Genomic DNA, 106532 nt, shown 5'->3' on the forward strand with positions numbered 1-106532 from the left:
TGCCTGCCGGCCGGCTATGTGGCCGCCCAGGTCGAGGCCTTCGCCGCGGCGCGCGCGGCAGGTGTGCCCGCCGGCATGGTCGCGCCCCGGGCAGCGGGCAACATCCGCCGGCTGCCGGGGGCCCAGGGCCGTGATCCAGTGGTCGTGGGCGGTGAGCCCATCCAGTCGGGCCTGCTCGTGACCGTCGCGCTGTGGCGGGCCCTGGGGGGCTTCGAGGAGTCGCTGTTCATCGACGGCGTCGACTCGGACTTCTACCTGCGCGCCCTGGACCTGGGGGCCGTGCCCGTCATCGCCCCGGTGTCCATCGAGCACCAGCTCGGCACGACCGTCAGCGCGGGACTTGGGCCCTGGCGCATGCCGCTGACCGTGGCCGCGGAGTTCCGGTACTACTACCAGGTGCGCAACCTCGTGGCGCTGCTACGGCGTCACGGTCGCAGCCACCCGCGGTGGTGCGCCCGGGCGGTGGGCAAGCAGGCCAGGCACCTCATCATCGTGACCGCGCTGGCCCCGGGGCGGCGCGGGCGGCTGGCCCGCGCCGCGCACGGGCTGCGCGACGGCCTGGCCGGACGCGGAGGCGCGATCAACGACACGACCCCGGGAGGCGGGACGAGATGAGCAGGACAACCGAGGCCGACGGCGCCGCCGACCGGGCCCAGGGCCGGTCGAGGAGCGGTGAGCCGGTGCAGGCACGAGGGGCGGGGGCGCCGGTCGCCGTCGACATCTTCATCCCCTTCTGGGGCGAGCCGGACTACCTGTACGCCGCCGTGCGCTCGGTGCTGGCACAGAGCTCGCCGAGCTGGCGGCTGACGGTCGTCGATGACTGCTACCCCGAGGACGTCTCCGGCTACTTCGCCGATCTCGACGACAAGCGGGTGCGCTACCTGCGCAACGAGGACAACCTCGGTATCATCGGCAACTTCAGCCGCTGCCAGGAGCTGGCCGAGGGCACCTACACGGTGTTCATGGGCTGCGACGACCTGCTGGGGCCGCGGTACGTCGAGACCATCGAGCGCACGGCCGCCCGGCTGCCCGGGGTCGAGATCATCCAGCCCGGTGTCGAGGTCATCGATGAGTCGGGTACGACGGTCCTGCCCCTGAGCGACCGCGTCAAGGACCTCCTGCGGCCCGGCGGGCAGGCCACCCACGTGCTGGCAGGGGAGGACCTGGCCCGCTCCCTATTCGTGGGGGACTGGCTGTACTGGCCCAGCCTGGCCCTGCGCACCGAGGCCCTCCGGGGTGCTCGGTTCCTGCCCGACTACGAGATCATCCTCGATGTCGGCCTGCTCATGGACCTCATCACCGCGGGCGCGCGTCTGGCGGTCGTGCCCGACCTCGTCTTCCGCTACCGCCGCCACCAGGCGAGCCTGTCCTCCGAGGCGCTTCTCGACGGTCCGCGCTTCGCCGACGAGCGCCGCTTCTTCGCCCAGCAGGCCGCACGGATGGACGCCCTCGGCTGGAGGCGGGCCGCCCGGGCCGCCCGCCGGCACGTGACCTCGCGGGCCTACGCTCTGACGCTGCTGCCCGGCGCCCTGCGCGCCCGCCGGGACGTGCGTCCGCTGCTGCGGCACGCCCTGCGCTGAGCGGGGTGCGCCGGCCCTCAGCGGATGCGGCGCCGCAGCTCACCGATGCAGCGCAGCAGCAGGAGGCGCGAGCCGATGGCGGCACGCACCCCCCGGGGCCGGTTGGGGGTCTGGTTGGACTCGTGGAACCGGCGCAGGACGGTGCGCTGCGGGCAGTGGCACACCGAGCGCCGAAGGTTGCCGTACAGGGCGATCCACAGGTCGTGGGACTCCCCGAGGAAACCGGGGAAGGGGGCCAGGCCCCGGGCCAGCGCCTCGGCGCGCACGCCCATGGCGCAGCCGTAGTAGGGCCGGTTGCCGGCCAGCACGCCCAGGACGTTGCGCCAGGCGCGGTGGGAGTCCGCGGCGCGCAGGTGCCAGTCGGCCTGCCCGTAGGGGCCGCGGATCGCGTCCGGCCCGCCCAGGGTGCCCAGGTTGGTCGCCGCGACCTCGGCCCCCTCCAGGGCGTTGACGAGGACCTCGACGTGGTCCGGGGTCCACACGTCGTCCTGGTCGCTGAGCAGGAGCAGGTCCCCGCCGGCCAGGGACAGGGCCTCCTCGAAGGTGCGCACGTAGCCCCGGTTGTCGGTGCGTGCCGTCACGCGGATCCGCGGGTCGTGGCGGGCCAGCCCCTCGAGCACCGAGACCGTCGAGTCGCTCGAGGCGTCGTCGACGACGATGAGCTCGTCGTCCGGGGCGAGCTGGGGCAGGATCGAGCCGATCTGCTCGGCCACGAAGCGCTCGCCGTTGTAGGTCGCCATGCACACGCTCACCCGGCCGCGGGGACTGCGGGTCATGCGGGCTCCTTCGGTCCGGGGTTGTCGGGACGCTCAGGGGGCCGGGGGTCCTCGGGTGGCGCCTGGTCGCCCTCGAGCGAGGAGGTCAGACCCGCCTCCCGGACCACGAGGTCAAGCACGGCGATGTTCTCGGCCAGGACGCGGGTCTCGTCCTCCAGGCGGCTGATCTCCAGGGACAGGTGCAGCGCCACACCCAGGAGCAGGAAGATCGCCAGGGCGAACAGGAGGTTGGAGGGCACCTGGATGTCGAGGAACCCGGCCAGGGCGCCCAGCAGGTCGGGCACGACCGCCAGCACGACGATGGCCAGGCCCACGAGGATCCACAGCGCTGCGTACTTCTCCCGGAGCTTGCGCGATCGCAGCAGGCCGATGACGAAAAGCATGATGGCCACGGCCACCAGGATGAAGAAGACGCGGGTGAGCATCAGCGCACCGCCTCCCGGTCCTCCGGCGCGGGACGGCGGTCCACGGGACGGCGGGTCAGGGAGATGAACAGGGCGAACATGGAGCGCACGAGGTAGACGGCGGCCTTGCCGGGGTGGTTCGAGGGCGTGCCCGCCTGGCGCGGGCGCATCGAGACCCCGACCTGGGTGACGCTCAGTCCCGAGCGCACGGCGATGACCAGCGAGTCGATCGTGTCGCCCAGGTACTCGGCCGGGTAATAGCGGCAGTACTGGTCGATGGCGGTGCGGTCCCCGGCCCGGAACCCACTGGTGACGTCGGTCAGCCGGGTGCGGCTGATGCGCCCCACGATCGCCGCCAGCAGGAGCATCGCCCAGCGGCGCGGACCGCGCGCCCGGTAGGTGCCGACCTGCGCGAAGCGCGCGCCGATGGAGATGTTGGCCCGGGACAACCCGTCCAGGACGGTGTCGATGTCGCGCGGGTCGTGCTGACCGTCGGCGTCGACCTGGATCGTGCGGTCGTAGTCGAAGCGCCGGGCGTACTTGTACCCGGCCCGCATAGCGCCCCCGACACCCATGTTGTAGGGCAGGTCGAGCACGAGGGCGCCGGCGGAGCGGGCCACCTCGCCGGTGCGGTCCCGGGAGCCGTCGTTGACGACGAGCAGGTCGTAGGTGGGCACGACCTCACGCAGCTCGCGGATCGTCGCGCCGATCGCCTCCTCCTCGTTCCACGCCGGCATGATGACCAGCGTTCTGGGGCGGCGCGTCGGCATAGGACTCCTCGGTAGGCGGGGCGGCCCCCACAGTCTAGATGATTGATTCCACGGGGTCGCCGGCCCCGGACTCGTGCACACCACCGGTGTCTCCCGCCCCTGTCCTGGGTGGTGCGGGAGACACGGGCACCGGCGTGAACGGCCAGTGCGTCTGAAGACTGGTGGCCGACCCCGGCGCTGGTCGCCTTCGGGGCCGGGGGCGCCCGGGGCTGTCAGCGGCGCTCGCGCTCGAGCAGCCCGAGCAGGTACTGGCCATAGCCGGACTTGACGAGGGGCTCGGCGCGCTCACGCAGGCCATCGTCGTCGATGAACCCCATGCGCCAGGCGACCTCCTCGGGGCAGCCGATGTTGAGGCCCTGGCGGTGCTGGACGGTGCGCACGAAGCTCGTGGCGTCGGCCAGGGAGTCGAAGGTGCCCGTGTCGAGCCAGGCGGTGCCGCGGGGCAGCACCTCGACGGTCAGGCGGCCCGCCTCGAGGTAGGTGCGGTTGACGTCGGTGATCTCGTACTCGCCGCGGGCCGAGGGCTTGAGGTTGCGGGCGATCTCGACGACGTCGTTGTCGTAGAAGTACAGGCCGGGCACGGCGTAGTCCGACCGGGGGCGGGTGGGCTTCTCCTCGATGGACAGCGCCTTGAACTCGGAGTCGAACTCGACGACGCCGTAGGCGGTGGGGTCGGCCACCTGGTAGGCGTAGACGACGCCGCCCTCGGGGTTGGTGTGGCGCCGCAGCTGGGTGCCCATGCCGGGGCCGTAGAAGATGTTGTCGCCCAGGACCAGGGCGGCGGGCTCGCCGCCGACGAAGTCAGCGCCCAGGACGAAGGCCTGGGCCAGGCCGTTGGGGACCTCCTGGACGGTGTAGGACAGGTTGACCCCGAGCTGGGAGCCGTCCCCCAGGAGCCGGTGGAAGCTGGGGGCGTCGTGCGGCGTCGTGATGACCAGGACGTCCTGGATCCCGGCGAGCATGAGCGTGCTCAGCGGGTAGTAGATCATCGGCTTGTCGTACACGGGCACGAGCTGCTTGGAGGTGCCCAGGGTGATCGGGTTGAGTCGCGTGCCGGAGCCCCCGGCCAGGATGATGCCTCGCATGGGCACAGTGTGACCCATCATCTCCGTCCGGTGCAGCCCGAAGGAGGCGGGGCAGTGCGCGCCGCGGTCCTGTGCCGGATAGGGCGCGCCCGGACGGAGCGGGGGAGTACCGGTGCGGGTCGTGGCCTGCGGGGCGTCGGGGGCCCGAGCCGTTATCTTGCCGTCATGGAAAGACTCGACGGTGCCCGCCAGCGCTACGCCTGGGGCTCGACGACGGCGATCCCCGGGCTCCTCGGGGTCCAGGCCGACTCCGAGCCCTGGGCCGAGCTGTGGTTCGGCGCCCACCACGCGGGCCCGACCCACGTGCGGGGAGGACCGCCCCTGGCCGAGCTGATCGCCGCCGATCCCGCCCGGCTGCTCGGGGAGGACGTCGTGCGCCGGTTCGGACCCCAGCTGCCCTTCCTGCTCAAGGTCATCGCCCCAGAGCGCGCACTGTCCCTCCAGGTCCACCCTGATCTCGAGCAGGCCATGGCCGGCTGGGAGCGGGAGAACCGTGAGGGGGTCGCGCTGGACGACCCACGGCGCAGCTTCAAGGACGCCAATCACAAGCCGGAGATGGTCCTGGCCCTGACCCGCTACGAGGCCGTGGCGGGTTTCAGGGCGCCGCGGCGCGCCGCGGAGGTGCTGGCCGACCTGTCGAGCCCCCTGGCCCGGCGCATGCGCCGGACCCTGCGCCTCAACCCGACGCGCTTCGGCATCAGGCAGGTCTTCTCCGACCTGGTCGCCCAGGAGACCCGTCCCGAGCCCGGGGAGGTCGACGAGCTCGTCGAAGAGATCTCCCGGCGGCTGGCGGCGGGTACCTCGCCGTCGCGCCGGGCCGACGCCAACGCCGTGGAGATGGCCCGCTCCTTCCCCGGAGACCCGGGGGTGGCCGCGGCCCTCCTGCTCAACCCCGTCACCCTCCAGCCGGGGGAGGCACTCTTCGTCCCCGCCGGCTCGGTCCACGCCTACGTCTCCGGCCTGGGGGTCGAGGTCATGGCCTCCTCGGACAATGTCCTGCGCGCCGGCCTGACGACCAAGCATGTCGACGTCCCGGCCATGCTCGCCTGCGTCGACTACGTGGCTGCGCCCCCGGTGCGGCCGGCCCCGGAGTACCTCTCGCGCGCGACGCGGGCCTACTACGCCCCGGTCGACGACTTCGAGTTGCTCGTCACCACGGTCGTCCCCGCCGACGCCAGGACCCAGGTCCCCGGCCGCGGGCCGCGGATCGTCCTGGCCGTCGAGGGCACGACGACCGTGACGACCCCTGCCGGGCAGGAGCGCCTGACCCGGGGCCAGGCCGTGTTCGTGGGGGCCGACGAGCGGACGCTGGCCGTCGAGGGCGCCGGGACGCTCGTGCAGGCCGACGTGCCCTGAGGATCTTCAACCGTTGGGATGAGGGGGCAGCGGCGAGCCGGTCAGTGATTCCCGGCCCCACCCCTCGCCGAGATCGGGACATATGACCCCTCGAGATCGGTAGATATGGCACGGCCGGGCGCAGTCCCGTGTCTCCTACCCCGCACCACCCCACCCCGCCCTTGTCCCAGCCGCACCTCGGACTACACCGTCTAGGGCAGGGCGCCCTCCTGGCGGGCGGCGGCCGTGCGCAGCGCGGACTCGGCACTGGCGTCGACCATGACGGCGCTGAGCCCGTGCCGCCAGGCGGCCAGCACCTCGAGGACCGCCATCGGTGTCCCTTCCTCAATCATGACGGCGCGGGTGCCGGTCTCACGCGCCTTGAGCGCCCGGTGTTCGGGCAGGGAGTCGACGAGCTCGCGGCGCGTCCAGGCGACGCCCCCGCCACCGGACACGAGCGCGGGGGCGTGGCCCTCCACGGGGACCGGGGGGAAGACGTCGGGCAGGGCCATGAGGTCGGCGACGCCGTCGAGCACCAGGGGCTCGAGGGCCTCCGGGTGGCGCAGAGCCAGCGAGGCCCGGGGGACGAGGACCTGCACCCCGGCCCGAGGGTCGAGGTCGCGGGCGTCAAAGGCGACGCTGGCCGAGTCGGGGCCGACCGGGGCAACGGCGGCCGTCGGCGACACGCCAGAGACCCCATCGCTTGTGCTAAACCTCACAAGACCGCCGGCCAGCCATGTACCACAGCACCAAGCGACGGTCCTCCAGTGAGTGCTCATCGCCACATGGACGTGAGGCCGCTCTCCGATCTCGTCGGTCAGCAGGCCCGCCGTCTTGGCCTGCCACATGCTCAGGACCCGGCCGGACAGCTCGATCCGTTCCTGGTCGGCGTACCACACGAGCCATGGCCTGCCCGTGTCGGCGGGGGTGGGGAGGAGATGAACGAGGGGGTCGGTCTGCGCATCGGTCATGAGCAGATTGAACCAGGACCAATAAGTCTCACAGGAGGATCGCTAGGGGCTCCCAGCCTCCCTTCAGGTCGCGCCGAACGGGTCCCCAGCGTGCCGTGTCAACCTGTTCGCGAACGGGGATGCTAGCGCTCGCGACCGACTTGTTAACGTCGATTTTTCGGCGGAACGACGCCATTTCATCACGAATGGGTGACGCTTGCCCCCCGCGCTTGACTCGATCATCTGACACCCGTGTAACTTCCTCGGTGTCACCAGCTCGGAACTCGGAAGGGAAGCCATCGTGTGGAACATCCTCGGCGACGGTCCGCTCACTCGGACTGACGACGCCGACGACGAGGCGCTCATCCTTCTGTTCGGCGACGAGGGCCTCGATGAAGGGCCGCTCGCCTGGCAGGAGCGCGCACTGTGCGCCCAGACGGACCCCGAGGCCTTCTTCCCTGAGAAGGGCGGCTCCACCCGTGAGGCCAAGCGCGTGTGCGCGACCTGCGAGGTGCGCCAGGAGTGCCTCGAGTACGCACTGGCCAACGACGAGCGCTTCGGCATCTGGGGCGGCTTGTCGGAGCGCGAGCGCCGCAAGCTCAAGCGCCGCGCCGTATGAGCGGGCCGGCCGTCCCCGGTCCATCGACCCGCGCCCTGGGTGCGCAGACCCTCGCCGTCCTCGTGACGGCGGGGGTGACGCCGTTCCTGCCCCAGTCACTGCGCGCCCTGAGGAGCCAGACGGTGCCCCCGGACGTGCTGCTCGTCGTCGACGTCGCCTCCCGGGTCAACGGCCTGGGTGACGGCACCCCGGTCGAGGAGGCCGTGGCCGCCTCCCGCGTCGATGACGTCACCGACGTGCGGATCGTCCACGTGCCCGAGGCCGCGGGATTCGGGGACGCCGTCTCCCGGGGCCTGGGGCGCTACGCCGAGCTGGTCGCCGCGGGCAACCGGCGGCGCGGGCCGCGCGCCTCCGAGGCCGCCGGCCCCCTGGCTGGCGCCGATGACCGGCTGACCGGGCCGACCGGGGCGCTGTCGCCCATCACCCCGGCCGAGCAGGAGCGCGCAGCGGCCTCTGGTGACCCGGACCGCGGCCGCGCACCGGGGCAGTCCTGGCTATGGCTGTTGCACGACGACTCCGCGCCGGGCGCCGACTGCCTCGAGGAGCTGGCGACCGCGGTCGTCTCGGCCCGCTCGGTGGCGCTGGCCGGGCCCAAGCAGGTCGACTGGGACCGTCCCGAGGAGCTGCTCGAGGTCGGGCTGCGGACCACCGCCTCGGCGCGCCGCGCCAACGACATCGTCGACGGCGAGATCGACCAGGGCCAGCACGACGACCGCAGCGACGTCCTGGCCGTGGGCTCCGCCGGGGCGCTCATCGACCGTGCCGTGTGGGACGAGCTGGGGGGCACGAGCCCCCTGTTCCCCGTGTTCGGCGACGGTTTGGAGTTGTCGCGCGCGGTGAGACTCGCCGGCCACCGCGTCATCGTCGTGCCCCGTGCCCTCCTGCGGCACCGGCGCGCCTCCTACCTCGGGCTGAGGCCCGGCCAGGCGCCCCGCCGAGGCCGGGGCGGGCCGCAGGTCCCCGGGGATCCCGCGGCGCTGCCCGAGCCCCGCCCCGACCGCTCCTTCCGGGCCAGGCGCACCGCCCAGCTGACCGCCTGGGCCATCTTCTCGGCCCGTCCGGTGCCCGTGCTCCTGGCGTGGTTCGTGCTCCTGGGTGCTGCCCGCGCCCTGTGGCGCCTGGTCACCAAGGAGCCTTTCCTGGCCGGCGACGAGCTCGCCGCCGCGGTGGCCGTCACGGGCCGGGCAGCGGGCATCCGCCAGGGCCGACGGCGCCTGTCGGCCCACCAGGAGGTCCGCCGTGCCGTGCTGGCGCGCCTCTACGTCGAGCCCGCCGAGATCCGTGCCATGCGCCGGGACCGTCGGCGCCAGGAGCGCGAGCGCCTCGCCCGCGCCGCGGCCCCCAGCGAGCTGGAGCTGCGCGAGCTGGCCGCGCTGGCCCGACGGCGACGCCGGGTCCTGGCCGGGGTGATGATCCTGGCCATCGGCGCGGCCGCCCTGGGATTCTCCGGCCTGCTGGTCACGCGCTCCCTGACCGGGGGCGCCCTGGCGGGTCTGGCGGCACCGTGGCGCGAGACATGGGAGGCGGCCTGGTCGACCTGGGCCTCCTCCGGTGACGGCTACCCGGGCACGCCCACGCCTGTGCTGGCGCTGCTCGCTCTGGCCACTGCCGTGGTCTCCGGGGTGGGGGCCGACGGCGACCTCGTCATCCGCCTCCTCGTCCTGGCCGCCATCCCCCTGGCGGCGGCGGGGGCCTGGTTCGCCGCGGGCAGCGTGACCCGCCGGACCGCGCTGCGCGCCTGGGCGGCAATGGCGTGGGCGATGTCGCCCGTGCTCCTGCTGGGTCTGGGGCAGGGGCGGCTGGCCGCCGTCATGGTCCACCTCGCCCTGCCCTGGGCGTTGACCGCCCTGGCCCGTGCGGTGGGGGCCGATCGGCGCGACGTCGTCCTGTCGGGACTCATCGACGCCCACCACGCCACAAGCCAGGAGAAGGACGAGCTCGACCGCTTCGCCTCCGAGCGGATGGAGGATCTCGCGACCCTTGGTGCCGAGGAGACCGACGCGACGGAGGAGACAGAGGAGACTGAGGAGGCCGGGCAGGAGGGCGCTGCCCACGACGCCGATGAGGATCCCGCCCAGGCCTCCGGCACGGCCGACGACGCCCTGGCCTCCGGCGCCGACGAGGCCCGGGGCGCACCCGCGCCGACCGGTGCCGACGCTCAGGGCGAGGGCGCCCCGGAGGGCTCGGCGGCCCAGCTCGGGCAGCCCGAGGACGAAGCCGCCGAGCAGGCCGATGCGCCTGAGGAATCCGGCCGGACCCGCGCGGGGGCCGAGGAGGACCATGAGGACGAGCGCCAGGACGATGAGGACGATGAGGCCGAGTATGCCGACGCGCAGGAGCCGGCCGGACGGCGGCCCGTCGGCCTGAGCGCCGTCGCCCGCGCCGCCGTGACCGAGCGCTATGGTTCGGGATCGCCCACTGCTGCGGCCGTCGCCGGGCTGCTGCTGTCCGTCGTCGTGGCAGCCTCACCGGTCACGGCGGCCCTCATCGTCCCCGGCCTGCTGCTCCTGGCGGTCCGGGTGCCCCGCGCCGCCCTGCGCCTGGTCCTCACGGTCGTTCCGGTCCTGGCCACCGCGGCACCCGCCTGGCTGACAGCACTGCGCCTGCTGGGCGACGAGGGCCCCTGGTGGGCCCTGCGCTACCTCCTGACCGACCTGGGGGTCCCCGTCGCGGTCCCCGCACCCAGCGCCATCGAGCTCCTCGTGGGCCTGCCGCTGGACCTCGAGGCCCTCGTGGGAGCCCCGCTGCTGTCCCTGGCCGTCAAGGCCCTCCTGGCGGTGCTGCCGCTGGTGGCCCTCCTGGGTCTGCTCGTCACCGGTCGGCGCGGCGCCCGTGCCCGGGCAGGGGTTCTCATGGCGCTGGCCGGGCTCGCTCTGGCCGCCCTGAGCGCGCGCACGGCGACGGCCGTGGGCACCCTGCCCGACGGTACTGGCTCGGTGACCGTCCACGGCTGGGCCGGTACGGGGCTCAGCCTCGCCCTGGCCGGGCTGCTGGCCGCCGCGCTGGCGGGCGCCGACGCCGTGCGGGCCGACCTCGTGGGCCGGGCCACCGGCCCCCGGCACGCCGTGGCCGCCGTCGTCGCCGTCCTGGCGCTCCTGACCCCCGTCGTGTGCGGGTCCTCCTGGGCCCTGTCGGCACGCGCCTCCACCACCGCCGGCTCCGACGCACTCGTCATGGCCCTTCAGGGCGCGGGCCAGCAGGTCCCGGTCATCGCCTCCCAGATGCAGTACTCCGAGACCGCGGGCCGGGTCCTGGTCCTGACCGCCGGCGATGAGGGCATGATTGTGCGCACCTGGCGGGGACCGGGCACCCAGTTGACCGACGTCGTCCCCGACGTCGTAGCGGCCCAACTGCGCGACCGCGTCCCCGCAGCGGGAGCCGGGTCCCTGAGCCTGGTGGCCTCCGCCGGAGCACTGGCCACCGACCTGGAGGACGCCGCCGACGCCGAGCTCGCCGACATCGTCGCGCGGGCCATGGCCGGACAGGACGAGCAGGTCGCCACCGACCTGGCCGCCCACGGCGTGGCCGTTGTCCTGCTCAGCGACCGCGCCGCCGACGACGCGACCGCCACGGCGCGGGCCGGCCTCGGCGCGACCCCCGGGCTCGAGGAGCTCGCCTGGACGGCCACCGGCGCCTCGTGGCGCGTCGCGCCCGAGGGCGGCACCGAGCCCGCCCGTGCCGTGCTCCTCGGACCGGAGGACACCACCGTCCTGCCCTCGGGCCCCACCGGGGTGCGCACGCGGATCGAGGCATCCGGCACGACACGCACCCTCATCCTGGCCGAGCGGGCCGACAGCGGCTGGCGGGCCACTCTGGGCGGGGAGGAGCTGAGCGCCACCACCGTGCGGGACGCGAGCGGGCAGTGGCGACAGGCCTTCGAGGTCCCCGCCCGCGACGGCGAGCTCGTCGTCACCCACCGCTGGCCGACGACGACCCTGCTCACGCGCCTGGTCCTGGCGGCATGGGCCGTGACTGCCGTGGCCGCCCTGCCCCTGCGACGCCGGAGGTATGAGGCATGAACCGTGCCAGCACCGCCACCACACCGGCCACCTCCACCCTCAGGCGCGTCGTCGCCCTGCTCGTGGCCACCGCCCTCGTGGGCGCCGGCACCGCCATGACTTGGTGGGGCACGGCCACGCCCCGGCCCGCCACCGCCCAGGTCGAGCCGGCCACCGTCACCGGTCCGGCCGCCGACGTCGTCTACGCCTGCCCGCAGGCCCCGCGCAACACCATCGGCGGGGTCGACCTGGGCGAGACGACCTCCTCCACCGAGCTGACCCCCACCGGGCAGGGGGCGAGCGTCGCCTACGACGGGCAGGAGCTCGACGGCCCGACCGCTCTCGACAGCGCCGAAGGCGGGCTGCTCACGGTCGAGACCGTCGGCCAGAGGACGGCCGGTGCCGTCGGGGCCGTGACCACCCTGACCGCCTCGGGCGACCTGCGCGGGCTGACGACAGCGCCCTGCTCCCCGCCGGCGGCCGTGTCCTGGATCGTCGGAGGGTCCTCGGCCCTCGGAAGCTCCGCCGAGCTGCGGCTGACCAACCCCGGCCTGACCGTCGTGACGGCCACGGTCCGTCTCTACGGCTCGACCGGTGAGATCTCGCTGCCCTCCAACGGACAGGTCGTCGTCCCCGCCGGGCAGACCGTCGGCCTGCTCCTGGAGTCGGCCGGCGCCACCGACTCCCGCATCGCCCTGAGCGTGGAGGCCGACGGCGGCACGCTCGTGCCCTTCCTCGCCACCGAGGCCCTCAACGGCGAGACCGCCGCCGGCACAGAGGTCATTTCCCCGGGGGCGGCGCCCTCGACCGACCTGACCGTTCCCGGTGTCGTCCTGGTCGAGGGAGCCGCCCAGGGCGAGGCGGCCGGCCAGCAGAACGCCGCCGCCGACGCCGAGCTCATCCACCGCTCCCCAGTGGTGCGGGTGGTCAACCCCGGGCAGGAGCCCGCGACCGTCTCGGTCTCGCTCATCGGGGCACAGGGCGAACAGGCCCTGGCCGGAGCGGAGTCGGTGGTCGTCGACCCCGGCGCGGTCTTCGACATCTCCCTGGCCGGAACGGCACCGGGCAGCTACGCGGTGCGGGTCACCTCCGACAACCCCGTCGGCGCGGGGGTCAGCCTCGTGCGCAGCGCCGGGGAGTACCCCGAGCGCTCGGGCACGACACTGCGCGACGTCGCCTGGGCCCAGGCGGCCCCGCCCGGCGCCCTGGAGGCCGCGGTCGTCGCGCTGCCGCGCGGCAACGGACTGGCCCCGGTGCTCACGCTGACCAACTCCAGCACGATGCCCGCAACGGTGACGCTGGCCTCCGCCGACGGGACATGGACCTCCGAGGTCACTGTGCCGGCATCGACGACCCTGAGCCCGGAGATCCCCCAAGAGGTCGCTGCGCTGAGGCTGACCAGCCCCGACGCGCAGGCGCTCAGCGCCGCGGTCACGGTGACCGCCCAGGTCGAGGGCGAGACCGCCGGCACGCTCATCTCCGTGCTGTCCCCGGTGGCCGACGCCGAGGCGCTGACCCAGCGCAGCCTCGTCCTGCGCTGACCGGCCGGCGTGCCCGGGCGGCACGGCCCGCGACCGTCCCGGGCACGGCCGATAGGCTGACCGGATGACCCAGGCCAGACGCCCCGCCCCCATACCGGCGCCCGTACGTCGCCGCGACCGCCACGGCCGCGGGCTGCGCGGGCCCCTTCTGCCTCCGTTCCTCCCCGCCTGGCGCACCCGGGCCGAACGTTTCGACGAGGTGGTCGTCCAGGCGGCCGGTGACCTGGCACGACGCCTGCCCCAGGTCGCCGACATGCAGTTCGCCGTCGAAGAGGTGCCGCCCTCGGACCCCGCGCCCTGGGAGGGCGGTGTCGTCCTGGGACGCGGCTTCGCCGCCGAGGCGCGTGCCGGCCTGCCCGCCCGCATCGTGGTCTACCGGCGTCCCGTGGCCGGCCGCGCCCACACCGAGGCCGAGCTGGGCGAGCTCGTGCGCCGGGTCATCGTCGAACAGGTGGCCCTCCTGCTGGGCAGGCGTCCCGAGGAGATCGACCCCGACCTCGCCTGAGACCGCGGCGCGGGTCGGCATCGGCCCCGCCGCGCGATAACCTGCGCTCGTGAGAAGAGTCAGACGCTGCCGCAGACCCGGCTGCGAGAACCCCGCCGTCGCCACCCTGACGAGCGTCTACGCCGACTCCACGATCGTCCTGGGGCCCCTGGCCACCGAGGCCCAGCCCGAGGCCTACGACCTGTGCGCCAAGCACGTGGAGTCCTTCACCGCGCCCCGGGGGTGGCAGGTCATCCGGCTGGCCACCGACTTCGCCCCGGCCCCGCCCTCCGAGGACGACCTGACGGCGCTGGCCGACGCCGTGCGCGAGGCCTCGCGGGCCCCACGGCCCCGGGCCCCGCGCGCTGAGCGGGCCGGCCGGCCCGGCGGCATCATGCCCGGGCCCCTGACCCACGAGCCCGACACCCTGCCCGACCACCTCACCGGCCTGGGCGACGGAGAGATCACCCGCCGCGGCCACCTGCGCGTCCTGCGCGGCGACAAGGAGGACTGAGATGCCACGCCCCTCAGGTGCGCAGGAGACCGGCCTCAGCCCGTGGGTGCGTGAGGCACTGCGCTGCCCGGCCACCGGCGAGCCACTGGTCGACGACCCCCGCGGCGGCACACGGCTCGTGTCTGTCGGCGCCGGGCTGGCCTACCCGGTGGACCATGGCGTGCCCCTCCTCCTGGTCGACCAGGCCCTCCCGGCGCCCGACGGCAGCTCGGCGGCCTGAGGCGCCCGGCCTCACCGGGGCGGGGTGATCTCGTGGGGCAGCTCCTCGAGCGCCCTGAGCGCCCGCTCGTCGGAACGGCGGTCGCGCAGCTCGAGGAAGAACTCGCGGTCACGGCGCGCCACGAGGATCGCGGCGAGGAAGCGCTCGGGGTTCGTGCCGGGCGGGGCAGGCGGGGAGGTGTAGGGCTCGGCCCTGGCCGCGAGCCGGCGGGCCAGGCGCGTGCGGGCGTCGGGACGCATCGTCGATGCCCGTTGCAGGAAGGTGCGGGCCGCGAGGGCCAGGTCCCCCGGCAGCGCCCGCAGATCTGCCTGCCCGGCCCAGCCGGCCAGCTCGGGGGGCATGATGAGTGGCGCACCGTCCCGGACTCCGGGACGGTCCCGCACGACGTAGGTCCCGGCCAACAGGTCCCCCAACCTCTTTCCGCGCTTGGTCGCCACGCACGCCACTGCCGCCAGCGTGCCCGCGGACAGCCAGATCTCGACGGTGGCCAGCAGTACGCGCACCAGGCTGTGGCGCAGACGCAGGGCGCCGCCGTCGTCACGCACGACCCTCGAGCCCACAACCAGCCTGCCTGCCGAGCGCCCCCGTGAGACCACCTCGACGGTCAAGGGCACGACAACGACCCACAGGGCAAGGACGATGGAGGTCACCGTGCTCCTCACGGCCGCCGACGGCAACAGCCCCATGTCGAACAGCGTTATGATCACACTGATCGAGAGGATGAAACCTCCCGCATAGATGGCGTAGTCGATCGCCCCGGAGATCAGGCGCAGGCCGATGGAGGCCGGTGCCACCTCCAAGGCGACGGCCTCCCCAGTAATCATCAGCTCGGGTGTCATCATCCGCTCGGATGACGACGAGGGCTCGTTCGCCATGTCAGACTCCTTTCGTGGACATTGACGCATTCGCAGCCGCGCACCGCGACCAGTGGGACCGCCTCGACCAGCTCGTCGGGCGCCGTCGGCTCAGTGGCGCCGAAACCGATGAGCTCGTCGTGCTGTACCGGGCCGCCGCCGTGCACCTGACCCGCATCCGTGCCGGCGCCCCCGACCCCCAGGTACTCAGCGAGATGTCGACACGCGTGGCCGCGGCGCGCGGCAAGCTGACGGGCACCCGGGAGATGCGCCTGAGCGACCTCACCCGCTTCTGGACGGTCTCCGTGCCGGCCGCGCTGTACCGGGTGCGCTGGTGGACCGCCGGCGTCACCCTGGTCGAGGTGGCCATCGCGGTCGTCGTGGGGGTCTGGACACTGCGCAGCCCCGAGGCGATGAGCGCCCTGGGCACGAGCTCGGAGCTGTCGGCCTACGCCGAGCAGTCCTTCGAGAACTACTACTCGACCTTCTCCTCCCACGAGTTCAGCGCCCTGGTGTGGACGAACAACGCCCGCATCGCCGCCATGTGCGTGGCCACGGGGATCACGGGGGTCCTGCCGGCCTACATCCTGTTGTCCAATGCCGTCGTGCTGGGGCAGGCGGGGGCGATCATGGCCGACCACGACCGTTTCGGCCTGTTCCTCGCCCTGATCACCCCCCATGGGCTGCTCGAGCTCACCTGCGTGTTCGTCGCCGGCGGCGCGGGCCTGCGCCTGTTCTGGACGTTGCTCGCACCCGGAGCCAGGTCGCGCGCGGTCGCCCTGGCCCAGGAGGGGCGGGTGCTCATCACCGTGGCTGTCGGGATGACCGCCGCCCTGGCGGTGGCCGGGCTCATCGAGGGCTTCGTCACCCCCTCCCCGCTGCACTGGGCCGTCAAGTGCGCCATCGGGCTGCTCGCCCTGGGAACGCTGTGGGCCTACACTCTCGTCCTCGGGCGCCGGGCCGCGCTGGCCGGGTCCACCGGCGACCTGGAGGAGGACGAGGCGGGCACCGTGCTGGCCGAGGCGGGCTGACGGCGGCGCGGTCGTCGCCGAGCCGGCCGGGCATGTGCCGGGCTCCATCCCGAGCCTCACAGCCGCCCCGTCGCTTTGAGGGCGAGGTAGGCGTCGGCCAGCGCCGGTGAGATCCCGGCCGGACCGGCCTCGACGACCTCCACCCCGGCACGCCGCAACCGGGATCGCACCGCGTCGAGCTCGACAAGGTCCCGCTCGGCGGCCGCCGCCGTGTAGACCCGCCCCGTGTCGGAGCGGTCGGCGCTCAGGCGCCGCAGCCCGGGGTCGGAGACGGAGGCGATAAGGACCGTGTGGCTGCGGGACAGGGCCGCCAGCGCCCGCAGCATGCCCGTGTCGGTCCCAGACCCGTCCAGGGCGGTGAGCACGACCACCAGCGCCCGCTGGGACAGCAGGGAGCCGGCGGTCGAGGCCACGAGCCCCCAGTCGGTCTCGGTCAGACTCGGCTCGAGCGGCGCCAGGGCGTCGGCCAACGCGCTCATGAGGGCGGGGCCGGACTCGCCGCGCACCTGGGCGCGCACCCGGGAGTCCACGGCGACGACATCGACCCGGTCGCCCGCACGCGTGGCCACGGCAGCCATGAGAAGGGCGGCCTCGATCTGGACGTCGATCCGCGGCTCGTCATCGAGACGGGCGGCCGCCAGGCGGCCGGAGTCGATGACGATGAGCACCCGTCGGTCGCGCTCAGGGCGCCAGGTGCGCACGAGGACCTCACCACGGCGCGCCGTCGAGCGCCAGTCGATGGAGCGCACGTCGTCACCCACGACATACTCACGCAGGGAGTCGAACTCCGTGCCCGCCCCGCGCACCATGACTGCGCTGCGTCCGTCCATCTCGCGCAGGCGCGCCAGTCTGCTGGGCAGGTGCCGGCGCGACCTGAAGGCGGGCAGAACCCGCAGGCTGGCCGGAGCCAGGAGGGAGGCCTGGCGACCCGCCAGGCCCAGGGGGCCGTCCAGGCGCACGGTGACCAGGTCGGCCCGGCGGTCTCCCCGCCGGGTGGGGGTCAGCGTCATGCGGCGGCGCCGGCGCTCGCCTGCCGGGACCCGCAGGCTCGAGCGCGTGTGGCTCGCCCCGGCCGACGGTGGCCACGCGTCTCGTACCTGGGCGCGGACCGGCCGGGGACCGGAGTTGATCACCGTCAGAGTGGTCGTCACCGAGCCACCCAGGCGTACCGAGCGGGGCAGCTCCCGCTCGACCCGCAGGCACAGGGGGGAGGGCGCGGCCAGGACGTCGACAGCGACGATCAGCACGACCACCGCGGTCCACACGATGGCTGTCAATGGACGCGGGACGACGATGATGGCCATCAGCGCGGCGGCAAGCAGCCAGACGGTGCGCATGGTCAGGTACACGGTTCCTCCTCTTGGCCCGGCGACCCGCGCTCAGCGGGGTACGGACACCGAGCGCAGGACACCGTTGAGGACCGACTCGGTGGTGACCCCCTCCATCTCGGCCTCGGCCCGCAGCTGGATGCGGTGGCGCAAGGTCGGCAGCGCCAGAGCCTTGACGTCGTCAGGGGTGACATAACTCCTGCCTGACAGCCAGGCCCACGCCCGGCCTGCGGCCAGCAGGGCGGTGGCCCCGCGCGGCGAGACACCCAGGGCCACCGACGGCGAGGTCCGCGTCGCGCGCACGAGGTCGACGATGTATCCCAGCACCTCGGCCGAGGCGCCGATCGTGCGGACCTGCTCACGCGCAGCGGTCAGGTCCGCCGGGCCGGCCACGGCACGCAGCCCCGCCCCCGCCAGGTCTCGTGGGTTGAAGCCGGTGGCGTGACGGGACAGCACCTTGATCTCTTGGTCGCGCTCGGGCAGCGGCAGGACCAGCTTGAGCAGGAAGCGGTCGAGCTGTGCCTCGGGCAGGGGGTAGGTGCCCTCGTACTCGACAGGGTTCTGCGTGGCGACGACCATGAAGGGGTCCGGCAGAGGCCGGGGCGTGCCGTCGATGGAGACCTGGCGCTCCTCCATCGCCTCGAGCAGCGCGGCCTGGGTCTTGGGTGGTGTCCGGTTGATCTCGTCGGCCAGGAGCAGGTTGGTGAAGACGGGCCCCTCGCGCAGCGAGAACTCGGCGTTGCGGGCGTCGTAGATGAGCGAGCCCGTCACGTCGCCGGGCATGAGGTCGGGCGTGAACTGTACCCGTCGGGTCTCGACATCCAATGCCTGGGCGAGGGAGCGCACGAGCAGGGTCTTGGCGACCCCGGGCACGCCCTCGAGCAGGACGTGCCCGCCGGCCAGGACGGCGATGACCAGTCCGGTGACCGCCGCATCCTGCCCGACGACCGCCTTGGCGAGCTCGGAGCGCACTGCGACGAGACGCTGGCGGGGGTCGGAACCGGCTCCAGCGCCGGCGGCGTCCGGGGTGGGTGATGCGTCCTCGGGGATCATGGGTGTGCTCATTGTGGGTGGACCTCGCTCTCGAGTCGGTCAAGCTCGACGCCCAGGTCCACCAGGGACCGGTCGTCGGGGGGGACGGGCCCGTACAGGACCCTGTCGATATGCTGGGGGGGCTGCCCGCCGGCGCGGGCCACGGCCTGGACGAGCTCGTGGCGCCCCGCCGTCGGCGTCAGGCCCAGGAGGCGGCCCAGGCGGGAGGCCGTGCCGGCGCGCAGCGCCTGAGCGGCGCGCTCGCGGTCGGCAGCCCGGCGGTAGAGCCGTCCGCGCCCGATGGTCGTCTCGGTGGATCGCACGACCACCGGCATCTCCTCGGTCACGATGCGTCCGAAGCGCCGTCCGCGCACGACCGCCAGTGCCAGGACGACGAATCCGGCCTGGAGTAGTGCCACCGGCAACCACCGGGGCATGGCGGGGGAGTCCCACAGGCCGGTGGCCGAGGCGGAGGCGCCGTCGAGCCAGACGATGCGCTCGTGGTGGCCCAGGGCCCGGATGGCCAAGGCGGCGTTGCCGGCCTCGGCCAGCTTGGCGTTGGTCACGATCGAGGCGTCGGAGATGACGCGCACGGTCGCCCCGGTCTCCAGGGGGGCGGTCGCGTAGGCGTAGACACCCTCGTCCACGGGGAAGCAGCCCACGGCGCCGTCGACTCCGCCGATCCGCACCGTCCCCTTACTGCCGTCCAGCGTGGCGGCGGCCACGGCGTCCTCCTCGGGGCACTGTGGGGTCAGTTCGGTGCCCGCCGGGGCCGAGGTGCCTGCGGGCTCCATGCCGGTCAGGCCGGACAGGTCGGAGTACATCGTGTCCAGTACGACGACGTCCCCGCCGGAGGCGGCCAGAAGCCGCAGGTCGGAGTCCGATAGCTCGCGGGCGTTGACCACCGCGATGGTGGCGCCCTGGGAGCCGGCCTCGGCCGCCCGGCGGACCGTCGAGGCGGTCGACACGCCGATGCCCTCGTCGCGCAGCAGCTGGGCGAGGGCCTGCGCCCCGTTGTCGCCGGGATTGTTGATGGCGTAGGGCACCGTCGAGTGCCCGGGCCGGAGCATGGCGGTCAGCACGGTGACGGCCGCCAGGCCCGCGATGAGCAGCACGAAGGGCCGCCAGCGGCGCAGGCGCTCGCGCAGGGTGCGGCCAACGACCTGGTCCTGGTGCCGGTCCGTCGGGGCCGCCTGCGTCCCGCCGCTCACCGGACAGCCTCCGCCACGCCGACCAGCGGTGCCTGGGCCAGCCGGTCCGCCAGCTCGCGCATCCAGGCGTCCTGGGTCGGCGCGGAGACGAGCTCGCCGTAGCGCACCGCGTCGAACAGCGCAGCCGCCTGCGCCAGGTCTGCCGACATGCTGTCGATGGCCACTGAGGCCTGCTCGGCAGCCTCGTGAGAGGTCATCCCCGGGTAGCTGTCGATCGCACAGCGCTCGTCCAGTGAGCGGATGATGGCGCGGAAACGCTCGATGACCGCGATGTCCCAGTCCCCCGAGCTCGCGGCAGCGTCGGCCGCACTCATCAGAGCGGCGGAGTCGCGGTCGTCATCGAACAGCCGCTGGTCGCCCAGGCGACCTCGGCGCAGCGAACTGACCCTGGTCGGCAGCCGGAGGAGCATCAGCACGAGCAGGGCCGCCAGGACCAGGACGATGAGCACCGAGAGCCAGTCGGGAACCTGGGGCACCACGTCGCGCGGGTCGAGGTTGTCGACGATCCACCGCCACAGCATCGACCACAGGCTCTCCTGCTCGTGGTACACGGGCTTGGCCAGCTCGGCCTCGGCGCGTCGGCGGGCCTCCTCGGCGTCCGGGGTCGCCGGTGCGCCGAGTGCGGGCAGTACCGCCGGCGCATGGGTCAGGTGCGGGCCGGCGTAGGTCGTCTGGGTCGCGACGCTCAGCATGGCAACGGGGAGGTCAGCTCACGCATCGGCTGCCTGGCGCAGCTCGACGTCGAGGCCCTCGTCGCGCATGCGCAGGTCGATGTAGGTCAGGGCGGTCACTGCCGCCGTGAATGGCAGCACGGCCGCCTGGGACAGCGAGGCGAAGAGGTCGCTCAGAGCCAGGTGCAGGGCCATGCCGTTGGGCGAGGCGAGCAGCAGTGCACCGCTGATACCTCCGATGACCGACGAGAAGACGGTCACCGCGGCCATCGTGATGAGGGAGGTGAGCACGAAAATGCCCAGGACCCGCCAGAAGTGGTGCCGCGTCAAGCTCCACGAGCGCGCGATGCCCGCCCACACGCTGAGGTTCTCCAGGATGAGCGCACAGCCGGACAGCCACAGCCGTGTCGTCAGGAACAGGCAGGCCACGAGGGCGACGAGTATGAGGAGGAAGCCGGCGACGAGCGCCAACGCGAGGGCTCCGGTCGAGGTGGGCTCCGTGGAGCTGATGAGTAGGTACCCGACGAGGCCCACCACGCCGGCGACGACGATGATGGCCAGGCTGTTGAGGACACCGACGAGCAGGGTCTGTCCGATCAGGGCCCAGATCCGGGACCGCGTGCGCCGCCAGAGCTCGGACGGTGTGGCGATTCGACCCAGGACCGAGCGGGAGACCGCCACGATGAGCACCCCTGTCAGGATCGTGCTGGCCAGCCAGATCAGCGCTGACGCCACCGCGGTGCCGACCAGGCCACTGGGACCACCCAGGAGCGCGCCGAGGGGGACTGAGCTGTCGCCGCTGTCCTCTATCCAGGCGGTGATGCTGCTGGACTGGGCCGCGGCCATCGTGTAGCTGGTGACCGCGGAGATCACGCCGGTCAGCGTCATGACCAGCAGTGCTGGCAGGAGCATGGCCCGTGGGTTGGCGCGCAGGGCCTCAAAGGCCGCGGAGATGATCTCCATGACGCCCAGCGGGCGCAGCGGCACGATCCCGGGCTTGGGCGCGAGGGAGAAGCCGTCGGTCGCCAGGCCGTAGGAGCCCGCCTCGCCGTACTGGCGGGCCGGGTCGTCAAACTGGCCGGCCGGGGGCTGGCCGTAGGCGCCGTAACGGGGGGCGGTTTCCTCCTGGGCGGCCGAACCCTCCTCGCTGGGGGGCAGCCATCCGTTCGAGTCGTTGGTCATGGACCCACTCTCCCATGCGGTGGCGCCTGTGCTCCTCCGTCCGGAGGAGGAGATGTCCCGCTGTGCCTGTCGGCGCCTGCACGTGCCGCCCGGGTGTGTCCTTCGCCGCGTCGGCGCGGCGCACGGCATCCCCATGAAACGTCCAGGTTCGTGACAGGATAGACCCATGAGCACCCGTATCCTCGTCGTCGATGACGACACCGCCCTGGCAGAGATGATCGGCATCATGCTTGAGGCCGAGGGCTACACCCCGTCCTTCTGCGCCGACGGCGCCCGCGCCATGGACGTCTTCCACGACACCCGGCCTGACCTCGTCCTGCTCGACCTCATGCTCCCGGGTGTCGACGGCGTCGAGATCTGCACGAAGTTGCGCGCCGAGTCCGATGTGCCCGTCATCATGCTCACCGCCCGGACCGACACCCAGGACGTCGTCGCGGGCCTCGAGGCCGGCGCCGACGACTACGTGACCAAGCCCTTCAAGTCCAAGGAGCTCCTCGCCCGCGTGCGCACCCGCCTGCGCCGCAACGTCGACGGCGGCAACGCCGAGCACGTGCGGGCCGGGGACCTGGACATCGACGTCGCCGGGCACCAGGTCAAGCGCGGCGACACCAAGATCGCCCTGACGCCCCTGGAGTTCGACCTCCTCGTCACCCTGGCGCGCACGCCGTGGAAGGTCTTCACCCGCGAGGAGCTGCTCGAGCAGGTCTGGGGCTACCAGCACGCGGCGGACACCCGCCTGGTCAACGTCCACGTCCAGCGGCTGCGGGCCAAGATCGAGCACGACCCGGAGCACCCGGCGATCGTCGTCACCGTGCGCGGGGTCGGCTACCGCGCCGGCGAGCAGGCGTGAGCCCGGCCCAGCTCCCTCCGACCCACACGAACGGGTACCGACCGGCGTGAGGCAGCCCGCATGAGCGAGCCCACCCCGACGCGCACCGGGATGCAGCCCCCGCGTCGTCCGGCCACCCCGGTCCGCGCCGTCCGGCGCAGCCTGGCCACCCGCATGGCCCTCATGGCCACCGTGGCCGGCGTCATCCTCATCGTCGTCCTGCTCAACGTCGTCAACTTGCGCATCGCCAACGCGGTGTATGAGGACCGCAAGGACACGATCCTCGTCGACGCCTGGGAGCGGGTGACCATCGCCCAGCAGGCCTTCGACGACTCCAGCGCCACCACCACCGACGAGGTCTCCTCCGTGGTCGAGGACGAGGTCGCCGACATCCGGCAGTCCTCCTCCGGGGCGGGGGTCGTCGGTGTGGTCATGAAGCGTTCCCCCCAGGAGTCGGCCCCGCAGATCATCAACGACGTCTCCACCGGTGAGGTGCCCCTGTCCCTGGTCACCGACGAGCTGCGCGAGCGGGTGGCCTCCGGCTCGGACGGCAAGCAGTACTACGAGTGGGTGACCATCACCGACGAGGCGGGATCGGTGCCCGGCCTGGTCGTGGGCTCGCGGGTCTCGCTGCCGGTGGCGGGAACCTACGAGATGTACATCGTCTACTCCCTGGCCCCCGAGGAGCGGGTGATCGAGCGGACGACCAAGACCGTGTTCATCGCGGGAACCGGATTCCTGCTCATTCTCATCCTGGGGGTGTGGGCGCTGACCTGGCGGGTGCTCATCCCCATCAGGCGCACCTCCCTGGCCGCCCAGCGCCTGGCCGCCGGACGGCTCAACGAGCGCCTCGTCGTCCAGGGGGACGACGAGATCGCCGCCCTGTCGCGCTCCTTCAACGACATGGCCGCCTCCCTGGAGTCCCAGATCGAGGCCTGGGAGAACCTGTCGAAGGTCGAGAAGCTCTTCGTGTCGGACGTCTCCCACGAGCTGCGCACCCCCCTGGCCTCCATCCGCCTGGCCTCCGAGCAGATCTGGGCCGCTCGCGACGAGATCGAGGACCCCTTCGCCGCCCGCAGCATCGAGATCCTCATGCGCGAGGTCGACCGCTTCGAGGAGATGCTCTCCGACCTGCTGGAGATCTCCCGGATCGACTCCGGCCGGGTCCAGCTGCGCGCCGAGGACGCCGACCTGGTCGCCGTGCTGCGCGGCGTGCTCGACCTCGTCGCCGTGCACATCGAGGCCAAAGGCTCGCAGATCCGCATCGAGGCCCCCGCCGAGCCGGTCGTGGCGGAGGTCGACACGACCCGCGTCGAGAGGATCCTGCGCAACCTGGTCGTCAACGCCCTCGAGCACGCCGAGGGCTCACCCATCGACATCACGGTGGCCGCCGGGCAGGACGCCGTGGCCGTGCGCGTGCGCGACCACGGCGTGGGCATGAGCCCCGACGTCGTCAAGAAGGTCTTCGACCGGTTCTACCGCGCCGACCCCTCCCGGCGCCGCACCCTGGGCGGCACCGGCCTGGGCCTGTCCATCTCCCTGGAGGACGCCTCACTCCACGGCGGGACGATCACCGCCTGGGGCTGGCCGGCCGACGGGGCGTCCTTCCTGCTGGTCCTTCCCCGGTCCCTGGGCCCGGGAGGCGCCCCGGGCACCTACACCCTTCCCGGGCCGCTGGACGTCGTCCCCGACGACGCCCCCGAGGTGGCGCGCGCCACCTCCCGCCGCGGGGGAGCCGCCGGCGAGGCCTCGGCCGCACCGGGCGGCACGCTGGCCCCGGCGCCGGCATCGCGACGCTCCGACGTCGTGCGCGAGTCCGGCCAGGAGACCGACACCCGGGACGGGGAGCAGGTGGCCGGTCCCCGTCGGGTGACCGTCGTGGGCCCCGGCGACGCACCCAGCGCACGCACGCCGGAGGACAACGGCGGCCGGGGCAGGCCGGAGGGGCGGCGGTGAGCCCGCGGGGAGGTGCGCCGCGGGAAGGACGGCGCGGCGGTGTGCCCCGCCGGTGGGTGCTGACCGCGCTGCCACTGGGCGCCGTCGGGCTGGGAGCCTGCGCCGGGGCGCCGCGCAGCGGCGACATCGGCGAGTCCGACGTCGTCGAGGTCGACGACTCGATGCTCGTCCAGACCGCCGCGGGCCCGGCCGAGGGAGCCACCCCCGAGCAGATCGTCTCGGGATTCCTGCGCGCCTGCGTGGCCGGATTCTTCGACGGCTTTGCCACCGCCCGCAGCTTCCTGCTCACCTCCGCGGCCGGCTCCTGGGACCCGGTGGACACCGTGCGGGTCTACCCCGGCTCGGAGGAGCCTGTGGTGACCCGCGCACCCGATGGGTCGGTGCTGGTCGAGGCGGATCTGCTCGGCTCGGTCGGCGAGCACGGGATCTTCTCGGCGGCCGATGCCACGGGCTACTCCGAGACCTTCACCCTGGCCGTCGACGCCCACGGCCAGTGGCGCATCGCCACCCTGCTGCCCGGCGTGCTCGTGCCGGTCAGCGGGCTGTCGTCGAACTTCCGTGCCACGGCGCTGTACTTCCTGACCCCTGACCGGCAGCGGCTCGTCCCCGAGCTGCGCTGGCTGCCGCGCAGCTCCTTGCTGCCCAGACTCGTTGAGGCCTTCATCGCCGGGCCCTCGCCCTGGCTGGCCGGCGGGGTCGTCACCGCGCTGCCGGCGGGCGCCGCCCTCGAGGAGGAGGTCTCCGACCCCTCGGCCGGCACGGTGACCGTGCGCCTGTCGGGGGGCCGGGCGCGGGTCCCCGATGAGGACCTGTCCCTCCTGGTGGCCCAGCTGTGGGAGAGCCTGCGCGAGGTCGACTCGGTGTCCCGGGTCAGCGTCTACCTCGACGGCGTGCCGCTGCCTCAGGCGGCGAGCCTGCCCGAGGTGGGCGCCTCCCCGGGTCCCCTGGTCGGGATGAGCGGGGGCAATGTCGTCCAGGGCACGAGCTCGACCCGGGCGACCCTGGTCGCCGCCGCGGCGCTGGGCACCACCGATGCCCGCCACCCCGCCCTGGGCACCGACGGGAGCGTCTACGTCCTGTCGGCCTCGAGCCTGTTGCGGGCCGGTGCGGGACAGGCGGCCGCCAGCGCCATCCTGTCGGCGGGGGCGGCCGATGCGGCCGCAGGAGGGCTCCTGCCCCCCGTCGTGGACCGCCATGCCTGGGTGTGGACGGCTGCCGACGGGCGCCTGACCGTGGTCAACCATGTCGGCCAGCGGCCCGAGCTGTCCGTACCCTGGCTCGACGGCCGGGAGGTCATCGCCTTCGACCTGTCCGCGGAGTCGGCCCGCTGCGCCGTGCGGCACCGTGCGGGGCAGGACGAGCGGGTGTCGGTGGCCGTCGTGCGACGCGATGCCGACGGCGTCCCGGTGGGCCTGGGGGAGGCCCTCGACCTCGTCGGTGCCGATGGGGCCCAGACGAGCTCGGTGGTGTGGTACGACACGGTGAGCGTGGCCGTCCTGGCCCCCCACCGCCAGGACGAGGAGGTCCGGGACGTGCTGGTGCTGGAGGTCGCGGGCACCGCCTCGGCCACGGTCGGCGCCCGAGGCGCGGTGGCCATCGCCTCGGACCGGGTCGGCAAGGTGATGAGCCTGACCGACTCCTCGAACCGGGTCTGGCAGCGGTCCCGCACGACCTGGCGGGTCGTGGCGACCGACGTCACCGATGTCTCCTACCCGCTCGTGTGACAAGAAGGTGCTCGGCGGAGTCGGTCACGCCGGCGACGGCCGGGTGACCGACTCCGCCGAGCACCTCGTGGCAGGGCCCGGTTAGAGGACCTGGGCGTCCAGGCGGATGACCCCGTAGGTCCAGCCGTGGCGGTGGTAGACCGCGCAGGGCTGCTTGGTGGCCTTTTCGATGAACAGGTAGAAGGGGTGGCCGACCATCTCCATCTGGTAGAGCGCCTCGTCCACGGTCATCGGCACCGCCTCGTGCAGCTTCTGGCGCACGATGACGGGGGAGTCGCCGAGCTGGGACTCCACGGCCACACCGGTCTGGGTGGGGGCCGAGGGGGAGTCCTCGATGGGGGCGTCGCCGGTGTCGGGCACGACGATCTCCTCGGCGGCCGGCGGCGCGGCCGCAGCGACGGGCTCGGGCACCTCGACGATGTAACGGTGGTGGTCCTTCTTGCGGTCCCGTGCGCGGCGTAGACGCTCGGTCAGCTTGCCCATCGCGATGTCGAAGGCGGCGAAGCGGTCGGAGGAGCTGGCCTCGGCGCGGATGATCGGGCCCTTGGAGATGACGGTGATCTCTGCGCGCTCGGCGGTGTCGGCCTGACGCGGGTTGCGCTCGTGGGTGATCTCGACCTCGACGCGTTGGACGCGGGGGTCGAGCTGCTCGACCTTGGTGGCCTTCTCCTCGACGTAGTCCCGTAGGCGAGAGCTGATCTCAGCGTTACGGCCGACGACGGTGATGTCCATGGCTGGAACCTCTTTCTGGGGTTCTGATGATCCCCGGGGGGATGGGCTGAAGGACGCCCGCCGCACCTCGCGGCGGTCTCTGGATGGTCGTCCACCACCTCCTGAGTGCCGGGGCGCGAGGGCCGTCAGCGCCCTGTGCACGCCTGTGTGCGATGTCTCATAACCTACACCATCTGCGGTGATGCCGCCCTCCGGCGCGGGCCGGGTCGAGGTCACGTCCTGGTCACGCGGACCCGCCGGTGCTCTCGTGATCGGCGCGGGGGACGGCCGGCGGCAGGGTCGTGCCCCGCGACCCGCCGGGAGGCGGGGCGGCCGCCACGGCCAGGGCGCCGACCACCCGCGCCCCGGCGGCCTCCAGGGCGCGGGTACAGGCCCCCAGGGTGGCACCCGTGGTCACGACGTCGTCGACGAGCAGGACGGCCCGGCCGGCGACCTCGGCCAGGACGCGCGGGGGCACGGAGCGGTTGCGGCGCCGGCCGCGGGCCGAGGCGCCTGCCTGGTGCGCCGGTCCGGAGGCCCGGCGCAGCAGGTCGACGCTGAGCACGGCCGCGGGAGCATGGGGGCACCAGCCCCGGGCGGCGCCTTGCGCGACGGCGTCGGCCAGGTCGGCGGCCACGAGCCGCCCCCGCAGGCGGCGGGCCCTGCCCGAGGGCGCCGGGACGACCAGGAGCGGCCCGTCGCCGGCCTTCGCCGTCAGCCCGGCCGTCCCCAGTGACTGCGCCCACTGCCTCCCGGCCCGCCTGCCGACCTCGGCCATCACCTCATCGAGGTCCTCCCGCGCGCCGTTCTTCCAACGCAGGACGATTGTGCGCACGGGGCCGACGTAGAGGGCCACCGAGCGCACGTCGAGCCCGCCGGCCGCATCGGCGCGCACGGGCAGGGGCGGGCCCCGCAGGAGGTCCCGGCAGTCGGGGCACAGGGCGGTGTCCCAGCACCCGCAGCCCGCACAGGTCGGGGGCAGGGCCAGCCGCAGCGCCGCCAGCAGCGCGGCGCCCAGGGACCCTCCCGACCGGTGGCGGCCGTCGGAGCGGGCAGGGGGAGCGGTGCTCACGTCCGGCCCTCGGAGCCGGGGCGGACCGGGGCAGGGCGCCGGAGTGTCCCGGACCTGATCACGATGAGCGATCCCACACGGTGGCGCCGAAGCGGCGCACGTACCATGAGGGGCGTCTGTGCCCGGCGGCGCCGGGCCCCGGTCCCGGCAGCCGTCAGGGCCCGCCACCAACAAGGGAGAGACCAAGCGTGTCGATCGTCGACAGGATCCTTCGCATCGGTGAGGGACGCACCCTCCGCAAGCTCGACGCCATCGCGACCCAGGTCGAGGCCCTGGCCGATGACTACCGCGAGTTCAGCGACGAGGAGCTCAAGGAGCAGACCGAGGAGCTCAAGGAGCGCTACGCCGACGGGGAGACCCTCGACCAGCTGCTGCCCGAGGCCTTCGCCACCGTTGCCGAGGCCGCCGACCGCGTGCTGGGCATGCGCCCCTACCACGTCCAGATCATGGGCGGCGCCGCCCTGCACCGGGGCAATATCGCCGAGATGAAGACCGGTGAGGGCAAGACCCTCGTGGCCACGATGCCCTCCTACCTGCGTGCCCTGACGGGCAAGGGCGTGCACGTGGTGACGGTCAACGACTACCTCGCCGAGTACCAGTCCGACCTCATGGGCCGCGTCCACCGCTTCCTGGGCCTGTCCACCGGCTGCATCCTGACCGGCCAGACCCCTGCCCAGCGCCGGGAGCAGTACGCGATGGACATCACCTACGGCACGAACAACGAGTTCGGCTTCGACTACCTGCGCGACAACATGGCCCAGCGGCCAGAGGACCTCGTCCAGCGCGGCCACGCCTTCGTCATCGTCGACGAGGTCGACTCCATCCTCATCGACGAAGCCCGCACCCCGCTCATCATCTCCGGCCCGGCCTCCGGTGACGTCAACAAGTGGTACCAGGAGTTCGCCAAGATCGCCCAGCGGCTGCGGGCCGGCAAGGACTACGAGGTCGACGAGAAGAAGCGCACCGTGGGCGTGCTGGCCCCCGGGATCGAGCGCGTCGAGGACTACCTGGGCATCGACAACCTCTACGAGTCGGAGAACACCCCGCTCATCGGCTTCCTCAACAACGCGATCAAGGCCAAGGAGCTGTTCGCCGTCGACAAGGACTACATCGTGCGCGACGGCGAGGTGCTCATCGTCGACGAGCACACCGGCCGCGTCCTGCCGGGCAGGCGCTACAACGAGGGCATGCACCAGGCCATCGAGGCCAAGGAGCGCGTGGAGATCAAGGCCGAGAACCAGACGCTGGCCACGATCACGCTGCAGAACTACTTCCGGCTCTACCCCGAGGGCTCCCGCTCGGGCATGACCGGTACCGCTGAGACCGAGGCCGCCGAGTTCGCCGGCACCTACAAGATCGGGGTCGTCCCCATCCCGACCAATGAGCCGATGATCCGCATCGACCAGCCTGACCTCGTCTACACGACGGTCAACGCCAAGCTCGAGGCCGTCGTCGACGACATCGAGGAGCGCCACGCCACCGGCCAGCCCGTCCTCGTGGGCACGACGAGCGTGGAGAAGTCCGAGGCGCTGTCGGCCATGCTCACCGCCCGGGGCATCTCCCACGAGGTCCTCAACGCCAAGCAGCACGCCCGGGAGGCCGCGGTCGTGGCCATGGCGGGGCGCAAGGGCGCGGTGACCGTGGCCACCAACATGGCCGGGCGCGGGACCGACATCATGCTGGGGGGCAACGCCGAGTACATCGCCGTGGCCGCCCTCAAGGAGGCGGGCCTGGACCCCGAGGACAACGCCGAGGCCTACGACAAGGCCTGGCCCGAGGCCCTCCGGGCCGCGCGCGAGGCGTGCCAGGCCGAGCACGACGAGGTCGTCGAGCTCGGCGGGCTCTACGTCCTGGGCACCGAGCGCCACGAGTCGCGCCGGATCGACAACCAGCTGCGCGGCCGCTCCGGCCGCCAGGGGGACCCCGGGGAGTCGCGCTTCTACCTGTCCATGGAGGACGACCTCATGCGCATGTTCGCCTCCGGGGCGGCCCAGCGGATCATGGCCTCGGGCGCCTACCCCGACGACGTGCCGCTGGAGTCCAAGATCGTCACCCGAGCCATCGCCTCGGCCCAGCGGCAGGTGGAGTCCCGCAACTACGAGATCCGCAAGAACGTCCTCAAGTACGACGACGTCATGACCGAGCAGCGCGAGAAGGTCTACGACGAGCGCCGCCGTGTGCTCGACGGGGAGGACCTCGAGCCCCAGGTCGAGCGCTTCCGGGCCCAGGCCGTCGAGACGATCGTGCGCGCCCGCACCGCCGAGGGCCGGCCCGACCAGTGGGACCTGGAGGCCCTGTGGGACGACCTGGGCCACCTCTTCCCGGTGTCGCTGACCAGTGAGGAGATCATCGATGCCGTCGGCGGCGTCGACCGCCTCACCGCCGAGCGCCTGTCGACCGAGCTCGCCGAGGACGCCGCGGTGGCCTACGAGGAGGCCGAGGGGCGCCTGGACGGCAACGCGCTGGCACGAGCCCAGCTCGGCGAGGAGCCGATGCGCACCCTGGAGCGCCGCGTCCTGCTGGCCGTGGTCGACAAGCGTTGGCGCGAGCACCTCTACGAGATGGACTACCTCAAGGAGGGCATCGGTCTGCGGGCCATGGCCCAGCGCGACCCCCTCGTGGAGTACGCCAACGAGGGCGCCCACATGTTCAAGGCGATGATGGAGGGCATCCGCGAGGAGACCGTCGAGCAGATCTTCGCCAACGCCGCGCGCTTCGAGGCCGCGGCGGCCAGGGCCGAGGCCGACGGGACGGCCGAGGCCGCCCAGACCGTGGCGGCGGCCGACGGCACCGGTGCGGCGCGCATCCGGGTACAGGCCGGCTCGGCGGGCACCGTCCTGGGCTCGACTGGCCGGCAGGCCATGGACAGCCGGGTCACCTACTCGGCTCCGGGGGAGGACGGCTCGGCCCGCACCCAGGAGGGCGCCCCCGTCTCGACGGCGCGCTCCGGCGGCAAGGAGGGCACCCCGGCCGCGACGGGCAACCGCGCCCAGCGCCGGGCCTCCCGAAAGCGCAGGCGCTGAGCCGCCGGGCGCCGGACGGGCGCCGACCCTCATGCGATCTCCAGGTGGCTGAGCACCCACCTGCCCCGGTGCGCCACGAGGCGCGCCGCCGCCGCGCGCACCCGCGAGCCGTCGTCGAGCAGGACGGTGGCCTCGCAGGCCCCTCGGGTCACGGCCTGGGTGCGCACCGAGCGGGCGCGCATCCGGGAGGCCTGGGGGCGCGGACCCAGGAGGCGGCGGGCCAGCCCCGCCCGGCGGGCGAGGGCCTCGAAGAGCTCGGGGGTCGTCCAGCGGGCCAGCTGGTCGGCCGGCCGGTGCCCGGTGAGCACCTCGCAGGCCGCTTGGACGATCGAGGCGGCGCTGCGGTCCGGGTCGGGCATCGTGGTCGGGGCCGGCTCGTGCGTGCGCCCGCGGCCCTGGGGGTCCTCGTGGGACAGGCGGGGCCGGAACCGCATCCGGTCCCACTCGGTGCGGGGCTCGGAGGCGGTGAGCGTCGGGCGCTCAATGATCCTGCCCGCCGGGGTGCGCCGGGTCGCGCTCAGGGCCCGGACGGCCGTGCCGCGGGCTCGCCGGGCAGGGTGGGTCGGGGCCGCGTCAGTGGTCAGGGCGGTGGGTGTCGCGGTCATCGTGGTGGTCCTGTCGGGTGTCGGTGTCGTGGAACGGTTGGTCAGCGGGAGGCGTACGAGGCCTGGTCCCCTCCCTGCTCGAGGGCGGGCATGGTCAGCGGGGTGCCGGGATGGATGAGGTCGGGGTCGGATCCGACCACCTCGGTGTTGGCGGCGTAGAGCTGGGGCCAGGCGTGGGCCACCTCGGCGTCCTGGGCGTCAGGACCCAGCACCTGGGCGGTGATCGACCACAGGGACTCACCGGCCGACACGACGTGCTGGGAGTCGGCGGCCCCCTGCTGGGCCGGGTCGTCGACCGCCGGCCCGCTCCCGGGCGCCTGCGGGTCGGCGGTCGGCGCCTGTGCCGCGGGCGTCTCCTGGCTCGTCGTCGGCTGCCATCCCAGGTCATCGGTGCTGGGGTCGGGGTCGGCGGCCAGGGCCGGAGTGGCGGTCAGCCCGGCGACCAGGGCCCCGGCGGCGACCCGGCGCACGGCCGGGGCTCCCCAGCGGTGCAGCAGCGCCTGGGCCAGCGAGGCGCCCTGCCCCCGGTGTCCGCCGTGGGACGGTGCGGTCGCCGCTAGGGCGAGCAGGGCGGACAGCAGGTGCCAGGCGGCCCCGAGTGCCCCGGCCGCCGCGCCGAGCGTTGCCAGGCCGGCGGTCAGCTGGGACGAGCCCCACCAGGCGATGGGGGTTGACAGAAGCCCGTGAGCCCCGGCGGCGGTCCCGGCAGCGAGGGCGACGGTGAGCGCTGCGGAGACCGTGGCGATGGTGACGAGTTGAGTCGAGGAACGCATGACACCCTCTAGCGCTGACGATCATGTTTGACGCTCTTAAAGGATGGTCAATATGTGACCTACTTGTCAAGACCCGTTGTGCGGGTGCGTGTGAGGAGGATGGTGCACGGTGGGAGGTGGGCCGGCTTGGCGGCGTCGACTGAGTGTGATGGGCTGTTCCCGTGAACTGGGACAGCCTCCTGGCAGACCTTGAGAGCCGCTTCGAGGCGGAGCGCCGGGCCGACTTGGCGGCGCAGTCGGCGGACCTGGCCGAGGCGGAGGTCTCGCGGATCAGGATGGCGGACCGGCTGCGTGGGGCGCCGGGCAGGCGTGTCCTGCTGCGGACGCGCTCGGGAGCGCACGTCGACGGCGTGGTGGTCCGGGCTGAGGACGGCTTCGTCCTGGTCGATGAGGGCGAGGGCCTTCAGGCCATCGTGCCCGTGGAGGCCTTGGCCATTGCCGGGCCGTTGCCGGGGCCGGCGCCGCGGGGCGAGACCTGGCGCACGCCCACCTTCCAGGGGGCGCTGCGCGAGCTGGCCCGCGTCGGGGCGCGGGTGCGCGTCGTCCTGTCAGGGGGCGAGCTGGTGGGGCGGATCGTACGCGTTGGTGCCGATTGGTTCGACGTCGTCGTCGATGCTGCAGAGGCGGGCGCGAGAAAATCCGCGACCGCGCCGGTCGACGGCGGCGTGGTCACGGTCGCTCTGGGAGCGGTCGAGGCGGTGCGCAGCCGCTGAGGCGGCCGCACACCGCGGGGTCACTCCTCGGCGGCGCCCCGGGAGGCCACCATCTCACGGGTGGCGGCCAGCCGGCTCTGGACGTAGTCGTCGAAGGCGCTCTCCGGCACCCTCCACAGGTTACGGGCGCCGACCTGGATGGCGGGCAGGTCGCCCGACTGGATGAGGGCGCGGACCCCCTGGGCGGACAGCTGGAGGCTCTCGGCAACTTCGGTGATGGTCAAGAACTTGTCCTTCATGGCAGGATTGTCTCATTGCGTAGCCATACGCGCCATCCCTGAACATCCCTGCGGGCTCCCAAAGCACTGAAGCGGCGGCCCCTGGGTTGAGTGCCACGGAGGAGGAGCCCGTGATCTCAGCACGGAGAACGTTGCCAGCACGCGCAGAACGTCGGTCCGATGACCGCGTCGACACGGTGGCGCGATGGCGTCGACCCACGTGGCGCGACCCCCGGCTGGCAGGCGGGCTCGTGCTCGTCGGGGCCTCGGTGGCGCTGGGCGCCTGGGCGGTGGACGCGGCGGCGGACACCGAGCAGGTCTACGTTCTTGCCCACGATGTTGCCCCGGGGGCGGACCTGACCGCCGAGGGGGTCCTCACGCTCGTCGACGCCCACCCCGGGACGGAGGCCTATGTGACGGCGGGTTCGCTCCCGGTGGACGCCGTGGCCACGCGCTCCCTGGACGCGGGCGAGCTCCTTCCCACCGGCGCGGTCGGTTCGGCGGCGGACCAGGACCTGCGTGCGGTCGTGCTCGAGGTCGTCTCCGGCCTGCCCGCGGGGACCTCGACGGGCGACTCGGTCGAGCTGTGGGTCCTGCCGGGCGAGCAGGTGCAGGTGACGGCCGATGCGCAGGCCGAGGGAGGCGAGGCGGCAGGCGCTGAGCTGGTCGCCCAGGGCCTGACCGTCGCGGCGGTCGGTGAGGCCGGCACGAGTCTGATCGGGGGCACGACGAGCCAGGTCGAGGTCTTCGTGCCCTCCGAGGCGCTGGAGCCGGTGCTCACCGCCGTCGGCCAGGGCGGAGGGCTTGTCCTCGTGCCCACCGGCCAGGAGGGGTGAGGTGCCCGTGGAGCGCCAGGACAGGGGGGTTCTCCTGGCCCTGTCGGGGGATGACTCCGGTGTGCTGCGGGCCCTGCAGGCCCCCGGCTCGGGGCTGGTGGTCGTGCGCCGCTGCGCGGACACCGCCGAGCTGCTCAGCGCGGCGCTGGCGGGGCTGGCGCGCCTGGTCGTCATCGACACCGGTTTCGATGACCTGGACCGCACCGTGCTGGACCGCCTCGACCATGCCGGTGCGGCGGGCGTCCTGCTCGCCCCGCCCGAGGAGGCCGAGCGCTGGGAGTCGGCCGGCTGGGCGGTGGAGGATCTCCACGCCGATCCGGGTCTCGTCCGGGCCCGTCTCCAGCTGGTCGCACGCGGGCTCGACCCCGCGCCGTCGCCTGGCCCGGCGCCCGCTCCGCCCGGGGCGGATTCCGTGGCCGGGGCGGGTGACCCGGCGCCGTCGGGGGCCGGTGAGGTCCCTCCGCCGAGCGCCGACGGTTTCGATGTGGCGCTGTGGGCCGAGCTGGACAAGCCGCGGGACCCGGGCGCCTCGGCCGGAGGCGGGGCGCAGCCGGGCGGGGCGGCCGGTCCCGGCGGTGCTGGGGCGTCCGGCGCGCCGGGTGTGGGGGAGGGCCTGGGCGGGCTCGTGGTCGTGTGGGGGCCGCATGGCTCACCGGACCGCTCGGTGGTGGCGGCCTCTCTTGCCCACGGGTTGGCGGCCTGCGGCGGCACGGTGCTGGTCGACGCCGATGTCGAGGCGCCGTGCCTGACCCAGCTGCTCGGGCTGCCCGAGGACTCCTCGGCGCTGGCCACGGCCGCGCGCCTGGCCAGCCGCGGCCGGCTCGATGACGAGGCTCTGGCTCAGGTCCTGGTCCCGGTGGCCTCCGACCAGTGGCTGTTGTCCGGCCTGGGGCGCCCGGGCAGGTGGCGCGAGCTGCCGCCGGCGGCGATGCCCGATGTGTGGCGCCAGTGCCGGCGCGCCGCCGCCTGGACGGTCATTGACGTGGCCGGCGGGGCCATTGACGACTCGGTGGACGGGTATACCTTGGAGCCGGGCCGTGGGGCGGTGGCCGCCGATCTGGTGCGCAGTGCTGATGTGGTGGTCCTGGTGGGCGCCTCCGACCCGGTCAGTGTGCGCCGCCTGCTGCAGCTGGCCGCCGATCTGGAGGAGGACGCCCGGCCCACGGGGCGGGTGCAGGTGGTGGTCAACCGGGTGCGGGCCTCGGTGGCCGGGCCGGCGCCCCAGCGGGCGGTGCGGGAGGTGTTGGCGCGCTTCGGCGGGATGGACAATGTGGCGGTCCTGCCCGAGGACGGTCTGACGGCCGACCAGTGCCTCATGGAGGGGCGCTCGGTTCTGGCGGCGGCCCCCTCCAGCCCGCTGGGCAGGGCGCTGGCCGATCTGACCGACCGGGTGGACCCGGCGGCGCATGCGGGGCAGGCTGCGCGCTCACCCCGTTCCCGCCTGTGGCTGCGGCGCCGTCGTGGCAGAGAGGTTCGGCAGGAGCCTGGCACTGTGGGCGCCTCGAGCGATGGCGGGGCGGGCGTGGCCGGGCCCCTGGCGGCAAGCCGACCCCCGGTGGTGGCGCCTCCGCCGCCCCCGGAGCCGGGGACCGGCGGACGGCACCGGCGCTGAGGCTCCGGGGTGTCAGTGGGCTCGCCGGGCGGTTGTTGACCGGCTTGTGCCCGCTGGGCCGATTCGGCGTCTTCGCGTGTTGTCGGGGAGACTGTGCCCATGCGCGTCTACCTGCCCGCCACCGGGGCGGACCTGTCAGCCCCTCGTGTCAGCGCCCGTCGAGCCCATGCGGTGACTCCCGCGCTGGCGGCGGCACTGCCGGAGGAGGATGAGGAGGGCCTGGAGGTGTCGGCGAGCCTGTGCGCCGCCGACACCTCTGTCGAGCTGCTCGCCACCGGGGCGCGGGAGCTGGCGGACCGGCGGGTCGTCCTGGCCGCCGACGTCGACCCGGAGCTGGTCCGGGAGGTGGCTGTGGAGGGTGATGTGCTGCCGGGGACGGTCGAGCTCCTCGGTGAGGTGTCCTGGGAGCAGGTGGCGGCGCTGCTTGTCGATGAGGCGGGTGCGGAGGCGGACGTGAGTCTGGCTCGCACCGGTGATGAGGAGGCCTTCGAGCGGACGGCGGAGGCCGATCTGCTGTGGTACGACGTTTCGGAGCGGGAGGCTCTTGCCGCTGAGCTCGCCCGGGGCTGAGGCCGGTTTCAGGGTGCCGTGACGCTGAGCGTGGAGCCGGTGGGCGTGCGGGTGACCTCGATGCGATCGGGGATCTGGCGCCGCAGCTCCTCGACATGGGAGACGATGCCGACGGTGCGTCCACCGGCCTGGAGGTGGTCGAGCTCGGCCAGGACGGCTTGGAGCGTCTCGGGGTCCAGGGAGCCGAAGCCCTCGTCGATGAAGAGGGTCTCCATGGACACGCCGCCGGACTCGGCGGTGACGACGTCGGCCAGGGCCAGGGCGAGGGCGAGCGAGACGTAGAAGGTCTCTCCGCCCGACAGTGTCCGGGGGTCGCGTGCCCCGGGTGCGTGGAAGCGGTCGACGACGGCCAGCCCCAGGCCCCGGTCTTTGCGGCGCGCCGAGCCGGACTCGTTGTCGACGTGGATGAGCTCGTACCGCCCGGAGGACATGTGTGCCAGGCGGGCGTTGGCGAAGGCGAGGACTTCGGTGAAGCGTTCGAGGAGCACCCAGGTGGCCAGGGGCGTTGAGGCGTTGTTGCGGCCTTCGGCCAGGGCGGCGACCTCCAGCAGGGCGCCGGCCTCCGCGATGGAGGTCTCCAGCGCGGAGGCGGCCTCGTCGACGGCGGTCACGGCCCGCTCGAGGTGGGCGATCGCGGCGCGGCTGCGCTCGCGGCGCTCTAGGGCAGTGGTGTAGGCGGCTTCGGCCTCCGCCTGGGCCCGGCGGGCTCCCTCCACGTCGGCGGTCTCGGTGCCGGTCAGTGAGGAGATGGTTTCGTCCTGGCTCAGGGCGTGGTGGACGCGCGCCCGTGCCGCCGCGGCGGCGTCGACCTGTTCCTGGAGGGAGGCGAGCCCGGCCTCGGTGAGGGCGGCGGCCTGCGCCTCGGCGGGTGAGTCGAAGCCGGCCTGTTCGAGTGTCCGGGCCAGGTCCGCTCGACTGTCAAGGGCGGTGCGGGCAGCAGACACGGCGTGGGTCAGCAGCCCTGCCGCCTCCTCGTGCACGCCAGCGGTGTCGGTGAGGGCTTGGCGGCGTGCGGCCACGGAGTCGTGGCCGCAGCGCGCCGCGAGGCAGCGTTCGCGGTCTGTCGCCAGGGCCTGTTCCTGGGCCTCCAGACGCGTGCGCCCCTCGGCGAGCCGGGTGCGGTGCTCGTCGTGCCGGTTGCGCAGGTCCTGGCTGACGCGGGTGAAGTCCTCGATCTGCGCCTCCAGGGCGGCGGCGGGCTCGGCGGTCCGTTCAGCGGTGCTGAGAGCGTCCTGGATGGCGTCCAGGGCCGTGGCGAGTTCGGTGGAGGGACGGCCGTCGCAGGCCTGGAGCGCGGCATCGTGCTCGGCGACGAGGGCGTCGTGCTCCTGGCGCCGGGCGGCCAAGGCGGTGTCGTGACGCTGCTGCTCCGCTTCGGCTGCTTCGACGTCGGCGCGGCTGACGGCGTCGGCGTCGGGGGAGGCGGGGGCCGGGTGCTCGGTGGACCCGCACACGGGGCAGGGCTGTCCCTCAACGAGTTCGGTGACGATGGTGCCGGCGGTGGCGGCGATCCAGGCACGGCGCCGCCGGATCACCTCGTCCCCGGCTCGTGTCGCGGCCTGTGCCGCTGTGGTGACGGCCTGGTGGGAGGATGCGATCTGTGGCTCAAGTGCCTTGGCGCGCCGGGCGGCGTCCAGGCGCGCGGTAGCGGCGTCACGGCTCACCCGGAGTTCGGGGAGCCGGGCCTGTGCGCTCCGGGCCTGTGCGAGGCGACCGGTGAGCTCGGCGTGCAGGGCCGGTCGTTCCTCTAGAGTCTTGGCCTCCTGCCGGCACGCCTCGTCTTGCGCGGACAGGTCCGTGCGTGCTGTCTCCAGCTGGTCGGCTCGAGAGGACAGCCCCATCTCGGTCGCCACCACAGGGGACAGGGCGCCGGCCTCGGTGCGCAGCTCCTGTGCACCCGCGCTCAGAGCCTCAACGGTGCGCTGGGCGGCGGTCAGGAGCGGTGTACTGTGCGTGGTGACGTCGGAGTCTGGGTGGGATGGGTGCGCAGTGGGGTCCTCGGCGGCCGGGCCGAGCGGCGTGTTCGGGACGGTGCTCCCAGTGCTAGCTTGGCCGGCACTGGGAGGTGTGGGGCTCTGTGTGGGCTCCTGGCCGCTGAGCAGCGCGGTCAGGCCACGGGAGGCCTCGCAGCCTGCGGCGCGCAGATCCCCGGGAAGGCCATCTGCCGATTCCAGCCGTGCCTCAGCGGTGGCCAGCGCTGTGAGGGCAGCCTTGGTTGAGCGGTGTTCCGCGGCCAGTGCTGGGCAGACGGGTGCGGCTCGCCTGGCGCGGTCGAGGCGGGTGGCTTGGGCGGCGTCCTCCTCGGCGCGCGTCTCGAGCCGGGCCTGCTCCTCCAGCAGACGGGATCGGCGCGCCAGACGATCCTCCAGGGAGGTCTGCTCGGCCAAGGCGGTGGCTGCCGCCTGGCGCCGGGCGTCGGCTGCGGTGAGTGCCTCCTCGACCGGGGCTGCCTCCCGCCGGGCGGCGTCCAGCGCGTGGGCGCCGATCTCGGCGATGGCCTCGACGTCGGGCCGCGCCGCCTCGACCAGGGTGGTGAGCCCTTCGGCGGGGGAGGGAGCACCACCGTCGGCCGGGGCGTCGGCGGTGGGGTCGTGCGCACCGGCGTCGGCGGGGGCGTCGGTGGTGGGGGTGGGGTGGGGCAGGAGCGGGGCGAGGATGTCGGCGCGGGCGCGCAGCACCTGGCGGGCTTCCTCGGTGGAGTTCTGGGCCCGGCGCCGTCTCTCGGCGAGCTCGGCCTGGATGGCGTCGAAGACGCCGGTGCCGAAGACGTCCCGCAGGAGGGCGTGACGCTCCTCGGAGGTGGCGCGCAGGAACTGGGCGAACTTGCCTTGGGGCAGGACGACGGTCTGCGTCAGCTGTTCGCGGGACAGACCGATGGCCCTGCGGATGTCGGCGCCGGCCTCATCGAGGCGGGTGACTGGCTCGTCGAGGGGCTCGCCGTCGGGGGCTGAGAGCCGCCACAGCTTGACGGTGGCGTTCTGACGGGTCGTGCCGGTGCCGCGGCGCTTGGGCCGCTGGTACTCCGGTGAGCGCAGGATCCTGTAGACGCCGGCCGAGGTGGACAGGACGAGGTCGACCTCGCTGTGGGTCGTGCCGTCCACCAGGGTGGAGCGGATGCGGTGGCGGGAGGAGCCGGCGGAGTCGGCGACCTCCCCGTAGAGGGCGAAGACGATGGCGTCGATGATGGTGGTCTTGCCGGCACCGGTGGGGCCGGTGAGCAGGAAGCGGCCCGAGCCGGCGAAGCGGTCGAAGTCGATGGTCTCGGTGCCGGCGTAGGGGCCGATCCCGGTCATGGTCAGGCGGTGCAGGCGCATCAGTGCTCCCCCGTCTGCCCGGCGCGCGCAGCGTCGTAGGCAGCGGCGACGACGCGTTGCTCGGCGCCGGCGGGCGGGCGGCCGAGCATCTGGGTGAGGAAGCGGTCGGTGATCTCGAGGGGGTCGGAGGTGCGGGTGATGGTGAGGGACTCTCTCTCGGGGCGTTCGGGCGGAATGTGGCTGAAGGCCAACAGGTCGGGGAAGCGCTCCTTGAGGCGGGCCATGGCGTCGGGGGGCATGGGGCCGGTCAGCTCGATGCGCACCCAGTGGTCGGTGTGCTCGGCGTGGGTCGGGCCGAGCAGCTCCTCGAGGGTGCCGCGCAGGGTGGTGGCCCGGTAGGGGCGGGGTGCCGCGACGCGCTCCAGGCCGGTGACGCCGTCGGCGCCGACCTCCAGGATGACGGTGGACTTGGGGGTCTGTGCCTCGGGGAAGGACAGGGGCAGGGGGCTGCCGGAGTAGACGAGCCGGGGCGGGGCGGGGGCGTGCGCGACCGTGGGGACGCGCAGCTCTTGGGGGCGGTGGAGGTGACCGAGGGCGACGTAGTCGATCCCGCCGGAGGCTGTGGCCAGCGGGGAGCCGCCCAGGGTGGTGAAGGCGCCGGCGGGCACTGAGTCGACGCCGCCGACGCGGATGTCCCGTTCGGAGTCGGGGCTGGTCTGCCCGCCCACGACGAAGGCGTGGGACATGACGAGGGCGGGCACGCGGGTGGAGGCGCCCGCACGGCGGCCGGCCAGGTCCTTGGCGATGAGGCGCAGCGCCCCGGACACGACGGCCTCATGGCTGCGGGCCAGGAGGCGGGTGGGCTCGGTGCCGGAGCCGGGGGCGGCGTCCGTGTCAGTGCTGTTGGGGCTTGGTCCTTCGCCGTCGTCTGATGCCGTCGGGGTCCGACGGTCCGGGGCCTCCCCGAGCCTGTCGGACAGGAGAGGAGGCAGGGCGTGGCGGGCGGCGTCGGGGTCGAGATAGGGCAGGGCGTAGATGTACAGGCCCGCTGAGCCCTCGGAGTCGGGGATGACGACGGCGCTGTCCACCTCGGCGATGCGGGCGCGGATCGTCAGTGATTCGCGCAGGAGGGAAGACCCGAAGCCCAGTCGCTGGGCGGAGTCGTGGTTGCCGGGGGTCAGGATGACCCGGGTGCGGTCGCTCAGACGGCGCAGCGTGTCATCGAGGAGCCGCACGGAGTCGGTGGGCGGGATGGCGCGGTCGTAGACGTCCCCGGAGATGACGACAGCATCGACCGACTCGCTGCGGGCAAGATCGACGAGGTGGTCGGCGACGGCGGCCTGCGCCTCGTCCAGGACGCGGCCGTGGAAGGTCCGCCCCAGGTGCCAGTCGGAGGTGTGCAGGATCCGCATGGACGCACCTTCTCACAAGGGTGCGACACGAATGGGCCGAGTTCCTCGTGCGGGCCTGCTGTTCCACTCCACCCCCACCGGAGCGCCGGTCGGTGGGCGCCTGCGCTGATCGGCCCGGTCAGTCGGAGCCGTCACCGCCCTCCGGCTCGTCGTCCGTGGACGGCGGGCCGTCCTGTTCCAGGGCTGCGGCATCATCCTCCCTGCCCACCGCCCGGTAGGCGGCCACCAGGTTGCTACGGAACAAGGCGGTGTGGGGGTGGTTGGGGCTGAGGATGCGCAGGGCGTCGGTGAGGTTCTGCTCGCACAGGTCGATGGCTTCGTTGAGGCGGCCTGCGGACTGGTAGGCGTAGGCGAGGTTGTTGCGGGAGGTCAGGGTGCTGGGGTGGTTGGGTCCGAGGATGCGTGTGCGGTCGGTGAGGGTCTGCTCGTACAGGGTGATGGCCTCGTTGAGGCGGCCTGCGGACTCGTAGGCGCCTGCAAGGTGGTTGCGGGAGTCCAGGGTGCTGGGGTGGTTGGAGCCGAGGATGCGTGTGCGGTCGGTGAGGGTCTGCTCGAACAGGGTGATGGCTTCGTCCAGGCGGCCTGCGGACTCGTAGGCGCCTGCGAGGTTGTTGCGGGAGGTCAGGGTGCTGGGGTGGTTGGAGCCGAGGCGTCGCTCCGCCTCCTTCACAACGTCCTCAAGAATATCGATCTCCCGTCCGAAGTCGCCAGCCTCCTTGGCTACTGCTGCCAATTCCCGCTCAACGGCGAGTACCTCCCGCGCTGAGTGATGCAACCGAGCTGCAGGCAGGGCGACATCCCGGTAGGCGTGGCAGGCCTCGTCGAACTCGCCCAGGCTCAGTGCCAAGTCGCCCCACTCCTGTGCCACCTCGTAGATCAACTCGGGGTCTGGGTCGGCCTCAAGCCAGGAACGGATCTGGCGGATCCTCTCGCGGCGCGGCCCTGGGTCCGCCCGGTTGACCTGGGCTGTCTCGTAGGGCGAATCAAATCTTGCCAGCGAGGTGGTAACACGTGTTCCGGCATCGAGGAAGGAATAGACCCCACTTCGCCAGGCCCACAGATCCGGGGCCTGGTCTGCCATCGCAGCCACGCCCTCTGGGTGGAGCCACCAGACAAGGCGGGCGCGGGCGCTGTCGGCCAGGCGCTCCCGTCGAATGTTCAGTCCTTGCCAGCGCTTGGGAGTCAACCACTCCGGGGCACCGGACAGGTGGATCACATCGGAGACCTTGGCTGCGGCGACAATCATCTGTTCTAGATCCTCCGCGTCCGCGGCAGGGTCCCAGCGCACCTCGGCGACGTGCAGGCCCCGCTCTGCGGCCGCCCCGTCGATGGCTTCCCGCGCCGTCCTGCGCGCCTCGTCGGAGACGGCCTCCACGACCAGAATCTGAAATGTCGGCCCGTGTCCGACCGCACGCGTGAGCCGGCCCAACTCGGCGCCGGATGCTGCACCTGGAGTCATTGAGCAGCAGCCCCGAGGTAGCCTTCCAGGATGCGCACGACCGGGTGACTGCGTCGCCAACTCCCATCGTTGTACTCCATGAGCGCCAAGCGGTGTAGCAGCCGCTGGGCTCGTTCGTCGTTCCCGCCATGTTCGGGAGCACGATCGATCTCGCAGAGCAGGGTGTAGTCCTCCGGGGTAAGCCAGCGGCGGTAGTCGGCCGCGAGGTGGACGATGGCGGACCGGGCCGTGGCTTCGTCAATCACCTCGCCCGGGGCAAGTTCGCAGCAGAGGCGGAGCAGGTGCAGCAGCTCGCGCGGATGACCGCCCGAGTGCTCAATGAGCAGCCGGATCACGTCGTCGGACTCGAACAGCCGCCGGTCAGCCCGCCGCAGCAGGATGTCGCCCATGGCGGCCCACCCAGCCTCGCAGCGGGCACCGGTGCGCTCATACAACTTAATCATCGGCAGCACCAGGTCGGCATCGAGTCTGCCGCCGATCCTGCCGTCGTACTTGAGGTGCAACGGGGCGGTGTAGATCGCCAGTGTCTTGATGGCCAGCAACTGCTCGGCATCGTAGATGAAGAAGCGGTCGGTGTCCTCGCCCCGCAACTTGTCTGTGCCGTCGATGAGGAACACGACCCGGCATCCCTTCATGGCCTGCTCAGCGCTCCCGATGAGGGAGTTGAACGCATCGGCGAGTTGGGTGAACCGGTTGCGGATCTCGAGGCGCATCTCGTCCTTGGTCGAGGCTCCGGTCTTGAAGGAGGAGGTCAGCCGCGTGAAGAGCTTCAGTAACCCGGGGAGGCCGCCGCCGAGCTCGACTCCCGCCTCAACGCCCACCCCTGCTTCGGTGATGATCTCCATGACTCGCGTGCTCGTCGCGAACCAGTCGCGGATAGCGTCAAGCGATGCCTTCGGTAGGTTGACGCGCTGCTCGTCGAGCACGCGGAGCAGCTGCTCCGCCATGGCCATCAGTACCTCGCTGTAGGCGAGGTTGTTGCTGTCGAGTAGCGTGAGGACGTTGACCTCGACCGGCAGGTAGTGGCCGGACTCGGCGAAGTGATCCAGGTACTGCCTCAATTCGGTGGTTTTGCCGCTACCGATGTGGCCAAAGAACAGCATGTGCTTGGTGGACGGTGGGAAGAACGCGTCGGTCTCCGGCTTCCACCCGAGTTTTCGCGCCAGGCGTTGCCGGGTCTGCTCCGAGCCGCGCGCCTCCTGGGTGTCGACGAATCGGGGGTCGCCATGGCGTAACGCCTCGTCGAACTCCAGGCTCTGGAGCGCCTCCATCAGGGACTGCGCGGATTGGAACGTCATACCGGGAAGTGTACGTCGAACCGGGGATGCAGCGGAGAAGTCCGCGATTCAGGGGGCACTGGGCTGTGTAGGCCGAGCACGACCACCTGTGGATGCAACCGATGGTGACCGGCCACACCGGGCAGGTCCTCCAGCACCGCCCGCGAGGCCACTGGTTAGCGTCGGACCGTGTGGGTCGAAGTCGCAGGCTCGACCCCGGCCCTGTGGGCCCGCCCATGTGCCGGACGCGGCGATCTTGAGGTGTCATAAGTCCCGATCTCGCGGGAGGGAGGGGGTGGGGTGAGTGTGCTGCGCACGCTCCGGGCAGCGCCGTCGTCAGGCGGCCACGGTGCCCGTGATGAGGAGCCCGATGATGACCACGCCGAGGATGACGCGGTAGATGAGGAAGCCGGTGAACTTGTTCGACGACACGAAGCGCAGCAGCCAGGCGATCGTCGCGTAGGCCACCACACCCGAGGTCACCGTGGCGATCAGCGTCGCCGTCCAGCCCACGGTGGCCGTGATGTGGTCGGCCGCCGTGATCGCCTCAAGCAGCCCGGCGGCGATGAGCGCGGGAATGCCCATGAAGAAGGACAGACGCGTGGCCGTCACCCGGTCGAAGCCCAGGAACAGGCCCGCCGAGATCGTCGCGCCCGAGCGGGAGATGCCGGGGAAGATCGGCGCCAGCGCCTGGAAGCCGCCGATGATCAAGGCGTCCTTGAGGGAGACCTGACTCATGTCCTTGCTCAGGTTCGTCCGCCGGTCGGCCAGCCACATGACCGCGCTCCACACGATGAGCGCACCGGCGATGATCCACAAGGACCGGGCGGTCACCTCGATGAAGTCCTTGAGGGCCAGCCCGAGGATCGCCACCGGCAGAGAGCCCAGGATGATCCCCCAGCCAAGCACATAGTCGGGGTTGGACCGCTCCTCCTTGCGGGCCAGCCCCGTCACCCACGCCCGCACGATCCGCACGATGTCGCTCCAGAAGTAGACGACCGCCGCGAGGATGGCGCCGATCTGGATGACCGCGGTGAAGGCCGTCATACCCACCGAGTCGATGTCGTAACCGAGCATCTTCTCGACGATGTTGAGGTGACCGGTGGAGGACACCGGCAGGAACTCGGTGATGCCCTCGACGATGCCGAGGATGATGGCGTGCAGCCAGTTCATGGTTCTCCCAGTGAGAAGGTGCGGGGCAGGAGGCAGGCTACCGTGCGCCGTCCCCGGTGGCTCGCGCGCGGTGCGTTGCGCTGGTCTCACCCGCCGCCGGCCACCGGCGGTGACCCCGGGAGCCCGCGCCTACCCTGGTGCCATGAGCTCCACCGCGTGGCCTCGCACACTGCCCGGGACCGGACGAGCGGTGTCCGGCCGGTCACGCCGTCGTGTCCTGCTCACGGGCGCCACCGGCGCCTGGGGGAGGGCCGCTCTGCGCGTCATGCGCGAGCTCGACGACCGACTGACCGTCCTGGCCCTCGCCCTGCCCGGCAAACGCGACGACGCCGTCCTGGCCCAGTTCACCGACATGCCCAACCTGCGGGTCGTGCGCGGCGACCTGACCGACGGCGACGCCTATGCCGCCTCCAAGGTGGTCGCCGAGCGGATGCTCGTGGACGCCGGGCTGCCGCGGTGGACCTGGCTGCGCCAGACCGGGATCCTCCACCCCGGGCTGCTGGAGACGCGCGACCCGATCTTCACCCACCAGCCCCTGGGTGAGGTCATGGAGTGGGTCTCCGACCTCGACTCGGCCCGGCTCCTGGCCCGCATCGCCCTGGGCGAGGCTGACGACGCACTGTGGGGAGCCGGGCACTGGTGTCCCACCTGCACCGCCGACCCACGGTCCTACGAGCGTCAGGCCGAGGCCAACGCCTTCCTGGCCCAGGTGGTGCGGCCGTCAGTCGGTCTCCTGGCCCAGGCTGGCCAGGACCGCCTCGTGGAGCAGGCCGTTGGTGGCCGCGGCGTTTCCTCCCCAGGGGCCCGGTTCGCCGGCCAGTGAGGTGAACCGGCCTCCCGCCTCGGTGACAATGGGGACCAGGGCGGCCATGTCGTAGAGCTCGAGCTCAGGCTCGACGGCGAGGTCGACCGCGCCCTCGGCCAACAGCATGTAGGACCAGAAGTCGCCGTAGGCGCGCGTGCGCCAGCACGCCTGCATGAGGGACAGCATGCCGCGCAGGCGCCGCGCCTCGGCCCACCCCGACAACGAGGCGTAGGACAGGGAGGCGTCCTCGAGGATCGCCACGCTTGACACGTGCAGCCGGCGGGCCGAGGCCAGCGACCTGCCCGACCAGGCCCCTCCGCCCTTGACCGCCCACCAGCGTTTGCCCAGGGCCGGGGCGGAGACCAGGCCGACGACCACCTCGCCGTCCTCGACCAGCGCGATGAGCGTGGCCCACACCGGCACCCCGCGCACGAAGTTCTTCGTCCCGTCGATCGGGTCAATGACCCACTGGCGGGGGGAGTGGCCGGTCGTCCCGAACTCCTCGCCCAGCACCGAGTCGCGGGTGCGGGCCCGCGAGAGGTAATCGCGGATCTGCCGCTCAGCCTCGCGATCGGCAACGGTCACCGGTGTCAGGTCGGGCTTGGCCTCGACCTCGAAGTCCTGTGCGTCGAAGTGCGCCTGGGTGAGCGGGTCGACCTGGTCGGCGATCGTGTGCGCCAGGTGCAGGTCGTCGCGCCAGCGGCGCTCCGTGGTGCTCGAGGAGGCGGACGAGGTGCTCATGGAACGAGGGTAACGGTGCAGTGGGCAGGTGGTTCGTCCGCATCGCCGAGGGTGGGCCGGCCTCGCCGGTGGCCGAGCCTGTCAGTGCGGACCGCAGCGCGCCCGGGTGGCGTCCGTCAAGCGGGCTGGTGCGGAGCAACAGGACGGTCGGAGCGGGCGAAAGTGTCACTGTGGCCCACCATCACCCGGCCCCGGCGCCGCCTCAGGGTTCCAGGAGGACCTTGATGGCGCGCCGCTCGTCCATCGCCCGGTAGCCCTCGGCGGCCTCCTCCAGCGGCAGGCGCATGGTGAAGACCTTGCCGGGGTTGATCTGCCCGGCCAGGATCCGGTCGATGAGGTCGGGCAGGAAACGGCGCACGGGCGCAGGCCCTCCCAGAAGGTTGATCTCGGAGAAGAACAGGGACTGCCCGTCCAGGCTGACCCCGTGGGAGACCCCGACGAAGCCGACGTGACCACCGGGGCGGCACGAGGCGATCGCCTGGTCCATCGACAGCTGGTTGCCCACCGCCTCGACGACCCCGTGCGCGCCCAGCCCGCCCGTCAGCTCCTTGACCTGGGCGGCACCGTCCTCGCCCCGCTCGGCGATGACGACGTCCGCGCCGAACTCACGGGCCAGGGCCGCCCGGTCCGCGTGGCGGGAGAAGGCGATGACCCGCTCGGCGCCCAGCGCCTTGGCGGCCAGGACTGCGGACAGGCCGACCGCGCCGTCGCCGACGACGGCGATCGTCTTGCCCGGGCCGGCCTGGGCCGCCACGGCCCCGAACCAACCGGTGCCCAGGACGTCGGAGGCGGCCAGGAGGGAGGCGATGATCCCCGGGTCCTCGGGCTTGCCCCCGGGCACGACGACGAGGGTGCCGTCGGCCTGGGGGACCCGCGTGTACTGGGCCTGGGTATCGCCCATGAAACCGCCGTTGACACAGCGCGACTGGAAGCCCGAGGCGCAGATCTCGCAGGTGTTGTCCGAGATGCAGAAGGAGCCGACGACGAAGTCGCCGATCTTGACCCCGGTGACCGCCGAGCCGACCTCGACGACCGTGCCGACGTACTCGTGCCCCATCGGCCGCTCCTCAACCGGCTGGACGCCCCGGTAGGGCCACAGGTCCGAGCCGCAGATGCAGGCGGCCTCGACCTTGAGGACGGCGTCAGTGGGGTCGATGACGCGGGGGACCTCCCGGTCCTCGACGCTCACCTCTCCCGGCGCGTGCATGATGACCCCGCGCATGGTCGCGGGAATCGCAGTAGTGGTCGTGGTCATGCGGGTGCCTCCCTACAGGCGCGGCGTGTGGTGCCCCTTCAGCCTAAGGACTCCGGCCCGCTTCTTCCAGGACTCCTAGGGGCTGGTCGGCCCCCTCCACCTCATGCGGCTAATCGGCCTGCGCCCGGGTGCCGGAGCGGGAGCAGACGGGACAGCCCGGGCGCCGCCGCAGCTCAATCCGTCGGAACCTCCCCTGCCACGCCTCGATGACAAGCAGTTGTCCGATGAGTGGACGGCCCCCACCGACAATGAGCTTAAGGGCTTCGGTGGCCTGCAGTACACCGATCACTCCCGGCGCCACCCCCAGCACCCCGACAGGCTCGTCCTCAACCTCACCGCCGCGGCCGGGCGACTCGGGCTGCAGGCAGCGGTAGCACGGCCCCCGGCGCGCGTCGAAGACCGTGACCTGACCGACTGTGCCCTGCACCGCTCCATGGACCAGTGGCACACCTAGCCGTGCCGTCGCATCGTTGAGAACGTAACGCGCTTGAACACTGTCGGTCGCGTCGACGACGAGGTCCCATCCCTCCAGGATCCGGACCGCGTTGTCTGCGTCGAGCTCAACGGCTCGAGTACGGACCTGCACACCGGGGTTGAGCGCCGTGATGGCCTCGCGCGCGGAGTCGACCTTCATCCGGCCCACCGAGCGGACCGTGTGGATGACCTGGCGCTGCAGGTTCGACAGTGCCACCGTGTCCGGGTCCACGATCCCCAGGGTGCCGACCCCCGAGGCGGCCAGGTACAGCGCGACTGGAGATCCCAGCCCACCCGCCCCGACCAGCACGACGCGCGCGGCGTTAATACGCCGCTGGCCGAGTTCTCCGACCTCGGGGACGAGCATGTTGCGCGAGTACCGTCCTTTGTCGGGACCCAATGGACGCAGTCGGTGGTCGGCGACGAGAGACGGCCACTCGGTGCCGTCAAGAGCCTGGCCGTCGTCGAGGCTGCTCATGGGGTCTCCTCCGTGTTGTCGCGACCGCCCGTGGCACGCCCCCGGGCGAGGATCTGAATCTGGACCGCCTTGACCACGGCGGTCACCTGCTGCCCCGGCTCGATCCTCATCTCGGCGACGGCCGCTGCGGTCACCGTCGCCAGAAGCATCTGACCATCGTCCAGCTCGACGGTCACCGTGACCAGGGATCCTGCCCGCTCCAACGCCCGGACCTGGGCCGGCAAGGTGTTTCGTGGTGAGCCTATGTTGCCGCCTGAGGCCATCGGATAGAGGCCGACGGCGTCGGGAGGGATGAGGGCGACGGCGGAGGCACCGACCGGGGGAACCTCGTCCGTGTTGTCCGGCGGCCGACCCACGACGAGCCGACCAGAGGGCAGCCGCAGCACGGGTTCGGCTCCGTCGGAGTCCGAGACGACGCCGATCAGCACCGAGGCGCCACTCAACCTCGCCGTGAACTGGGACACGGGCGCGGCCAGGACCCGGGCCGCGGTACCCCGCTCGACCACTTTGCCGTCCTCGAGGACGGCGACGTCATCCGCCAGCGCGGTGACGTCCAGGACGTCATGGGTGACCAGGAGCACTGTCAGGTCCTCCTCGGCGGTGCGCCGTGCGATCAGTGCCCGCAGCTCCTGACGGGCCATGACGTCCAACGCCGCCAAAGGCTCGTCCAGGACGAGGAGCCGTGGTCGGACCGCCAGTGCGCGGGCCAGCGCGACCCGCGCCGCCTGACCGCCGGACAGGGCCGAGCCCGGCCGGGTGGCCAGGTGCTCCACACCGGCTGCGACCAGCTCGGACCGCGCCCGCTGCCGGGCTGCGGACCGGGACATCCCCCGGCAGCGCGGCCCGAAAGCGACGTTGTCCAACACAGACATATGAGTGAAGATACCGGGCTGCTGAGCCAGCAGGGCCGCCCCGCGACGGCCCGCAGGCACGAAGAGACCCGGGGCGTCCAGGAGACTGTCGCCAAGGCGGACCCGCCCGTTGCTCGCCCGCAGCAGCCCGCAGACCACCTCGCAGACCGTGGACTTGCCCGAGCCGTTGGGTCCCACCAGTGCCAGGACCCGTCCAGCGCCCACGGACAGATCCACTGTGATCCCGCGGTGCTGGCGGGCGAAGGACACCTGCAGCGCCTCACCCCGGCCCGCCTCACGAGCCGCCTCGCCCCCGTGGCCGGCTCCACGAGGCGTCGAGGACCCGGCGCCGTCGACCCGCGTGAGGCTGGACCGCTCGCCGGAGGACCGGAATCCGCCGAGGCGGTGGCCGAACAGGGCTCTCCAGTTCACTGCGGTGGCCGCGACGACAAGGAAGGACAGGGCGATGAGCACGACCGCCAGGGCCAGGGAGGTACGCGGTTCGGCCTCTCGTTCCAGATAGATCACCAGGGGCACCGTGCGCGTTACGCCCTCTTTGGAGCCGGCGAAGGCGATCGTCGCCCCGAACTCCCCGAGGCTGCGGCCCGCCGCCAGTGCCGTGCCGCGCGCCAGGGCTGGGCCGACCAGCGGTAGGGTCACTCGCGACAGCACTGTCCATGGTCCGGCCCCCAGGGTCCGGGCGATGGTCTCGGGGTGGGCGTCGCGGCTGCGCAGGGCTGCCTCGAGGGTGACCACGAGGTAGGGCATGGAGACGTAGACCTGGGCCACCACGACCGCGGCGGTGCTGAAGGAGATCTGCAGCCCCATTGCGTTGAGCTGCTCCCCGAGCAGGCCGCGCTTGCCCAGGGTCGCAAGCAGGGCGATGCCGGCGACCACCGGCGGCATGGTCATTGGCAGGACGATGAGGATCCGGCACAGGCGCACACCCGGCCACTGGCGCGCCAGCACGAGGGCCAGGGGCACTCCCAGGGTGAGTGCGATGGCGGTGGATGCGAGGCAGGTCCGCAGAGACAGGGCCAGGGCGAGCCGGGCGGAACCGGAGGCAAGCACCTCGGGCAGATCCGCCCAGGACACGCGGACCCCCAGGCCCACGAAGGGCAGCACGACGGCACAGGCGCCGAGCAGCGCCGCGAGGAGTACGACGGGAGGCAGCGGCACGGGCGCCGCAGCCTCCCGCCGGTCGGCGGTGTCCGCCTGAGAAGTGGTCACAGCAGGTGGGTGGGTAGGTGCAGCGCTCAACCGGCGTCCCTGTTCGCCGGGCTGGCGGCCCCCGTCTCGGTATCGGTCCCCGTGGTCCCCTCCGTGCCAGGCGTGGCCGTGGCCCCGGCATCGGGGCCTGCCGTCTGCCCCTCGGCGGCCGGGGCGCCGAAGCCGTAGGAGGCCAGGATCTCCTGCCCTCGGGGGCTCAGGACCGCGTCGACGAAGACCTGGGCCGCGGTCGGGTTCCCAGCGGAGCGCGTCAGAGCGATCGGGTAGTGGTTGACCACTCCGCCGTCGGGGATCTCGATCTGCTCAACCCCCTCGGCGGCGATCGCATCGGTCGTGTAGACGATGCCGGCCTCCGCCTCCCCGGACTCGACCTTGCCACGAACATCGGTGACCTTTTGCTCCTCCGAGACAGGGTTGAGGCTGATGCCCAGCGCCTCGGCGAGCTCGACAGTGGCGGCACCGCAAGGCACGTCGGGAGCGCAGATGACCAGGTCCGCGCTCTCCAGGGAGGAGTCGAGACCGGTCACCCCGGCGGGGTTGCCCTCAGGGACGATGAGGGTGAGCACGTTCGTGGCGAACTCCGTCTGCTCGCTGACGAGGTCTTGGGCCACGGCGTCGGACATGGTCGAGTTGTTGGCGGTGGCCAACACGTCGGCGCTCGCGCCCTCCGCCAGGGAGGAGACCAGGTCCTGGGAGCCCTGGAAGTCGAAAGTGATGGTCAGGTCGGGGTTGTCGGCCATGACCTCCGCCGCGATCTGCTCGAAGGCTTCTTGCAGGGATGCGGCGGCGAAGACGGTGACCTCACCGGAGACGGCCGACTGTGTCGCCTGCGCCGTGCCGCCCGCGGTGTCCGAGGAGCCGCAGGCCCCCAGTGAGGCGGCAGTCAGGACACAGGTGGCCGCGATCGCCACGCGATTGATTGGCCTCATGAGGATCCTCACTCAGGGTTGATGGAGGCGGCGCAGCTGCCCTCGCATACGGCCATCAGGCCCCCTCGGCAGGGGCAGTGTCCGCGGGCCCCTGATTCCCAGTCCCCTGCAGGCTCACCGGTGTCCAGCCGCGCCGCGCCGGTGTTGCCGCGATGGTGCCGGGGCGGGATCGGTACACCACGTAGGGGCGGGTCACGTAGCCCACCGGGGCCGATACGGCGTGGACCAGACGAGTGAAGGGCCATACGGCGAGCAGCAGCAGGCCGGCGACGATGTGCAGCTTGAAGGATACGGGCACCTCGGCCATGAGCTCGGGACGGGGCGATAGGAGGAACACCGAGCGGAACCAGGGGCTGATCGTCTGCCGGTAATCGTATCCGTGAGGCGTCAGGATCTGGTTGAGCACCGTGGCCCAGGCGCCCAGGAGGACCGGCACCGTCAGCAGGACGTACATGATCTTGTCGTTGGTGCTCGTGGCCAGACGCACCGAGCGCACGACGAGTCGGCGGTACAACAGTCCCGCCAGGCCCACCAGCACCATGACGGCGGCCAAGGACCCCATTGCCGTGGCGGCGAGGTGGTAGGCGTGCTGGCTGATGCCCACCGCCCGCGTCCAGCTCGCCGGGACCGCCAGACCCACGACGTGGCCGGCGGCCACCATGAGGAAGCCGACGTGGAACAAGGGCGAGGACCAGCGCAGGATCCGCGACTCATTCCACTGGGAGGAGCGGCTGGTCCAGCCGAACTGGTCGGTGCGGTAGCGCCACACCAGCCCGACAACCAGCAGAACGAGGCAGGCGTAGGGCAGTGCGGTCCACAGGACGTAGTGCTCGAAGGTACTCATGGACGTGCCTCCTGTGCGGCGGTGGTCGGACGGTCGGGGCGCCTGGCGGGAGGCGCAGTCCCCCGGGGAGAGGCCCCGGTGAGCCGCGGTGCGGCGGTCGGGAAGGGGAGTGTGGTCGTGACGCCGACCGTCTCGGTGGGAGGGCCTGCCGCCACGAGAGCCCGGACCCGCTGGGCGGTGGACTCATCGAGCCGTGGCAGGGTCATGGACACGGCGTCGACCAGCAGCCTGTACGGTGAGTCGATATCGGCCAAGGCGCTGCGCAGGACCTCGATCCCCTCGCGGTGGGAGGCCAGCAGCGCGTCGGCCACCTCATCGCCGCTGCGTGCCGACAGCTCGAGGACCACCGGCAGGTAGTCGGGCAGTTCCCGACCCTTCATCTTGTAGCCGGCTGCCGCCAACGCCTGCTTGAAGGCCAGCAGCGCCGCTCCGCGGTGGCGGGTGTCCCCGACGGCGTAATAGGTCAGGTAGAGGCAGCAACGTCGACGTCGATCGAATGTCTCGACGTAGTGCTCGGCCATCGTCCTGGTCCCGCGTCCTCGGGCGATCCGCACGAACTCCTCCAGCGGGGCCGCCACCGCCGTGGGAGGCCTGTCCGGCTCGACGAGCGCGGCACCGACGGCGTCAAGGCGAGTGGCGAAGGAGTCCTCGGCCGGGTAGTCCAGCAGAAGCGAGGCGCTCATGTGCACGATCGCCCGCTGCCGGGCACTGACCGGCACCTGCCGTGCCGGCACCAGCGCCTGCGGTGCCTGGACGAAGGTGACCATCTCAGCGTCCTGCCTGCCGACCGGTCCCGACCGTCGCGGGCCCTGCCGAGGGAACCGCGTCGCGACGCAACGCAGGCGTGGGTAGGACCACGGGAGCGCCGTCGGCAGGCCCGGGCAGGCCGTGGAAGGAGGCCGCGTCGTGGCAGGCCGCGGGCGCGCCGTGGCCCACGAGGGTCTCGACGTCGCTGCCCAGGCCGGCCATGCCCCGAGGGACTTCCGGCTTGGTGGAGGGCACCACGTAGCGGTCGTCGTACTTGGCGATCGCCAGGAGCCGGTACATGGACTCCAGGTCCGCACCACTCATGCCCACCGAGGCCGCGACCGCCGGGTCGGCCGGGCGCCCGAGCCTGACCTCGCGCATGTGGGAGCGCATGGCCGCCAGACGGCGCAGGACCCGTTCGACGACGTCGGTGTCCCCGGCGGTCAGCAACCCGGCCAGGTACTCCAGGGGGATGCGCATCTCGGACACGGCCGTCAGCAGCACGCGGTGGTCCTCCCCGTCCATGCCGGTGGCCGCTGCCGCGTCGACCATGGGGGACAGCGGCGGGATGTACCACACCATCGGCATGGTGCGGTACTCGGGGTGCAGTGGCAGGGCCACCTCGTAGATGCTGATGAGGTCCCACACCGGGGAGGCCTGGGCCGCGGTGATCCATGAGGCCGGGACTCCGTTGGCCCGGGCGGCGGCCACGACCTGCGGATCGCGTGGGTCCAGGAGGATCTCGCGCTGGGCTGCGTACAGGTCGCGCGGGTCGGCGACCGCGGCCGCCTGGGAGACGCGGTCGGCGTCGTAGAGCAGCACGCCGAGGTAGCGCAGGCGCCCCACGCAGGTCTCGGCGCACACCGTGGGCTCGCCCGCCTCCAGCCGCGGGTAGCACAGCGTGCACTTCTCGGCCTTACCGGAGCTGTGGTTGAAGTAGACCTTCTTGTAGGGGCAGGCGGACACGCACATGCGCCAGCCGCGGCAGGCGTCCTGATCGACGAGCACGATCCCGTCCTCGGTGCGCTTGTACATCGCTCCGGCTGGGCAGGCCGCCACGCAGGTGGGGTTGAGGCAGTGCTCGCAGATGCGCGGCAGGTAGAACATGAAGGCCTGGTCGATCTCAGCGCGGACCTGTTGGCTCATGCCCGCCACGACGGGGTCCTGGCCCAGGATCTCGGGAGAGCCTCCCAGGTCGTCGTCCCAGTTGGGGCCCCACGTGATCGTGGGCATGTACTCACCCGTCAGCTGGCTCTTGGCGCGCGCCACCGGCAGGGCGGTGGCGTCCCTGGGGGCGGACAGCAACCGGTCGTACTCGTAGGTCCACGGCTCGTAGTAGTCCTCGACCCCAGGCAGGTCCGGGTTGGCGAAGATCTGGGCGAGCCTGCGCAAACGTCCGCCTGAGCGCGGCCGCAGGCGGCCCCCGGAGGTGCGCTCCCATCCACCACGCCACCGGTCCTGGTCCTCCCAGGCCTTGGGGTAGCCGACCCCGGGCCGGGTCTCGACATTGTTGAACCACATGTACTCGGTGCCTTCGCGGTTGGTCCAGGCCTGCTTGCAGGTCACCGAGCAGGTGTGGCAGCCGATGCACTTGTCCAGGTTCATCACCATCGCGATCTGCGCCAGCACCCTCATCAGAACGTCACCTCCTGGTTGGTGCGACGGCGGATCACGGTGACCTCGTCGCGGTTATTGCCGGTGGGGCCGATGTAGTTGAAGGCGTAGGACAACTGGGCGTAGCCCCCGGCGAAGTGGCTCGGCTTGAGCACGATGCGGGTCAATGAGTTGTGGGTGCCTCCCCGGCGCCCGGAGCTCTCGGTCAACGGGGTGTTCATCGTGCGCTCCTGGGCGTGGTGCATGAAGACCACTCCCTGAGGGATGCGGTGGGAGACGACGGCGCGTGCCGCCACGATCCCATTGCGGTTGTATGCCTCGATCCACTCGTTGTCCCGCACGCCGATGGTCTGGGCGTCGGCCGGGCTCATCCAGACCGTCTGCCCGCCACGGCCCAGAGTGAGCATGTGCAGGTTGTCGTAGTACTGGGAGTGGATGGCCCACTTGTTGTGGACCGTCAGGTAGCGCACGGCCACCTCCACCGAGCCCGCCTCGGAGCGGCCCACCTGGCCGGGTGCCGCTTCGCCGTACAGGGAGGCGAAGTCCAGTGGTGGTCGGAACACGGGCAGGGACTCACCCATGTCGCGCATCCAGTCGTGGTCCAGGTAGTAGTGCATGCGCCCGGTCAGGGTGTGCCACGGCTTGGCGTGCTCCACGTTGACCACGAAGGCCGAGTACCGCCGCCCGCCGTGCTCCGAGCCGGACCACTCCGGCGTGGTGATGACACCCTGCGGCTTGGACTGCGTGTCGGCGAAGGTGATGAGCTTGCCTGCCTCCTCGGCGCTCAGCTCCGCCAGGGAGGTTCCCGTGCGCTTCGACAGGGTTCGCCAGCCCTCGGTGGCCACGCGGCCGTTGGTGGCCCCGGACATGTGCATGACGCCGTCGGCGGCACGGATCGCAGTGTCCACCAGAGGACGGCCCTCGGCCGCCCCCCGGCCGGTGCCATGGGCGCGGGCCAGCGCCCCTATCTCCTTGTCCGGCACCAGCATGATTCCCTTGGAGGGCAGCCCCACCTCCTCGGCCAGGGGCCCCAGGGCGTCGAACTTGTTGCGGATCTGGGTGTAGTCCCTCTCGACGGGCACCAGCTTGGGCATCGTCACTCCCGGGATCCAGCCCTCCGGCAGGCTCGACACGTTCCCATGGGCCACCGTCATGGCATCGGGGGTGTCGTGGTTGAGGGGTGCGGCCACGACATCGGTCTGGGTGCCCAGGTGGGTCGGCGCCCACTGACTGACCATGGTGGCCAGCTGCTGGAAGACCTCGAAGTCGCTGCGCGCCTCCCAGGGCGGGTCGATCGCCTTGTTGAAGGAGTGGATGAAGGGGTGCATGTCCGTGGTGGACAGGTCGTACTTCTCATACCAGGTCGCTGCCGGCAGCACGACGTCGGAGTGCAGGGTCGTGGAGGTGTTGCGGAAGTCCGCGGTCCACATGAGGTCGAGCTTGCCCCGAGCCGCCTCCTGACGCCATGTCATCGTCGTGGGGCGGCGTCCCTCGGGGGTCTCCTCGGCATTGACGTCGTTGTCGGCACCCACCATGTGCCGCAGGAAGAACTCGGTGCCCTTGGCGGAGGAACCCAGCAGGTTCGTGCGCCACGAGGCCAGGATCCGGGGGAAGTTCTCCGGGGCGTCGGGGTCCTCGCAGGCGAAGCGCAGTTCTCCCTTGGCCAGCTGGTCGACGACATAGTCGCGCGCGTCCATCCCGGCCTCCTTGGCCTGCTGGCCCAGCACCAGCGGGTTGCGGTCGAAGGTCGGGTAGGAGGGGGTCCAGCCGCGCCTCATCGCCTCGACCATCGTGTCCGAAACGGTCTTGCCGGCCATGGTCCCCGGCCCCAGGGGTGAGGCCAGGCGCTCGGCGGGTGTGTCGTCATAACGCCACTGGTCGGTCGTCAGGTACCAGAAGCCGGTGGAGATCATCTGGCGGGCCGGGCGGTGCCAGTCCAGGGCGAAGGCGTACTGCTGCCAACCGGCGATAGGGCGCACCTTCTCCTGGCCCACGTAGTGGGCCCAGCCGCCGCCGTTGACGCCCTGGGTGGCGCACATCGAGGTCAGCGCCAGGATCGTGCGGTAGGTCTGATCGGCGTGGTAGTAGTGGTTGATGCCCGCACCCATGAGGATCTGACAGCGCCCACCGGACTCGATGGCGCTGGCTGCGAAGTCCCGGGCCACCCGGATCATCGCGGGCCCGGCCACCCCGGTGATCTCGGCCGCCCAGGCGGGAGTGGCCGGGACCTTCGCGTCCTGATAGTCGGCCGGCCACTGTCCGGGCAGGCCGGGGCGGGACACGGCGTAGTTGGCCAGCAGCAGGTCGTAGACAGTGGTGACCAGTCGCCCGTCGGGCAGGCGGGTGGCCGGCACGCCACGACGCACCACTCCGCCGCCCACCGTCCCCGAGGGCGTCGTCGAGGCCGGCAGGTCGAAGCGGGGCAGAAGCACCTCAGTGGGCTCAACCACGACCCGGCCCTCCAGGTCCGCGATCGACATGACGGGGTCGACGCCGTCCATGAGGAGGTTCCAACGCCCCATCCCCTCGGGTGTGAAGCGGTCCGCCAGGGTGCCTCCCGGGTCGGCGGGCCCGCGCTCACGGTCCCACACCACGGGCCGGAAGGCGTTCTTGGGCATGCCCTGTGCGACGCCGTCGATGTCCTCGGCGGTCACGAAGCGGCCGGGCACGTGGCCGGTGTCCCTTGCCGATGGCTCCAGCTCGACGAGGAAGGGCGAGTCGGTGTGGCGCCGCATGTAGTCGAGGAAGAACGGCTCTCGCCGTCCTACGTGGAACTCCTTGAGAATGACGTGGCCGATGGCCAGAGCGAGGGCGCCATCGGTTCCCGCGGCCACACGCAGCCACTGATCGGCGAACTTCGTGTTCTCGGCATAGTCGGGGGAGACCGCCACGACCTTCTGCCCGTGATAGCGCGCCTCTGTCATGAAGTGGGCGTCCGGGGTGCGCGTGAGCGGCAGGTTGGAGCCCCACATGACGAGATACTGGGCGTTGTACCAGTCGCCGGCCTCCGGAACGTCCGTCTGGTCGCCGAAGACCTGCGGCGAGGCCGGAGGAAGATCCGCGTACCAGTCGTAGAAGGACAGCATCGTGCCGCCGATCAGCTCGTGGAAGCGGGAGCCGGCCCCGTAGGAGATCATCGACATGGCCGGGATGACCGAGAAGCCGGCGCAGCGGTCCGGCCCCCAGGTGCGGATGGTGTGGACGTAGGCCGCGGCGATGATCTCCATGGCCTCGTCCCAGCCCACACGCACCATGCCGCCCTTGCCACGGGCCGACTTGTAGGCCCGCGAGGTCTGAGGGTCGCCGGTGACCTGCGCCCAGGCGGCCACGGCGTCGCCGTTGTTGTCCTCGCGCGCGGCGCGGAACGCGTCCAGGAGCGCCGAGCGGACGTAGGGGTAGCGGATCCGTGTGGGGGAGTAGGTGTACCAGGAGAAGGCAGCTCCTCGTGGGCAGCCCCGGGGCTCGTACTCCGGCATGTCGGGACCGGTTGTCGGATAGTCGGTGACCTGCTTCTCCCAGGTGATGACGTCGTCGGAGACATAGACCTCCCAGGCGCACGACCCGGTGCAGTTGACCCCGTGCGTGGAGTGGACCATCCGGTCGTGGCTCCAGCGCCGGCGGTAGAAGGAGTCGGCGTCCCGCCCGCCCTGGAGGAACAGGCGGCGAGCGTCGGCGGAGACCTCGCCGCCTCGCAGGTAGGAGCCCAGGGCGAACAGCCCGGGAGCGGACTCCACCTGCTGGTCGGGCCCGGCTACGAGCGAGTCATCGGGGCGGTTCATCTCAAGGTCCTTCACAGTGTCGGGGCTGGTGGGCGTGGTGGTGGGCGGACAGCACCGCCCGGGCGGTCGGGGCAGGCGTCAGCCGGGACGTTTGGCTCCGGGACGGGCGTAGCGGGCCCAGCAGATCGCTGCGCAGGCGAGGCAGAAGGCTGCTGACCCGTAGAAGAAGGCGTGTGCGGGGATCGCCGAGAGCGCGACGCCCACCAGGAAGGGACCGAGCGCCGCCACGGCAGCGGTGAAGCCAATAGCTCCTCCCGCCTGGCGCTTGGGCATGATCATCGGCATCTGCTTGAAGGTGGCGGCGTTGCCGACTCCGGCGAAGAAGAACATTCCCAGCAGCCCGACCATGAAGATCGGGAAGTCGCCCGGTGTGGTGGCACTGGCCAGCTTCCATCCGCAGAAGGTCAGTGTGCTTGCCATTCCGACGGCCGAGACGAAGGTCCAGATCGCGCCGCCGAAACGATCGCACATCGGGCCCCAGGCGAAGCGCAGCACCGAACCGATCAGAGTTCCCAAGAAGGCGTAGCTCGCTCCCATGGGAAGCTCGGACTCCGCGAAACGGGTGGCCAGCGGGGAGGAGGTCCCGAAGTTGTTGTTGATGATGAGGGCAGTCTGTGCCGCGAATCCTGAGAACAGGCCGAAGGTCATGATGTACAGGATGGTCATGAGCCAGGTGTCGGGATTGGAGAAGATGTCCAGCTGCTGGCGGATGTTGGCCTTGACCGGGACGTCCTTGATGAACCGGAAGGCCAGGACGGCCGCGACGAGCGACCAGGGGAGGAAGAAGACGGTGGCGTTGACCGCCATCGGCGCGCCGTCCTGGTAGGGCTCGACCCAGGTCAGTCCGAACAGGCTCACGCTCATGAGGAAGGGGGCCGCGAGCTGGATGACGCTCATGCCCATGTTGCCCAGCCCTCCTTGGAGGCCCAGGGCGGTTCCCGCCAGGCGCTTGGGGAAGAAGTAGCCGGTTGACGGCATGTACCCCGAGAACGTGGCGGCCCCGATTCCGCAGGTGAATGCCAGCGCCAGGAGGACCCCGTAGGGGGTCTCGGGGTTCTGCACGGCGAAGAACCATCCGAGCATCGGCGCGATGAACAGCACTGATGACCAACCGATCATCCGGCGGGAGCCGATGGTGGCGGGTAGGACCATGTAAGCCAGCCGGAGGAGGCCGCAGGACAGCCCGGGCATGGAGGTCAGCCAGTACAGCTGTGCCTTGGTCAGCTCGAAACCGATCTCGTTGAGGCGCGGAGCCACCGCGCTGGGCAAGAACCAGACGGTGAAGCCCAGCATGAGAGAGAAGGTGGTGATGGCCAGCGTGCGCCATGCGATGACTGAGGACCAGCTCTGCGGGTCCTCGGGGTTCCAGCCGGTCAGGATCCTGCCGGTGGTGTCGAGTTGACTCATAGCGCTCTCCGGGGTGCGACGGATGCGGGCGGACGGTTGGCAGTGCGTCACCGGCGTGGGCGGTGACGGGACGGCTCGGGCACGTGGATCGTCACTGGTCCTGGCGGGCGCCCAGTCGTGGGGCGTCCGCCCGTGCCATCGAGTCTCAGACGATGTGATCTACCTATCATGCATGGACTGTCGCGGGTAGAGGGCTCGGCCGCTCATTTCCTTGAAATGACGCGACTTTCGAGGTCGGAGCGCAGGCGGCGCATCCGGAGTTAGGGAAGTCGAATGTGTTTAAAATCTGGTTCGTATCGACCGTCCGGCGGTTAGCCTCGTACATGTGAAGCCGAGCACCCCAGTCCACAGCACCCCGTGCGCTGCCTCCGAGCCCGGCGTTCCGGCTGTGCGCACGAGGCTTCGTCAGCTGGATGAGCCGGTTGCCGGAGCGGTCATCACCGTCTCGGATCGATGCGCCCGCGGGGACAAGGAGGATCGGTCGGGGCCGGTGGCGGTCAGGCTGCTGGCCGACCACGGTGTGCTCGTCGACTCCGTCCGGATCGTGCCCGATGGCGTGGAATCGGTACGTCGTGCCATCGAGGCGGCGATCGAGGCGGGTGCGCGCGTGGTGCTCACCACCGGTGGCACGGGTGTGACACCCCATGACCTGACCCCCGAGGCGACGCGACCCCTGCTGGCCGCTCGCCTGGAGGGCATTGAGGCCCAGGTGCGTGCCTACGGTCTGGAGCACACGCCTCTGGCCGGACTGTCCCGTGCGCTAGTGGGCGTCACGAGTCGGGAAGCCGACGGTGTCCTCATCGTCAATGCGCCGGGTTCGCGCGGAGGGGTCGAGGACACCGTCGCCGTCGTCGGTCCCCTCGTGCCCCACGTGCTGGAGCAGCTCGGCGGCGGCGACCACTGAGTCGGCTCACCGGGACGAGATGAGTACGTCCAAGGGGTGGGCCGGGTCCCCCTCCTCGCCGAGATCGGTAGATATGACACCTCGAGATCGGGACATATGGCACCTCGAGATCGGTAGATATGGCAGGGCGGGGCGCAGAACCGCAGGTGCTGTGTCGCGGATCGGGCCGGGGCTCAGCGACCAAGGCCCGGACCTACCGACCTCCGTGGAATCAATGATCGAGTGACGCCGGCCGTCGCCCGGTCACCCACCGTTACTGTCGTGGCGCCCAGCCCTCAAGCCCGGAGCCTCGATCCCAGGCGTGCACCTGCGGCCAGGTGTCGAGATCGTGCGCCGCAGGGGCCAGCTCGCCAAGGTCCACCGCTAAGGGGCGCAGGCGGCCCAGGACGCTGCGCACCGAGACGTCACGCAATGACCCGGGGCCCATGACCGACAAGATCTCCTCGCGCCGATAGACCCCCAGGAGGTACTGGGGACTCGTTCCGTCGTGGGTGCATGCGCCTGGGGCGTGGGGGGCTGCCTGCAGGGCCGACAAGAGCACGGGCAGCGCGCGCCACGACTCGGGTGCGTCGCAGGTGAGCACCGCGGTCACCGGTGCCGGCCCGTCCCTGCCCGCCGTCTCGGACAGACGAGCCAGCCCGGCGCCGATGCCTGCGACCGGTCCCCCCAAGGGCGGATCCTCCAGGGCGCGGAGCACGCCGTCGGGAAGAGCAACCTCAGATGGGGCGACGACGACGACGCGATTGATGACCCCTCGCCCACGGAGGTTCTCCAGGCCGGTCAGCAGGTGGTCGATGAGCCGTGCCCCGCGGGCGACGACGTCGGGCTTCGAGGCGCCGCCCAGGCGCCGGCCAGTGCCGCCGGCGAGCACGAGGGCGTCGGCGCCCCCGCCTCGGTGCGAACAGCTCGACTGGGCGTGGACAGTGCAGGGTCCCGGGCTCATTGACGCTCCCGCACTCTCCTAGGCGCCGGCGTTGCGTCCGTCGGCGGATGAGGTGGCGTAGTAGCCCTCGTCCCAGGCGAAGATCTCGGGGACGGCGGGGATCTCGATCCCCAGCGCCTCGAGCGTGGAGACGACGTCGTCACCCCCGGCTCGCGCCCTCTCGACCTCGGCGGCGGTGGGACGCGCCGGGTCGGGAAGAGTGACCCGCAGCAGGTGCTTGGAGCCGGTGTCGACGAGCAGCGAGGTCCATCCCGCCGCCCACACCCGGTCGGGGAAGGCCCGGAAGAAAGCGGCCCGGCCGCCGGCGCGCGTGTCGGCCGGGGCGAGGCCGACGGCTGCCGCCACCTCGTCGTCGTCGAGGATCCGGCGCACGGTCCCGTTGCGCTCCAGCGCGGCCGCCAGCCCGGTCCCGGGGGCGACGGCGGAGAAGCGCAGGTCGGCGGCCAGGATGCGCGGGTCGTCCCAGGCGCACCCGTAGCGGGTGCGCAGGTGCTCCAGGACCATGAGCTTGGCGCACCACTCGACGAGGTGCGCGGCCTGGAGCGGGCCGGCCTCCAGGGCGTCGAGGGCCTGCCCCCACAGGTCGAGGACCTCGGCGGTCTCGGAGTCGGCGTCCTCGCCGGCGGCGTCGCGGATCCCCTCGAGGAAGGCCCGCTGGACCTCCAGGGCGCCGGCGCTGCCCCCGGCCGCCAGCTCGCAGCGCACCTCCAGCGCGGGGTCGCGGGAGAAGGCGCGCAGGGCGGCCACCGGGTCGGCGAAGGACAGGCGCTCGGCCAGGGCACGTGCCCGCCCGGGGTCGGCCTCGACCAGGGACAGCAGCGCCGCCGTCGAGCCCATCCGCAGCAGGGCGGTGACCGCCATGACCGAGGAGTCGGCGGTGATGACGTGCAGGCGCCGCCACCGCGCCGGGTCGGCGTGGGCCTCGTCGCGGGTGTTGACGATGGGGCGCTCGCGGGTGGTGTACAGCGAGACCTCCTGCTCGACGTAGTCGGCGCGCTGGAAGATCTGGAAGCCCGGCTCCTGGCTGGTCTGCCCGATGCCCACGCGTCCCGAGCCGCCGATCACCTGTCGGGTGACGAGGAAGGGCAGCAGCACCGCGGTGAGCAGGTCCCAGTCGACGTCGCGGCGCACCGCGTAGTTCTCGTGCGCCCCCCAGGCGGCTCCCTTGCCGTCGGTGTTGTTCTTGAGGACCTGGACCCGGGTGCCGCGCGCCCGGCTCAAGGCGGTCTCGGCCCGGTGCATGAGCAGGTCCCCGGCCCGGTCGTACAGAACCGCTTCGCGTGGACCGAGTGCCTCGGGGGAGGCGTACTCGGGGTGGGTGTGGTCGACGTAGAGGCGGGCGCCGTTGACCGCGTGGCTCGCCGAGCCCCGGTAGTAGTGGGACTCGAAGGCGTTGACGCGCTTGACCCACCGGGTGGGTGCGCCGGTCAGCACCGCTCCGGCCTCCTGGTCGGTGCGCGCCTCGGGGGGCAGGGCGTGGTCGGCGCCGTCGCGCGCGTCCCGGGCGGGCAACTCACCGGAGTAGTCGAAACGGGTGCCGGCCCCCGGTTCCATGACCCGGCCCTCGGTGGAGGGCACGTGGGCGGATGCGGGCTCGCCGCGGCCCGCCGCGTCGCGGGCGTACTCGAACAGCAGGTCGCGAGCCAGCTCGTCGGGATCGGCGGCGGGGTCATCCCTGTCCACGAGCGCGTACTCGGTCTCCACACCCATGATCCTGCGTACCGTGATCATCATCGTTCCTCTCGCGGTGGTCCGCTCTGGTACGGCTGTTCTGAGCCGAGGTTAGTCCCTCCCGGGCCTGCCGGCTGGCCGTGCTGCCGGCTGACTGTGTCAGATGCGGCGACCTCGAGGTGTCATATATCCCGATCTCGAGGTGTCATATGTCCCGATCTCGGGAGGAATGGGGTGGGATCAGGCCTCGGGGCGGGACCAGGTGCCCGAGCGGCCTCCGGACTTGAAGGTCACCCTCGCCGCGCGCAGCGCGACGGACCGGTCGATCCCCTTGAGCATGTCAACGACCGCCAGACCTGCCATCGTCACGGCCATGAGGGCCTCCATCTCGACGCCGGTGCGGTCCGCGGTGCTCACCTCACCGGTGATCCGCACACCCCAGTCCTCCACGGACAGCTCGACTCGGCAGCCGTGCACACCGATGACATGGGCCAGAGGAAGGAGCTCGGGCACCTTCTTGGCGGCGGCGATCCCCGCGACGCGCGCCACCGCGAGCACGTCGCCCTTGGGCACGGCGCCGTCGCGCAGCGCGGCCACCGCGTGCGGCGAGCAGGAGACCTCGGCCGACGCGGCGGCGCGGCGGACCGAGACGGGCTTGTCGGTGACGTCGACCATGTGGGCGGAGCCGGCGTCGTCGAGGTGGGTCAGACGCGGTGGTGGTGAGCCCCGTCCCGGTGCGTGCCATACGGGCGCAGTGAGGACCGGCATGGCCGGAGCGGACAGCGGGATCATGGCGACCTCGTCACCGACCTCCACCTCGGCCACACTGGGATCGACGACGGCCAGCGCCTGGGCGGCCGCCAGCGAGGCCACGAGGTGGGAGCCCGAACCCAGGTGATGGGTCGGCTCGACCCAGTCAGAGGCACAGGATGCGGGCGCCGCGCCGGACGTCTCACGGGCGGTCGCCTGGCCCGCCGCGGGCGGCGCCTCGACGAAGCGCACAGGGATGTGTTGGCGTCGCCCCTGCCTCGCTGGCCAGCCCATGGCTGCGCGGGCGCGGCCCGGTGCGAGGGCCCCGGGCGTCGTCGGGGTTCTCGGAGAACCGGTGGCCGCGCCGTCGTGACCGGACAGGCGGGCAAGCGCCGGGACGACGAAGGTGGTGAAAGAGACCAACACGCTCACCGGGTTGCCGGGCAGCGCAATGAGTGGCACGTCGCGTCCGTCGGTGGACCGCACGGCGCCATGCCCCTGCGGCCGGCCGGGCTGCATGCCGACGTGGGCGAGATCGAGGCGGACGGCGCCGGTTGTCGCACCGCCCGCAAGCTGGGTCAGGGGGTCGAAGGCGCCGGCGGACACGCCCCCGGAGGTGACAATGAGATCGGCGCCGTCGGCGGCGCGGGTGAGGATCTCGGTCAGGGGACCGGCGAGGTCGGGGCCGCGGCTCACCGAGGCCAGTGCCGCCCCGTGCTCAGCCACCAGGCCGGACAGCAGCAGGGAGTTGGAGTCGGGGATCGACCCGGTGGGCAGTTCGGGTCCCGGGTCGACCAGCTCGGCACCGGTCGAGACCACGGCGACCCTCGCCCGTGGCACGGCGCGCACCCGCGCGACACCGACCGAGGCCAGCGAGGCCTGAGCCATGGCCGAGATGACGGTCCCCGCCTGCAGGAGGGGATCTCCCGGGCGCACATCCTCGCCCGCGTGACGGATGTTCTGGCCGGCGCGGGCGTGAGCGCGGACCTGAACGTGTCCGGGCAGCGGGTGGTCGCCCGGCTCCTGGTCGGTGTCCTCGACCTTGACCACGCAGTCCGCGCCTCGGGGGACCATCGCACCGGTCATGACACGCGCAGCGGTGCCGGGAGCCAGTGGCACGGGGACCGTCCCCGCCGGGACGTCGCCGGCCACAGGTAGTCGCACCGGGGTCTGGGGGCGTGCCGCTGCGACGTCGACCGCACGGACCGCGTAGCCGTCCATGGCCGAGTTGGTCCACGGGGGCACCGGCAGCGCAGCCCCGACGTCCTCGGCGAGCACCAGCCCGTGCGCCTCGGACAGTGGCACCTCGACCGCGGGCAGCGGATGAAGCGCGGACAGAACCTCCGCCAGGTACTCCTCGGGAGTCAACGTGGTCGTCATGGCAGGTCCTTCCCTCGGCGGCAACACGGGGCGGCGCGCTGGTCAGGAGCCATCATGCCCGGTCCGAGGTGGTCCAGGACAGGTGCAGGCGCCGATCCGTACAGGCATCGCCGCCCGGTGCCCTGGTCCATGGCGCGACCCGGCGGCGTCGAGGTCAGCGCATTGCCCGGGGGCGCACCGATGGGTACGGTGAGGCGGACCGAGATGGTGGCCCGCGGCAGGAGGCGCAGGATGGATAACGGGGTAGGGGCGCGGGTGGCACGTGCTGAGGTCACCGCAGCCCCACTGAGCACGGACAGCCTCGCCAGTGGGGTGGCAGACCCTGCTGCAGGCGCCTTGGTCACCTTCGACGGACGCGTGCGCGACCACGACGGTGGACGGCAGGTCACCGCGATCACGTACACCGCCCACCCGAGCGCCACCGGGGTGCTGGTGGAGATCGCGCAGGAGGTGGCCGAGCGGCCCGGGATCCGCGCGCTTGGCGTGGCGCACCGGGTGGGCGACCTGGAGGTGGGAGAGACCGCCCTGGCTGTTGCGGTCAGTGCCGACCACCGCCAGGACGCCTTCGCCGCGCTGGCTGAGATTGTCGAGGAGGTCAAGCGCCGTCTGCCGATGTGGAAGTGTCAGCATCTGGTGGACGGTTCCCGGGAGTGGGCCAACCTCGGCTGAGGCGGGAGGTGGGCATGAGGTTGGGCCCATTGTTGCGCAACAGCGCGAGGTACCCTACCGTCGTCATCAACCTGTTCCCCGCCGTCAGGAGCCGTCAGTGCGTGAGCCGGTCACCACGTCCATCGCTGTCGATCTGCGCTACTTCGCCGCCGCGGCTGATGCGGCGGGACAGTCCTCCGAAAGCCTCGAGCTTCCCGTCGGCACGACCCTGGCCGACTTGCGTACCCGGCTGCACAGCCGCGGGGCGGAGATGGAGCGAGTCGTGCGGGTCTCGAGCTTCCTGGTCAACGCCGTCGTTGCATCGGACGACTCGGTGGTGCTGGGGGAGGGCGACCGCGTCGACGTGCTCCCGCCATTCGCCGGTGGTTGAGCGACGAGCCGGTGGTGGCTTCTAACCGCCGATAGCGGACATTGTCCTGCCAGGCCGGGCGAATCTGTCCGCGGCCGGCGCGGGATCGTCCGCGCCGTGTCCGAGGGGTTTGTCCCAGGTCGCTCCGGCCCACAGGCGAGCCACCTCCTCGTCGTCGGCGCCTGTACGGAGCGCTGTGCGCAGGTCGGTATGGGCGGGGGAGAACAGGCAGGTCATGAGACGCCCGTCCGCCGTGACCCGGGTGCGGTCGCAGTCGTGGCAGAACGGCGCCGTCACTGAGGCGATGATGCCGACATCACCGGCCGGGTAGTGCCGACCCTGAGAATCGGTGCCCGCGGCCACCTGCCAGTGGCGTGCGGGTCTGCGGTCCTTCCTGCCCGAGTCGGTCAGTTCGAATCCGGCACGGGTGAGGACGTCGATGATCTGCGGGCCGCTGACGACCTCGTCGATGGACCAGGAGTCCGGCGGACCCAGCGGCATGTGCTCGATGAAGCGCAGGTGCCAGCCGCGTCTGAGGCACTCGGCCAGGAGGTGGGGGGCCGCCCGCTGCACGGTGTCGGGAAGGGCGACGGCGTTGATCTTGACCGGTGACAGACCCGCTGCCCGTGCCGCGCTCGCGCCGGCGACCGCCGCATCGAGCCTGTCGCGCCGGGTGACCGACGCGTAGGCCGAGGCGTCCAGCGCGTCGATGGAGATATTGACGCGGTCGAGGCCGGCGGCGCGCAGGGCGGGCGCGCGAACTGCCAGCCCCAGCCCGTTGGTCGTCAGGCCGATATCCGGCTTGGCGCCGGTACGCCGGACACGCAGAACGGCGAGCAGTGCGATGACCTCCTCCAGATCGCGGCGGAGGAGTGGTTCGCCGCCCGTCAGGCGGATCCGCTCGATCCCCAGGCGCTCCACCCCGATTCTGGCCAGCCTGGCGATCTCCTGTCCGGTCAGCAACTGCGAGCTCGGGAGCCACTGCATGCCGTGAGCAGGCATGCAGTAGGTGCAGCGAAGGTTGCACCTGTCCGTCACTGCGAGGCGCAGGTCCCGCACCGTCCTGCCGAAACGGTCCACGAGCCCGGTCGTTGTGCCGTGTGCGGGCTGATGCGAGGCCGCACCCCCGTGCACGTGGACGGCGGGTGCCTCCAGTGCCGTGGGAGTCATGACACGAGGGTATCGGATGCGGAGGTGACTGGACGATGCCGCAGCTGGTTCGGTCGGGGCGGGACGGCTGGCCGAGCAGCCGGCTGCTTGTGCCAGATGCGGCGATCTCGAGGTGTCATAAGTCCCGATCTCGGGGGAGGGGAGGGCGGAGCGGGACTGGGAGCGGGGGTCCGGGCAGATGTGCCCATGCGCGGTGGGCTGGGGCCACGATATGGTCACGGCATGGCTCGTGTGCTCCTCGACGACGTCATCCAGACGGTGAGCCGCGACGCCGCCACCCGGCACGAGCAGGTCGGCGGTCGCCGCGGCTGACCGGCGCGTCGTGCCTCCGCCGGGTGCGTCAGCGCCCGGCGGGCCTGGTCGGGTCCTCGGCCTCCAGGGCGGGGGCGAGCAGCCGCCGGAAGGACTCCACCCGCGCCCGGCGCCGGTTGCGCTCGGTGGCGTCGGGCACTCCACCTTGCCCGGCGCCCGCCTGCGTCTGTCCTGGCTCGCCGCCCTGGGGCTTCTCGGCCATCGCCTCCGCCCCCTCGTCCGCCCACTCGTCCAGGGCGCAGTCGATGACTGCTACGGCGTGTGTGCACCCCCGGGGGCAGGCCTCGGCCACCTCGGCCAGGTCGGAAAAGCCCCGCAGCACGTCGGCGCTTGAGACGTGGGAGACGCCGAAGGAGCGCACCCCGGGGGTGTCAATGACCCAGCCGCCTCCCGGGAGCTCGAGGGCCTGAAGGCTGGTCGAGGTGTGCCGGCCCCGGCCGGTCACCTCGTTGACATGGCCGGTCACGCGGTCGGCGCCCGGGACGAGGGCATTGATGAGGGTGGACTTGCCCACCCCGGAGTGGCCGACGACGACACTGGTGTTCCCGGTCAGGGCGGCCCGGACCTCCTCGAGCCCCGAGCCCGCGGCGCGGGAGGCCGCCGCACTGCTGGCGGGATCCAGCCGGGTGGTGACCGAGCGCACCCCGAGGGGGGCGTAGAGGCTGAGCAGTGGGCCTGCGTCGGCCAGGTCGGACTTGGTCAGGACGAGCAGGGGCTCCATCCCGGCGTCGTAGGCGGCCACGAGGTAGCGGTCGATCATCCGGGGGCGGGGCTCGGGGTCGGCCACCGCCGTCACGATGACGAGCAGGTCGGCGTTGGCAACGACGGGCCTCTCGGTGCCGGCTGCGTCGCCGTCCTCCGCCGAGCGGCGCAGCAGGGTGGCGCGCTCCTCGATGCGCACGAGGCGCGCCAGGGTGCCGGTGCGCCCCGAGGTGTCCCCGACGACGGCCACCCGGTCGCCGACGACCACCTTGCCCCGTCCCAGCTCGCGCGCCTTCATCGCGGTGATGTCGCCGCTGCCGTCCTCGGTCAGGCCGAGGTCGTCGAGCCGGATGCGGTAGTGGCCGCGGTCGATGCGGGTGACAGCCCCGGTCACGGCGTCCTCGTGGGCCGGGCGGAGCTTGGTGCGCGGGCGCGAGCCGCGGCCGGGGCGCACCCGCACGCGGGGGTCGTCGGTGCCGGTGTCGCGGCGCGCCATCAGCGGACCTCCACGGCGCTGTGCCCACGTGCTGGAGCTGCGGGGCGGCCCGGGGCCGCCGGGCCGGGGGCCGCGGTGACCCCGCTGCGCCCGGGCGCCCCGCCTGCGCCCACGGTCGCCAACCGCCCGGCTCGACGCGCCTCCGTCACCCGGTCCCGGTCACGCATGCCGGCCGGCCCCCGAGACGAGCGCTGTCCACATGGCGGGGAAGTCGGGCAGGGTCTTGGAGGTGGTGGCCACATCCTCGATGCTCGTGCCAGGCAGCGCCAGTCCGAGCACCGCCGCGAAGGTCGCCATGCGGTGGTCGGCGTAGGTGCGCATCCGCGCCGGGTGCAGCGCCGCACCGCCAGTCAGGGCCTCGATGACCAGGCCGTCCTCGGTCTGGCGGGCCCGGCCTCCGACCCGGTTGATCTCGGTGACGAGGGCGGCGAGCCGGTCGGTCTCGTGCCCGCGCAGATGCGCCACCCCACGCAGGCGGCTCGCGTGCCCCTGGGCAGAGGCCAGGACCGCCACCGCGGCCACGGTGGGGACGAGTTCACCGACCTCGGACAGGTCGGCGTCGAGGCCGCGCAGGGTGCCCTCGCCCCGGGCGAGCAGCGTCAGGGTGCCGTCGGCCTCGGTGCGCCCCGTGACGGCTCCGCCCAGGCGCGGCAGGAGGCCGCGCCAGGCGTCGCCCGCCTGCGTCGTGGCGGCGGGCCAGTGCGGGACGCGCACCTCGCCGCCGGCCACGAGTGCGGCGGCGAGGAAGGGGCCCGCGTTGGACAGGTCGGGCTCGATGGCCACCTGGCCGCCGGCCGGGCGGCCGGGGTGGACGGTCCAGGTGCGCGGTGTGGGGGCGTGGGGCCGGCCCGTGCCCGGGGCCCTGGTCGAGGGCTCCTCGACCACGACGCCCCGCTCGCGCAGGCACGCCACGGTCATCGCCACATGCGGCAGCGAGGGGACCGGGCCGGTGGTCGTGACGGCCAGCCCGCCGGGGACCAGAGGTCCGAGCAGAAGGAGCGCCGAGAGGATCTGGGAGGAGCTCGAGGAGTCGACCTCGACGCGTCGCGGCACCGCGTCCCGGTGGGCGGGTCCGCCCGGGCCGGTTGACCCGGCAGGTGGGTCGGTCGGCGACGGGAGCGCCGCGGCGAGACCCGGTCCGACCTGCACCGGCAGGTGACCGGGCTCACCGAGCCAGATGACCTCGGCACCCAGGGTCTCCACGGCCTCGAGCACCGGGCGCAGCGGGCGGCGCCGCGCCGCCTCGTCGCCGTCGACAACGACGGGGGCGTCGGCCAGGAAGGCCAGGGGCGGCACGAAGCGCATGACCGTGCCGGCCAGGCCGCAGTCGACATGGCCCAGTCCATCGGGGCCGGTGTCGACCGGCAGGGGCAGTGGGGCGGGGGTGACCTCGAGGCTCGTGCCGGCCCCATCGCGGCGGGTGACACGCGCGCCGAGCGTGGTCAGCGCCCGGATCATGAGGTCGGTGTCGCGGGAGCGCAGCACCCCGCTCAGACGGGTGGGCGCCTCGGCGAGCGCCGCCAGCAGGAGGGCGCGGGCGGTCAGCGACTTCGACCCCGGGAGGTCCACAGTTGCGTCGAGGGGCCCCGCCGGGGTCGGAGCGGGCCAGGGATCGGGCTCCGCTCCGACCCGGGGCGTCACGGGGCGATGCGTCATGGGCGCATTGTCGCAGGTGCCGGTCTGCCTACTCCTCAGAGCATGTCGACGATGGCGTTGAGGGTGGCCGAGGGGCGCATGATGGCGTTGGTCAGCTCCTCGTTGGGGCAGTAGTAGCCGCCGATCTCCACCGTCTGGCCCTGGACCGCCGCGAGCTCGGCCTGGATCGTGTCGCCCACGGTCTGGAAGAGGGTGGCCACGGAGCTGAACCTGGCGGCCAGGTCGGCGTCGACCTCCTGTGACGCCAGCTCGGCGGCCCAGTAGCGGGCGAGCCAGGCATGAGAGCCGCGGTTGTCGATGGTTCCCAGGCGGCGGCCCGGGGAGCGGTTCTCCGCGAGCAGGGTGGTCGTGGCGGCGTCGAGTGCGTCGGCCAGGACGGCGGCACGCGCCTTGCCCGAGACCCGCGCGACGTGCCGCAGCGCCTCGGCCAGGGCGAGGAACTCTCCCAGGGAGTCCCAGCGCAGGTAGTTGTCGTGGAGGAGCTGGCGCACGTGCTTGGGCGCCGAGCCGCCCGCCCCGGTCTCGTAGAGGCCGCCGCCGTTCATCAGCGGCACGACCGAGAGCATCTTCGCGCTCGTCCCCAGCTCCAGGATCGGGAATAGGTCAGTGTTGTAGTCGCGCAGGACGTTCCCGGTCACCGAGATCGTGTCCTGTCCCTGCCGCGCCCGCTCTAGGGAGAGCCGGGTCGCCTCCACCGGGTCGAGGACCCGGATGTCGAGGCCCTCGGTGTCCTCCTGGGCGAGGTAGGTGCCGACGAGGGAGGCCAGGACCCGGTCGTGGCCGCGGGTGGGGTCGAGCCAGAAGACGGCGGGCGCCCCCGAGACGCGGGCGCGCGTGACCGCCAGCCGGACCCAGTCGCGCACCGGGGCGTCCTGGGTCTGGCAGGCCCGCCAGATGTCCCCGGACTCGACCTCGTGGGAGAGCAGGACGGAGTCGGTGGGCAGGCCCGTGCCGTCGACGACGACGACCTCGATGATGCCGTCGGTGGGCACGAGGAAGGTCTTGTCGTGGCTGCCGTACTCCTCGGCCTTGCGGGCCATGAGGCCGACATTGGGCACCGAGCCCATGGTGGCCGGGTCCAGGGCGCCGTTGGTCTTGCAGTCCTCGACCACGGCCGCGTAGACCCCCGCGTAGGACGAGTCGGGGATGACCGCCAGAGTGTCGGCCATCTGTCCCTGGGGGTCCCACATCTTGCCGCCCGAGCGGATCATCGCAGGCATCGAGGCGTCGATGATGACGTCACTGGGAACGTGCAGGTTGGTGATGCCGTTGTCGGAGTCGACCATCGCGATGCCGGGCCCCTGGGCCAGCTCGGCGGCGATGGAGGAGCGGATCTCCTGGCCGTCGGGCAGGGCGTCCAGCCCGGCGAGGATCGAGCCGAGCCCGTCCTCGGGGCGCAGCCCGGCCTCCTCGAGCGCCTTGCCGAAGGAGGTGAAGGTCTGCGGCAGCACCGCGCGCACGGCGTGGCCGAAGATGAGCGGGTCGGAGACCTTCATCATCGTGGCCTTGAGGTGGACCGACAGGAGGAGCTCCTCTGCGGTCGCCTGGGCCACCTGCTCGACGAGGAACGCGTCCAGCGCGCACGCCGACATGAAGGTCGCGTCGATGACCTCGCCGGCGGTCACCGGCAGGGTGTCGCGCAGGACGATCGTCTCCGAGCCGTCCGCCGGACGCAGCCTGATCCGAAGGTTGCCGTCCTGGGGGATGATCGTCGAGATCTCGTTGTGCCGGAAGTCGCCCGAGTCCATGGTGGCCACGCGGGTGCGCGACTGCGGGCTCCACTCGCCCATTGAGTGCGGGTGGCTACGGGCATAGGCCTTGACGGCGCTGGACGCCCGGCGGTCGGAGTTGCCTTCGCGCAGAACCGGGTTGACGGCGCTGCCCTTGACCGCGTCGTAGGCGGCGCGAACCTCGCGCTCGGCCTCGGTGGACGGTGACTCGGGGTAGTCCGGCACATCGACGCCCAGGGCCTGCAGCTCGGCGATCGCCTTCTTGAGCTGGGGCACCGAGGCAGAGATGTTGGGCAGCTTGATGATCGTGGCCGACTCCGACTGGGTGAGTGCGCCCAGCCTGGCCAGGTCATCGCTGGCGTGGCCGAAGGCGGCCATGATGCGGCCGGCCAAGGAGATGTCCGCCCGGGCCACGCTGACGTCGGCCGCGCGGGCGAAGCCCTCGATGATGGGCAGCAGGGAGTGGGTCGCGAGCATGGGTGCCTCATCGGTCAAGGTGTAGACGAGGTCGGCGTCCTCGATCTCGACGGCGGGCGTGCGCTGGTCATCCTGCTGGTTCGCTGGGGTCACTGAGGTCTCCGTGGTCGACGTGCTGGCTGAGGGGCGCGCGGTCCCCGGCATGGCTGGGGCATGCGCTTGCGGTACAGCAGGGTACCGCGGGGGTGTGTCACTCAGGTGACGCGACCGGACTCGGCCGCGCAGGGCGGTGGTCCTGTGCTCAGGTGGGGTCAGGCGGGTCCTGCGGCCAGGTGGTCAGGGGCGTCCGGCCCCGTATCGCCTGGCGACGGCGGCCTGTGCGGCCTCGATGGCCTCGCGCTGCTGGCGCCGGTTGCGCACCTCCCAGGCCAGGGACGGGCGGCCCTGCCGGTCGACGGCGGCCAGCGCCAGTCCGGCGCCCAGGGCCGCGCCCCGCACGAGACCGGACAGGGCGGCGCGCCTGTCCTCCCGGTTGACCGCCCACACCGGGTTGTTGATGAGGGTCAGCGGCACGTTGATCGCCGCGAGGAGGCAGGCGCTCGTGCGCGGAGAGGCGCCCGTGGCCAGCCCCAGCCCGGCGGCGACGGTGACGGCCCCGGTGGCACGGGTGAGCATCCGGGCGTCGGAGGTCAGCACCGGCGGCAGCCCCGCCCGCCCCAGGGCGGGCTGGACCTTCTCGAACTTCTCGACGTGGCGTCCCGGGCGTGCGAGGGCGTCGATGCCGTCGACGATGAAGGGGGCGGCGAGCAGTGGGCGGGCGACGGCGCGAAGAAGATCCATGGCCCCATCCTCGCCCACGACGCGCGCCGCGGCCAGTGCTTGGGCGCGGTGGGCGGGATGGCGGGTGCCTGGGATGGCCAGGGAGCGCCCGGGAGCGCACAGGAGGGCCGGGAATGCACGGCGCGGCGGCATCGTTGGTCAGGTGATGACACCGTGCACCACCACTGCGCCCGCGCGCCCCAGGACGGCGCCGCCCTACACCTCCCGCGGTCCGGCGGGAGGGTCCCGCCGTCTGGGGTGGGCCGGCTCGCCGCGGCGCGCCGCCCGGGGGCTAGGCTCGTGGCCGATGACGGACACCGACGACTTCAGCCCCCCGGACGGCGACAGCGGCCAGGAGCCGCCCGCCGTCGACCTCGACGACCCGGGCGAGTCTCTCGACCGTGCCCCGGCCGGGGAGTCCGACGAGGCCCGGGCGGCCCGCTTCGAGGCCGACGCCCTGCCCTACCTCGACCAGCTCTACGGCGCCGCGCTGCGGATGACCCGCAACGCGGCCGACGCCGAGGACCTGGTCCAGGACGCCTACGCCAAGGCCTTCGCCTCCTTCCACCAGTACCGGCCGGGGACCAACCTCAAGGCCTGGCTCTACCGGATCCTGACCAACACCTTCATCAACTCCTACCGCAAGAAGCAGCGCGAGCCGCTCCAGTCCGACGCGGACATGGTTGAGGACTGGCAGCTCCACCGCGCCGCCTCCCACGACTCGGTGGGACTGCCCAGCGCTGAGAACCTCGCCCTCGAGCTGCTGCCCGACGCGGAGATCAAGGCGGCGCTCGGGGAGCTGAGTGAGGATCGTCGCCTCGCCGTCTACCTGGCTGACGTCGAGGGCTTCTCCTACAAGGAGATCGCCGAGATCATGGACACCCCGATCGGAACCGTCATGTCCCGTCTCCACCGGGGGCGCAGGCAGCTGCGCGAGCTCCTGGCGGACCACGCCCGTCAGCTCGGCTACGGCAGCGACGAGGAGGTGGGCTGACGATGAGTGACTCGCGGCAGGACCAGTCCTGCTCGTGCTCCGAGGCGCGCGCGCACCTGGAGCGCTTCTTGGACCACGAGTGCGACGTCGACATGACCGCCCGCCTCGAGGCCCACGTGGCCTCCTGCAAGCACTGCTCCCGCGTGGCCGACGCCGAGACCCACCTGCGGGACATCCTGCGATCGCGCTGCGCCGAGCAGGCGCCCCCCGAGCTGCGCGCCCGGGTGCTCGGACGCCTGTCGGTGCTGCGTTCGGTGTCGAGCGTGCGGACCTCGGCCGGTTCGGTGACCGTGACTTCCGAGACGATCACCGAGGTGGTCGGCGAGACGGTCACTGAGACGGTCTCTGAGACAGTCACGGAGACCTTCCGGTACAACCGCGGCTGAGGGCTGTAACTGACCACCGGGCCTGAGGCTCCGCTGCGGCCCCGCACTGATGGTCGTCAGCCGGCGGCGTGAGCGGTGCAACTGGGCCGCCGCTGGCTGCGCATCACGGCGGTGTGCGAGGATGTCCCGTGTTCCATGCCCCTGGTGGGGGCAGTTTCTCACGTCAGGAGGCGACTATGAGCAAGCGCGGACGTAAGCGTCGTGCACGGGCGGGGAGCAAGGCCAACCACGGCAAGCGACCCAACGCCTGAGCAGGATCACTGAGTCGGCCGGGTCTTTCCGGCCGTCCTGTCACGCATGTCGCGGCGGCGGCCCCTTGTGGGCGGCCGCCGCGACGTCGTGTCGGCCTGCTTGAGATCAGGTCCTGTGTGGCCCGGCGCCCCGGGGGTTATCCCTCGGGTGCTGGGGCCACTGGTCCCCAGCCGCTGCGCAGGACGGGGAGGACCTCGGCGAGGTGCTCGCGCCAGTCGCGGTCGAGGTCGAGCTCGTGCCAGTTGCGCAGGGCTGTGACCAGGATGGCGGCGATGGCGGCGATGTGGAGGCGGGCCTCGGGGAAGGTCCACCGCCCGGTGCCCGCCAGTACCCGGGAGAACTCGTCGACCCGCTCGTCGATGATGATGTAGCTGGCGGCGCGCACCGACGGGTGGCTCATCCACAGGTGCAGGCGTGCGCGGGTGGCGGCCTCCTCGATGACGAAGTGCTCCTCCCAGATCGAGTCGAGGGCGGCCATGAAGGCGTCGACCGGATCCTCCCCCCGTGTCACGTGGTAACTGACGACGGCCAGGAGGGGTTCGTCGTACTCGTCGCGTACGACGAGCCCCTCCTTCGTGCCGAAGTAGCGGTAGATCGTCGAGGGGGAGACCTCGGCGGCCGCGGCGATCTCCTCAATGCTCACCGCGTCGAAGCCGCGCGCCGAGAACAGCTCGAGGGCGATGGCCTGGACGTGATGCATCGTCGCGGCCTTCTTGCGCGCCCGCAACCCCGGTTGCGGCAGGCCGTCACCGGGCGCCTGGATCCGGTCCGGAGTCCCCGAGGCGGGGTGCGGACCGGTGTGGTGACCGGTCCCGGGCGGCGCTTCCTTGGTCGACACCGCGCCTCCTCCCTCTCGCCGGCATGTGGATGGCGTCACACTATCATGTATAGTCACTGTCATGAGAAAGTTACTGTCAGATTTGGTTGTCCGAGCGGAGGGGCTTGTCAAGTCCTTCGGCCGCACCCGTGCCCTCGACGGTCTCGACCTGGGGCTGCGTGCCGGTCAGGTCCATGGTTTCCTCGGCCCCAACGGCGCGGGCAAGTCGACGACGATCCGAGCCCTGCTCGGCCAGCTTCGCCTCGACGCCGGCACGGTGGAGGTCTTCGGCATGCCCGCCTGGACGCGGGCGGTCGACATCCACGGCCGCCTGGCCTACGTCCCCGGCGATACCCATCTGTGGCCGGGGCTGTCCGGCGGGGAGTGCATCGACGTCCTCGGTGGCTTCCAGGGCGGGTTCAACCGGTCGCGGCGCGCCGAGTTGATCGAGCGCTTCGAGCTCGACCCGGGCCGGCGCCTGCGCACCTACTCCAAGGGCAACCGCCAGAAGGTGGCACTGATCGCGGCGCTGTCAACCGACGCCGAGCTCCTCGTGCTGGACGAGCCGACCTCTGGCCTCGACCCGCTGATGGAGGCCGTCTTCCAACAGGTGGTCGCCGAGCGCGCGGCACAGGGCACCACGGTGCTCCTGTCGAGCCACATCCTGGCCGAGGTCGAGGCGCTGTGCGACTCGGTGACCGTCATCCGCGCCGGCCGGGCGGTGTCGAGCGGCAGCCTGGAGGACCTGCGCCGCGACGCCCCCACGGCCATCGAGGCGATCACCACCCGCGAGCCCCGAGGCCTCAAGGCCGTCGCCGGTGCCAGCGCGGTCGAGCAGGGCCCGGATCCCCGCGGCCACCGCACTCGCCTCCTCGTCACGCACCGGGACCTGGCCGAGGTGGTCGGGATACTCGGTGAGGCGGGCATCAACCACCTGGCGGTCCAGCCACCCAGCGTCGAGCAGCTCTTCATGACGCACTACGAGCAGGACGCCCGGGCCGTCACGTCCGCGGGCGGTCGGTCATGAGCCCGGTGCGGCCCTCCTCCGGGCAGCGGCCCCTGGCCGGCACCGCGCGGATGGTGCTCCTGGGGACTCGCACCGCCAAGGCGGCCCTCCTGTCGGCCGCACTGCTGCCCGCCGGCCTCGTTCTCGGCGTGGCCCGGAGCATCGAGGCGCTCTACCCCACGGTGGAGGAGCGGCAGCGCTACGCCCAGTGGGCCGAGGCGTCCCCGGGCACCATCGCCTTCAACGGGCAGGGCTACGGGCTGACCACCCTGGGCGGCATCACCGCCTACGAGATCGGATTCATGGGTCAGATCCTCTTCCCGACGCTCGGGGCCGTGCTCGCTGTGCGGCTGACGCGCCGTGAGGAGGAGTCCGGTCGCACCGAGCTGCTCACCGCCGGGGTGGTCGGCAGGCTCGCGCCCCTAGCGGCGGCCGTCATACTCCTGGCCGTCGGGGTGGTCTGCGGGACGGTCCTCATGGTCGCGGGCATGGTGGGACTCGGCCTGCCCGGGTCGGCAGCGGTGTGGTACGCAGCTGGTGCGGCGGCCTGCACCCTGTTCTTCGCCGCGGCGGGACTCCTCCTGTCCCAGCTGTGCCAGAGCGCCCGCACCGCCTCGCTTCTCGGACTGTCCTTGACCGCGCTCGCCTTCCTGGCGCGGGCGGCCGGAGACGTCCGGGGCTCCAGGGCGGCCCTTGTCAGTCCTCTGGGCTGGCTGCCCGAGGTCCGTGCCTTCGCGGTCCCCCAGGGGTGGCCACTGCTCGCCTACGGCGTCGGCGCCGTCGTCCTGCTGGCGGGGGCGGGAGCCGTCACTCAGCGGCGCGACCTCGGCGCGGGGGTCCTCGCTCCACGCCGGGGCAGGGAGCAGGCGCGGCGGACGCTGGTGACCAGCGGTGGCCTGGCTTGGCGCGTGTGCGCCCACGGCATACTGGGCTGGCTCGTCCTGGCCTCCGCCTGGGCGCTGGTCATGGGCCTGCTCGGCCAGGAGATGAAGGGCATGGCCGAGGCCAACCCCGGTGTGCTGGCCGCGCTGGGTGTTGAGCGGGGGACGGACCTGCTCGTCATGCTCGCCACGATCGTCATGGGCGCGAGCGCCGTGGCCGTGGGCATCCATGCCGGGACGCGCCTGGCGGCCGAGGAGGAGTCCGGCCGGTTGGGCGCCGTCCTGTCCACCCGCGTGCCGCGGGCGCGCACATGGTTGGCGTGGTGGGCGGTCGCCGTGCTCGGCTCCCAGGCGGTCCTCGGCGTCTCCAGCCTTCTGCTCGGGCTGAGCACCTGGGCGGTCACGGGGGACCGGCAGGACCTGGGCACCGCCGTCGAGGTCGGAGCCGGCTATGCGGTGCCGGTGCTCTTCGCCGTCGGGCTGTGCGCTGCCCTGGCGTCCGCCGGGCCGCGGTGGGCCCCGACGGGATGGGCGCTGCTGGCCTGGATCCTCATCGTCGGCTTCCTCGCCGAGGCGCTGCGGCTGCCCGAGTGGTCGCGGGACCTCTCACCCCTCCACCTCGTGGGCGTCCTGCCCGCCGAGGAGCTCGACGTCGGCGCGGTGGCCGCGCTCGCGGCCGGCGCCATGGCTCTTCTGGCCGCCTCGGCACGGGTGTTCAGTGGCCGGGACCTGGCGTCCGGGTGACCGCACGGGCCCGGCTCAGGCGGGCTGGCGCACGTCGAGCCACTCGTACCAGCCCCGGTGCAGCACGAGCCAGGCGATGAGCCCGTAGCCAGCCTGGGCTGGGTGGCGCCCCTGGACCGCCGCGACGTCGGAGGTCCACTGCTCGTGGTTGCGCAGCGGCTCGAAGGTCTCGACGTAGGGCACGCGCCGGCGGTGGCAGACCTCGGCTGCGGCGCGCGACAGGGCGGCGGTGGCGTCGGGGTCGGCCCCCGGCAGTGGGGGAGGGCCGACGACGAAGCACTCGCGGTGCTCGCCCAGGGCCTTGTCGAGGATGTTGGCCACCGCCAGGCGGCTGCGCGCCGGTGAGACCCCGGCCAGGACGTCGGCCACACCCAGCCCGATGACGAGACGGTTGACGCCGGTGGGTGTCGAGCGCAGCGCCACCTCTGTCTGCCACCTCTCGGCCAGCTCGGTGGTCGTCTCCCCGGGCACCGCCAGTGTCGTCCACAGCGCGTCGAGCTCGCGCGGCGTGCGGGCCATGACACGCCCGTGCCAGCCCAGGGCGCGGGCGTCGCCGTACCCCGCCACGAGCTCATCGCCGATGAAGTGGATCCGCGTGGAGTCCACGTCTACCCCCTCGTCTGCCGTGCTCCGCGGGCCGGCGGGGCCGCGCGCTGTGCTGCTGACACACGACGGTACCGTCCCGGGGGCCATGAGGTGGGAGCGACGGGCCCCACCAGCACCCGCTGCGCACCGACGGGGCCGGCCACCGGGGTGGAGGGTGCAGGCGCGCAGGGACGGTCAGTCGCGGGTGAAAGCGGCCTCCATGATGGCCTCCTGCTGCCTGCGGTAGGCGCCGGCGGAGCCGACGGCCGGCGAGGCCGCCTCGGGCGGGCACGCCCGGCGCGGCAGGCGCCCGCCGGTCAGGGAGTCGGGCAGGTGGAGTGCCAGCCACGGCCAGATGCCCTGGTTGGCGGCCTCGTCCTGGACCCACACGAGCTCCGCGCCGGCGAAGGGCGCCAGCGCCGCGGACAGCTCGTCGACCGGCAGGGGGTAGAGCTGCTCGAGGCGGACGATCGCCGTGGAGGTGTCCCCCCGGCGGGCACGCTCCTCAGCCAGGGAGTAGAAGACCCGGCCCGAGCACAGCAGGACGCGGGTGACCCCCTGGCCGGTGGCCAGAGCAGGGTCGACCTCACCGATGACGGGGTCGAAGGTACCGGTTGTGAAGTCCTCGACCGGGGAGGTGGCCGCCTTGAGGCGCAGGAGCTGCTTGGGCGTGAAGACGATGAGCGGCCTGCGGGGCCGGGAGTAGGCCTGCTCGCGCAGCAGGTGGCAGTGGTTGGCGGGGGTCGAGGGCATGGCCACCCGCATGTTGTCCTGGGCGCACATCTGCAAGTAGCGCTCGATCCTGGCCGAGGAGTGGTCGGGGCCCTGCCCCTCCTGACCGTGGGGCAGGAGCATGACCAGGCCCGAGCGTTGGCCCCACTTCTGGCCCGCGGAGGTGATGTACTCGTCGATGACGCTCTGGGCGCCGTTGGCGAAGTCACCGAACTGGGCCTCCCAGGCGGTCAGCCCCTCGGGACGCTCGACGGCGTAGCCGTACTCGAAGGCCAGTGCCGCGTACTCGCTGAGCAGGGAGTCGTAGATGGCCAGCGGTGCCTGGTCGGGGGTGAGGAAGTCCAGCGGGGTCCACTCCGCGCCCGAGACATTGTCGTGGAGCACCGCGTGGCGCTGGGCGAAGGTGGCGCGGCGCGCGTCCTCACCGGCGATGCGCACGGGCACCCCCTCCATGAGCAGCGAGCCGACGGCGATCAGCTCCCCGAAGCCCCAGTCGATCTCCCCCTCGCGCGAGGCACGGCGGCGCTTGTCCAGCATCGCCCCGAGCTTGGGGTGGACGGTGAAGCCCGGCGGGTAGGCGACCTGTGCGTCCCCGATGCGCTCGACCAGCTCGCGGGGCACGGCGGAGGTCCAGCCGAGCATCATGCCCTGGCCTGCGCGCTGGGAGGCCGGGACCTCCAGGCTGGTGCGGGGGCGCCCCACCTGGGCGGGGTCGGTGGCGTCGACCGTCTCGAGGCTGCGGCGTGCAGCGTGGGCCGTGCGCGTCTCGGCGAAGATCCGTTCCAGCTCGTCGTGGTAGGCCTGGGTGATCTCGCGGGCCTCGTCGACCGTGATGTCCCCGCGGCCCACGAGGTCGGAGGTGTAGACCTCCCGCGTCGAGGGCAGGGAGTCGATGAGCCGGTACATGACCGGCTGGGTCATCGAGGGGTCGTCGCCCTCATTGTGTCCCCGGCGCCGGTAGCAGATGAGGTCGATGATGACGTCCTTGTGGAAGGTCGCCCGGTACTCGTAGGCGCGCTGGGCCGCACGGGCCACCGTCTCGGGGTCATCGGCGTTGACGTGGAAGATCGGGACCTGAAGGCCCTTGGCCAGGTCGGTGGCGTAGATGGTCGAGCGCGCCGAGGCGGCGCCGGTGGTGAAGCCGATCTGGTTGTTGACGATGATGTGCACCGTCCCGCCGGTGCGGTAGGCGGGCAGCTGGCTCATGTTGAGGGTCTCGTAGACCACTCCCTGGCCGGCGAAGGCGGCGTCGCCGTGGACGAGCACGGGCAGGACCGTGTAGCCCTTCTCGCCCAGGCCGATCCGGTCCTGCTTGGCGCGCACGATGCCCTCGACGACGCCGTCGACCGTTTCGAGGTGGGAGGGGTTGGCGGCCAGCGACACGCGCACGGCCGTCCCATCGGTGCCGGCGAACACCCCCTCCGTCCCCAGGTGGTACTTGACGTCCCCGGTGCCGGCCCCCTCGATGATGCCGTTGCCGTCGAACTCGTCGAAGACCTGCCCGTAGGACTTGCCGGCGATGTTGGTCAGCACGTTGAGGCGGCCCCGGTGGGCCATGCCGATGACGACCTCATCGAGGCCGTCGTGCGCGGCGGCGTCGAGAAGCCGGTCGAGCAGCACGATGAGGGACTCGCCCCCTTCGAGGCTGAAGCGCTTCTGCCCGACGTACTTGGTCTGCAGGAAGGTCTCGAAGGCCTCGGCCTGCTCGAGCTTGGTGAGGATCCGGCGGCGCTCGGCACCGTCGATCGAGGTCCACTCGCCCTCGAGGCGCTCCTGCCACCACAGCCGCTGGGCGGGGTCCTGGATGTGCATGTACTCGATGCCCGCGCTGCGGCAGTAGGCGTCGCGCAGCCGGTCCAGGATCTCGCGCAGCGTTGCGCGCTCGGTGCCGCCCAGGCCGCCGGTGGGGAAGGAGCGGTCGAGGTCCCACAGGCTCAGGCCGTAGGAGGCCGGGTCGAGGTCGGGGTGGCGGCGCAGCCGGTAGGTGAGCGGGTCGGTGTCGGCGGCCAGGTGGCCGCGCTGGCGGAAGGCATGGATGAGCTCGGCCACGCGGGCCGGCTTGCCCGTCTCGAGCTCGGTGTCGTAGGTGGTGTCCCTGGCCCAGCGGATCGGCTCGTGAGGGATGCGCAGGGACTCGAAGGAGCGGTCCCAGAAGCCGTCGAGGCCCAGGAGCTTGCGCTCGACCAGGCGCAGGAACTCGCCGCTGGCCGCGCCCTGGATGACACGGTGGTCGTAGGTGGAGGTCAGGGTCACGACCTTGCCCACCCCGTGGCGGGCGAGGGTCTCGGCCGAGGACCCGGCGAACTCCGCGGGGTAGTCCATGGCGCCCACCCCGATGATGGCGCCCTGACCGGGCATGAGGCGCGGGACCGAGTGGAGGGTCCCGATCATGCCCGGGTTGGTCAGCGTGATGGTCGTGCCACGGAAGTCCTCGACGTCGAGCTCTCCCTGGCGGGCCTTGCGCACGAGGGCCTCGTAAGCCGTCACGAAGCCGGCCAGGTCCATGAGGTCGGCCTTCTTGATCGAGGGCACGAGCAGACGGCGCCCGCCGTCGGGGGCGGGAACGTCGATGGCCAGGCCGAAGGCGATATGGGCCGGCTCATGGACGCTGGGCCTGCCCGAGGCATCGAGGCGGTAGGAGGCGTTGATGCCCGGCATCTCCGAGAGGGCCTCGACGACGGCCCAGCCGATGAGGTGGGTGAAGGAGACCTTGCCGCCGCGGGTGTGGGCCAGGTGCGCGTTGATGATCGCCCGGTTCTCGATGAGGACCTTGGCCGGGACGGCGCGCGCGGAGGTTGCCGTGGGAATCGACAGCGACTCCTCCATGTTTTTGGCGGTGCGCGCCGCGGCGCCCTTGAGGCGCACCTCCGAGTCGGGGTAGGCCTCGCCGGCCAGTTCCTCGAGGTGCTGACGGGCGAGCCGCTGGGCGTAGGGGGAGGTCGGCGGCGCGGTGTCCGAGGCGGGAGCCGGAGGAAGGTCGGAGCGGGTGACGTCTTGGACGCTGGTGGGTCGGCGCGGGGGCGTGCCCGCAGCCGGGATCTGGGGGATCTCGGCGTGGGCGGCAGCGTCGCGACCGCTGGGCGCGGATGCGGCCCGCGTCTCGAACAGGGTGCGCCACTGCTCGGTCACGGAGGAGGGGTCGGCCAGCCAGGCCTCCCGCAGCTCCTCAACCATCCACTCGTTGGCGCCGAATCCTGCGGTGGTGCCGTCCTGTGTGGGCACTGCCTGTCCCTCCTCCGTCAATGGTGGCAGCAGCCCCTGGGCGAGGCCTTGTGGGCCGGGGGACAGGAGGCTGCTGTGTCCCGCGTCATCGTACGGGTAGAGGAGGGGCAGTCGCAGCAGGACACGGGACCAAAGGCGCAGATACGAGGTGCGCGGATGTGGTTCTCGTCGCGGGCGGACTCAGCCTCCCCCGGGGGCTCAACCAGGCCGAGCTCGACGGCGCGCTGCGCCACGGCCAGTCGGGAGTCCACCCCTAGATGTATGAGGTCGTGACGTTGTTGACAGTGGCGGGGACTCGGGTGGTGGGTGGCACGGGTCCGAGGCTCGGCCTGTGGGTCCGTGGCCGACGTCACAAGTCCGGCGCCCTCCCCCTCGCCGAGATCGGTAGATATGGCACCTCGAGATCGGTAGATATGGCACGGCGTGGGGTGTCCCTGGCCTGAGGTGGGCGGCCTGTCGTAGGTGGGGACGGGGCACGCTCCCGGCGGCCACCGGGTCCGGGGGCCTGCCTTGGTCGCCCTGGCTGTTTATGCCGGTCAGAGCCGACCTCAGCGCCCCGGTGGCGATCGCCAAAAAAAGGGGCTGGTGGGCGTAGGCAGGGTGGTCGTGCAGGAACAGTGAGCCTTTCTCACCAGGCGCGGGGCCGTGACATGCCGCCAGGCCCACGCCCACTGCCGTCTCGTCGGCCAGTCCGGCAGCCACCAACCGGCCGCACCCGCCTGGACCGAGCCCTCCGGTGATACCGTGCCCACCACTATGCGATCGGCGTCCCGACGGGCCCGCGGGCGATCCGCCCGCCCCCGCCAACATCCTGACCTGTCCCACCCCGACAACCCCCACCCTGAGAGCCCTCGGCCTGGTCGGCCCAGGCCCGGCGGGCTCCACGGGCCCGGCGTCGACGGACCCGGCACCGACCCCACCCGGGGGCTCCCATGACCGACTGGCTCATGATCCTGCTGGGGGTCGTCCTCACGATCGGCACCGCCTTGTTCGTCGCCGGGGAGTTCTCCCTCGTGGCCCTCGACCCCTCGACCGTCGAGACCCGCGCGGCCGCCGGTGAGAAGCGTGCCGAGACCGTCCGCAGGGCACTGGGACGCCTGTCCACCCTCCTGTCCGGAGCGCAGGTCGGCATCACCCTGACCACGATCCTGCTGGGCTACACGATGCAGGACGCCCTGGCCGGCATGCTCTCCGGCCTCATGTCCCGCTGGATGGCGGAGTCAGTGGCCACGGGAGCGGCGGTCGTCATCGCCCTGGTCGTCGTCAACGCCTTCTCGATGCTCGTCGGCGAGCTCATCCCCAAGAACGCCACCCTGGCCGACCCCATGCGCGCCGCCGGGCTCGTCGCCCCCTTCCTCATGGGCTTCACCACGGTCCTCAGGCCAGTCATCGTCGTGCTCAACGACACCGCCAATCTCATCCTGCGCCGCATCGGGGTCGAGCCCGCCGAGGAGCTCTCCGGGACCCGCTCGGCCTCCGAGCTCGCCGCCCTGGTGCGCCACAGCGCTGCGGAGGGCACCCTCGACGTGTCGACCGCGGCCCTGCTCACGCGCTCCATCGGGGTCGGCCGCCTCACCGCCGTCGATGTCATGACCGACCGGGGGCGGCTGCACACCCTGGCCGAAGACGACACGGCCGACCGCGTCGTCGTCCTGGCCCGGGCCACCGGCCACTCCCGCTTCCCAGTCGTGGGGGAGGACTCCGACGACATCACGGGCATCGTCCACCTGCGCCGCGCGATCGCCGTGCCCTACGAGAGGCGCTCGGAGGTCCCCGTGGCCTCCTCCTCCCTCATGACCCCCGCACCGCGCGTGCCCGAGACGATGCCCCTGGCCAGCCTGCTCGTCGAGCTGCGCAAGACCGGCAGCCAGATGGCGGTCGTCGTCGACGAGTACGGAGGGACCTCCGGGGTGGTCACCCTGGAAGACGCCGTCGAGGAGATCGTTGGCGACGTCGCCGACGAGCACGACCGCCGCCGCGCCGGGGCCCGCCGCTCGGCCGACGGCGCCTGGCTGGTCCCGGGATGGACGCGCCCCGACGAGCTCGCCGCCCGCGCCGGCGTCCACGTCCCCGACGACGGTCCCTACGAGACCCTGGCCGGTCTGGTCATGACCGAGCTTGGACGCATCCCCGGAGTCGGAGACGAGGTCCGCACGCCCCGCGCGGTCCTGCGGGTCCAGGCCATGGAGGGCCGGCGCGTCACCCGCCTGCGCGTGCGCCCCCTCGACGACGAGGAGGGCTCGGCGCCCCCGGGCGGTGCCGACCGCGCCCGGCGCGGCGAGCGCGGGACGGAGGCGCGATGAGCACCCCCGCCGCCCTCGCCCTCACCGTCGTGCTCCTCGTGGGCAACGCCTTCTTCGTCGGTGCCGAGTTCGCCGTGACCTCCGCGCGCCGTGCCCAGCTCGAGCCCCTGGCCGAGGCCGGCGACAAGCGCGCGGCCACCGCGCTGTGGGCGCTGCAGAACGTCTCACGGATGCTGGCCACCGCCCAGCTCGGGGTCACCCTGTGCTCCACCGGCCTGGGCGTCGTGGCGGAGCCCGCCATCGCGCACGCCCTGACACCCTGGGTCGAGCGGCTCGGCGTCGGGCACGCCGGGGCGCATGTCATCGCCGTGGTCATCGCCCTCGTGCTCGTCGTCTACGTCCACGTCGTCGCCGGCGAGATGGTGCCCAAGAACCTGTCCATCGCCGCCCCCGAGCAGGCGGTGCGCTGGCTCGCACCACCGCTGGTGCTCGTCTCCCGCCTCTTCGGCCCGGTCGTCACGGTCCTCAACGGATTCGCCAACTGGGTCCTGCACCGCATGGGCATCGAGACCAAGGAGGAGGTCTCCGCCACTTTCAACGCCGCCGAGGTCGCCTCCATTGTCGAGCGTTCCACCGCCGAGGGGGTCCTGGACGACGACACGGGCCTGCTCACCGGGGCCCTGGAGTTCTCCGAGGAGACCGCCGGATCGGTCATGGTCCCCCTGGAGGACCTGGTCACCCTCACCGAGGGCTGTACCCCCGAGGACGTCGAGCGCCTCGTCGCCTCCACCGGTTTCTCGCGCTTCCCCCTGGTCACAGCCACTGACGGCCACGGCCCGCAGCAGATCACCGGATACCTCCACCTCAAGGACATCCTCCACGCCGAGGGGCGGGACCGGCGCCGGCCCGTGCCGACCTGGCAGGCCCGCGACCTCGTGCCAGTGCGTGCCGAGGACGAGGTCGAGGAGGCGCTGGCGGCCATGCAGCGCACCGGCACCCACCTGGGCCGTGTCGAGGACGCCGCGGGGACCACCGTCGGGGTGGTTTTCCTCGAGGACATCCTCGAGGAGCTGGTCGGCGAGGTCCACGACGCGATGCAGCGTGAGGAGCACCAGCGTCGGGACCGCGGGTGAGGGCGGTGGCACCCGGGAGGACCGCCCGCCCAGGCGGATCCGAATCGCCGTGAGCAACAGGCTTTCATACAATGTCGTAACCACACCGTGACCCCGGCGGCGTCTCGGTATGATGGTGCGCCTGGCACGCTGAGGTCATCGGCGGATATGTTTCCACACGCGATCCGGGTCGGATCGCCTCACCCTGACAGAGGAGCTGATGTGGCTGAGCAGCCCATGACGCGGCGCGAGCGGCGTGACGCCGAGCGCGCTGCCGCTGCCGCTGCGGCCGCAGCGCAGGCTCCCCCCAGTGGCTCGCCCGCGGCCGGGGCTGCGACCCGGACGGTGGCCGGGCTGGTCGTTCCGGCGGCCCCGAGCCCGGCCCCCGGTTCCCTGTCGGCCGCCACCCCGGCCACCGCCCCGCAGGCACCCGCCAGTGGCTCGCCCGCGGCCGGGGCTGCGACCCGGGCCGCGACCGGGAGGGCCATCGGCACCGGTGCCACCGTGGACAGGCGCAGGAGCCGGCAGGCCGCCACCGCCTCCGAGGCGGAGCGGCCCTCGACCGAGTCGCCGGCCGACTCCCACGACAGCACGCCGAGGCCCGCGGAGGCGCAGGACGAGTCTGTCCCCCCTCCAAGCACCTCAGCGGCACAGGCCTCGCGCCGGCGCGGCATCTCCGCCGTCGGGCGCGTGGGCATCCTCACGCTGCTGGCCGTCGCCACGGTCCTGGCCCCGCTCAGCTCACAGGTCACCGCGGGGGCCTCCGGCACAGCGGCGCTGGGCGCGGCCCAGGGTGCGCAGGAGTCCACCGCTCAGGCCTCCTCGGGACACTCCACCTCCGTGGCCGCCGCGGTGCTGGGCTCGGACGCCGACGTCGACTCGAGCACGGACACCGAGCTGTCCAACGTCCCCGACGCCGCGACCCTGGCGCGGATCCGCGCCGCCTACGAGAACGCCGCCGTGACCTGTGCCCCGCCGGCCTCTGGTGCCTCGGGCGACACGAGCGCCTTCACCACCGCCCCCGAGGTCTTCTTCCCCATGGTCGCCGGCACCTACGAGATCTCCTCGCCCTACGGCTACCGCCTCCACCCGACCCTGGGCACGATGAAGCTCCACGCCGGACAGGACTACTCCGCGCCCGTGGGTACCCCGATGTATGCCGTCGCCGCCGGTAAGGTCGTCACCGCGGGCATGGTGGATGGCACGGGGACGGTGACCATCGAGCACAACGTGGACGGCGAGACCTGGTACACCAGCTACCTCCACATGTACGAGGACGGCATCTACGTCACGGTCGGTGACGAGGTCACCGCCGGCCAGCTCATCGCCGGCGTGGGCAACACCGGCCGGTCCACCGGCGCCCACCTCCACTTCGAGGTCCGCACCAAGAACGATATGGCCGACTCCTCCACAGTTGACCCGCAGGCGTGGCTGGTCGAGCACCAGGCCGTCGAGCTGTCCACCGACTGCTCCTGAACGAGGGATCGAGCACCGACCATGGAACCCGTGGCTCCTCAAGGACCAGAGGCCCCAGCCCGCCGTCCCGCCGTCGTCGCCCACCGGGGCGGCGCCGATGAGACGCCGGAAAACACCCGCAGCGCCGTCGAGCACGTCGCCGCGCTCGGCCTGGACTGGATGGAGACCGACCTGCGCTCGACGGCCGACGGAGTCGTCGTCCTCGCCCACGACGCCGACCTGGTGCGCCTGTCGGGCTCCCCGCGCTCGATCGGGGAGATGGCCTGGGCGGAGCTGGAGCAGGTCGACGCCGGTGACGGCCGCGCACCTGCGCGCCTCGATGAGGTCCTCGACTCCTTCCCGGGCCTGCGGCTCAACGTCGACCTCAAGGAGTCCTCCGTCGTCCAGCCCGCCATCCAGGCGGTCCGCTCGGCCGACGCGCTGGACCGGGTGCGCTTCGCCTCCTTCTCCGCCCGCCGGCTGGCCATGCTGCGGCGCCAGGAGCCGCGGGCGCGAACCTCGTTGGGCGTGGGTGACGTCGCCGGCCTGGTCCTGCTGGCCGAAGCGGCGGTCCCCCTGCCCCGCACCCGCTGGAGCTGGAGGAAAGGGCGTGTCGACGCGGTGCAGGTGCCGGTGTCCTACCGCGGCGTGCCGGTGGTCACCCGTCGTTTCGTCGCCCACGCCCACCAGCTGGGCCTTGAGGTGCACGTGTGGACCGTGGACGAGCCCGAGGAGATGCGGCGGCTCGCGGCGCTCAATGTCGACGCCGTCATCACCGACCGCCCGACGCTGGCTCTCGAGGTCCTCGGCCGCTGAGACGCTCCGCCCGGGCGCGACACGCCGTCTGGGCGCGACACGCCGGCACCTGTCGGATTCATTGGATCCTCTCAGGGGTGATGGTCCACCGTTGCGCACCGTCCCGTCGAAAGGTGGTGACGAGGATCTCATTTCCTCGATGAGGTCTCGCTGAGAGTCCTCTTAGGGTCATTCACCCGGCGCCGGGAACGTGTGAACGTTGAGGTCATGTTGAAGCGCTACCTCGTCGTTATCGCCGCACTCGCCGTCCCCATCATCCTGGCCGTGGCGAGCCAGATGGTGTCCGCCCCCATCCCCGCCGCCCCGATCGACTCCACCCCGGTGTCGGTGCACGTGAGCGGTGCCTCCACCACCCAGCCCGCCCCGGTGAGCACCGCCCGCGAGATCCCCCAGGTTCCCCTGCCCGCCTCGACCACCATCGCGCAGAACGCCGTCCCCGAGGACGACGCCGTCGTCGACACCGACGAGGAGGTCGACTCCGATGAGCAGTGAGCCCCGCACCGCCGCATCTCCGCAGACCGCCAGAACCACCGAGCAGGCTCCCGAGACCACCCGGATGGGTGCGCGCTGGCGCATCGTGTGGTGGATCCTGGCGACCACCGGGCTGACCCTGCTCGTCGTCATCGTCTCCCTGCGCTCGGTCCTGGTCCAGCAGGTGGCCGAGGAGGCCAACGCCGAGATCCTCCAGGAGACCCAGGAGTTCCGCACCTTCGCGCAGCACTCCTCCAACCCGGCCACCGGGCAGCCCTTCAGCTCGGCCCTCGAGCTCGTCGAGAGCTACCTGGCGATCCAGACCCCGGCCTCCGGGGAGGTCCTCATCGTCGTCGTGGGGCAGGACGTCCTCTATGTCGACAACTCCCGCGACGACGTCGGCACATCCCTGGCCCAGGACCGCAGCCGTATTGACGAGATCCTCAACGACCAGGCGGTCTCGGGGATCGCCGACACCTCCGACGGGCCGATGCGCTGGGGGCGGGTGGAGACCACCGCGGTCAGCGCCACGGGCGCCCAGGAGGAGGCCGTCCTCATCGTCGCCCACTTCACCGCCGCGGAGGACGAGGCCGTCGACCAGGAGGTCCTCATCCTGTCGTGCATCGCCGTGGGGGGGCCTTGTCCTGGCCGCCGGGGTCGGCTGGCTCGTGGCGGGGCGGATCCTGGCGCCCCTGCGCCGGATGCGGGAGGTCGCCGAGTCGATCAGCTCGACCAACCTGTCCGGGAGAGTGCCGGTCACCGGCCGGGACGACATCTCCGAGCTGGCCGGGACGATGAACGAGATGCTCGACCGCGTCGACCGGGCCTACGTCTCCCAACGACACTTCGTCTCCGAGGCCAGGCGACGCATCTCCGGCCCGCAGGCGCGCGCTGCCCAGGCCGTGTCCGCCCTGGCCCAGGAGCCGGGCACCGTGCGCCACCAGGACCTGGTCATGCGCGCAGGCGTCGAGCTCGTGCGCATGCGCGAGGTCCTCGACGACCTCGACATCCTCGCCCAGGCCGACAACCCCGACTTCGTGCACCCCGAGGACGTCTCCCTCAGGGAGATCACCGCTGAGGCCTACGCCCAGGCGGTCTCGGCCGCCGAGGCCTACAACTGGCGACTGGGCTCCCAGGCCGTGGGCCGGGGTTACCTCGACCGTGAGCGCCTCCTCCAGGCCCTGGGCGAGCTCGTCGACAACGCCGCCTCCCACAACCCGCCCGGCTCGACCATCGAGCTCGGTTCGACGCTGTCGGTCGACGGCCAGTGGGTCTCCTTCTGGGTGGCCGACTCGGGCACCGACCTCGACGCCGAGCGGGCCAGGGACCTGTTCGAGCTCTACCGCTCCGAGAGCGACGACGCCGATGCGGGCATGGGCCTGGGCCTGGCGGTCGTGCGCGCGGTGGCCGACGCCCACCTTGGCAGCGCCTGGGTGGAGGTCGACCCCGCCTCCGGCACCCGATTCGGCCTCGACCTGCCGCTGACCGCGCTCGTGCCCACGCGCACGACCGCCTCAGAGCCCGAGGAGGAGCTGTGAGCACTCCGCCGAGCCTCGAGGTGACCCCGACCGCCATCCGGCGCTACGCGACGACGCCGCCGGCGGGCGCCCCCGCCGCCCCCCTCAGGTGGGGCAGCAGGCTGCCGGCCGCCGAGCGCCGCCGGTACCGCGGGCCTCGCTCCCGCACCGCCGGGATCCGGCCCCGCCGGAGCTGGCGCCGCCTCCTGCCGGCCGTTGCCGGCGCGGTCCTCCTCGTGGCCTTCGTGGCCTGGTGCACCTGGGAGGCACTCGGTTCTCAGGGCACCGCGGACACGGCCCTGACCCCGGCGGGCGCGATGACCCTGGCGGTCTTCGCCGTGGCGATCTGGCTGTGGGTCTTTTCCTCGGTGGGGGACACCTACGTCGCCATCGGCGCCGCGGTCGTGCTCGTCGTCATCGGGATGCTGCCCGCCGACACCCTCTTCCAGTCTCTGGGGGAGGACACGGTGTGGCTGCTTCTGTCGGCCTTCGTCATCTCGGCGGGGGTGACCTCCACCGGCCTGGCCACGCGGGTGGCCGTCTACATCGTCACGGGGGCCACCGGCCTGCGCCAGCTCGCTCACCTCATCACGAGCTTCCTCGTCGTGACCGCCTTCGCCGTGCCGGCCACCTCCGGGCGCGCCGCGCTGACCCTGCCGGTCTTCGTGGCCCTGGCCCGCTCCCTTGAGGGCCGCAGGCGGGTGGTGCTGGCGCTGTCCCTGCTCTTCCCCTCGGTCATCCTCCTGTCGGCGGTCGGCTCCTACCTGGGGGCGGGCGCCCACCTCATCACCAGTCAGATCCTCGAGGCCTCGGGTTACGAGGGCTTCTCCTTCGCCACGTGGCTGGTCTACGGCCTGCCACTGTCGCTCGCGTCCTCCCACGTATGCGCCGAGCTCATCGTGCGGATGTTCACCACCGGTGAGGACCGCCGCACCCCGATGAGCATCACCGCCGAGCAGGTCCAGGCCCACTCGACGGTCCCGGTGACCGGCCCGCTCACCGTCGCCCAGAGCCGGGCGGCCCTGCTCGTGTCCGCCGTCGTCGTCCTGTGGTGCACCGAGCCGGTGCACGGGCTCCACCCGGCGATCGTGGCGCTCCTGGGCGCCCTGCTCGTGGCCAGCCCCAACGTCGGCTCGGTGTCGATGGGCAAGGCGATCAAGGCCGTGCCCTGGTCCCTGCTGCTGTTCATGTCCACGACACTGGCCCTCGGTGCGGCCCTGGTCGAGACGGGCGCCGCGCAGTGGTTGGCCCACCGGGTGCTCGGGCCCGTGTCGGGGATGGGCGCGGCGGCCGGAACCGTCTTCGTCATCCTGGTCGTGGCCGTCTCGGCGGGCGCGCACCTCGTCATCCAGTCGCGTTCGGCGCGGTCGGCGGTGCTCGTCCCGCTGGTCGTCTCGCTGGCGCCCGGGGTCGGGGTCGACCCGGTGGCGGCCGCCCTGGCCTCGACAGCGGCGGCGGGCTTCTGCCACACCCTGACCAGCTCGGCCAAGCCCGTCACCCTGTTCTCCGACGTCGAGGACGTCGAGACCTACTCCCCGCGCCACCTGCTGCGGCTCAGCATGGTCCTCGGGCCCGTCGTCGTCGTCCTGGTCGTCCTGTTCGCCTTCGTCATCTGGCCCCTCATGGGTCTTCCCCTGTTCCGCTGAGGCCGAGCGCCCCCGTCCGCCCTGCCGCCAACCCGGTTGTCCGCCCTGCCGCCAATCCTGCTGTCCGCCCTGTCCTCACCTGCCCATGTCTCGGGCCGTCTTATAAGGAGAGCCATCGTGAACGCCGTTCTTCCCCGCACCGTCCTCATCGCCCCCTCCGGGTTCAAGGAGTCCCTGGACGCCAACGAGGTCGCCCGCGCTATCAGCGCGGGGGCCCGCCGGGTCGTGCCCGGCCTGCAGGTTGTCACCGCCCCCATCGCCGACGGCGGGGAGGGGACCGCACGCACCCTGGCCGAGGCCACCGGTGGCACGCTCGTCCCGCTCAGGGTCATCGGCCCGGTCGGCGAGGAGGTCGACTCCCACATCGCCATGCTCGGAGGCAAGGCCGAGGGCACCGCGGTCGTGGAGATGGCCGCCGCGGCGGGCCTGAGGCTCGTCCCCCGCGATCAGCGCGACCCCGGTGTCACGACGACCTACGGGGTCGGACAGCTCATCGCGGCGGCCCTCGACGCGGGGGCCGAGCGCATCCTCGTGGGCTGCGGTGACTCCGGCACCTCCGACGGGGGCGCCGGGGCGCTCCAGGCACTGGGTGCCCGCGTCCTCGACTCCCAGGGCCAGGACCTTCCCTGGGGAGGCAAGCACCTGAGCCGGGTAGCGCGCCTCGACCTGTCCGGGTTGCACCCGGCGCTGCGCGAGGGCCGCGTCCCGGTGGTCCTGGCGCTCAACCCCCACAACCTCCTCACCGGTGAACGAGGGGTCGCCCGTGTCTTCGGGCCGCAGAAGGGCGCGACCCCGGAGCAGGTCGAGGAGCTGTCCGCGGGCTTCGAGACCTGTGCGACGGTCCTGAGCCGGGACTGCCTCGAGTCGGCTCGGGGCACCGACTTCCACACCGGTGCGGGCACCGGCGCCTCCGGCGGCCTGGGAGCCGGGCTGGCTGCCGTGGGGGCCGCGCTGACCCCCCGCTTCGAGGCGCTGCTCGACTCCGGCCTGGCCGGCGTCGACCTGGACGGCCTGCTCCAGGAGGCCGACCTCGTCGTGACCGCCGAGGGTGCCATCGACTTCCAGACCCCGCGGGGCAAGGTTCCCGCCGAGGTCGCGCGCCGTGCCGCGGCCAAGGGGGTGCCGGTCGTCGGCCTGGCCGGCACCCTGGGGCGCGGCTGGCGCGACGTCACCGACATCGGTGTCGATGCGGTGGCCTCGATCGTCCCCGGACCCATGACCCTGGCCGAGGCGGTCGAGGGGGCCGAGTCCCTGTTGGCCGACGCCGCCGAGCGACTCATGCGCTCCCTGGTCCTGGGGGCGGCAGTGGCTGAGCGCAGCGCGCGCCGGGCGCGTACGGCCTGAGGCTCTCCCGGTGGCCCACGCGCGGGGCCTGGGCCACCGGGATGGCGCGGTGGCGGCGTTGCCCGAGTGAGGCACCCATCGACCGCGTCGCCCTATCTCTCCCCGAGATCGGGACATATGACCCCTCGAGATCGGTAGATATGGCACCTCAGATATGACACCTCGAGGTGCCATGAGGGTCGGTGTGTCCACTCGGCGCTCGCCGAGCACCCACAGCCGCCGGCCCCGGGGAAGCGATCATCGAGCAGGGTCCTCAATGAGCAGGCCCCCGCCGCGGGCGCAGACGGGGGCCGGGTGGTGCCCCGGACAGGATTCGAACCTGCGACCTTCTGCTCCGGAGGCAGACGCTCTATCCACTGAGCTACCGGGGCCCGGGGCGCGACTCTACCAGCGGATACCCCGTACGGAGAAACCGGGGGAGCCCTCCGAGGTGTGCGCCCGGTCTCGGCCGCCCACACGGCTCCTCCGGTCAGCCCAGGCCCGCCAGCGTCAGGACGACCAGGGCGAGGTTGAGGGCGACGATGAGCCCGGCAACCGCACGGGTCGTCCAGCGCAGCACCGCCCCGTCCCGCCAGGCCCCCATGACGGCGGCGGACCCCGTCAGCGCCGCCAGCGGGATAACGGCCAGCGGGATCCCGAAGGAGAGCACGACCTGGCTGAGCACGAGCGCGCAGGTCGGCTCGGCCCCGGAGGCCAGGATCGCCAGCGCCGGGAGGAGCGTGACCGCCCGGCGCACGAGCAGCGGAACGCGCACGTGCAGCAGCCCGGCCATGATCTCGGAGCCCGCGTACGCCCCGACTGAGGTCGAGGCCAGGCCCGAGGCCAGGAGGCCGACGGCGAAGATGACGCCGACCACCGGCCCCAGGTTGGCGGTGATCGCGGCGTGGGCCCCCTCGATCGTGTCGGTGCCGGTGGCCCCCGCCAGCGCCGAGGCGGCCAGGAGGAGCAGCGCGATGTTGACCGCCCCCGCCACCGCCAGGGCCCACACGACGTCGACCCGGGTGGCTCGGATGAGGCGCGACGTCGCGCTGCGGGCGTCGGGCTCCCCGGACCGCCCCGGCGTCTCGTGCTCGCCGGAGGAGTAGTGGTGGTCGCGCACGAGGGAGGAGTGCAGGTAGATCGCGTGAGGCATGACGGTGGCCCCGAGCATCGAGGCCGCCACGACCAGCGAGCCGGAGTCGCGCAGGCGCGGGACGATCCCGGCCGCCGCCGCCCCCCAGTCGGGGGGCGCCACGAGCAGCCCGCCGACGAAGCCGACGGTGACCACGATGAGCAGTGCCACGACCACTGCCTCGAAGGGGCGCTGGGACCGGCGTCCCTGGAGGGCCAGCAGCAGCATCGAAACCAGGCCGATGACGACCCCACCGACCGGCAGGGGCAGCCCTACGAGCAGGTGGAGGGCGATCGCGCCGCCGATGATCTCGGCCAGGTCGGTGGCGGCGGCGACGAGCTCGGCCTGGGCCCAGTAGGCCAGGCGGGCGGGCCGGCCCAGGCGGGCACCGAGGAGCTGGGGCAGGGAGCGTCCCGTGACGATGCCCAGCTTGGCCGACTGGTACTGGATGATGACCGCCATGGAGTTCGAGGCCAGGAGCACCCACACGAGCATGTAGCCGTAGCGCGCCCCCGCCGTGATGTTGGCCGCGACGTTCCCCGGGTCGACGTAGGCGACCGCGGCCACGAAGGCGGGCCCGAGCAGCGCCAGGAGCCGGTGCCGGGCCGGGGCGGGACGGGGGCGGGACGAGTGACGCGCAACGATGGCCTGGACGGCGTCGCTCACGATGGGCTCCTCCCACATCCTGTTTTCGGACACCCGAAATACTACTGCTCGACCGAGGTCTCCTTGACCCAATGGAGTGCGAGGTGTCAGTGCTCTAGCCACTAGACCGACCGGCGGTCGGTTTGAATGGGTGAACCCGCCCGCTACGACTCCTAAGGCAGCGCCGTGACACCTCGGTGAACAGCCCCGCGCCCGGCCGCAGCCCGTCCCCAGAACTTGCGGGCGGCCGGCCCGTCCGGCCCAGGCGGGTCGGGTTCAGGCCTGTCCCGCCTGGGCCGGACCGGGCCAACATCCGGGCAACCATCCGGTTGGGCGGGGGAGTGCGGGGGCATGCGGTCATGAGGCCACTGCACCTGCTCGTGTCGGTCCTGGGGGTCGTCGTCCTCGTCATCGCCCTGGCGGCCCACCGACGCCGAGACATCCTCGCCCTGCGCGTCTCGAGGCCCTCCGGGCATGAAGCCCAGCGGCCCGCGCCCACGGCAGCGGCAACCCGCGCCTGATGCGGAACGCACGGCCCGGTCTCAACCGCTCCCAGGGGCCCGGTCCCGGTGCGGGCGGAGGTCCGCGCCCCGGCGGGACCGCGGTGTCGCCGACCCTCGGCTACCCTGAGCCCCGTGACCCCAGAAGAGCTCGCTGAAGCGATCCGCACCGTCCTGACCTCCGCCGTGGGTGACGGCTCCCTCGACCTGTCCGCCGAGGAGGTGCCGCTGCCCCGCGTCGAGCGCCCCCGCAACCGCGACCACGGCGACTGGGCCACGAATGTCGCCATGCAGCTGGCCAAGAGGGCGGGTATGACCTCCCGCGCCCTGGCCGAGCTCCTCGCACCACGCCTGGCGGGTCTCGACGGCGTCGCCGGAGTCGAGGTGGCGGGCCCCGGATTCCTCAACATCCGCCTGGACGCGGGAGCAGCCGGTGAGCTGGCCCGTACCGTCGTCGAGGCGGGCGAGGCATACGGGCGCAACGAGACGCTGGCGGGCCAGCACGTCAACCTCGAGTACGTCTCGGCCAACCCCACCGGCCCGGTCCACCTCGGCGGGGCCCGCTGGGCCGCCGTGGGCGACTCCCTGGCCCGCGTCCTGGCCGCCTGCGGCGCCACGGTGACCCGCGAGTACTACTTCAATGACCACGGCACCCAGATCGACCGCTTCGCCGCCTCCCTGCTGGCCGCCGCCCGCGGCCAGGAGACCCCCGAGGACGGCTACGGGGGCGCCTACATCTCGGAGATCGCTGCGCGCGTGACCGCCGACGAGGTGGCCGCCGACCGTCCCGAGCCCGCCGGTCTCGACGACGCCGCCGCCCTCGAGGTCTTCCGCTCCCGGGGCGTCGAGCTCATGTTCGCCGGCATCAAGGCCGAGCTCCACGCCTTCCGCTCCGACTTCGACGTCTTCTTCCACGAGGATTCGCTGCACACCTCGGGTGCCGTAACCCGGGCCATCGGGACGCTGCGCGAGCGCGGCGTCATCGAGGAGCGCGACGGCGCCACATGGCTGCGCACGACCGACTTCGGCGACGACAAGGACCGTGTCCTCATCAAGTCCGACGGCAACCCCGCCTACTTCGCCGCCGACGTCGCGTACTACCTCGACAAGCGCTCCCGGGGCGCGGACTGCTCGATCTACCTGCTGGGGGCCGACCACCACGGCTACGTGGGCCGCATGATGGCCATGTGTGCCGCCTACGGCGACACCCCCGGGGTCAACATGCAGATCCTCATCGGCCAGATGGTCAACCTCGTCAAGGACGGCGCGCCCATGCGCATGTCCAAGCGCGCCGGCACGATCGTCACCCTTGAGGACCTCGTCGAGGCGGTGGGCGTCGACGCCGCCCGCTACGCCCTGGCCCGCTCCTCGATGGACTCCTCCATCGACATCGACCTCGACCTGCTGGCCTCCAGCACCAACGAGAACCCCGTCTACTACGTCCAGTACGCCCACGCCCGCACCCGCAACGTGGCGCGCAACGCGGCCGCGCACGGGGTGAGCCGGGAGGCGGGTTTCGACCCCGCCGCCCTGGCGGACCCGGCCGACGCGGCCCTGCTGGGCGTGCTCGCCCAGTACCCGGCGGTCATCGCGCAGGCCGCCCAGCTGCGTGAGCAGCACCGGGTGGCCCGCTACCTTGAGCAGCTCGCCGCCGCCTACCACACCTGGTACGGGGCGACCCGCGTCACCCCGCGCGGGCAGGACCCCGTCACTGCCGGGCACGTCGCCCGCCTGTGGCTTAACGACGCGGTCGGCCAGGTGATCGCCAACGGCCTGGGGCTGCTGGGCGTCAGCGCGCCTGACCGCATGTGACCGCCTTGTTGAGACCCCGAGGAGCACGATGAGCGACATGAGTGTCCCCGCCGGTGAGGCCCCGCTGGGTAGCCTGCTCGCCCCCGAGCCCGACGAGCGCCCGGACCTGTGGCCCTCGACCGCCCGGCGCGGCCCCGACGGCGCACTCGAGATCGGCGGGCGCGGCCTGGCCGAGATCCTCGACCGGGCGGCCACGCCCGTCTTCGTCCTGGACGAGGCGGACCTGCGTGCCCGGGCCGCCGCCTGGGCGGCGACGATGGCCGAGGAGTTCTGGCCCGGGTACGGCATGAGCGGGGGCGAGGCCTACTACGCGGGCAAGGCCTTCTTGACCACGCGGGTGGCCCGCACCGTCCTGGCCGAGGGCATGGGCATCGACACCGCCAGTCGGGTCGAGCTCGCCGTGGGCCTGGAGGCGCTGGGGCAGGTCGAGGGCCAGCAGGCCACCGGGCGCGCCACCCGCCTGGGCCTGCATGGCAACGGCAAGACCCTCGCGGAGATCTCCGTGGCCCTCCACCACCGTGTGGGGCATCTCGTGCTCGACTCCCACGAGGAGGTGGACCTGGCGGCCCGGGCTGTGCGCGACCTGCGTGCCGCGGGGGTCTACGCCCCCGAGGAGACCGGGTCGGTCATGGTCCGGCTGACCACCGGCGTCCACGCCGGCGGGCACGAGCACATCTCGACCGGCCACGAGGACCAGAAGTTCGGCGTCTCGGTGGCCACCGGCGCCGCGCTCGCGACCTGCCGCGCCATCGTCGCCGCCCCCGAGCTGACCCTCCACGGGCTCCACTCCCACATCGGCTCCCAGATCCTGGAGCTGGAGGGCTTCAGGCAGGCCGTCGGCATCGTCCTGCGCCTGCGCCACGAGATCGCCGAGACCACGGGTGTCCTGTGCGAGGAGATCGACCTCGGCGGCGGGCTGGGGATTGCCTACACGGGGCTGGACCCTGTGCCCCTGAGCCCGGCCGATCTTGCCCGGGCCCTGGCGCAGGCGGTGCGCGCGGGCTGCCAGGAGCTCGGGGACGCCATTCCCCGGGTCTCGGTCGAGCCCGGCCGCAGTGTCGCCGGCCCGACGACCGTGACGCTGTACACGGTCACCGGGCTCAAGCGCGTCGAGCTCGGGCAGGGGGCGAGCCGCCTGTACGTGAGCATCGACGGCGGTATGAGCGACAACATGCGCCCTGCCCTCTATGGCTCGGCCTACACCGCTCTTGTGGCCAATCGCCGCGCCGACGCCGGTGCCGGGCTCGTCCGGGCGCGGGTGGCGGGCAAGCACTGCGAGTCCGGCGACATCGTCGTGCGCGATGTCGACTTGCCCGGGGACCTGGCCGTCGGTGATGTCCTGGCCGTACCGGCCACCGGCGCCTACGGTCGCGCGATGGCCAACAACTACAACCTGTTCACCCGTCCGGGCGTGGCCTGGGTGGCTGACGGCGAGCAAGGGTGGCTGTTGCGTCCCGAGACCGTCGAAGACCTTCTGCGCCTCGAGGAGGACTGAGCGTCACCTGCTGCGCGCCCGGCCTCACAAGGGGGGCGCTGCCGGCCCGGCGTGCCCCAGGCCCGTGCGCGACCTGGGGACTGAGCCCGCCGGAGCAGGCAAAAAGAGAACCAGACCGGACAGTGTGGCACTAGAGCAGTAGCACTAGAGCACTAGACAGTATGGCCGGGCACTCCGTCAGGAGTGCCCGGCCATACTGTGCGGACCAGCCCTACCGGGTCTCAGCCCGGGTAGGCCCAGGCCCTCACGTAGTCGACGACGATGTCGCCCTGGTCGCGGGTCGTCTCGTCGGCCTTGCCCCAGTACTTGTTTCCGGCCTGCATGCAGAAGCGAATGTCCAGCTGGGTCCGGCCGGGCTGGAAGGCGGAGTCGTACAACTCATAGTCCTCGCGCCGCATGGCGACCAGAAGCTTGCCGTCGAAGTAGAGCCACGTGCCCTCGGGGGTGCGCTCGGCGGCCCAGGTGTGCCACTCGTTCTCGAGGTCGACACCGTCGGGGTTCTCGGCCGTGCGACCAGGAGGCGTCATCTCCTTGGCCTTGCGCTTGCCTGACGGGACCGACTCGTCGCGCGAGAGGTGGATCGTGCCCTCGCAGCGGTTCGTGGGGTCAACGTCCCAACTGGCAGCGTCCTTCGACCATCTGGGGTTCTTCGATCCGTAGGACTCGGCCATGTCGATCTCGCCCACCTGGTCCGCGCCGCCGTTGACCTCGGTGCTCATGAGCCAGCCTCCGCCCCACATGCCACGTGAGGTCGAGCCGTTCGAGGTGGTGCCGCTCGACGGGAAGCGTGCGCAGAACTCCCAACGCCCATACTCCTGGGTGAAGGGCTCGGACCCCCACTGGGTTGAGACGTAGCCCGTGGCCCACTCGCGCTTGCCGCCGTCGGGGCTGCCATGGGCGCTCTCCGGAGTGTCCAGGCGCTTCATCCGCACGTGGAGGGCGCCGTCAGCCACGAAGACGCACTCCTTGGTGGGGACACCCCACTCGTAGTCGAGGTAGCCGAGGTGGATGGTGCCCTCCTCCTTGAGGTTCGTCGAGGTTCCGATACCCCACTTGGTCGTGTCGAGGGAGGCGTCCGAGAAGGTGTCCTCGAAGACCGGGGCGCCGCCCCAGGCGGGCAGGTCGCGAACGCCGACCGCCGTGGTCTCCTGACCCACGATGATCTCGGGGGCCGCCACCTCGGCGAGCGAGGTGACCGTGGTGGTCACGTCGGTCAGGGTGAATGCCTCCTTGGCCTTGCGGGAGCAGTAGAAGGCCGAGCGTGCCGACCCCGCTTCCGTGAAGGGGTCCGAGGAGTCCGTGGCCGACACCGTCGTCGAGGCCTCCTGCGTGGGGCGAAGGACCGCGGTGAGCGCGACGGGAGATGAACCGGTGACGTCGAGGGTCAGCGTGGCGCCGGCGGGCACCGTCGATGCCACGGTGGTCTTGGCCAGGAGCGTCGCGTCTCCGTTCACCGTCTTCTCAATGGCCAGGGTCGTCTTCCCCTTGGAGCGGTAGAGCAGCGCGGCGTAGAAACTCCTGCCCGAGCGCCGTCCGATCGAGCGGATCCACACGGTGGCCGGTGCGCTCTCGAGGGACGCGGAGAACGCGGTCTCGATGCGCTGGTCCGCGTGGGGCGCCTCAGCGTCATAGGTGGTGTACCGTCCGGGCTCCGCGACGACGGTCTGCGGCGTTGCGGTGGAGCCATCGGTCTCGGCGGCTGCGGCCCGTGGCGCGGTCGCGGCTCCGAGCGTTGCAAGAAGCGCCGCGGAGGCCGACCATCCCAGGAGGGTGCGGCGGGACATGGCGGCGGTGGGACAGAGATCTGTCGACTTGTGGGTAGTGCGTGTCATGGTTCCTGATCGCTCGAGGAGCGTGCTGTGTGTCGTGATTCCGGTCGGGCGATGACGCTACGCCTCATCGCGGAGGCTCAATGTAATGATTGGGTAACGATCCTGTCCACTTGAGGCGTGGATCAAGCGCAGGTCAGGGGTGTTGTGCTTCTCGGTGGAGGGCGACGGCCCGGCCGGGCCGCGGCACCTATGCTGTGCGGTGTCCTGTGCCGCACACGGCACCGCCCTCCTGGAAGGTCGTCTATGACTGACACCACCTCTTTTGAGCAGCCGGCCCCGTCCGTGCTGAGGCTCGGCGTCCTGGGCGCGGGCACGGTCGGCACCCAGGTCATCCGTCTTCTGCGCGAGCAGGCCGAGGACTTCGCCGCCCGCTCCGGCGCCCGCCTGGAGATCACCGGCGTGGCCGTGCGGGACCTGGCCGCCCCCCGCGACCCCGCCGTCCCACGCGAGCTGCTCACCGACGACGCCACCGCCGTGGCCACGGGCAACGACCTCGTCATCGAGCTGATCGGCGGCATCGAGCCCGCCCGCAGCCTCATCCTCCAGGCCCTCGCCTCGGGGGCCAGCGTCGTGACCGGAAACAAGGCGCTGATCGCCGCCCACGGTCCCGAGCTCTACGCCGCAGCCGCCGCGGCCGGCACCGACTTCTACTACGAGGCCGCCGTCGCCGGCGCCATCCCCGTGGTCTACGCCCTGCGCGAGTCGATGGCGGGGGACCGGGTGACCAGCGTGCTGGGCATCGTCAACGGCACGACCAACTACATCCTCGATGAGATGAGCACCAAGGGCCTGTCCTTCGAGGCGGCCCTGACCACCGCCCAGGAGCTCGGTTACGCCGAGGCGGACCCGACCGCCGACGTCGACGGCCTCGACGCCGCCGCCAAGGCCGCCATCCTGGCCTCCCTGGCCTTCCACACGCGGGTCGGCATTGACGACGTCCAGGTCGAGGGCATCCGCGACATCACCGCCGAGGACATCCGCGAGGCCCGAGCCTCGGGCTGCGAGATCAAGCTCCTGGCCATCGCCCAGCGCCGCGAGGATGAGCACGCCTCGGGTGTCTCGGTGCGGGTCCACCCCGCCCTCGTGCCCGTCGAGCACCCCTTGGCCAGCGTCCACGGCGCCTTCAACGCCGTGCTCATCGAGGCCGAGGCCGCTGGGCCGCTCATGTTCTACGGCCAGGGCGCCGGCGGCGCCCCGACCGCCTCGGCGGTGCTTTCCGACGTCGTGGCCGCCGCCTCTCACCGTGTCGACGGCGGCCAGGCCCCCCGGGAGTCCTTCTACGCCGACCTGCCGGTCCTCGGCCCCGAGGCGGCGGTGACCCGCTACCAGATCCAGCTGCGTGTCGACGACCAGCCCGGCTCGCTGGCGGCGGTGGCGGGCGTCGTCGCCGACAACGGCGTGTCCATCGACTCGGTGCGCCAGAGTGCCTATGTCGGGGCCAGTGACGCCATTGTCACGATCGTCACCCACCCGGCGGCCGTCTTCCATCTCGACGCCGCCGTTGACGGGCTGCGCGCCCTGGAGCGCGTCGACCACGTCGTGTCCGTGCGCCGCGTGGAAGGCCTGTGAGATCGCTCATGAGACTGGCGAACGAGCGCGCCGCCGTGCGCGTGCCGGCCACCACCGCCAACATGGGGCCCGGCTTCGACTCCTTCGGGATGGCCTTCCGCTACTACGACGAGGTCGAGGTGCGCCCGGTCGTCGGGCCGACCTCGGTGACGGTCGAGGGGGTCGGTGCCGGGACCGTGCCCACCGATGACTCCAACCTCGTCGTGCGGGCGCTGCGGGCCGGGCTCGACGCCGTCGGCGCGCCCCAGGCGGGCTTCGAGATGCGCTGCGTCAACCGCATCCCGCACGGTGGGGGGATGGGCTCGTCGGCCAGTGCGGCCGTGGCCGGGCTCATGCTCGCCCGCGGCCTGCTCTCCGAGCCCGCCGCTCTCGACAATGATCTTGTGTTCGCCCTGGCCACCGGTTTCGAAGGGCACCCCGACAATGTCGCCCCCGCCGTCTTCGGCGGTGCCACCGTGGCCTGGACAGATGCTCAGGGGGTGCCGCACTGCGCCCCCATGCCGGTGGATGCCTCACTTCCGGTGAGCCTGCTCGTCCCTCCGGCGACGACGCGGCTGAGCACCGAGGAGGCGCGCAAGGTCCTGCCGGAACGCGTCCCCCGAGCCGACGCCCTGTTCAACACCTCGCGTGCCGCGGTGCTCATGCTTGCCCTGGCCGGCCGGCCCGACCTGCTCATGGCCGGTACCGAGGACAGGCTCCACCAGGACTACCGCCGCGAGGTGCTGCCGGCATCGATGGCGGTGATGGACTCTCTGCGTGAGCAGGGGTACCCCGCGGTCATCTCCGGGGCTGGGCCGACGGTTCTTGTTCTGGCCGACCTGGCTCAGCAGACCAGGTTCACCCTCGAGCGCCACGGCTGGACCGTGCTGCGCCCCGGGATCGACGCCGTCGGAGCACGGCTCATCTGAGGCCGCAGCCGGTCATCCTCCACCGGCCTGGGGGTATGACCGGGCTCTCACCGACCAGTGGTTGAAGATTCAAGTAATTGGTCCTATGGTCGTACCAGAACCGAGAAAGGAACGCCATGAACACCCAGGACCCCACCACCACGAACGCGACCCCCGCGACCGTCCCGGCGCCGGCCTTCGCACCGGCGCCCCATGCCATGCACTTCGGCATCTTCACCGTCGGGGACCTCACCGTCGACCCGGCCACGGGTGCGGCGCCCAGTGAGCACCAGCGCATCAAGAACACCGTGGAGCTGGCGGTGGCCGCCGAGGAGCTCGGCCTCGACTTCTTCGCCACCGGCGAGCACCACAACCCGCCCTTCGTCCCCTCCAGCCCGGTGGCCCTCCTGGCGGCGGTCGCTGCCAGGACGGAGCGCATCTTGCTGTCGACGGCCACGACCCTCATCACGACCAACGACCCGGTGCGCCTGGCCGAGGAGTATGCCTACCTTCAGCACCTGGCCGACGGCCGGGTCGACCTCATGATGGGGCGGGGCAACACCGGCCCGGTCTACCCCTGGTTCGGCAAGGACATCCGCAAGGGGATCCAGCTCGCGGTGGAGAACTACGACCTGCTGCGCACCCTGTGGGCCGAGACGAACGTCGACTGGAGCGGGGAGTTCCGCACCCCTTTGACCGACTTCACCTCGATGCCCCGGCCCCTGGACGGCGTGGCGCCCTTCGTCTGGCACGGGTCGATCCGCAGCCCGCAGATCGCGGAGCAGGCGGCCTTCTACGGCGACGGCTTCTTCCACAACAACATCTTCTGGCCCATCGAGCACACCCGGCGGATGACTGACCTGTACCGCGAGCGCTTCGAGCACTACGGCCACGGCCCGGCCGCGCACGCCTTCGTTGGGCTGGGCGGCCAGATCTTCTCCGGCGCGACCGAGCGCGAGGCGGTGGAGCGCTACACGCCCTACTTCCGCAACTCCTACGTCTACCAGGGCGCGTCCCTGGAGGAGATGACGGCCCACACCCCCCTGGCGGTGGGCACGCCCGAGCAGATCGTCGAGAAGTACCTGACCTACCGCGACGCCGTGGGCGACTACCAGCGTCAGGCCTTCCTGCTCGACATGGGCGGGGTGCCTCATGTCGAGGTCATGCGTCAGCTCGAGGTGCTCGGCACCCAGATCGTCCCCGCCCTGCGCGCCGAGCTCGAGGGATCCCGCCCCGCCGGAGTCCCGGACGCTCCCCTGCACCCCCGCCACCTGGCCGCCCTGACCGATGGGCAGGCTCCTGCCGAGAAGCCTTTCGCCCTGGCCGAGCACTACAACCCGCTGACCGGTCGGCGGACCACGGACTGAGCCGGGCAAGGAGGCGCAAGACATGAGTGACATGACAGGGACAAGCAGGAATGACATGGCAGGTGGGGCCGGGTCCCTCGAGGTCGGCCCGCCCGGAGCCCGGCCTGCGGTGGCCTCGCTGCCAGGGCTCGCACCCGAGATCCAGGTCGCAGGCGCGCAGGCCCTCGAGCCGCCCGCCTCGGGTGTTCCGGCCGCCGGCCGTGCCTCCGTGGACTTCGTCGGCGAGTATGGCGAGGGCTCCGACGCCTACGACCACACCCAGATGGGGCGCTTTGCGCGGATCGTGGCCCTCCACGCCGGGATCGGCACGCCGTCGACCTCGGCGATGCTGGCCGAGCGCCTGGGGGAGGCCACCCGTGCGGCCCTGGAGGCGCGGTCTCGGATCGCCTCGGTCCAGGTGGTCGCTCTGCGGCCCCTGGCCGGCGACATCGCCCTGGCCGCAGTCGGCGGGCCGGTCAGCGCCGATCTGCAGGAGGCGATCGATGCTCTGGCGGCGGCCGACGCCGTCATCGCGGTCTCGCCGGTCTTCCAGGCATCGTACTCGGGGCTGTTCAAGAGCTTCTTCGACATCCTGCCCGAGGGCACGCTGCGCGCCGCCCCGGTGCTCATGGGGGCGACCGCCGGAACAGCCCGGCACTCGCTGGTCACCGAGTCGGCGCTGCGACCCTTGTTCGCCTACCTCAAGGCGATCCCGACCACCTTGGCCGTCTTTGCCGCCAGCGAGGACTTCGGGGCCTCCTGGGAGAGTTCGGGCGCCGCTGACCAGGGGGTCGCTCCGCTGGGGGAGCGGATCGAGCGGGCCGGTGAGGAGCTGGCCGGGCTCGTCGAGCGCTTCCCGCGTCAAGCCCCGGTGGACGCCATGGGCGACTTCACGCCGATGGAGGCGCTTCTGCGTCGAGGCCGCTGAGCGGAATCGCCGTGGCTCGCGGTCCGGCCCCGCATGTTCTGCCCGGCACGACCCGTCGTGCCGGGGCGAACAAGCGGGGCGGGGGCGCGGGGGGGTCGCGGTGGGTTCGCGGGAGGCGCTCGGGGGGGGGGCGGGGGGTGGTTTTGCCCCCCCGTCGGGGTGCCAACACCCCCACGACCTTCGCACGGGGTCATGCCCGGCGGCGCCGATCCTCGACGATGCGCCGTGCGGCAGGTCTGAGTGACGCCTCTCGCACCCGT

The 106532-nt window shown here is 72.2% G+C and carries 86 protein-coding genes, 1 tRNA gene and 1 pseudogene (1 of these 88 cut by a window edge); 41 read left to right on the forward strand and 47 right to left on the reverse strand.

Annotated features, from left to right (window positions below):
• Both Q4C85_RS00535 and Q4C85_RS00540 read left to right on the forward strand, forming a co-directional pair.
• Window positions 1–615 carry the 3' portion of a glycosyltransferase gene (locus Q4C85_RS00535; RefSeq protein WP_303138473.1) on the forward strand. It extends 312 nt beyond the left edge of the window, so the window shows 615 of its 927 coding nt (coding positions 313–927); its start codon lies beyond the left edge, outside the window; its stop codon occupies window positions 613–615.
• Entirely contained in the window at window positions 612–1580 is a 969-nt protein-coding gene (locus Q4C85_RS00540; protein WP_303138475.1) for a glycosyltransferase, read from the forward strand. The genes Q4C85_RS00535 and Q4C85_RS00540 overlap by 4 nt, the downstream gene beginning before the upstream one ends.
• Window positions 1581–1597: 17 nt before the next feature.
• Here the strand turns inward: Q4C85_RS00540 and Q4C85_RS00545 are convergent, their stop codons facing one another.
• The 4 genes from Q4C85_RS00545 to rfbA all read right to left on the reverse strand — a co-directional run bounded on the left by Q4C85_RS00545 (window position 1598) and on the right by rfbA (window position 4615).
• Window positions 1598–2356 carry a glycosyltransferase gene (locus Q4C85_RS00545; protein ID WP_303138478.1) on the reverse strand — a complete coding sequence of 253 codons (759 nt, stop codon included), beginning with the start codon at window positions 2354–2356 and terminating at the stop codon, window positions 1598–1600.
• Window positions 2353–2781, reverse strand: a complete 429-nt coding sequence (locus Q4C85_RS00550; RefSeq protein WP_303138481.1) for a DUF2304 domain-containing protein — start codon at window positions 2779–2781, stop codon at window positions 2353–2355. The genes Q4C85_RS00545 and Q4C85_RS00550 overlap by 4 nt, the downstream gene beginning before the upstream one ends.
• Window positions 2781–3530: a glycosyltransferase family 2 protein gene (locus Q4C85_RS00555; RefSeq protein ID WP_303138484.1), complete on the reverse strand. Its 750-nt coding sequence runs from the start codon at window positions 3528–3530 to the stop codon at window positions 2781–2783. Before Q4C85_RS00555 ends, Q4C85_RS00550 begins: the two co-directional genes overlap by 1 nt.
• Before the next feature lie 212 nt (window positions 3531–3742).
• Entirely contained in the window at window positions 3743–4615 is an 873-nt protein-coding gene (rfbA, locus tag Q4C85_RS00560) for a glucose-1-phosphate thymidylyltransferase RfbA (protein ID WP_303138486.1), read from the reverse strand.
• 165 nt (window positions 4616–4780) lie between these two features.
• Between rfbA and manA the strand changes: the two genes are divergently transcribed.
• The gene (manA, locus tag Q4C85_RS00565; RefSeq protein ID WP_303138489.1) at window positions 4781–5971 is read left to right on the forward strand and encodes a mannose-6-phosphate isomerase, class I; all 1191 of its coding nucleotides are present in this window, start codon (window positions 4781–4783) and stop codon (window positions 5969–5971) included.
• A 191-nt stretch (window positions 5972–6162) separates the two neighbouring features.
• On the opposite strand, the gene Q4C85_RS00570 is transcribed toward manA, so the two are convergent.
• On the reverse strand, window positions 6163–6921 hold the full coding sequence (locus tag Q4C85_RS00570) for a TIGR03089 family protein (protein WP_303138492.1): 759 nt from the start codon (window positions 6919–6921) through the stop codon (window positions 6163–6165).
• A 280-nt stretch (window positions 6922–7201) separates the two neighbouring features.
• Between Q4C85_RS00570 and Q4C85_RS00575 the strand changes: the two genes are divergently transcribed.
• The 6 genes from Q4C85_RS00575 (at window position 7202) to Q4C85_RS00600 (ending at window position 14276) form a co-directional block, all read left to right on the forward strand.
• The gene (locus Q4C85_RS00575; RefSeq protein WP_303138495.1) at window positions 7202–7519 is read left to right on the forward strand and encodes a WhiB family transcriptional regulator; all 318 of its coding nucleotides are present in this window, start codon (window positions 7202–7204) and stop codon (window positions 7517–7519) included.
• Window positions 7516–11538 (forward strand): glycosyltransferase, encoded by a 4023-nt coding sequence (locus Q4C85_RS00580; protein ID WP_303138498.1) that lies wholly within the window; start codon window positions 7516–7518, stop codon window positions 11536–11538. The genes Q4C85_RS00575 and Q4C85_RS00580 overlap by 4 nt, the downstream gene beginning before the upstream one ends.
• On the forward strand, window positions 11535–13058 hold the full coding sequence (locus tag Q4C85_RS00585; protein ID WP_303138501.1) for a DUF5719 family protein: 1524 nt from the start codon (window positions 11535–11537) through the stop codon (window positions 13056–13058). The genes Q4C85_RS00580 and Q4C85_RS00585 overlap by 4 nt, the downstream gene beginning before the upstream one ends.
• 64 nt (window positions 13059–13122) lie before the next feature.
• Window positions 13123–13563 (forward strand): metallopeptidase family protein, encoded by a 441-nt coding sequence (locus Q4C85_RS00590; protein WP_303138504.1) that lies wholly within the window; start codon window positions 13123–13125, stop codon window positions 13561–13563.
• Window positions 13564–13612: 49 nt separating this feature from the next.
• Complete coding sequence (locus tag Q4C85_RS00595) at window positions 13613–14056, forward strand: DUF3499 domain-containing protein (protein WP_303138507.1); 444 nt, start codon at window positions 13613–13615, stop codon at window positions 14054–14056.
• A 1-nt stretch (window position 14057) separates the two neighbouring features.
• A complete protein-coding gene (locus tag Q4C85_RS00600; protein WP_303138511.1) occupies window positions 14058–14276 on the forward strand; it encodes a Trm112 family protein in 219 nt (72 codons plus the stop codon).
• An 11-nt stretch (window positions 14277–14287) separates the two neighbouring features.
• Here Q4C85_RS00600 and Q4C85_RS00605 read toward each other — a convergent pair whose 3' ends face one another.
• Window positions 14288–15151: an RDD family protein gene (locus Q4C85_RS00605; protein WP_303138514.1), complete on the reverse strand. Its 864-nt coding sequence runs from the start codon at window positions 15149–15151 to the stop codon at window positions 14288–14290.
• Window positions 15152–15165: 14 nt separating this feature from the next.
• Between Q4C85_RS00605 and Q4C85_RS00610 the strand changes: the two genes are divergently transcribed.
• A complete protein-coding gene (locus Q4C85_RS00610; protein WP_303138515.1) occupies window positions 15166–16161 on the forward strand; it encodes a stage II sporulation protein M in 996 nt (331 codons plus the stop codon).
• Between the two features lie 56 nt (window positions 16162–16217).
• Here Q4C85_RS00610 and Q4C85_RS00615 read toward each other — a convergent pair whose 3' ends face one another.
• The 5 genes from Q4C85_RS00615 to Q4C85_RS00635 are packed head-to-tail and all read right to left on the reverse strand — an operon-like array spanning window position 16218 to window position 21585.
• Entirely contained in the window at window positions 16218–17510 is a 1293-nt protein-coding gene (locus tag Q4C85_RS00615; RefSeq protein WP_303138518.1) for a DUF58 domain-containing protein, read from the reverse strand.
• Between the two features lie 30 nt (window positions 17511–17540).
• Complete coding sequence (locus tag Q4C85_RS00620; protein ID WP_303138737.1) at window positions 17541–18542, reverse strand: MoxR family ATPase; 1002 nt, start codon at window positions 18540–18542, stop codon at window positions 17541–17543.
• 8 nt (window positions 18543–18550) lie between these two features.
• Window positions 18551–19732: a DUF4350 domain-containing protein gene (locus tag Q4C85_RS00625; protein ID WP_303138519.1), complete on the reverse strand. Its 1182-nt coding sequence runs from the start codon at window positions 19730–19732 to the stop codon at window positions 18551–18553.
• Window positions 19729–20424 (reverse strand): DUF4129 domain-containing protein, encoded by a 696-nt coding sequence (locus Q4C85_RS00630; RefSeq protein WP_303138521.1) that lies wholly within the window; start codon window positions 20422–20424, stop codon window positions 19729–19731. The genes Q4C85_RS00625 and Q4C85_RS00630 overlap by 4 nt, the downstream gene beginning before the upstream one ends.
• A gap of 18 nt (window positions 20425–20442) precedes the next feature.
• Window positions 20443–21585, reverse strand: a complete 1143-nt coding sequence (locus Q4C85_RS00635; protein ID WP_303138522.1) for a glycerophosphodiester phosphodiesterase — start codon at window positions 21583–21585, stop codon at window positions 20443–20445.
• A gap of 166 nt (window positions 21586–21751) precedes the next feature.
• On the opposite strand from Q4C85_RS00635, the gene mtrA reads away from it, so the two are divergent.
• From mtrA to Q4C85_RS00650, 3 genes are read left to right on the forward strand one after another with little or no spacing between them, the layout of a single operon-like run.
• The gene (mtrA, locus tag Q4C85_RS00640; RefSeq protein WP_303138525.1) at window positions 21752–22435 is read left to right on the forward strand and encodes an MtrAB system response regulator MtrA; all 684 of its coding nucleotides are present in this window, start codon (window positions 21752–21754) and stop codon (window positions 22433–22435) included.
• Between the two features lie 60 nt (window positions 22436–22495).
• Window positions 22496–24370 carry an MtrAB system histidine kinase MtrB gene (mtrB, locus tag Q4C85_RS00645; protein ID WP_303138528.1) on the forward strand — a complete coding sequence of 625 codons (1875 nt, stop codon included), beginning with the start codon at window positions 22496–22498 and terminating at the stop codon, window positions 24368–24370.
• A 41-nt stretch (window positions 24371–24411) separates the two neighbouring features.
• Window positions 24412–26094 (forward strand): GerMN domain-containing protein, encoded by a 1683-nt coding sequence (locus Q4C85_RS00650; RefSeq protein ID WP_303138530.1) that lies wholly within the window; start codon window positions 24412–24414, stop codon window positions 26092–26094.
• 81 nt (window positions 26095–26175) lie between these two features.
• Here Q4C85_RS00650 and raiA read toward each other — a convergent pair whose 3' ends face one another.
• Together raiA and Q4C85_RS00660 are read right to left on the reverse strand one after the other, a co-directional pair.
• Window positions 26176–26826, reverse strand: coding sequence for a ribosome-associated translation inhibitor RaiA (gene raiA / locus Q4C85_RS00655; protein WP_303138533.1), 651 nt, complete (start codon window positions 26824–26826; stop codon window positions 26176–26178).
• A 223-nt stretch (window positions 26827–27049) separates the two neighbouring features.
• A complete protein-coding gene (locus Q4C85_RS00660) occupies window positions 27050–27877 on the reverse strand; it encodes a ComF family protein (RefSeq protein ID WP_303138535.1) in 828 nt (275 codons plus the stop codon).
• A 188-nt stretch (window positions 27878–28065) separates the two neighbouring features.
• Between Q4C85_RS00660 and secA the strand changes: the two genes are divergently transcribed.
• Entirely contained in the window at window positions 28066–30900 is a 2835-nt protein-coding gene (secA, locus tag Q4C85_RS00665; protein ID WP_303138537.1) for a preprotein translocase subunit SecA, read from the forward strand.
• Between the two features lie 29 nt (window positions 30901–30929).
• On the opposite strand, the gene Q4C85_RS00670 is transcribed toward secA, so the two are convergent.
• Together Q4C85_RS00670 and Q4C85_RS00675 are read right to left on the reverse strand one after the other, a co-directional pair.
• Window positions 30930–31505, reverse strand: coding sequence for an Rv3235 family protein (locus tag Q4C85_RS00670; protein ID WP_303138540.1), 576 nt, complete (start codon window positions 31503–31505; stop codon window positions 30930–30932).
• Window positions 31506–31546: 41 nt separating this feature from the next.
• Window positions 31547–32278 carry a LysM peptidoglycan-binding domain-containing protein gene (locus tag Q4C85_RS00675; RefSeq protein ID WP_303138543.1) on the reverse strand — a complete coding sequence of 244 codons (732 nt, stop codon included), beginning with the start codon at window positions 32276–32278 and terminating at the stop codon, window positions 31547–31549.
• A gap of 161 nt (window positions 32279–32439) precedes the next feature.
• On the opposite strand from Q4C85_RS00675, the gene Q4C85_RS00680 reads away from it, so the two are divergent.
• Entirely contained in the window at window positions 32440–32991 is a 552-nt protein-coding gene (locus tag Q4C85_RS00680) for a Fis family transcriptional regulator (RefSeq protein ID WP_303138545.1), read from the forward strand.
• A gap of 20 nt (window positions 32992–33011) precedes the next feature.
• Here the strand turns inward: Q4C85_RS00680 and Q4C85_RS00685 are convergent, their stop codons facing one another.
• Window positions 33012–33230 (reverse strand): helix-turn-helix domain-containing protein, encoded by a 219-nt coding sequence (locus tag Q4C85_RS00685; RefSeq protein WP_303138547.1) that lies wholly within the window; start codon window positions 33228–33230, stop codon window positions 33012–33014.
• 230 nt (window positions 33231–33460) lie between these two features.
• Here Q4C85_RS00685 and Q4C85_RS00690 point away from each other — a divergent pair, with 230 nt between their 5' ends.
• From Q4C85_RS00690 to Q4C85_RS00700, 3 genes are all read left to right on the forward strand, one after another.
• Complete coding sequence (locus Q4C85_RS00690; protein WP_303138550.1) at window positions 33461–34045, forward strand: hypothetical protein; 585 nt, start codon at window positions 33461–33463, stop codon at window positions 34043–34045.
• A gap of 1 nt (window position 34046) precedes the next feature.
• Window positions 34047–35657, forward strand: a complete 1611-nt coding sequence (locus Q4C85_RS00695) for a hypothetical protein (RefSeq protein WP_303138553.1) — start codon at window positions 34047–34049, stop codon at window positions 35655–35657.
• Window positions 35658–35756: 99 nt separating this feature from the next.
• Window positions 35757–36227: a hypothetical protein gene (locus tag Q4C85_RS00700; RefSeq protein WP_303138555.1), complete on the forward strand. Its 471-nt coding sequence runs from the start codon at window positions 35757–35759 to the stop codon at window positions 36225–36227.
• Window positions 36228–36235: 8 nt separating this feature from the next.
• Here Q4C85_RS00700 and Q4C85_RS00705 read toward each other — a convergent pair whose 3' ends face one another.
• The 5 genes from Q4C85_RS00705 to Q4C85_RS00725 all read right to left on the reverse strand — a co-directional run bounded on the left by Q4C85_RS00705 (window position 36236) and on the right by Q4C85_RS00725 (window position 44802).
• Complete coding sequence (locus Q4C85_RS00705; protein WP_303138558.1) at window positions 36236–39541, reverse strand: SMC family ATPase; 3306 nt, start codon at window positions 39539–39541, stop codon at window positions 36236–36238.
• Window positions 39541–40893 (reverse strand): exonuclease SbcCD subunit D, encoded by a 1353-nt coding sequence (locus Q4C85_RS00710; RefSeq protein ID WP_303138561.1) that lies wholly within the window; start codon window positions 40891–40893, stop codon window positions 39541–39543. The genes Q4C85_RS00705 and Q4C85_RS00710 overlap by 1 nt, the downstream gene beginning before the upstream one ends.
• 118 nt (window positions 40894–41011) lie before the next feature.
• A complete protein-coding gene (locus tag Q4C85_RS00715) occupies window positions 41012–42268 on the reverse strand; it encodes a tetratricopeptide repeat protein (protein ID WP_303138564.1) in 1257 nt (418 codons plus the stop codon).
• A gap of 80 nt (window positions 42269–42348) precedes the next feature.
• Window positions 42349–43650, reverse strand: coding sequence for a hypothetical protein (locus tag Q4C85_RS00720; protein WP_303138567.1), 1302 nt, complete (start codon window positions 43648–43650; stop codon window positions 42349–42351).
• Window positions 43651–43965: 315 nt separating this feature from the next.
• The gene (locus Q4C85_RS00725) at window positions 43966–44802 is read right to left on the reverse strand and encodes an undecaprenyl-diphosphate phosphatase (RefSeq protein WP_303138570.1); all 837 of its coding nucleotides are present in this window, start codon (window positions 44800–44802) and stop codon (window positions 43966–43968) included.
• A gap of 142 nt (window positions 44803–44944) precedes the next feature.
• Between Q4C85_RS00725 and Q4C85_RS00730 the strand changes: the two genes are divergently transcribed.
• Window positions 44945–45625, forward strand: coding sequence for a hypothetical protein (locus Q4C85_RS00730; protein ID WP_303138572.1), 681 nt, complete (start codon window positions 44945–44947; stop codon window positions 45623–45625).
• Here the strand turns inward: Q4C85_RS00730 and hisN are convergent.
• The 10 genes from hisN to Q4C85_RS00780 all read right to left on the reverse strand — a co-directional run bounded on the left by hisN (window position 45524) and on the right by Q4C85_RS00780 (window position 59956).
• On the reverse strand, window positions 45524–46348 hold the full coding sequence (hisN, locus tag Q4C85_RS00735; protein WP_303138575.1) for a histidinol-phosphatase: 825 nt from the start codon (window positions 46346–46348) through the stop codon (window positions 45524–45526). The two genes, Q4C85_RS00730 and hisN, sit on opposite strands and share 102 nt — an antisense overlap.
• Before the next feature lie 202 nt (window positions 46349–46550).
• Window positions 46551–47603 (reverse strand): zinc-dependent alcohol dehydrogenase family protein, encoded by a 1053-nt coding sequence (locus Q4C85_RS00740; RefSeq protein WP_303138578.1) that lies wholly within the window; start codon window positions 47601–47603, stop codon window positions 46551–46553.
• 109 nt (window positions 47604–47712) lie between these two features.
• Window positions 47713–48555 carry a ThiF family adenylyltransferase gene (locus tag Q4C85_RS00745; protein ID WP_303138581.1) on the reverse strand — a complete coding sequence of 281 codons (843 nt, stop codon included), beginning with the start codon at window positions 48553–48555 and terminating at the stop codon, window positions 47713–47715.
• Window positions 48552–50636, reverse strand: a complete 2085-nt coding sequence (locus Q4C85_RS00750) for an ATP-binding cassette domain-containing protein (RefSeq protein ID WP_303138584.1) — start codon at window positions 50634–50636, stop codon at window positions 48552–48554. The genes Q4C85_RS00745 and Q4C85_RS00750 overlap by 4 nt, the downstream gene beginning before the upstream one ends.
• Before the next feature lie 26 nt (window positions 50637–50662).
• Entirely contained in the window at window positions 50663–51565 is a 903-nt protein-coding gene (gene modA / locus Q4C85_RS00755) for a molybdate ABC transporter substrate-binding protein (protein WP_303138586.1), read from the reverse strand.
• 55 nt (window positions 51566–51620) lie between these two features.
• Complete coding sequence (gene narI / locus Q4C85_RS00760) at window positions 51621–52409, reverse strand: respiratory nitrate reductase subunit gamma (protein ID WP_303138589.1); 789 nt, start codon at window positions 52407–52409, stop codon at window positions 51621–51623.
• On the reverse strand, window positions 52406–53176 hold the full coding sequence (gene narJ / locus Q4C85_RS00765) for a nitrate reductase molybdenum cofactor assembly chaperone (protein WP_303138591.1): 771 nt from the start codon (window positions 53174–53176) through the stop codon (window positions 52406–52408). Before narJ ends, narI begins: the two co-directional genes overlap by 4 nt.
• Window position 53177: 1 nt before the next feature.
• On the reverse strand, window positions 53178–54791 hold the full coding sequence (narH, locus tag Q4C85_RS00770; RefSeq protein ID WP_303138593.1) for a nitrate reductase subunit beta: 1614 nt from the start codon (window positions 54789–54791) through the stop codon (window positions 53178–53180).
• Window positions 54791–58549 (reverse strand): nitrate reductase subunit alpha, encoded by a 3759-nt coding sequence (locus Q4C85_RS00775; protein ID WP_303138595.1) that lies wholly within the window; start codon window positions 58547–58549, stop codon window positions 54791–54793. Before Q4C85_RS00775 ends, narH begins: the two co-directional genes overlap by 1 nt.
• Before the next feature lie 78 nt (window positions 58550–58627).
• Entirely contained in the window at window positions 58628–59956 is a 1329-nt protein-coding gene (locus tag Q4C85_RS00780; protein ID WP_303138597.1) for an MFS transporter, read from the reverse strand.
• Window positions 59957–60344: 388 nt separating this feature from the next.
• On the opposite strand from Q4C85_RS00780, the gene Q4C85_RS00785 reads away from it, so the two are divergent.
• Window positions 60345–60860: a molybdenum cofactor biosynthesis protein B gene (locus Q4C85_RS00785; RefSeq protein ID WP_303138600.1), complete on the forward strand. Its 516-nt coding sequence runs from the start codon at window positions 60345–60347 to the stop codon at window positions 60858–60860.
• A 253-nt stretch (window positions 60861–61113) separates the two neighbouring features.
• Here Q4C85_RS00785 and Q4C85_RS00790 read toward each other — a convergent pair whose 3' ends face one another.
• From Q4C85_RS00790 to glp, 4 genes and pseudogenes are all read right to left on the reverse strand, one after another.
• On the reverse strand, window positions 61114–61803 hold the full coding sequence (locus Q4C85_RS00790) for a molybdenum cofactor guanylyltransferase (protein WP_303138603.1): 690 nt from the start codon (window positions 61801–61803) through the stop codon (window positions 61114–61116).
• Window positions 61804–61821: 18 nt separating this feature from the next.
• Complete coding sequence (locus tag Q4C85_RS00795) at window positions 61822–63537, reverse strand: proteasome accessory factor PafA2 family protein (RefSeq protein ID WP_303138605.1); 1716 nt, start codon at window positions 63535–63537, stop codon at window positions 61822–61824.
• Between the two features lie 177 nt (window positions 63538–63714).
• Window positions 63715–64242 carry a cyclic pyranopterin monophosphate synthase MoaC gene (gene moaC / locus Q4C85_RS00800; protein ID WP_303138739.1) on the reverse strand — a complete coding sequence of 176 codons (528 nt, stop codon included), beginning with the start codon at window positions 64240–64242 and terminating at the stop codon, window positions 63715–63717.
• Window positions 64243–64266: 24 nt separating this feature from the next.
• Window positions 64267–65604, reverse strand: a pseudogene (gene glp / locus Q4C85_RS00805) (gephyrin-like molybdotransferase Glp); the annotation flags it as partial.
• A 231-nt stretch (window positions 65605–65835) separates the two neighbouring features.
• Between glp and Q4C85_RS00810 the strand changes: the two are divergent.
• On the forward strand, window positions 65836–66273 hold the full coding sequence (locus tag Q4C85_RS00810; protein WP_303138608.1) for a molybdenum cofactor biosynthesis protein MoaE: 438 nt from the start codon (window positions 65836–65838) through the stop codon (window positions 66271–66273).
• Between the two features lie 97 nt (window positions 66274–66370).
• The gene (locus tag Q4C85_RS00815) at window positions 66371–66643 is read left to right on the forward strand and encodes a MoaD/ThiS family protein (RefSeq protein ID WP_303138611.1); all 273 of its coding nucleotides are present in this window, start codon (window positions 66371–66373) and stop codon (window positions 66641–66643) included.
• 21 nt (window positions 66644–66664) lie between these two features.
• Here the strand turns inward: Q4C85_RS00815 and moaA are convergent, their stop codons facing one another.
• The 5 genes from moaA to Q4C85_RS00840 form a co-directional block, all read right to left on the reverse strand.
• The gene (gene moaA / locus Q4C85_RS00820) at window positions 66665–67792 is read right to left on the reverse strand and encodes a GTP 3',8-cyclase MoaA (protein ID WP_303138614.1); all 1128 of its coding nucleotides are present in this window, start codon (window positions 67790–67792) and stop codon (window positions 66665–66667) included.
• A 340-nt stretch (window positions 67793–68132) separates the two neighbouring features.
• On the reverse strand, window positions 68133–69302 hold the full coding sequence (rsgA, locus tag Q4C85_RS00825; RefSeq protein ID WP_303138616.1) for a ribosome small subunit-dependent GTPase A: 1170 nt from the start codon (window positions 69300–69302) through the stop codon (window positions 68133–68135).
• Between the two features lie 159 nt (window positions 69303–69461).
• Window positions 69462–70958, reverse strand: coding sequence for a 3-phosphoshikimate 1-carboxyvinyltransferase (locus Q4C85_RS00830; protein ID WP_303138618.1), 1497 nt, complete (start codon window positions 70956–70958; stop codon window positions 69462–69464).
• A 35-nt stretch (window positions 70959–70993) separates the two neighbouring features.
• On the reverse strand, window positions 70994–73258 hold the full coding sequence (locus tag Q4C85_RS00835; protein ID WP_303138621.1) for an NADP-dependent isocitrate dehydrogenase: 2265 nt from the start codon (window positions 73256–73258) through the stop codon (window positions 70994–70996).
• 183 nt (window positions 73259–73441) lie between these two features.
• On the reverse strand, window positions 73442–73945 hold the full coding sequence (locus tag Q4C85_RS00840; protein ID WP_303138740.1) for a DoxX family protein: 504 nt from the start codon (window positions 73943–73945) through the stop codon (window positions 73442–73444).
• 286 nt (window positions 73946–74231) lie between these two features.
• Between Q4C85_RS00840 and Q4C85_RS00845 the strand changes: the two genes are divergently transcribed.
• Window positions 74232–74918, forward strand: coding sequence for a sigma-70 family RNA polymerase sigma factor (locus tag Q4C85_RS00845; RefSeq protein WP_303138623.1), 687 nt, complete (start codon window positions 74232–74234; stop codon window positions 74916–74918).
• A gap of 2 nt (window positions 74919–74920) precedes the next feature.
• Window positions 74921–75304 carry a mycothiol system anti-sigma-R factor gene (gene rsrA / locus Q4C85_RS00850; RefSeq protein ID WP_303138625.1) on the forward strand — a complete coding sequence of 128 codons (384 nt, stop codon included), beginning with the start codon at window positions 74921–74923 and terminating at the stop codon, window positions 75302–75304.
• A 388-nt stretch (window positions 75305–75692) separates the two neighbouring features.
• Here the strand turns inward: rsrA and Q4C85_RS00855 are convergent, their stop codons facing one another.
• Window positions 75693–76394, reverse strand: coding sequence for a TetR/AcrR family transcriptional regulator (locus Q4C85_RS00855; protein ID WP_303138628.1), 702 nt, complete (start codon window positions 76392–76394; stop codon window positions 75693–75695).
• Between the two features lie 61 nt (window positions 76395–76455).
• On the opposite strand from Q4C85_RS00855, the gene Q4C85_RS00860 reads away from it, so the two are divergent.
• Window positions 76456–77400, forward strand: a complete 945-nt coding sequence (locus tag Q4C85_RS00860; RefSeq protein ID WP_303138631.1) for an ABC transporter ATP-binding protein — start codon at window positions 76456–76458, stop codon at window positions 77398–77400.
• Complete coding sequence (locus Q4C85_RS00865; protein ID WP_303138633.1) at window positions 77397–79004, forward strand: ABC transporter permease; 1608 nt, start codon at window positions 77397–77399, stop codon at window positions 79002–79004. Before Q4C85_RS00860 ends, Q4C85_RS00865 begins: the two co-directional genes overlap by 4 nt.
• 15 nt (window positions 79005–79019) lie before the next feature.
• On the opposite strand, the gene Q4C85_RS00870 is transcribed toward Q4C85_RS00865, so the two are convergent.
• Window positions 79020–79610: a GDSL-type esterase/lipase family protein gene (locus tag Q4C85_RS00870; protein WP_303138636.1), complete on the reverse strand. Its 591-nt coding sequence runs from the start codon at window positions 79608–79610 to the stop codon at window positions 79020–79022.
• 174 nt (window positions 79611–79784) lie between these two features.
• Window positions 79785–83543: a multifunctional oxoglutarate decarboxylase/oxoglutarate dehydrogenase thiamine pyrophosphate-binding subunit/dihydrolipoyllysine-residue succinyltransferase subunit gene (locus Q4C85_RS00875; protein WP_303138639.1), complete on the reverse strand. Its 3759-nt coding sequence runs from the start codon at window positions 83541–83543 to the stop codon at window positions 79785–79787.
• Window positions 83544–84475: 932 nt separating this feature from the next.
• On the opposite strand from Q4C85_RS00875, the gene Q4C85_RS00880 reads away from it, so the two are divergent.
• From Q4C85_RS00880 to Q4C85_RS00900, 5 genes are all read left to right on the forward strand, one after another.
• A complete protein-coding gene (locus Q4C85_RS00880) occupies window positions 84476–85846 on the forward strand; it encodes a hemolysin family protein (RefSeq protein ID WP_303138642.1) in 1371 nt (456 codons plus the stop codon).
• Complete coding sequence (locus Q4C85_RS00885; RefSeq protein WP_303138643.1) at window positions 85843–86919, forward strand: hemolysin family protein; 1077 nt, start codon at window positions 85843–85845, stop codon at window positions 86917–86919. Before Q4C85_RS00880 ends, Q4C85_RS00885 begins: the two co-directional genes overlap by 4 nt.
• Window positions 86920–87120: 201 nt before the next feature.
• The gene (locus Q4C85_RS00890; protein WP_303138645.1) at window positions 87121–88374 is read left to right on the forward strand and encodes a M23 family metallopeptidase; all 1254 of its coding nucleotides are present in this window, start codon (window positions 87121–87123) and stop codon (window positions 88372–88374) included.
• A 30-nt stretch (window positions 88375–88404) separates the two neighbouring features.
• On the forward strand, window positions 88405–89169 hold the full coding sequence (locus Q4C85_RS00895; RefSeq protein WP_303138646.1) for a glycerophosphodiester phosphodiesterase: 765 nt from the start codon (window positions 88405–88407) through the stop codon (window positions 89167–89169).
• Window positions 89170–89376: 207 nt separating this feature from the next.
• A complete protein-coding gene (locus Q4C85_RS00900; protein WP_303138648.1) occupies window positions 89377–89661 on the forward strand; it encodes a hypothetical protein in 285 nt (94 codons plus the stop codon).
• Between the two features lie 351 nt (window positions 89662–90012).
• On the opposite strand, the gene Q4C85_RS00905 is transcribed toward Q4C85_RS00900, so the two are convergent.
• Entirely contained in the window at window positions 90013–90252 is a 240-nt protein-coding gene (locus Q4C85_RS00905; RefSeq protein WP_303138651.1) for a hypothetical protein, read from the reverse strand.
• Window positions 90253–90308: 56 nt separating this feature from the next.
• Between Q4C85_RS00905 and Q4C85_RS00910 the strand changes: the two genes are divergently transcribed.
• The 3 genes from Q4C85_RS00910 to Q4C85_RS00920 all read left to right on the forward strand — a co-directional run bounded on the left by Q4C85_RS00910 (window position 90309) and on the right by Q4C85_RS00920 (window position 94147).
• A complete protein-coding gene (locus Q4C85_RS00910; protein ID WP_303138652.1) occupies window positions 90309–91178 on the forward strand; it encodes a HAMP domain-containing sensor histidine kinase in 870 nt (289 codons plus the stop codon).
• Window positions 91175–92803: an SLC13 family permease gene (locus Q4C85_RS00915; RefSeq protein ID WP_303138656.1), complete on the forward strand. Its 1629-nt coding sequence runs from the start codon at window positions 91175–91177 to the stop codon at window positions 92801–92803. Before Q4C85_RS00910 ends, Q4C85_RS00915 begins: the two co-directional genes overlap by 4 nt.
• Window positions 92804–92920: 117 nt before the next feature.
• Entirely contained in the window at window positions 92921–94147 is a 1227-nt protein-coding gene (locus Q4C85_RS00920) for a glycerate kinase (RefSeq protein ID WP_303138658.1), read from the forward strand.
• Between the two features lie 295 nt (window positions 94148–94442).
• On the opposite strand, the gene Q4C85_RS00925 is transcribed toward Q4C85_RS00920, so the two are convergent.
• Both Q4C85_RS00925 and Q4C85_RS00930 read right to left on the reverse strand, forming a co-directional pair.
• Window positions 94443–94518, reverse strand: a tRNA-Arg gene (locus Q4C85_RS00925).
• 98 nt (window positions 94519–94616) lie between these two features.
• The gene (locus tag Q4C85_RS00930) at window positions 94617–95903 is read right to left on the reverse strand and encodes an Nramp family divalent metal transporter (protein ID WP_303138742.1); all 1287 of its coding nucleotides are present in this window, start codon (window positions 95901–95903) and stop codon (window positions 94617–94619) included.
• A gap of 359 nt (window positions 95904–96262) precedes the next feature.
• Between Q4C85_RS00930 and Q4C85_RS00935 the strand changes: the two genes are divergently transcribed.
• The 3 genes from Q4C85_RS00935 to lysA all read left to right on the forward strand — a co-directional run bounded on the left by Q4C85_RS00935 (window position 96263) and on the right by lysA (window position 99710).
• Complete coding sequence (locus Q4C85_RS00935) at window positions 96263–96424, forward strand: hypothetical protein (RefSeq protein WP_303138661.1); 162 nt, start codon at window positions 96263–96265, stop codon at window positions 96422–96424.
• Between the two features lie 114 nt (window positions 96425–96538).
• On the forward strand, window positions 96539–98215 hold the full coding sequence (argS, locus tag Q4C85_RS00940; protein WP_303138664.1) for an arginine--tRNA ligase: 1677 nt from the start codon (window positions 96539–96541) through the stop codon (window positions 98213–98215).
• A gap of 28 nt (window positions 98216–98243) precedes the next feature.
• Window positions 98244–99710 carry a diaminopimelate decarboxylase gene (lysA, locus tag Q4C85_RS00945; RefSeq protein ID WP_303138667.1) on the forward strand — a complete coding sequence of 489 codons (1467 nt, stop codon included), beginning with the start codon at window positions 98244–98246 and terminating at the stop codon, window positions 99708–99710.
• A gap of 221 nt (window positions 99711–99931) precedes the next feature.
• Here lysA and Q4C85_RS00950 read toward each other — a convergent pair whose 3' ends face one another.
• On the reverse strand, window positions 99932–101494 hold the full coding sequence (locus Q4C85_RS00950) for a family 16 glycosylhydrolase (RefSeq protein ID WP_303138670.1): 1563 nt from the start codon (window positions 101492–101494) through the stop codon (window positions 99932–99934).
• A gap of 291 nt (window positions 101495–101785) precedes the next feature.
• Between Q4C85_RS00950 and Q4C85_RS00955 the strand changes: the two genes are divergently transcribed.
• The 4 genes from Q4C85_RS00955 (at window position 101786) to Q4C85_RS00970 (ending at window position 106272) form a co-directional block, all read left to right on the forward strand.
• Window positions 101786–103111, forward strand: a complete 1326-nt coding sequence (locus Q4C85_RS00955; protein ID WP_303138673.1) for a homoserine dehydrogenase — start codon at window positions 101786–101788, stop codon at window positions 103109–103111.
• An 8-nt stretch (window positions 103112–103119) separates the two neighbouring features.
• The gene (thrB, locus tag Q4C85_RS00960; protein ID WP_303138676.1) at window positions 103120–104019 is read left to right on the forward strand and encodes a homoserine kinase; all 900 of its coding nucleotides are present in this window, start codon (window positions 103120–103122) and stop codon (window positions 104017–104019) included.
• Between the two features lie 197 nt (window positions 104020–104216).
• The gene (locus Q4C85_RS00965) at window positions 104217–105365 is read left to right on the forward strand and encodes a CE1758 family FMN-dependent luciferase-like monooxygenase (protein WP_303138744.1); all 1149 of its coding nucleotides are present in this window, start codon (window positions 104217–104219) and stop codon (window positions 105363–105365) included.
• Window positions 105366–105387: 22 nt separating this feature from the next.
• Window positions 105388–106272 (forward strand): CE1759 family FMN reductase, encoded by an 885-nt coding sequence (locus Q4C85_RS00970; protein WP_303138678.1) that lies wholly within the window; start codon window positions 105388–105390, stop codon window positions 106270–106272.
• Window positions 106273–106532: the final 260 nt, after the last annotated feature.

It is taken from the genome of Actinomyces sp. (assembly GCF_030524025.1).
Lineage (GTDB): Bacteria > Actinomycetota > Actinomycetes > Actinomycetales > Actinomycetaceae > Actinomyces.

Bases quoted from the DNA above. Each gene is read 5' to 3' on its own strand.
- hisN (WP_303138575.1), bottom strand. From the start codon at position 46,348: ATGAGCACCTCGTCCGCCTCCTCGAGCACCACGGAGCGCCGCTGGCGC.
- Q4C85_RS00775 (WP_303138595.1), bottom strand. From the start codon at position 58,549: ATGAACCGCCCCGATGACTCGCTCGTAGCCGGGCCCGACCAGCAGGTG.
- Q4C85_RS00585 (WP_303138501.1), top strand. From the start codon at position 11,535: ATGAACCGTGCCAGCACCGCCACCACACCGGCCACCTCCACCCTCAGG.
- Q4C85_RS00865 (WP_303138633.1), top strand. From the start codon at position 77,397: ATGAGCCCGGTGCGGCCCTCCTCCGGGCAGCGGCCCCTGGCCGGCACC.
- Q4C85_RS00740 (WP_303138578.1), bottom strand. From the start codon at position 47,603: ATGACCACGACCACTACTGCGATTCCCGCGACCATGCGCGGGGTCATC.
- moaC (WP_303138739.1), bottom strand. From the start codon at position 64,242: ATGCCGGTCCTCACTGCGCCCGTATGGCACGCACCGGGACGGGGCTCA.
- raiA (WP_303138533.1), bottom strand. From the start codon at position 26,826: ATGGACATCACCGTCGTCGGCCGTAACGCTGAGATCAGCTCTCGCCTA.
- mtrA (WP_303138525.1), top strand. From the start codon at position 21,752: ATGAGCACCCGTATCCTCGTCGTCGATGACGACACCGCCCTGGCAGAG.
- Q4C85_RS00550 (WP_303138481.1), bottom strand. From the start codon at position 2,781: ATGCTCACCCGCGTCTTCTTCATCCTGGTGGCCGTGGCCATCATGCTT.
- Q4C85_RS00540 (WP_303138475.1), top strand. From the start codon at position 612: ATGAGCAGGACAACCGAGGCCGACGGCGCCGCCGACCGGGCCCAGGGC.
- Q4C85_RS00880 (WP_303138642.1), top strand. From the start codon at position 84,476: ATGACCGACTGGCTCATGATCCTGCTGGGGGTCGTCCTCACGATCGGC.
- Q4C85_RS00605 (WP_303138514.1), bottom strand. From the start codon at position 15,151: ATGGCGAACGAGCCCTCGTCGTCATCCGAGCGGATGATGACACCCGAG.
- Q4C85_RS00745 (WP_303138581.1), bottom strand. From the start codon at position 48,555: ATGAGCAGCCTCGACGACGGCCAGGCTCTTGACGGCACCGAGTGGCCG.
- Q4C85_RS00710 (WP_303138561.1), bottom strand. From the start codon at position 40,893: ATGCGGATCCTGCACACCTCCGACTGGCACCTGGGGCGGACCTTCCAC.
- Q4C85_RS00795 (WP_303138605.1), bottom strand. From the start codon at position 63,537: ATGATGATCACGGTACGCAGGATCATGGGTGTGGAGACCGAGTACGCG.
- Q4C85_RS00590 (WP_303138504.1), top strand. From the start codon at position 13,123: ATGACCCAGGCCAGACGCCCCGCCCCCATACCGGCGCCCGTACGTCGC.
- rsrA (WP_303138625.1), top strand. From the start codon at position 74,921: ATGAGTGACTCGCGGCAGGACCAGTCCTGCTCGTGCTCCGAGGCGCGC.
- Q4C85_RS00600 (WP_303138511.1), top strand. From the start codon at position 14,058: ATGCCACGCCCCTCAGGTGCGCAGGAGACCGGCCTCAGCCCGTGGGTG.
- Q4C85_RS00965 (WP_303138744.1), top strand. From the start codon at position 104,217: ATGCACTTCGGCATCTTCACCGTCGGGGACCTCACCGTCGACCCGGCC.
- Q4C85_RS00955 (WP_303138673.1), top strand. From the start codon at position 101,786: ATGACTGACACCACCTCTTTTGAGCAGCCGGCCCCGTCCGTGCTGAGG.
- Q4C85_RS00720 (WP_303138567.1), bottom strand. From the start codon at position 43,650: ATGACGTTCCAATCCGCGCAGTCCCTGATGGAGGCGCTCCAGAGCCTG.
- Q4C85_RS00730 (WP_303138572.1), top strand. From the start codon at position 44,945: ATGAGCTCCACCGCGTGGCCTCGCACACTGCCCGGGACCGGACGAGCG.
- Q4C85_RS00705 (WP_303138558.1), bottom strand. From the start codon at position 39,541: ATGCGCCTGCACCGCCTGACCATGACCGGGATCGGCCCCTACGCCGGC.
- Q4C85_RS00950 (WP_303138670.1), bottom strand. From the start codon at position 101,494: ATGTCCCGCCGCACCCTCCTGGGATGGTCGGCCTCCGCGGCGCTTCTT.
- manA (WP_303138489.1), top strand. From the start codon at position 4,781: ATGGAAAGACTCGACGGTGCCCGCCAGCGCTACGCCTGGGGCTCGACG.
- Q4C85_RS00970 (WP_303138678.1), top strand. From the start codon at position 105,388: ATGAGTGACATGACAGGGACAAGCAGGAATGACATGGCAGGTGGGGCC.
- Q4C85_RS00700 (WP_303138555.1), top strand. From the start codon at position 35,757: ATGCGCGTCTACCTGCCCGCCACCGGGGCGGACCTGTCAGCCCCTCGT.
- Q4C85_RS00830 (WP_303138618.1), bottom strand. From the start codon at position 70,958: ATGACGCATCGCCCCGTGACGCCCCGGGTCGGAGCGGAGCCCGATCCC.
- Q4C85_RS00675 (WP_303138543.1), bottom strand. From the start codon at position 32,278: ATGCGTTCCTCGACTCAACTCGTCACCATCGCCACGGTCTCCGCAGCG.
- Q4C85_RS00555 (WP_303138484.1), bottom strand. From the start codon at position 3,530: ATGCCGACGCGCCGCCCCAGAACGCTGGTCATCATGCCGGCGTGGAAC.
- Q4C85_RS00545 (WP_303138478.1), bottom strand. From the start codon at position 2,356: ATGACCCGCAGTCCCCGCGGCCGGGTGAGCGTGTGCATGGCGACCTAC.
- mtrB (WP_303138528.1), top strand. From the start codon at position 22,496: ATGAGCGAGCCCACCCCGACGCGCACCGGGATGCAGCCCCCGCGTCGT.
- Q4C85_RS00725 (WP_303138570.1), bottom strand. From the start codon at position 44,802: ATGAACTGGCTGCACGCCATCATCCTCGGCATCGTCGAGGGCATCACC.
- Q4C85_RS00810 (WP_303138608.1), top strand. From the start codon at position 65,836: ATGGATAACGGGGTAGGGGCGCGGGTGGCACGTGCTGAGGTCACCGCA.
- rsgA (WP_303138616.1), bottom strand. From the start codon at position 69,302: ATGGCGCGCCGCGACACCGGCACCGACGACCCCCGCGTGCGGGTGCGC.
- Q4C85_RS00840 (WP_303138740.1), bottom strand. From the start codon at position 73,945: ATGGATCTTCTTCGCGCCGTCGCCCGCCCACTGCTCGCCGCCCCCTTC.
- Q4C85_RS00845 (WP_303138623.1), top strand. From the start codon at position 74,232: ATGACGGACACCGACGACTTCAGCCCCCCGGACGGCGACAGCGGCCAG.
- Q4C85_RS00860 (WP_303138631.1), top strand. From the start codon at position 76,456: ATGAGAAAGTTACTGTCAGATTTGGTTGTCCGAGCGGAGGGGCTTGTC.
- Q4C85_RS00635 (WP_303138522.1), bottom strand. From the start codon at position 21,585: ATGACCAACGACTCGAACGGATGGCTGCCCCCCAGCGAGGAGGGTTCG.
- narI (WP_303138589.1), bottom strand. From the start codon at position 52,409: ATGAGTACCTTCGAGCACTACGTCCTGTGGACCGCACTGCCCTACGCC.
- narJ (WP_303138591.1), bottom strand. From the start codon at position 53,176: ATGGTCACCTTCGTCCAGGCACCGCAGGCGCTGGTGCCGGCACGGCAG.
- rfbA (WP_303138486.1), bottom strand. From the start codon at position 4,615: ATGCGAGGCATCATCCTGGCCGGGGGCTCCGGCACGCGACTCAACCCG.
- thrB (WP_303138676.1), top strand. From the start codon at position 103,120: ATGAGACTGGCGAACGAGCGCGCCGCCGTGCGCGTGCCGGCCACCACC.
- Q4C85_RS00570 (WP_303138492.1), bottom strand. From the start codon at position 6,921: ATGACCGATGCGCAGACCGACCCCCTCGTTCATCTCCTCCCCACCCCC.
- Q4C85_RS00780 (WP_303138597.1), bottom strand. From the start codon at position 59,956: ATGAGTCAACTCGACACCACCGGCAGGATCCTGACCGGCTGGAACCCC.
- Q4C85_RS00580 (WP_303138498.1), top strand. From the start codon at position 7,516: ATGAGCGGGCCGGCCGTCCCCGGTCCATCGACCCGCGCCCTGGGTGCG.
- Q4C85_RS00885 (WP_303138643.1), top strand. From the start codon at position 85,843: ATGAGCACCCCCGCCGCCCTCGCCCTCACCGTCGTGCTCCTCGTGGGC.
- Q4C85_RS00620 (WP_303138737.1), bottom strand. From the start codon at position 18,542: ATGATCCCCGAGGACGCATCACCCACCCCGGACGCCGCCGGCGCTGGA.
- Q4C85_RS00670 (WP_303138540.1), bottom strand. From the start codon at position 31,505: ATGACCGCGACACCCACCGCCCTGACCACTGACGCGGCCCCGACCCAC.
- Q4C85_RS00790 (WP_303138603.1), bottom strand. From the start codon at position 61,803: ATGAGCCCGGGACCCTGCACTGTCCACGCCCAGTCGAGCTGTTCGCAC.
- narH (WP_303138593.1), bottom strand. From the start codon at position 54,791: ATGAGGGTGCTGGCGCAGATCGCGATGGTGATGAACCTGGACAAGTGC.
- modA (WP_303138586.1), bottom strand. From the start codon at position 51,565: ATGAGGCCAATCAATCGCGTGGCGATCGCGGCCACCTGTGTCCTGACT.
- Q4C85_RS00905 (WP_303138651.1), bottom strand. From the start codon at position 90,252: ATGAGGACCTCCTGGTCGACGGCCTCGTCCTCCGCGGCGGTGAAGTGG.
- lysA (WP_303138667.1), top strand. From the start codon at position 98,244: ATGAGCGACATGAGTGTCCCCGCCGGTGAGGCCCCGCTGGGTAGCCTG.
- moaA (WP_303138614.1), bottom strand. From the start codon at position 67,792: ATGACTCCCACGGCACTGGAGGCACCCGCCGTCCACGTGCACGGGGGT.
- Q4C85_RS00630 (WP_303138521.1), bottom strand. From the start codon at position 20,424: ATGCTGAGCGTCGCGACCCAGACGACCTACGCCGGCCCGCACCTGACC.
- Q4C85_RS00935 (WP_303138661.1), top strand. From the start codon at position 96,263: ATGAGGCCACTGCACCTGCTCGTGTCGGTCCTGGGGGTCGTCGTCCTC.
- Q4C85_RS00685 (WP_303138547.1), bottom strand. From the start codon at position 33,230: ATGAAGGACAAGTTCTTGACCATCACCGAAGTTGCCGAGAGCCTCCAG.
- Q4C85_RS00900 (WP_303138648.1), top strand. From the start codon at position 89,377: ATGTTGAAGCGCTACCTCGTCGTTATCGCCGCACTCGCCGTCCCCATC.